Annotated in this window: 101 protein-coding genes, 1 tRNA gene, 1 other RNA gene and 1 riboswitch; of the genes, 51 read left to right on the top strand and 52 right to left on the bottom strand. The window is 68.5% G+C overall.

The annotated features are described in order from the left end of the window. Positions 1–148 precede the first annotated feature (148 nt). Positions 149–1,906: an ABC transporter permease gene (locus HWX00_RS33120; RefSeq protein WP_175027690.1), complete on the bottom strand. Its 1,758-nt coding sequence runs from the start codon at positions 1,904–1,906 to the stop codon at positions 149–151. 448 nt (positions 1,907–2,354) lie between these two features. On the opposite strand from HWX00_RS33120, the gene HWX00_RS33115 reads away from it, so the two are divergent. Continuing rightward, on the top strand, positions 2,355–2,621 hold the full coding sequence (locus HWX00_RS33115; RefSeq protein WP_027786765.1) for a double-stranded DNA-specific endonuclease: 267 nt from the start codon (positions 2,355–2,357) through the stop codon (positions 2,619–2,621). 42 nt (positions 2,622–2,663) lie between these two features. Here HWX00_RS33115 and HWX00_RS33110 read toward each other — a convergent pair whose 3' ends face one another. Beyond that, positions 2,664–3,980, bottom strand: a complete 1,317-nt coding sequence (locus tag HWX00_RS33110; RefSeq protein ID WP_049033472.1) for an ATP-binding protein — start codon at positions 3,978–3,980, stop codon at positions 2,664–2,666. Beyond that, entirely contained in the window at positions 3,964–4,689 is a 726-nt protein-coding gene (locus tag HWX00_RS33105) for a response regulator (RefSeq protein ID WP_006493394.1), read from the bottom strand. The genes HWX00_RS33110 and HWX00_RS33105 overlap by 17 nt, the downstream gene beginning before the upstream one ends. Before the next feature lie 224 nt (positions 4,690–4,913). Between HWX00_RS33105 and HWX00_RS33100 the strand changes: the two genes are divergently transcribed. After that, positions 4,914–5,465, top strand: a complete 552-nt coding sequence (locus tag HWX00_RS33100; protein ID WP_034186231.1) for a Spy/CpxP family protein refolding chaperone — start codon at positions 4,914–4,916, stop codon at positions 5,463–5,465. Positions 5,466–5,535: 70 nt separating this feature from the next. Here the strand turns inward: HWX00_RS33100 and HWX00_RS33095 are convergent, their stop codons facing one another. Continuing rightward, complete coding sequence (locus HWX00_RS33095) at positions 5,536–6,234, bottom strand: pirin family protein (protein ID WP_034186232.1); 699 nt, start codon at positions 6,232–6,234, stop codon at positions 5,536–5,538. A gap of 362 nt (positions 6,235–6,596) precedes the next feature. Between HWX00_RS33095 and HWX00_RS33090 the strand changes: the two genes are divergently transcribed. From HWX00_RS33090 to HWX00_RS33075, 4 genes are all read left to right on the top strand, one after another. Next, on the top strand, positions 6,597–7,379 hold the full coding sequence (locus HWX00_RS33090) for an ABC transporter substrate-binding protein (protein ID WP_049030099.1): 783 nt from the start codon (positions 6,597–6,599) through the stop codon (positions 7,377–7,379). A 217-nt stretch (positions 7,380–7,596) separates the two neighbouring features. Further along, on the top strand, positions 7,597–8,286 hold the full coding sequence (locus tag HWX00_RS33085; RefSeq protein ID WP_034186233.1) for an ABC transporter permease: 690 nt from the start codon (positions 7,597–7,599) through the stop codon (positions 8,284–8,286). Continuing rightward, positions 8,283–8,996 (top strand): ABC transporter permease, encoded by a 714-nt coding sequence (locus HWX00_RS33080; RefSeq protein WP_034186234.1) that lies wholly within the window; start codon positions 8,283–8,285, stop codon positions 8,994–8,996. Before HWX00_RS33085 ends, HWX00_RS33080 begins: the two co-directional genes overlap by 4 nt. Positions 8,997–9,014: 18 nt before the next feature. Continuing rightward, positions 9,015–9,794: an ABC transporter ATP-binding protein gene (locus tag HWX00_RS33075; RefSeq protein WP_034186235.1), complete on the top strand. Its 780-nt coding sequence runs from the start codon at positions 9,015–9,017 to the stop codon at positions 9,792–9,794. 54 nt (positions 9,795–9,848) lie between these two features. Here the strand turns inward: HWX00_RS33075 and HWX00_RS33070 are convergent, their stop codons facing one another. Then, a complete protein-coding gene (locus HWX00_RS33070; protein WP_059560407.1) occupies positions 9,849–10,346 on the bottom strand; it encodes a GNAT family N-acetyltransferase in 498 nt (165 codons plus the stop codon). Between the two features lie 133 nt (positions 10,347–10,479). Here HWX00_RS33070 and HWX00_RS33065 point away from each other — a divergent pair, with 133 nt between their 5' ends. Together HWX00_RS33065 and HWX00_RS33060 are read left to right on the top strand one after the other, a co-directional pair. Further along, entirely contained in the window at positions 10,480–11,406 is a 927-nt protein-coding gene (locus HWX00_RS33065) for a LysR family transcriptional regulator (RefSeq protein ID WP_049032450.1), read from the top strand. A 544-nt stretch (positions 11,407–11,950) separates the two neighbouring features. Continuing rightward, on the top strand, positions 11,951–13,030 hold the full coding sequence (locus HWX00_RS33060) for a porin (RefSeq protein ID WP_049032448.1): 1,080 nt from the start codon (positions 11,951–11,953) through the stop codon (positions 13,028–13,030). 170 nt (positions 13,031–13,200) lie between these two features. On the opposite strand, the gene HWX00_RS33055 is transcribed toward HWX00_RS33060, so the two are convergent. Further along, entirely contained in the window at positions 13,201–13,539 is a 339-nt protein-coding gene (locus HWX00_RS33055) for a P-II family nitrogen regulator (protein WP_006398637.1), read from the bottom strand. Positions 13,540–13,622: 83 nt separating this feature from the next. After that, the gene (locus HWX00_RS33050) at positions 13,623–15,353 is read right to left on the bottom strand and encodes an NAD+ synthase (protein WP_069705598.1); all 1,731 of its coding nucleotides are present in this window, start codon (positions 15,351–15,353) and stop codon (positions 13,623–13,625) included. Between the two features lie 100 nt (positions 15,354–15,453). Between HWX00_RS33050 and HWX00_RS33045 the strand changes: the two genes are divergently transcribed. Continuing rightward, the gene (locus HWX00_RS33045; RefSeq protein WP_049030133.1) at positions 15,454–16,632 is read left to right on the top strand and encodes a GNAT family N-acetyltransferase; all 1,179 of its coding nucleotides are present in this window, start codon (positions 15,454–15,456) and stop codon (positions 16,630–16,632) included. Positions 16,633–16,703: 71 nt separating this feature from the next. Here HWX00_RS33045 and HWX00_RS33040 read toward each other — a convergent pair whose 3' ends face one another. Continuing rightward, complete coding sequence (locus HWX00_RS33040) at positions 16,704–18,962, bottom strand: glycoside hydrolase family 3 C-terminal domain-containing protein (protein WP_175027689.1); 2,259 nt, start codon at positions 18,960–18,962, stop codon at positions 16,704–16,706. Positions 18,963–19,113: 151 nt separating this feature from the next. Between HWX00_RS33040 and HWX00_RS33035 the strand changes: the two genes are divergently transcribed. Further along, positions 19,114–20,148, top strand: coding sequence for a helix-turn-helix transcriptional regulator (locus HWX00_RS33035; RefSeq protein ID WP_034186240.1), 1,035 nt, complete (start codon positions 19,114–19,116; stop codon positions 20,146–20,148). A 49-nt stretch (positions 20,149–20,197) separates the two neighbouring features. Beyond that, entirely contained in the window at positions 20,198–20,989 is a 792-nt protein-coding gene (locus HWX00_RS33030) for a GIY-YIG nuclease family protein (RefSeq protein ID WP_049029528.1), read from the top strand. Between the two features lie 54 nt (positions 20,990–21,043). Here the strand turns inward: HWX00_RS33030 and ppa are convergent, their stop codons facing one another. Then, entirely contained in the window at positions 21,044–21,571 is a 528-nt protein-coding gene (ppa, locus tag HWX00_RS33025) for an inorganic diphosphatase (RefSeq protein ID WP_011352863.1), read from the bottom strand. Positions 21,572–21,796: 225 nt separating this feature from the next. Between ppa and HWX00_RS33020 the strand changes: the two genes are divergently transcribed. The 5 genes from HWX00_RS33020 to HWX00_RS33000 all read left to right on the top strand — a co-directional run bounded on the left by HWX00_RS33020 (position 21,797) and on the right by HWX00_RS33000 (position 27,352). Further along, positions 21,797–23,236 carry an aldehyde dehydrogenase family protein gene (locus HWX00_RS33020; protein ID WP_034186332.1) on the top strand — a complete coding sequence of 480 codons (1,440 nt, stop codon included), beginning with the start codon at positions 21,797–21,799 and terminating at the stop codon, positions 23,234–23,236. Positions 23,237–23,304: 68 nt separating this feature from the next. After that, the gene (locus HWX00_RS33015; RefSeq protein ID WP_034186242.1) at positions 23,305–24,063 is read left to right on the top strand and encodes an SDR family oxidoreductase; all 759 of its coding nucleotides are present in this window, start codon (positions 23,305–23,307) and stop codon (positions 24,061–24,063) included. Positions 24,064–24,161: 98 nt separating this feature from the next. Continuing rightward, positions 24,162–25,466, top strand: a complete 1,305-nt coding sequence (locus HWX00_RS33010; RefSeq protein ID WP_034186243.1) for an MFS transporter — start codon at positions 24,162–24,164, stop codon at positions 25,464–25,466. Positions 25,467–25,709: 243 nt separating this feature from the next. Continuing rightward, a complete protein-coding gene (locus HWX00_RS33005) occupies positions 25,710–26,129 on the top strand; it encodes a helix-turn-helix domain-containing protein (protein ID WP_175027688.1) in 420 nt (139 codons plus the stop codon). Next, positions 26,126–27,352 carry an alpha/beta fold hydrolase gene (locus HWX00_RS33000; protein ID WP_059560392.1) on the top strand — a complete coding sequence of 409 codons (1,227 nt, stop codon included), beginning with the start codon at positions 26,126–26,128 and terminating at the stop codon, positions 27,350–27,352. The genes HWX00_RS33005 and HWX00_RS33000 overlap by 4 nt, the downstream gene beginning before the upstream one ends. Before the next feature lie 65 nt (positions 27,353–27,417). Here HWX00_RS33000 and HWX00_RS32995 read toward each other — a convergent pair whose 3' ends face one another. Genes HWX00_RS32995 through hemC form a run of 3 tightly spaced genes read right to left on the bottom strand, consistent with a single transcriptional unit; the run spans position 27,418 to position 31,579 of the window. Then, on the bottom strand, positions 27,418–28,605 hold the full coding sequence (locus HWX00_RS32995) for a heme biosynthesis protein HemY (protein ID WP_034186245.1): 1,188 nt from the start codon (positions 28,603–28,605) through the stop codon (positions 27,418–27,420). A gap of 2 nt (positions 28,606–28,607) precedes the next feature. Beyond that, complete coding sequence (hemDX, locus tag HWX00_RS32990; protein WP_175027687.1) at positions 28,608–30,578, bottom strand: fused uroporphyrinogen-III synthase HemD/membrane protein HemX; 1,971 nt, start codon at positions 30,576–30,578, stop codon at positions 28,608–28,610. Beyond that, positions 30,578–31,579, bottom strand: a complete 1,002-nt coding sequence (gene hemC, locus HWX00_RS32985; RefSeq protein WP_175027686.1) for a hydroxymethylbilane synthase — start codon at positions 31,577–31,579, stop codon at positions 30,578–30,580. Before hemC ends, hemDX begins: the two co-directional genes overlap by 1 nt. Before the next feature lie 208 nt (positions 31,580–31,787). Between hemC and ppc the strand changes: the two genes are divergently transcribed. Further along, a complete protein-coding gene (gene ppc, locus HWX00_RS32980) occupies positions 31,788–34,802 on the top strand; it encodes a phosphoenolpyruvate carboxylase (protein ID WP_175027685.1) in 3,015 nt (1,004 codons plus the stop codon). Between the two features lie 103 nt (positions 34,803–34,905). On the opposite strand, the gene HWX00_RS32975 is transcribed toward ppc, so the two are convergent. After that, positions 34,906–35,658: a class I SAM-dependent methyltransferase gene (locus HWX00_RS32975; protein WP_034186249.1), complete on the bottom strand. Its 753-nt coding sequence runs from the start codon at positions 35,656–35,658 to the stop codon at positions 34,906–34,908. Between the two features lie 218 nt (positions 35,659–35,876). Between HWX00_RS32975 and HWX00_RS32970 the strand changes: the two genes are divergently transcribed. From HWX00_RS32970 to HWX00_RS32960, 3 genes are all read left to right on the top strand, one after another. Next, complete coding sequence (locus tag HWX00_RS32970) at positions 35,877–36,686, top strand: helix-turn-helix transcriptional regulator (protein ID WP_034186250.1); 810 nt, start codon at positions 35,877–35,879, stop codon at positions 36,684–36,686. 103 nt (positions 36,687–36,789) lie between these two features. Then, positions 36,790–38,199 (top strand): argininosuccinate lyase, encoded by a 1,410-nt coding sequence (argH, locus tag HWX00_RS32965; RefSeq protein WP_059560384.1) that lies wholly within the window; start codon positions 36,790–36,792, stop codon positions 38,197–38,199. 96 nt (positions 38,200–38,295) lie between these two features. Beyond that, positions 38,296–38,979, top strand: coding sequence for an HAD family hydrolase (locus tag HWX00_RS32960; RefSeq protein ID WP_049034415.1), 684 nt, complete (start codon positions 38,296–38,298; stop codon positions 38,977–38,979). A gap of 87 nt (positions 38,980–39,066) precedes the next feature. Here HWX00_RS32960 and HWX00_RS32955 read toward each other — a convergent pair whose 3' ends face one another. From HWX00_RS32955 to apbC, 5 genes are all read right to left on the bottom strand, one after another. After that, positions 39,067–39,897 carry a lysozyme inhibitor LprI family protein gene (locus HWX00_RS32955; protein WP_175027684.1) on the bottom strand — a complete coding sequence of 277 codons (831 nt, stop codon included), beginning with the start codon at positions 39,895–39,897 and terminating at the stop codon, positions 39,067–39,069. Beyond that, on the bottom strand, positions 39,897–42,176 hold the full coding sequence (locus HWX00_RS32950; protein ID WP_034186253.1) for an arginine/lysine/ornithine decarboxylase: 2,280 nt from the start codon (positions 42,174–42,176) through the stop codon (positions 39,897–39,899). Before HWX00_RS32950 ends, HWX00_RS32955 begins: the two co-directional genes overlap by 1 nt. Positions 42,177–42,257: 81 nt before the next feature. Further along, on the bottom strand, positions 42,258–42,827 hold the full coding sequence (gene dcd / locus HWX00_RS32945; protein WP_006398615.1) for a dCTP deaminase: 570 nt from the start codon (positions 42,825–42,827) through the stop codon (positions 42,258–42,260). 111 nt (positions 42,828–42,938) lie between these two features. Next, positions 42,939–43,475, bottom strand: coding sequence for a superoxide dismutase [Cu-Zn] (gene sodC / locus HWX00_RS32940; RefSeq protein WP_034186254.1), 537 nt, complete (start codon positions 43,473–43,475; stop codon positions 42,939–42,941). A gap of 133 nt (positions 43,476–43,608) precedes the next feature. Further along, positions 43,609–44,700 (bottom strand): iron-sulfur cluster carrier protein ApbC, encoded by a 1,092-nt coding sequence (gene apbC / locus HWX00_RS32935; RefSeq protein WP_034186255.1) that lies wholly within the window; start codon positions 44,698–44,700, stop codon positions 43,609–43,611. A gap of 351 nt (positions 44,701–45,051) precedes the next feature. On the opposite strand from apbC, the gene HWX00_RS32930 reads away from it, so the two are divergent. Together HWX00_RS32930 and metG are read left to right on the top strand one after the other, a co-directional pair. Then, positions 45,052–45,696, top strand: a complete 645-nt coding sequence (locus tag HWX00_RS32930) for a YiaD family glycine zipper/OmpA-like lipoprotein (RefSeq protein WP_175027683.1) — start codon at positions 45,052–45,054, stop codon at positions 45,694–45,696. A gap of 375 nt (positions 45,697–46,071) precedes the next feature. Beyond that, a complete protein-coding gene (gene metG / locus HWX00_RS32925; RefSeq protein WP_175027682.1) occupies positions 46,072–48,228 on the top strand; it encodes a methionine--tRNA ligase in 2,157 nt (718 codons plus the stop codon). A 60-nt stretch (positions 48,229–48,288) separates the two neighbouring features. Here metG and HWX00_RS32920 read toward each other — a convergent pair whose 3' ends face one another. Continuing rightward, on the bottom strand, positions 48,289–52,362 hold the full coding sequence (locus HWX00_RS32920) for a translocation/assembly module TamB domain-containing protein (RefSeq protein ID WP_175027681.1): 4,074 nt from the start codon (positions 52,360–52,362) through the stop codon (positions 48,289–48,291). Between the two features lie 28 nt (positions 52,363–52,390). After that, a complete protein-coding gene (locus HWX00_RS32915) occupies positions 52,391–54,205 on the bottom strand; it encodes an autotransporter assembly complex protein TamA (RefSeq protein ID WP_034186259.1) in 1,815 nt (604 codons plus the stop codon). Positions 54,206–54,453: 248 nt separating this feature from the next. On the opposite strand from HWX00_RS32915, the gene HWX00_RS32910 reads away from it, so the two are divergent. The 4 genes from HWX00_RS32910 to panD all read left to right on the top strand — a co-directional run bounded on the left by HWX00_RS32910 (position 54,454) and on the right by panD (position 57,050). Further along, the gene (locus HWX00_RS32910; protein WP_006478107.1) at positions 54,454–54,642 is read left to right on the top strand and encodes a DUF3460 family protein; all 189 of its coding nucleotides are present in this window, start codon (positions 54,454–54,456) and stop codon (positions 54,640–54,642) included. A 4-nt stretch (positions 54,643–54,646) separates the two neighbouring features. Next, positions 54,647–55,519: a segregation and condensation protein A gene (locus HWX00_RS32905; RefSeq protein WP_034186260.1), complete on the top strand. Its 873-nt coding sequence runs from the start codon at positions 54,647–54,649 to the stop codon at positions 55,517–55,519. A 260-nt stretch (positions 55,520–55,779) separates the two neighbouring features. Continuing rightward, complete coding sequence (panC, locus tag HWX00_RS32900) at positions 55,780–56,619, top strand: pantoate--beta-alanine ligase (protein WP_034186335.1); 840 nt, start codon at positions 55,780–55,782, stop codon at positions 56,617–56,619. A 44-nt stretch (positions 56,620–56,663) separates the two neighbouring features. After that, entirely contained in the window at positions 56,664–57,050 is a 387-nt protein-coding gene (gene panD / locus HWX00_RS32895) for an aspartate 1-decarboxylase (RefSeq protein ID WP_031398432.1), read from the top strand. A gap of 92 nt (positions 57,051–57,142) precedes the next feature. Here panD and HWX00_RS32890 read toward each other — a convergent pair whose 3' ends face one another. The 4 genes from HWX00_RS32890 to HWX00_RS32875 all read right to left on the bottom strand — a co-directional run bounded on the left by HWX00_RS32890 (position 57,143) and on the right by HWX00_RS32875 (position 60,233). Further along, a complete protein-coding gene (locus HWX00_RS32890) occupies positions 57,143–57,811 on the bottom strand; it encodes a ParA family protein (RefSeq protein ID WP_175027680.1) in 669 nt (222 codons plus the stop codon). 137 nt (positions 57,812–57,948) lie between these two features. Continuing rightward, positions 57,949–58,362 carry a DoxX family protein gene (locus HWX00_RS32885; RefSeq protein ID WP_049028495.1) on the bottom strand — a complete coding sequence of 138 codons (414 nt, stop codon included), beginning with the start codon at positions 58,360–58,362 and terminating at the stop codon, positions 57,949–57,951. A gap of 148 nt (positions 58,363–58,510) precedes the next feature. Then, positions 58,511–58,648 carry a hypothetical protein gene (locus HWX00_RS32880; RefSeq protein ID WP_167361873.1) on the bottom strand — a complete coding sequence of 46 codons (138 nt, stop codon included), beginning with the start codon at positions 58,646–58,648 and terminating at the stop codon, positions 58,511–58,513. Between the two features lie 82 nt (positions 58,649–58,730). Continuing rightward, positions 58,731–60,233 (bottom strand): cobyric acid synthase, encoded by a 1,503-nt coding sequence (locus HWX00_RS32875; protein ID WP_175027679.1) that lies wholly within the window; start codon positions 60,231–60,233, stop codon positions 58,731–58,733. A gap of 74 nt (positions 60,234–60,307) precedes the next feature. Here HWX00_RS32875 and cobU point away from each other — a divergent pair, with 74 nt between their 5' ends. Genes cobU through HWX00_RS32855 form a run of 4 tightly spaced genes read left to right on the top strand, consistent with a single transcriptional unit; the run spans position 60,308 to position 63,726 of the window. Beyond that, positions 60,308–60,862: a bifunctional adenosylcobinamide kinase/adenosylcobinamide-phosphate guanylyltransferase gene (gene cobU, locus HWX00_RS32870; protein ID WP_034186263.1), complete on the top strand. Its 555-nt coding sequence runs from the start codon at positions 60,308–60,310 to the stop codon at positions 60,860–60,862. Further along, complete coding sequence (cbiB, locus tag HWX00_RS32865) at positions 60,856–61,800, top strand: adenosylcobinamide-phosphate synthase CbiB (protein ID WP_175027678.1); 945 nt, start codon at positions 60,856–60,858, stop codon at positions 61,798–61,800. Before cobU ends, cbiB begins: the two co-directional genes overlap by 7 nt. Further along, positions 61,793–62,812, top strand: coding sequence for a threonine-phosphate decarboxylase CobD (cobD, locus tag HWX00_RS32860; RefSeq protein ID WP_175027677.1), 1,020 nt, complete (start codon positions 61,793–61,795; stop codon positions 62,810–62,812). The genes cbiB and cobD overlap by 8 nt, the downstream gene beginning before the upstream one ends. Continuing rightward, positions 62,809–63,726: a cobalamin-binding protein gene (locus HWX00_RS32855; RefSeq protein WP_175027676.1), complete on the top strand. Its 918-nt coding sequence runs from the start codon at positions 62,809–62,811 to the stop codon at positions 63,724–63,726. The genes cobD and HWX00_RS32855 overlap by 4 nt, the downstream gene beginning before the upstream one ends. Positions 63,727–63,753: 27 nt before the next feature. Here HWX00_RS32855 and cobC read toward each other — a convergent pair whose 3' ends face one another. The 5 genes from cobC to HWX00_RS32830 all read right to left on the bottom strand — a co-directional run bounded on the left by cobC (position 63,754) and on the right by HWX00_RS32830 (position 68,076). Next, entirely contained in the window at positions 63,754–64,338 is a 585-nt protein-coding gene (gene cobC / locus HWX00_RS32850; protein WP_069705613.1) for an alpha-ribazole phosphatase, read from the bottom strand. Further along, the gene (locus HWX00_RS32845; protein WP_034186268.1) at positions 64,323–65,099 is read right to left on the bottom strand and encodes an adenosylcobinamide-GDP ribazoletransferase; all 777 of its coding nucleotides are present in this window, start codon (positions 65,097–65,099) and stop codon (positions 64,323–64,325) included. Before HWX00_RS32845 ends, cobC begins: the two co-directional genes overlap by 16 nt. Continuing rightward, complete coding sequence (gene cobT, locus HWX00_RS32840; RefSeq protein WP_069705614.1) at positions 65,089–66,144, bottom strand: nicotinate-nucleotide--dimethylbenzimidazole phosphoribosyltransferase; 1,056 nt, start codon at positions 66,142–66,144, stop codon at positions 65,089–65,091. Before cobT ends, HWX00_RS32845 begins: the two co-directional genes overlap by 11 nt. Before the next feature lie 61 nt (positions 66,145–66,205). After that, the gene (locus tag HWX00_RS32835) at positions 66,206–67,021 is read right to left on the bottom strand and encodes an ABC transporter ATP-binding protein (protein WP_069705615.1); all 816 of its coding nucleotides are present in this window, start codon (positions 67,019–67,021) and stop codon (positions 66,206–66,208) included. Then, positions 67,018–68,076 (bottom strand): FecCD family ABC transporter permease, encoded by a 1,059-nt coding sequence (locus HWX00_RS32830; RefSeq protein ID WP_175027675.1) that lies wholly within the window; start codon positions 68,074–68,076, stop codon positions 67,018–67,020. The genes HWX00_RS32835 and HWX00_RS32830 overlap by 4 nt, the downstream gene beginning before the upstream one ends. A gap of 99 nt (positions 68,077–68,175) precedes the next feature. Then, positions 68,176–68,427, bottom strand: a riboswitch (cobalamin riboswitch). A gap of 154 nt (positions 68,428–68,581) precedes the next feature. Between HWX00_RS32830 and HWX00_RS32825 the strand changes: the two genes are divergently transcribed. The 5 genes from HWX00_RS32825 (at position 68,582) to HWX00_RS32805 (ending at position 70,960) form a co-directional block, all read left to right on the top strand. Next, positions 68,582–68,932 (top strand): ATPase, encoded by a 351-nt coding sequence (locus HWX00_RS32825; protein ID WP_034186271.1) that lies wholly within the window; start codon positions 68,582–68,584, stop codon positions 68,930–68,932. Then, the gene (locus HWX00_RS32820) at positions 68,929–69,243 is read left to right on the top strand and encodes a cell division protein ZapA (protein WP_011352906.1); all 315 of its coding nucleotides are present in this window, start codon (positions 68,929–68,931) and stop codon (positions 69,241–69,243) included. The genes HWX00_RS32825 and HWX00_RS32820 overlap by 4 nt, the downstream gene beginning before the upstream one ends. A gap of 81 nt (positions 69,244–69,324) precedes the next feature. Further along, positions 69,325–69,506: non-coding RNA, 6S RNA (ssrS, locus tag HWX00_RS32815), on the top strand. A 70-nt stretch (positions 69,507–69,576) separates the two neighbouring features. Further along, a complete protein-coding gene (locus HWX00_RS32810; RefSeq protein ID WP_034178770.1) occupies positions 69,577–70,038 on the top strand; it encodes an EVE domain-containing protein in 462 nt (153 codons plus the stop codon). A gap of 181 nt (positions 70,039–70,219) precedes the next feature. Continuing rightward, positions 70,220–70,960 (top strand): SIMPL domain-containing protein, encoded by a 741-nt coding sequence (locus HWX00_RS32805; RefSeq protein ID WP_034186272.1) that lies wholly within the window; start codon positions 70,220–70,222, stop codon positions 70,958–70,960. A 108-nt stretch (positions 70,961–71,068) separates the two neighbouring features. On the opposite strand, the gene lgt is transcribed toward HWX00_RS32805, so the two are convergent. Both lgt and HWX00_RS32795 read right to left on the bottom strand, forming a co-directional pair. Continuing rightward, entirely contained in the window at positions 71,069–71,959 is an 891-nt protein-coding gene (lgt, locus tag HWX00_RS32800) for a prolipoprotein diacylglyceryl transferase (RefSeq protein ID WP_034186273.1), read from the bottom strand. A 98-nt stretch (positions 71,960–72,057) separates the two neighbouring features. Further along, on the bottom strand, positions 72,058–72,972 hold the full coding sequence (locus HWX00_RS32795) for a LysR family transcriptional regulator (protein WP_175027674.1): 915 nt from the start codon (positions 72,970–72,972) through the stop codon (positions 72,058–72,060). A gap of 134 nt (positions 72,973–73,106) precedes the next feature. Between HWX00_RS32795 and ilvD the strand changes: the two genes are divergently transcribed. Then, complete coding sequence (ilvD, locus tag HWX00_RS32790) at positions 73,107–74,780, top strand: dihydroxy-acid dehydratase (protein ID WP_175027673.1); 1,674 nt, start codon at positions 73,107–73,109, stop codon at positions 74,778–74,780. A 126-nt stretch (positions 74,781–74,906) separates the two neighbouring features. Then, positions 74,907–75,233: a c-type cytochrome gene (locus HWX00_RS32785; RefSeq protein WP_034186276.1), complete on the top strand. Its 327-nt coding sequence runs from the start codon at positions 74,907–74,909 to the stop codon at positions 75,231–75,233. Between the two features lie 143 nt (positions 75,234–75,376). Here HWX00_RS32785 and HWX00_RS32780 read toward each other — a convergent pair whose 3' ends face one another. Genes HWX00_RS32780 through HWX00_RS32770 form a run of 3 tightly spaced genes read right to left on the bottom strand, consistent with a single transcriptional unit; the run spans position 75,377 to position 78,072 of the window. Continuing rightward, entirely contained in the window at positions 75,377–76,084 is a 708-nt protein-coding gene (locus tag HWX00_RS32780) for a DUF2486 family protein (protein WP_175027672.1), read from the bottom strand. Positions 76,085–76,109: 25 nt separating this feature from the next. After that, positions 76,110–76,526 (bottom strand): DNA polymerase III subunit chi, encoded by a 417-nt coding sequence (locus tag HWX00_RS32775; RefSeq protein WP_021160787.1) that lies wholly within the window; start codon positions 76,524–76,526, stop codon positions 76,110–76,112. A 34-nt stretch (positions 76,527–76,560) separates the two neighbouring features. Next, positions 76,561–78,072 carry a leucyl aminopeptidase gene (locus HWX00_RS32770; protein WP_034186278.1) on the bottom strand — a complete coding sequence of 504 codons (1,512 nt, stop codon included), beginning with the start codon at positions 78,070–78,072 and terminating at the stop codon, positions 76,561–76,563. A 122-nt stretch (positions 78,073–78,194) separates the two neighbouring features. Here HWX00_RS32770 and lptF point away from each other — a divergent pair, with 122 nt between their 5' ends. Genes lptF through HWX00_RS32755 form a run of 3 tightly spaced genes read left to right on the top strand, consistent with a single transcriptional unit; the run spans position 78,195 to position 80,849 of the window. Further along, a complete protein-coding gene (gene lptF, locus HWX00_RS32765; protein WP_034186279.1) occupies positions 78,195–79,286 on the top strand; it encodes an LPS export ABC transporter permease LptF in 1,092 nt (363 codons plus the stop codon). A 3-nt stretch (positions 79,287–79,289) separates the two neighbouring features. Beyond that, the gene (lptG, locus tag HWX00_RS32760; RefSeq protein WP_034186280.1) at positions 79,290–80,438 is read left to right on the top strand and encodes an LPS export ABC transporter permease LptG; all 1,149 of its coding nucleotides are present in this window, start codon (positions 79,290–79,292) and stop codon (positions 80,436–80,438) included. Between the two features lie 27 nt (positions 80,439–80,465). After that, complete coding sequence (locus HWX00_RS32755) at positions 80,466–80,849, top strand: sirohydrochlorin chelatase (protein ID WP_059560410.1); 384 nt, start codon at positions 80,466–80,468, stop codon at positions 80,847–80,849. A 122-nt stretch (positions 80,850–80,971) separates the two neighbouring features. Here the strand turns inward: HWX00_RS32755 and cobA are convergent, their stop codons facing one another. The 6 genes from cobA to HWX00_RS32725 form a co-directional block, all read right to left on the bottom strand. Next, on the bottom strand, positions 80,972–81,721 hold the full coding sequence (gene cobA / locus HWX00_RS32750; protein ID WP_175027671.1) for a uroporphyrinogen-III C-methyltransferase: 750 nt from the start codon (positions 81,719–81,721) through the stop codon (positions 80,972–80,974). Positions 81,722–81,807: 86 nt separating this feature from the next. Then, a complete protein-coding gene (locus HWX00_RS32745) occupies positions 81,808–83,124 on the bottom strand; it encodes a sulfate adenylyltransferase subunit 1 (protein ID WP_034186282.1) in 1,317 nt (438 codons plus the stop codon). Positions 83,125–83,146: 22 nt separating this feature from the next. Further along, on the bottom strand, positions 83,147–84,109 hold the full coding sequence (gene cysD, locus HWX00_RS32740) for a sulfate adenylyltransferase subunit CysD (RefSeq protein ID WP_034186283.1): 963 nt from the start codon (positions 84,107–84,109) through the stop codon (positions 83,147–83,149). 75 nt (positions 84,110–84,184) lie between these two features. Continuing rightward, on the bottom strand, positions 84,185–84,928 hold the full coding sequence (locus tag HWX00_RS32735) for a phosphoadenylyl-sulfate reductase (RefSeq protein WP_034186284.1): 744 nt from the start codon (positions 84,926–84,928) through the stop codon (positions 84,185–84,187). Beyond that, a complete protein-coding gene (locus tag HWX00_RS32730; RefSeq protein ID WP_175027670.1) occupies positions 84,925–85,476 on the bottom strand; it encodes a DUF934 domain-containing protein in 552 nt (183 codons plus the stop codon). Before HWX00_RS32730 ends, HWX00_RS32735 begins: the two co-directional genes overlap by 4 nt. Positions 85,477–85,501: 25 nt before the next feature. Then, complete coding sequence (locus HWX00_RS32725; RefSeq protein WP_034186286.1) at positions 85,502–87,181, bottom strand: nitrite/sulfite reductase; 1,680 nt, start codon at positions 87,179–87,181, stop codon at positions 85,502–85,504. A 214-nt stretch (positions 87,182–87,395) separates the two neighbouring features. Between HWX00_RS32725 and HWX00_RS32720 the strand changes: the two genes are divergently transcribed. The 4 genes from HWX00_RS32720 to HWX00_RS32705 all read left to right on the top strand — a co-directional run bounded on the left by HWX00_RS32720 (position 87,396) and on the right by HWX00_RS32705 (position 90,056). Beyond that, a complete protein-coding gene (locus HWX00_RS32720; RefSeq protein ID WP_034186287.1) occupies positions 87,396–88,337 on the top strand; it encodes a CysB family HTH-type transcriptional regulator in 942 nt (313 codons plus the stop codon). Positions 88,338–88,401: 64 nt separating this feature from the next. Continuing rightward, positions 88,402–89,559: an ABC transporter substrate-binding protein gene (locus tag HWX00_RS32715; protein WP_175027669.1), complete on the top strand. Its 1,158-nt coding sequence runs from the start codon at positions 88,402–88,404 to the stop codon at positions 89,557–89,559. Between the two features lie 93 nt (positions 89,560–89,652). Beyond that, positions 89,653–89,737: transfer RNA gene (locus HWX00_RS32710), tRNA-Leu, on the top strand. A 151-nt stretch (positions 89,738–89,888) separates the two neighbouring features. Further along, positions 89,889–90,056: a hypothetical protein gene (locus HWX00_RS32705; RefSeq protein WP_167361874.1), complete on the top strand. Its 168-nt coding sequence runs from the start codon at positions 89,889–89,891 to the stop codon at positions 90,054–90,056. A gap of 28 nt (positions 90,057–90,084) precedes the next feature. On the opposite strand, the gene HWX00_RS32700 is transcribed toward HWX00_RS32705, so the two are convergent. Further along, the gene (locus HWX00_RS32700) at positions 90,085–90,987 is read right to left on the bottom strand and encodes a LysR family transcriptional regulator (RefSeq protein WP_049036359.1); all 903 of its coding nucleotides are present in this window, start codon (positions 90,985–90,987) and stop codon (positions 90,085–90,087) included. Between the two features lie 120 nt (positions 90,988–91,107). Between HWX00_RS32700 and HWX00_RS32695 the strand changes: the two genes are divergently transcribed. After that, positions 91,108–91,845 (top strand): SDR family oxidoreductase, encoded by a 738-nt coding sequence (locus HWX00_RS32695; RefSeq protein ID WP_175027668.1) that lies wholly within the window; start codon positions 91,108–91,110, stop codon positions 91,843–91,845. Between the two features lie 101 nt (positions 91,846–91,946). On the opposite strand, the gene HWX00_RS32690 is transcribed toward HWX00_RS32695, so the two are convergent. Further along, positions 91,947–92,837, bottom strand: a complete 891-nt coding sequence (locus tag HWX00_RS32690) for an alpha/beta fold hydrolase (protein ID WP_175027667.1) — start codon at positions 92,835–92,837, stop codon at positions 91,947–91,949. 106 nt (positions 92,838–92,943) lie between these two features. On the opposite strand from HWX00_RS32690, the gene HWX00_RS32685 reads away from it, so the two are divergent. Continuing rightward, complete coding sequence (locus HWX00_RS32685; RefSeq protein ID WP_034186292.1) at positions 92,944–93,840, top strand: LysR family transcriptional regulator; 897 nt, start codon at positions 92,944–92,946, stop codon at positions 93,838–93,840. A gap of 36 nt (positions 93,841–93,876) precedes the next feature. Here HWX00_RS32685 and HWX00_RS32680 read toward each other — a convergent pair whose 3' ends face one another. The 4 genes from HWX00_RS32680 to copC form a co-directional block, all read right to left on the bottom strand. Further along, a complete protein-coding gene (locus HWX00_RS32680; RefSeq protein ID WP_175027666.1) occupies positions 93,877–94,812 on the bottom strand; it encodes a LysR family transcriptional regulator in 936 nt (311 codons plus the stop codon). A gap of 167 nt (positions 94,813–94,979) precedes the next feature. Then, positions 94,980–95,753 (bottom strand): SDR family oxidoreductase, encoded by a 774-nt coding sequence (locus tag HWX00_RS32675; protein ID WP_034186294.1) that lies wholly within the window; start codon positions 95,751–95,753, stop codon positions 94,980–94,982. 169 nt (positions 95,754–95,922) lie between these two features. Beyond that, complete coding sequence (locus HWX00_RS32670) at positions 95,923–96,423, bottom strand: DinB family protein (RefSeq protein WP_034186295.1); 501 nt, start codon at positions 96,421–96,423, stop codon at positions 95,923–95,925. A gap of 65 nt (positions 96,424–96,488) precedes the next feature. Further along, complete coding sequence (copC, locus tag HWX00_RS32665; protein WP_034186296.1) at positions 96,489–96,863, bottom strand: copper homeostasis periplasmic binding protein CopC; 375 nt, start codon at positions 96,861–96,863, stop codon at positions 96,489–96,491. A 114-nt stretch (positions 96,864–96,977) separates the two neighbouring features. Here copC and HWX00_RS32660 point away from each other — a divergent pair, with 114 nt between their 5' ends. Together HWX00_RS32660 and HWX00_RS32655 are read left to right on the top strand one after the other, a co-directional pair. Further along, positions 96,978–97,694: a pseudouridine synthase gene (locus HWX00_RS32660; RefSeq protein WP_175027665.1), complete on the top strand. Its 717-nt coding sequence runs from the start codon at positions 96,978–96,980 to the stop codon at positions 97,692–97,694. Positions 97,695–97,799: 105 nt separating this feature from the next. Then, a complete protein-coding gene (locus HWX00_RS32655) occupies positions 97,800–97,988 on the top strand; it encodes a hypothetical protein (protein ID WP_034186298.1) in 189 nt (62 codons plus the stop codon). Here the strand turns inward: HWX00_RS32655 and HWX00_RS32650 are convergent. Beyond that, positions 97,971–99,008 (bottom strand): NAD-dependent epimerase/dehydratase family protein, encoded by a 1,038-nt coding sequence (locus HWX00_RS32650; protein WP_175027664.1) that lies wholly within the window; start codon positions 99,006–99,008, stop codon positions 97,971–97,973. The genes HWX00_RS32655 and HWX00_RS32650 overlap by 18 nt on opposite strands. A 107-nt stretch (positions 99,009–99,115) precedes the next feature. On the opposite strand from HWX00_RS32650, the gene HWX00_RS32645 reads away from it, so the two are divergent. From HWX00_RS32645 to HWX00_RS32635, 3 genes are all read left to right on the top strand, one after another. Then, positions 99,116–100,147, top strand: coding sequence for a CDP-6-deoxy-delta-3,4-glucoseen reductase (locus HWX00_RS32645; protein ID WP_034186300.1), 1,032 nt, complete (start codon positions 99,116–99,118; stop codon positions 100,145–100,147). Between the two features lie 294 nt (positions 100,148–100,441). After that, entirely contained in the window at positions 100,442–101,626 is a 1,185-nt protein-coding gene (locus HWX00_RS32640; protein ID WP_034186301.1) for an acetylornithine transaminase, read from the top strand. A 13-nt stretch (positions 101,627–101,639) separates the two neighbouring features. Further along, a complete protein-coding gene (locus HWX00_RS32635) occupies positions 101,640–102,095 on the top strand; it encodes a GNAT family acetyltransferase (RefSeq protein WP_034186302.1) in 456 nt (151 codons plus the stop codon). A gap of 21 nt (positions 102,096–102,116) precedes the next feature. Here the strand turns inward: HWX00_RS32635 and HWX00_RS32630 are convergent, their stop codons facing one another. The 5 genes from HWX00_RS32630 to HWX00_RS32610 form a co-directional block, all read right to left on the bottom strand. Further along, positions 102,117–102,788: a DUF2278 family protein gene (locus tag HWX00_RS32630; protein WP_175027663.1), complete on the bottom strand. Its 672-nt coding sequence runs from the start codon at positions 102,786–102,788 to the stop codon at positions 102,117–102,119. Between the two features lie 277 nt (positions 102,789–103,065). Beyond that, positions 103,066–103,782: an ABC transporter ATP-binding protein gene (locus HWX00_RS32625; protein WP_175011082.1), complete on the bottom strand. Its 717-nt coding sequence runs from the start codon at positions 103,780–103,782 to the stop codon at positions 103,066–103,068. Beyond that, positions 103,782–104,558 (bottom strand): ABC transporter ATP-binding protein, encoded by a 777-nt coding sequence (locus HWX00_RS32620; RefSeq protein WP_034178806.1) that lies wholly within the window; start codon positions 104,556–104,558, stop codon positions 103,782–103,784. Before HWX00_RS32620 ends, HWX00_RS32625 begins: the two co-directional genes overlap by 1 nt. A gap of 24 nt (positions 104,559–104,582) precedes the next feature. Further along, positions 104,583–105,752: an ABC transporter permease subunit gene (locus tag HWX00_RS32615; RefSeq protein WP_034186305.1), complete on the bottom strand. Its 1,170-nt coding sequence runs from the start codon at positions 105,750–105,752 to the stop codon at positions 104,583–104,585. Positions 105,753–105,770: 18 nt separating this feature from the next. Then, positions 105,771–106,694, bottom strand: a 924-nt coding sequence (locus HWX00_RS32610) for a branched-chain amino acid ABC transporter permease (RefSeq protein ID WP_175029421.1), incomplete at its 5' end; no start/stop codon positions are given.

The following is a 106,694-nucleotide window of genomic DNA, read 5'->3' as shown; positions in this document are numbered from 1 at the left end:
CACGAGCAATTCGCCCTGCGTCTTGTTGAAGCCGCGGCAAACGTGATCGACGCGCAGGATTTCCTCACCGAGGCGCGGCGGCTGGGACGTCTGGACGGGGGCGTTTACAGCATTCGGATTGTGCATCGCGTTTCGCTCTCAATCGATCTCAGTCGAGCCGCAGCTTCGCTTCGGCGAAAGCATACAGCGGCCGCCACAGCAGGCGGTTGAACAAGGTGACGAACAGGGACATCACGGCGATGCCCAGGATGATCTTCGGGAAATCGCCGGCGGCCGTGGTCTGCGCGATGTACGCGCCGAGGCCGTGCGCCTCGATCTTGGTGTTGCCCCACTGCACGGCTTCCGACACGATGCTCGCGTTCCATGCGCCGCCCGACGCGGTGATCGCGCCGGTCACGTAGTACGGGAAGATGCCGGGCAGGATCGCCTGCCGCCACCACTGCCAGCCGCGGATGCGGAAATTCGTCGCCGCTTCGCGATAGTCGTTCGGGTAGGACGTGGCACCGGCGATCACGTTGAACAGGATATACCACTGCGTGCCGAGCACGATCAGCGGCGACAGCCAGATGTCCGCGTTCAGGTGGAAGCGCGCGATCACGATCACGAACACCGGGAACAGCAGGTTGGCCGGGAACGCGGCGAGGAACTGCGCGAGCGGCTGCAGCTTCTCGGCCAGCTTCGGGCGCAGCCCGATCCATACGCCGATCGGCACCCAGATCACCGACGCGATCGAGATCAGCACGACCACGCGCAGCAGCGTGATGAGCCCGAGCGTGATCACGTGGCCGACCTCGGCCATCGTCACGCCGGTCGCGACGAAGCTCACGACGCGCCACACGATGTAGGCCGTGCCGACCAGCACAAGGATCGCCCACGCGATGTCGACGGTGCGCGACGCCTTCTTCTCGACGCGCGGCAGCGAAAACCGCATCGCGCCCGACAGCGGCAGGCGCAGCGGAATCCGTGCGGCCTTCGCGAAGAACCAGCCGGCCGGCACGAGCAGCTGATGAATCAGGCGCGTGCGGCGCACGAGGTCGAGCAGCCAGGATTGCGGCGCATCGCCCGACGCGGTGTTCTCCATCCGGAACTTGTCGGCCCACGCGATGAGCGGCCGGAACAGGAACTGGTCGTACGCGAGGATCACGACCGTCATCGTGAGGATCACCCAGCCGATCGCGCCGAAGTTCTTGTCCGAGATCGCCTGCGCGAGATACGCGCCGATGCCGGGCAGCGTGATCGTCTGGTTGCCGACGGTGATCGCCTCCGACGCGACGACGAAGAACCAGCCGCCCGACATCGACATCATCATGTTCCAGATCAGGCCCGGCATCGAGAACGGCACTTCGAGCTTCCAGAAGCGCTGCCACGACGTCAGGTGGAAACCGCGCGACACTTCGTCCAGATCGCGCGGCACCGTGCGCAGCGACTGGTAGAAGCTGAACGTCATGTTCCACGCCTGGCTCGTGAAGATCGCGAAGATCGCCGCGAGCTCGGCGCCGAGCACGCGGCTCGGGAACAGCGCGAGGAAGAACGTGACGGTAAACGAGATGAAGCCGAGCACCGGCACCGACTGCAGGATGTCGAGGATCGGGATCAGCACCATGCCCGCGCGACGGCTCTTGGCCGCGAGCGTGCCGTAGACGAGCGTGAACGCGAGCGACGCGACCATCGCCGCGAGCATCCGCAGCGTGGTGCGCAACGCGTATTCGGGCAGGTTCGACGGGTCGAGCGAGATCTTCTGCGTCTGCAGCGTGCCGATCGGCGCCATCGTTTCGTGGAAACCGACGATCGCCATCGCGATCAGGCAGATGATCAGCGGAAACGCGATGAAGTCCCAACGGTTCGGCAGAACGCGCCACGCGGACGCGTTGGCGGTCCGGTTCGGATTGAAGAATCCGACATTCATCAGGCGCCCTCCCCGGTAAGGCCGAACGAAGCCGGCAGTCGATGTTGATTCATGGCAAAGCGCACGGGCGCGGTAATTCTCGATTGACTGACGATCTCGCGCACGCGCGATGCGCCGTGCGTGCACGCTGCGCCCGCGCTCCCGGGGGCGAGTCGGCCCGCGACGGCACGACACTACACCAACCTGTATTTCAGGTTCAACCGTCCGGGGTCGGTGCACCGATCGTGCCCGACGCGCGGGCGGACGGCCGGTGCGCGGTACGGAGCAGCCCGGCCTGAGTCCTTCGGCCGGCAGCAGGCCCGAATTATGCCGTGATCCGGCCCGGCCGGGAACCCGCCAGCCCCACACGGGCGCAAACCGTGTCGGACATCAGGGGCCGAATACGGTGAAGCGGGTATGATCGGGGCTAGCCCCCTTGGGGATCGACCGACGAGCGGGAGGAAAGGGAATGGCAGGAAACTTGGTGATCGTCTGCCGCGATCAGGATGCCGACGCGTTCTACGAACTGATGCAGGAGTACGGGTCGTTCCAGACGCGGCTGTCGTCGACCGCATGGTACCTGAATATGAACGTCGTGCCGGAATCGCTGCAGGAGGAAATCCTGGAGCGCCTCGGCCGGTATACGACCGTCTACATCTTCGAGGCCACCAGCGTGACCTACAACACGATCGACAGCAACGCGGCCGAGACGCTCGGCACGCTGTTCGGCGAATGACGCCGCGCGGCGCCCGCCCGGCCGGGCAGGCGCCGCAGCCGCCTACGCGGCCTGTGCGTGGGGTTCGTCCTTCGGCACGGCCTCGAACGGGAACGTCATCGCGACGCGCAGACCGCCCTCGGGGCGGTTGCCGATGTCGCACGCCCCGCCCAGCCTGAGCACCAGCCGCTCGACGATCGCAAGCCCGAGCCCGCTGTGGCCGTTCCCGCCGCGCGCGGGGTCGAGCCGCACGAACGGCCGCGTCGCGGCCGCCAGATCGCGCGGCGCAATCCCGCCACCGCTGTCGCTGACCGACAACACATAGCCGGCCGGCGTGCGCGCCGTTTCGACAAGCACCGGCGGTGCGCCATACGCATGCGCGTTGTCCAGCAGGTTCGACAGGATCCGGTCGAGCGTGGCCGTCGGCAGCCGGAAACCCGGATCGGCATCAAGCCGGGTCTGGACCGTCGGCGCATTCGGCGCGACCGCGCGATAGCTGCGCGCGATCCGCTCGCATGCCTGGTCGACCGGCACCGGTTCGCTGCGGTCGGACCCGCCGTGCGCGAACACCAGGAACTGGTCGACGATGTGCGACATCGAGTCGACATCGCGCACGACGCCGTCGCGCAACCGCGCGTCGTCCATCATTTCCGCCCGCAGGCGCATCCGCGCCAGCGGCGTGCGCAGGTCGTGCGCGACGCCCGCCAGCATCACCGCGCGATCGTTCTCGGCCTGCGACACCTGCTCCACCATCTGGTTGAAGCCGTGCGTGAGCTGGCGCAGCTCGCGCGGGCCGCGCTCGCGCAGCGGCGGCACCGGCTGCCCGCGGCCGAAACGCCCGACCGCGCGCGCGAGCGAGCGCAGCGGCTGCTGCAGCTGCCAGGCCGCGAACAGCGCGGCGATCACGCCGGCCGAGAAGATCGTGCCGAGCCACAGCAGCATCCGGTCGAGCGAGCGCGGCGGCCGCAGCGGCTGCACGGGCACCACGATCCAGTTGCGATCGGCCGGCTCCTTCACCCACAGCACGGGCGGATGGCCCGGCGTGCCGATCTCGACCTGCGTGCCGGGCGGCATGCGCTCGCTCACGTCGTCGCGGAACCGCTTGAGCGGCGGCGGCAACGCCGAATCGCCGCCCTTCGGGACGTCGGCGCTGTCCGGCGGCACCAGCCGCACGCGCGACGGCAGCGGCTGGTCGGGCGTGCGCTCGACGTGCTGGCGCACGGCGTCGACAAGGAACGCGGCTTCCTCGACCGCATAACGCGTCTGCATCTGGTTGCGCTCGAGCCGCATCGCGAAGAACCACGCGAAGTGCGACAGGAGCAGGACACCGATGACGAGCAGCGCCAGCCGCCCGAACAGTGAATCAATGGGTTTGCGCATGAGCCTCGCCGTCGGGCACGAACACGTAGCCGCGCCCGCGCACCGTCTGGATGAAGCGCGGCGTCGACGGATCCGTTTCTAGGATGCGGCGCAGGCGCCACACCTGGACGTCGATGCCGCGGTCGGTACCGTCGTACTCGGGCCCGTGCAGCAGCTCGAGCAGCCGCTCGCGCGTGAGCGTGCGCAGCGCGTGGTTCACGAAGATCTTCAGCAGCGCGAATTCGCTGCTCGACAGCGTGGCCGGCTTGCCGTCGACCGACAGCGTGCGCGCCTGGAAGTCGAGCAGGAAACGGCCGAACGCGAACGGCTCGCGCTGTTCGGGCGCCGCCGCCGACGGCGTCGCGCGGCGGCGGCGCAGCACCGCCTGCACGCGCGCGAGCAGCTCGCGCGGGTTGAACGGCTTGCCGAGGTAGTCGTCCGCGCCGAGTTCGAGCCCGACGATGCGATCGACGTCGTCCGCCCGCGCGGTGAGCATGATCACGGGGATGTCGTCGCCGGCCGCGCGCAACTGGCGCAGCGCGGTCAGGCCGTCCACGCCCGGCATCATCAGGTCCAGCACGATCAGGTCGGGCCGCTCGCGCTCGAGGCGCTTCTCGAGCGTCGCCGCGTCGTGCAGCACGGACACTTCCATCCCCTGGCGCACGAGATAGTCGCGCAGCAGGTCTCGGAGTTCTTGGTCGTCGTCGACGATGAGGATCTGGGTAGTCATGGCTCGAAGTTTACCGCGCGAGGGCGGAGTCGAAGAACGAAACAAAGGGACGAAAGGGTTACTGCGGGTTACCGCGCAAGGGAACTGTAATGCACGGTAACCGGGCCGCCGCCCCACGTAACACCGGCCGGAGCCTGCATCGCTAACCTGCGTCTTACCGGATGCGGTACCCGGCTTTTCCGGCACCGCATCGCCGGACCCTTTGGATACAAGGAGTTTCTGAAATGTATAAGAAGACTTCCCGCGTGGCCATCGCGGCCGCCGCCGTGCTCGCTCTCGCCTTCGGCACCGCGCATGCCGCGCAGCCCAACGACATGCCGCCTCCGGGCGGCCCCGGCATGCACCAGATGCACGGCGGGCACGAAGGCGGCCCGTTCGGCGCGATCATGAAACTGCACGACCAGCTGAAGCTCAACGCGTCGCAGGAACAGCAATGGCAGGCGGCCGTCAACACGATGAAGCAGAACCATGACGCGATGCGCAAGAACCACGAGCAGGTGCGCGAGCAGTTCAAGGCGCAGCAGAACCAGCCGATCCTCGACCTGAGCGCGATGCATTCGGCACGCCAGCAGGCCGAAGCGCAGAACGCGCAACTGCGCGAGCAGACGTCGGCTGCGTGGCTCACGTTCTACAACGGGCTGAACGACCAGCAGAAGACGACGGTCAGCACGGCGCTCAAGCAGCAGTACGCGAAGATGGAACAGCGCCACGAGAAGATGAAGGAGCGCTGGGAGCAGCATCGCGCCGCCAAGGGCGCATCGGCGCCGGCGCAGTAAGCCGGCGGGCCGCTTCCCGGAGCGGCGCCGAAGGGGACGCGGGCACCGGCCCGCGTCCCCTTTTTTCGTTTTAGGCGACGTCGAACAGCAGTACTTCGGCCGCCCGGCCGCGCGCGAACGCCACCGCGTCCACGCCGCCGATCCGCGCGCCGTCGCCGGCGGCCAGCGCGCGGCCGTTGACCTCGATGTCGCCGCGCGCCACGTGCACGTAGGTGCTGCGCCCCGCGCGGACCTCGAAGGTCACCCCCTCGTCGCCGTCGATCAGCCCCGCGAAGATGCGGGCATCCGCCCCCATCGACAGCGCGCCGTCGCCGCCGCCGGGCGCCGCGACGAGCCGCAGCCGGCCGCGTTTCTCGGCGGCGGCGAAATGCCGCTCCTCGTAACCGGGCCGCCCGCCCCGCTCGGCCGGCTGCAGCCAGATCTGCAGCAGATGCAGCGGACGGTCGCGCGACGCGTTGGTTTCGCTGTGCACGAGCCCCGTCCCGGCACTCACCCGCTGGACGCCGCCGGCGCGGACGATCGCGCCGCAGCCGAGGCTGTCGCGGTGCGCGAGCGTGCCGTCCAGCACGTAGGTCACGATCTCCACGTCGCGACGCGGCTGCATCCCGAACCCGCGCGTCGGCGCGATCAGGTCCTCGCTCAGCACGTGCAGCGCGCCGACCGGCGGATGCGCGTTCGCGGCGCGGCCGGCCGACGAAAAGCTGTGACTCGATTCGAGCCAGCCTTGGCGCGTGTGGCAACGGTCTTCGGCGCGGCGGATCTGGAACATGGCGCGGGCACTCCGGGGGCAGATACTTGTTCGGGTTTACCGCCACTGTAGGGGGACACCGAACGCGCCACAATCCGCCGCCAATGCACAGCATTGTTGCGTTCGCGCAACCAATCGCCAAAATATTCGCTGTCAATGCCACGATTGCCGCAACAGCCGATTCGAAGAATCGATCGGTCGCGCCGGATTGCCGTTTTCGGGGAATCGCGTTCGGGTAAAATACCGCCCTTTTGGCGTTCGCCGTTCCGGCGGCGCCATCGCCAGAGCGCCGTCCGGCGAATTTTGGCCGTCTAGAATACGCCGCGGCGCCCGGTCCCGCCGGCCGCGAGCGCCCCCGGAAAGTCAGCAACAGAAGGATGGAAATGAAGAAGGCCGCCCTGTGCGCCGCCCTCGCCCTCGTGGCGGGCAGCGCCTTCGCGAAGGAGTGGAAGACCGTGCGGATCGGCGTCGATGCCAGCTACCCGCCGTTCGAGTCGACCGCGCCGAGCGGCGAGATCGTCGGTTTCGACGTCGATCTCACCAAGGAAATCTGCAAACGGATCAACGTGAAATGCGTGTGGGTGGCGCAGGATCTCGACGGGATCATCCCGGCGCTGAAGGCGAAGAAGTACGACGTCATCGTGTCGTCGCTGACCGTCACGGACAAGCGCCGCGAGCAGATCGACTTCTCCGACAAGGTGTATGACGCGCCGGCCCGGATGATCGCGAAGACCGGCTCGCCCCTGCTGCCGACGGTCGCGTCGCTGAAGGGCAAGCGTGTCGGCGTCGAGCAGGGTTCGACGCAGGAAACCTACGCGAAGACGTACTGGGAACCGCAGGGCGTGACGATCGTTCCTTACCAGAACCAGGACCAGGTCTACACCGATCTCGGCTCGGGCCGCCTCGATGCGACGCTGCAGGACGAGCTGCAGGCCGACTACGGCTTCCTGCGCACGCCGCGCGGCAAGGGCTTCGCGTTCGCCGGGCCGGAAGTGAAGGATCCGAAGACGATCGGCGACGGCACCGCGATCGGCCTGCGCAAGGACGATACGGACCTGAAGCTCAAGATCAACCAGGCGCTGGCCGACATGCACAAGGACGGCACGTACGACCGGCTGTCGCACAAGTACTTCTCGTTCAGCGTCTATTCGGCGCCGGCCCGCTAAGCGCCGACAAGAAGAAGCAACGGATGCGGGGGCGGCCCCGTGTCCACGCAGTAAAGGCAGTCAACCACGCGCCGCCCGCCCCCTTGCCCGCCGCTCGCGCGACGGGCTCGCCCGGCACCGTTGCCGGGGCGGACGGTCATGATACGCACGGGGCGTTCCGCGCAGCTTGGCGGGCGCGTCTTTCGCGGCGCACCGCGTGCGCCGTCAAGGACCACATATGTTTCTACAAGGTTACGGCCCGCTGATCCTCGCTGGCACCTGGCAAACCGTCAAACTGGCGGTGCTTTCGCTCGCGCTGTCGTTCCTGCTGGGGCTGCTCGGCGCAGGCGCGAAGCTGTCGCGCAACCGCGTGACGAACGGCATCGGCACCGTCTACACGACGCTGATCCGCGGCGTACCCGACCTCGTGCTGATGCTGCTGCTGTTCTACAGCCTGCAGATCTGGCTGAACATGGCGACCGACGCGCTCGGCTGGGACCAGATCGACATCGACCCGTTCCTCGCCGGCGTGCTCGTGCTCGGCTTCATCTACGGCGCGTACTTCACCGAGACCTTCCGCGGTGCGTTCCTGTCGGTGCCGCGCGGCCAGCTCGAGGCCGGCAGCGCATACGGGATGACGAACTGGCAGGTGTTCACGCGGATCATGTTCCCGCAGATGATGCGCTTCGCGCTGCCGGGCATCGGCAACAACTGGCAGGTGCTCGTGAAGTCGACCGCGCTGGTGTCGATCATCGGCCTCGCCGACGTCGTGAAGGCCTCGCAGGACGCCGGCAAGGGCACGCTGCGGTTCTTCTTCTTCACGCTGATCGCGGGCGCGGTCTACCTCGCCATCACGACGATCTCGAACTTCGTGCTGATGTGGCTCGAAAAGCGCTACTCGACCGGTGTCCGCAAGGCTGACCTATGATCGAACTCATCCAAGAATACTGGCGCAACTATCTCTACACCGACGGCTATCGCATCACCGGTGTCGCGATCACGCTGTGGCTGCTCGTCGTGTCGATCGGCCTCGGCTTCTGCCTGTCGATACCGCTCGCCGTGGCGCGCGTGTCGAAGAAGAAGTGGCTGTCGAGCGCCGTGTGGCTGTACACGTACGTGTTCCGCGGCACGCCGCTCTACGTGCAGCTGCTGCTCTGCTACACGGGCCTCTACAGCCTGCAGGCCGTGCGCGGCACGCCGGTGCTCGATGCATTCTTCCGCGACGGGATGCACTGCACGCTGCTCGCGTTCACGCTGAACACCTGCGCATACACCACCGAGATCTTCGCCGGCGCGATCAAGGCGACGTCGTATGGCGAGATCGAAGCCGCGCGCGCGTACGGGATGTCCCCGTTCACGATGTATCGCCGCGTGATCCTGCCGTCGGCGCTGCGCCGCGCGCTGCCGCTGTACAGCAACGAAGTGATCCTGATGCTGCATGCGACCACCGTCGCGTTCACCGCGACCGTGCCGGACATCCTCAAGATCGCGCGCGACGTCAACTCGGCGACCTACATGTCGTTCCATGCGTTCGGCATTGCCGCCCTGCTCTACCTCGCGATCTCGTTCACGCTCGTGTGGCTGTTCCGCCAGGCCGAGCGTCGCTGGCTCGCGTATCTGCGCCCGCAAGGCAAGTAAGTTTTCGCAGGACTATTGATGAACTCCCAGACTCAGAAGCTTTTCGTCGACGATCTGCACAAGCGCTACGGCGACAACGAAGTGCTCAAGGGCGTGTCGCTGAGGGCGAACTCGGGCGACGTGATCAGCGTGATCGGCTCGTCCGGCTCCGGCAAGAGCACGATGCTGCGCTGTATCAACTTCCTCGAGCAGCCGAATGCGGGCCGCATCTTCGTCGACGGCGAGGAAGTGCGCACCGCGCTCGACAAGACGGGCGCGCTGCGCGCGGCCGATACGAAACAGCTGCAGCGCGTGCGCACCAAGCTGTCGATGGTGTTCCAGCACTTCAATCTCTGGTCGCACATGAACGTGATCGAGAACGTGATGGAAGCGCCCGTGAACGTGCTCGGCATCCCGAAGAAGGAAGCCGAGGACCGCGCGCGCGAGTATCTCGAGAAAGTCGGCCTCGCGCCGCGCGTCGAGAAGCAGTACCCGTCGCATTTGTCCGGCGGCCAGCAGCAGCGCGTCGCGATCGCACGTGCGCTCGCGATGCATCCGGACGTGATGCTGTTCGACGAGCCGACGTCGGCGCTCGACCCGGAGCTGGTGGGCGAAGTGCTGAAGGTGATGCAGAAGCTGGCCGAGGAAGGCCGCACGATGATCGTCGTCACGCACGAGATGGGCTTCGCGCGCAACGTGTCGAATCACGTGATGTTCCTGCACCAGGGCCGCGTCGAGGAAGAAGGCGTGCCGGCCGAGGTGTTTGCCAATCCGAAGAGCGAACGCCTGCGCGGGTTCCTGTCGGGCAGCCTCAAGTAACACGCACGAAACGCACGACGGTCCAACGGGCGCCCCGCGGCGCCCGTTTTGCGTTTACGCGGCGCTCACCGGCGCGCCGTCGGCGAACGCGCGCAGCGCGTCGCCCGCCAGCCGGTATCGCACCCATTCGCTCTGCGGCGCCGCGCCGACGCTCTCGTAGAAGCGGATCGCCGGCTCGTTCCAGTCGAGCACGCTCCATTCGAACCGCCCGCAGCCCGACTCGACCGCGATCCGTGCAAGCGTCTTCAGCAGCCGCAGCCCGGCGCCCGCCCCGCGAAAGCGCGGCGACACGTACAGATCCTCCAGATACAGGCCCTGCCGCGCGAGCCACGTCGAATACGAGAAGAAATACACGGCGAAGCCGGCCGGCTCGCCGTCGACCTCGCAGATCAGCGCGCGCGCGGGCGACCCATCGCCGAACAGGCTGCGTTCGAGGGACGCGGGCGTCGCGATCACTTCGTGCTCCGCCTTCTCGTAGACGGCCAGCTCGGTGATGAAGCGCAGGATCAGCGGCACGTCGGCGACGGTGGCGCAACGGATATCGATTTGCACGGGTTGAGCCCTCCTCCGGCCCGGTTCTGAAACAGAAAGCAGCGCCGCGCACGCGCGCTGGCGCCGATCGAACCGTCATGCTACGTTCGCGCAACGACTGCAGGAAGTGCAGTTTCTTCATCCAGACCTGAACATGATGCATCCCGACCTGCGCCGTCTCGACCTGAACCTGCTGCTCGTGTTCGACGCGCTGTACCGCCACCGGTCGGTCGCGGCGGCCGCGCATGAGCTCGCGTTGAGCCCGTCCGCGTTGAGCCACGCGCTCGCGCGGCTGCGCGACGCGATCGGCGATGCGCTGTTCGTGCGCCTCGGCAACGAGATGCAGCCGACCGTGCGCGCCGACGACATCGCCACGTGGGCCGGCGACGCGCTCGACACGATGTCGAAGGGTCTCGCCCGCGCACGCCGCTTCGATCCCGCGCAAAGCGACCGCACGTTCGTGTTCGCCGCGACCGACTACACGGCCTTCGCGGTGCTGCCGGCGTTCCTCGCGCGGATCCAGCACGTCGCGCCGCACCTGCGGATCCGCGTCGTGCATTCCGACCGGAAGATCTCCGTCGACGAGCTTGCGGCCGGCCGCATCGACTTCGCGCTCGGCTATCACGAGGAATCGGCGGCCGATGCGCCGGGCATCGAGGATTTCGACTGGTTCTCCGACGACTACGTCGTGATCGCCAGCGCCGCACATCCGGCGATCCGCCGGCGGCTGACGCTCGACCGGTACCTGGCCGCCCGCCACGTGGTCGTCACGCCGTGGAACGAATCGCGCGGCGTCGTCGACTACGTGCTCGACCGGCTCGGCCTCGCGCGGCACGTCGCCGTGCAGTTGCCGACCGTGCTGGCCGCGCCGTTCGTGATCGCGGAATCCGAATTGCTGATGACCGTGCCGAACCGCGCCGCGCAGGCGCTGCGGCACGCGGCGCCGATCCGCATCTTTCCCGCGCCGTTCGAAATCCCGCGCTACACGGTGAAGGTCTACTCGCACGCGAAGCATGCGCGCACCGATGCGCACCGCTGGATTCGCGCGCAGTTGCTCGACGCGCGGCCGGGCCCGCGCTAGGTTCCGCGCGCCTTGTGCGACGGGCGTTTCAGGCGCCGGCCTGCGTTCGCCGAAACCGCCCGAATCATTACGAAATACTTACCAATTTCGCGACTTTCGCGCTTACGCCCGCGCATTCGCAACGTCAATAGTGGCAATCCTTGACCCCTATCCAAAAAATTCGTGTCTCCCTTGCGGGACAAGGGTTTTCCGTTAATTGCCAACCCTCGGTGCACCTGTTGCCCACCGTGTTGCATGGCAATTTGGCGACAGCGGTTAGTCAAACAACGATTTCCATCGCCACAAAATTGTATTTTTGCTAAATTAGTAACCAAAGTAGCAAAACGAAGTTCGTGAAATGTAGTTTAGCTTCACGACACTACAAGGAGACCCCGCAGGCCGACCCGGCTGCGCGGGACCGCTCAACGGTTTTCCGTCCGCTTGCCCGCGTGCCGCGCTTACCGGCCCTGCACGAGGTCTCCCTGGTTATCCCGCTTTTGCCCGGCGCTCGCGCTCCGGGCATCTCGTGCAGTCTGGGTTGACTTTTTGACAGGGTATGGAGGAGATGATGAAGAAAGCTTTGGTCGCGGCCGCGCTGATGGCTGCTGGGGTGGTGACGGCGCACGCGCAGAGCAGCGTCACGCTGTATGGCCGCCTGGATGCGGGCATCGAGTACCTGAACGGCCTGCAAAACGGCCACCAAGTGCGCGCGGAAAGCGGCGACTGGGGCACGAGCCTGTGGGGCTTGAAGGGTAGCGAGGACATCGGTGGCGGCAACAAGGTCCTGTTCCACCTCGAAGGCGCGTTCAACACGATGACGGGCGGCTTCAGCGGCTCGATCTGGGATCGTTTCGCGACCGTCGGTATCTCGAACGACCGCTACGGTACGCTGCTGCTGGGTCGCGAGCTCGCGATCGCCAACGGCGTGTGGGACTTCGACCCGTTCGGCCAGTCGGCCTGGTCGACGGCCTCGCTGGTGCGCGGCCGCAACTGGAACAAGACCAGCAACAACGTGTCGTACCAGTCGCCGTCGCTCTACGGCCTCGACTTCTACGGCCAGTTCTCGTTCTCGAACTCGACCAGCTTCAACGGCAACACGACGGCCGGCCAACCGGGCCGTGCAATGGGCGGTCAGGTCACCTACACGAACTCGCTGTTCCAGTTGCGCGGCATCTACGACGAAACGCGCGACAGCAACGGCCGCTTCTCCGACGTGTTCAACTACTCGCGTGAATACTTCGCGGGCGTGAACGTGTTCCTCGGCCAGTTCAAGGTGCAGGCGGCCTACCAGGCATCGCGCGCGGACGGCAGCGGCGGCCCGGCAGTGAACGCCGGCGTGACGGGTACCCAGCAGGTCTGGGGCGGCGTGACGTGGCAGGCAACGCCGGCAGCGGCGCTGATCGCAGCCGTGTATCACGTGAACGCGAACCACGGCGGCGGCAACGCGAACATCTACACGGTCGGCGGCTCGTACAACATCTCGAAGCGCACGCTGTTCGACCTGCAGGTCGCAACCGTGCGCAACAGCAAGAACGCGAACTTCGGCCTGAACGCGAACGGTGCAGGCACGGCCGTGTCGACGGGCAACCCGAATCCGGGCGGCAGCCAGACCGGCGTCTACGCCGGTATCCAACACCTGTTCTGATCAGGCGCCGTCAAAGAACGATTCGACAACACTTTCCACGCTGCTGCGAGAGGCGCGTATCGGTGCGGTACCCAACCGGGTATCCGCACCGTTTTTTCTTGGGCGGGCCGGCTTGGCGCCTGCTCCCGCAAACCACGGGCTTGCGCAGGCCCGGCGACGCGCGACGGCGTTCAGACGGCCGCTTCGTTCTCTTCGCCGGTGCGGATGCGGATCACGCGCTCGACGTCGGACACGAAGATCTTGCCGTCGCCGATCTTGCCGGTACGCGCCGCGCCGATCACCGCGTCGATCACCTGGTCGACCTGCGCTTCCGCGACGACCACCTCGATCTTCATCTTCGGCAGGAAGTCGACGACGTATTCGGCGCCGCGATACAGCTCGGTATGGCCCTTCTGGCGGCCGAAACCCTTCACTTCCGTCACGGTCAGGCCCGTGAGACCCACTTCGGCGAGCGCTTCGCGGACTTCGTCCAGCTTGAACGGCTTGATGATGGCGGTGATGCGTTTCATGGTGGTTGTCCCCCAATGCTCGTTTGGATGAAAAATCGCGTTCCCGATTGTAAGCCTGCGGGCCGCCTCCGGCCCAGCACGGCTCACTCGAGACGTTCGGTAAACCGCGACGTGATCGGGTAGCGCCAGTCGCGCCCGAACGCGCGATGCGTGACGCGGATGCCGATCGGCGCCTGGCGGCGCTTGTATTCGTTGATCTTGATGAGCCGCGTCACGCGTTCGACGTCGGCCTGCGCATAACCGGCCGCGACGATCTCCGCGAGCGGCCGGTCTTCTTCCATGTACATCCGCATGATCGCGTCGAGCACGTCGTACGGGGGCAGGCTGTCCTGGTCGGTCTGGTTATCGCGCAGTTCGGCCGACGGCGCGCGCGTGAGGATCCGCTCGGGGATCACGTCGCGCAGCCCGTAGTCGGCCGTGGCGTTGCGATAGCGGCAGAGCCGGTAGACCAGCGTCTTCGCGATGTCCTTGATCACCGCGAAACCGCCGGCCATGTCGCCGTACAGCGTGCAGTAGCCGACCGCCATCTCGCTCTTGTTGCCGGTCGTCAGCACGATCGAGCCGAACTTGTTCGACAGCGCCATCAGCAGCGTGCCGCGGATGCGCGCCTGGATGTTCTCCTCCGTCGCGTCTTCCGCGCGGCCCGCGAACTCGCCGGCAAGCGCCGCGCGGAATGCGTCGAACATCGGCTCGATCGCGATCTCGTCGTAGCGCACGCCGACGCGCCGCGCCATCTCCGCCGCGTCGGTGGTCGAGATGTCGGCCGTGAAGCGCGACGGCATCATCACCGCGCGCACGCGCCCGGGCCCGAGCGCATCGCACGCGACGGCCAGCACCAGCGCCGAATCGACGCCGCCCGACAGCCCGATCAGCACGCCGGGAAAACCGTTCTTGCCGATGTAGTCGCGCACGCCGGTCACGAGCGCGCGGTACACCTGCGCATCCGTCGACAGCTCGGGCGCGATCGTGCCGGGCAACGGCCGCGCGCCGTCGAATTCGACGATCGCATGGCCTTCGTCGAACTGCGGCATCTTCGCGACGAGCGCGCCCTGCGCGTCGAGCACGAACGAGCCGCCGTCGAACACGAGCTCGTCCTGGCCGCCGACGAGGTTCACGTACACCATCGGCAGCCCGGTCTCGCGGATCCGCGCGCGCAGGATGTCGATGCGCACCGCTTCCTTGTTCATGTGGTACGGCGAGCCGTTCGGAATCAGCAGCACCTGTGCGCCGGCCGCCTTCGCGATCTGCGCGGCCGACGCATGCCACGCGTCCTCGCAGATGATCACGCCGTATTTCACGCCGTTCAGCTCGAACACGAGCGGCTCGGCGTCCGTCGCGAAGTAGCGCTTCTCGTCGAACACCTCGGCGTTCGGCAGATCCTGCTTGCGGTAGGTGCCGACGATTGCCCCGCCGACGATCAGCGATACCGCGTTGAAGGTATCGGTGGGCGGCACGCCGCGCTCGATCGGGCGGTTTGCATTACCATCGACGGCTGGCGCGTGCGGATCGGCGCCCGCACCGCTGCCCGGACCCCTGCCCGGACCGCGCAACGGATGGCCGACCAGCACCGCGAGCCCGTCGAACGCCTTCAGCGCGTCGGCCAGGGCAGCGAGCGCAGATGCCGCCGCCGCGTAGAACGCGGGCCGCAGCAGCAGGTCTTCCGGCGGATAGCCGGACAGCGCGAGTTCGGGCGCGACCATCAGCTGCGCACCATCGTTGTGCGCGGCGCGTGCGGCCGCGACGATCCGCGCGACGTTGCCGGCGAAATCGCCGACGGTGACGTTGATCTGGGCAAGAGCGAGTCGGGTCTTCATGGCGGGATCGGGCGGCGCGCCCGGAACGGCTGACGAAATCGAACCGGACGCGGGCCGCGGCGGCACGCATCCGGCAACATCCAACGGTACGGATTCACGCTTGAAACACGCACGCATCGATTATCGCACGGGCATCCTGTCGTCCCCCGCCGAGGTGCCGGCCGACGAATGGAACGCGCTGCTCGCCCGCGACGCGCAGCCGACGCCGTTCCTGCGCCACGAATTTCTCGACGCACTGCACGTCGCGCGCTGCGCGGTCGACGAGACCGGCTGGTCGCCGCACTTCGTCACGCTGACCGACGAGCGCACCGGCCGCCTCGCGGCCGCCGCGCCCGTCTACGCGAAGCAGCATTCTTACGGCGAATACGTGTTCGACTGGGCGTGGGCCGACGCCTATCAGCGCAACGACCTGCCCTACTACCCGAAGCTGCTGTGCGCGGTGCCGTTCACGCCCGTGCAGGGCACGCGCCTGCTCGCGGCCGACGACGACGCACGCCGCCGGCTCGCGGCCACGCTGCTCGCGTTCGCCGAGCAGAGCGACGTGTCGTCGCTGCACGTGCTGTTCCCGACCGGCGACGAGGCGCGGCTGCTCGAATCGATGGGAATGATGCTGCGCGAAGGCGTGCAGTTCCACTGGCTCAACGACGGCTACCGTCACTTCGACGACTTCCTCGGCACGCTCGAGCAGAAGAAGCGCAAGAACATCCGCGCGGAGCGACGCAAGGTGCACGACGCGGGCGTGACGTTCCGGCGGCTGACCGGCGACCGGATCACCGACGCCGACTGGCGCTTCTTCTCGCGCTGCTACCGGCAGACCTACCGCGAACACTTTTCGAGCCCGTACCTGAACCTCGATTTCTTCCGCACGATCGGCGCGACGATGCCCGAGAACCTGCTGCTCGTGATCGCGGAAGCCGACGGCCGGCCGATCGCGAGCGCGCTCGCCGTGTACCGGCGCGGCGAGCACGGCGGCGGCACGCTGTACGGCCGCTACTGGGGGGCGATCGAACACGTCCCCTGCCTGCATTTCGAAACGGCCTACTACCAGTTGCTCGAATTCTGCATCGAGGCCGGGCTCGACACGTTCGAAGGCGGCGCGCAAGGCGAGCACAAGCTCGCGCGCGGCTTCCTGCCGACCGTCACGCACTCCGCGCACTGGCTCGCGCACCCGGCGTTTTCCGATGCGGTCGCGCGCTTCCTCGAACGCGAGACCGAACATATCCACGCGTACGTCGACGAGTTGCGCGAACACGATCCGTTCCGGCGCGGCACCGAATAGCACCGGCAGGCACGTCGTCATGCGGCGAGGCCACGACCGGCCTCGCCGCATGACGCACGGCCGCCTCCGGCTCAGTGCGCGGCGAGCGTCACCGTCTGCGACAGCGCCTGCGGGTCGCGCGACGACGCGGCGGCCGACAGCACGTAGCTCCCCGCGCCGACCCGCCACGCATGCGCATTCGCATCCCATACCGCGAAGCGCTGCGCCGGGACCGCGACGCTGACCGTGCGCGCCTCGCCCGGCTGCAGCGCGACCTTGGTCCAGCCGACGAGCCGCTTCGGCGGCTCGCCGAGCGAAGCGGGCAGCGCCGCGTAGATCTGCACCGTCTGCGCACCGGCACGCGCGCCCGTGTTCGTCACCGTCACGCCGACCTTCACGTTGCCCGCCGCGTCGGCCTGCGCCGACATCCCCGACATCGCGTACGTCGTGTACGACAGCCCGTAGCCGAACGGGAACAGCGGCTCGATCGCCTTCGCGTCGAACCAGCGATAGCCGTACGCGAGGCCTTCCGCATAGACGGTCTGCGTGCGCGACGGATCGATCGCCGGCTGCGGCAGGTCGGCTTCCTGCTTCGGGAACGTCAGCGGCAACCGGCCCGACGGATTCGCGTCGCCGAACAGCAGGTCGGCGATCGCCTGGCCGCCCTGCGCGCCCGGATACCAGGCATCGAGCACGCCGTGCACGTTCGCGAGCCACGGCATCAGCACCGGGCTGCCGTTCTCGAGCACGACGACCACGCGCTTCGCCTTCGCGGCGACGGCCGCGATCAGCGCGTTCTGGTCGTATTGCTGGTTGTACGGATCGGCCTTCGCATCCGGCAGCGACAGGCTCGCGAGGTCGAGCCCTTCCGTTTGCCACTGCGTCGCGAACACGATGGCGACATCGGCCTGCGCGGCCGCGGCCGCCGCGGCATTCGCATCGGTCCCGTCGAGATAGCTGACCGAGGCGTTCGGCGCCTTCGCGCGGATCGCCGCGAGCGGCGCGGACTTGTACCAGGTCGCGCAGCCGCCGAACAGCGTGCCGGCCGGTTGCTCGCAGGTCGTCACCGCGTTGCCGTCGATCGCCGGTACCGCGCCCGAGCCGCCGCCCGACAGCACGCCGGCATCCGCATGCCCGCCGATCACGACGACCGACTTGAGCGCGCCGGCCGCGAGCGGCAGCACGGGCTGCGCATCGCCGGGCGCGGCCGCGTTCTTCAGCAGCACCGCCGCTTGCCGCGCGATCGCCAGCGCGTCGGCGTTGCCGGCGGCCTCGTCGATCGCACCGCCCGGCTTCGGCGGCGCATCCATCACGCCGATGCGGATCAGCGTGCGCAGCTTGCGCTGCACCATGTCGTTCAGGCGCGCGGCCGACACGCTGCCGGCCTGCAGCGCCGCGCGCAGCTTCGAGTTGAAGTAGGAGCCGAGCGGCGCGTTGCCGTCGTCGGCCGCGCCCGGCTGCTCCTCGTCGAGCCCGGCCTGCACGGCCGCGACGGTCGAGTGCGTCGCGCCCCAGTCGGACTGCACGACGCCCTTGAAGCCCCATTCGTTCTTCAGCACCGTCGTCAGCAGATACGGGTTCTCGCAGGCATACACGCCGTTCAGCTTGTTGTACGAGCACATCACGTTGCCCGGCTGACCGTCCTTCACGCCGATCTCGAACGCGAGCAGCTCGGCCTCGCGCATGGTCCGCTCGTCGACGACCGAATCGATCGTCATCCGGTTGGTTTCCTGGTCGTTGAACGCGAAATGCTTGATCGTCGCGATCACCTTCTGCGCCTGCGTCGCCTGCGTGCGCGCGGCGCTCAGCGTGCCCGCGAGCACCGGATCCTCGCCCATGTATTCGAACGTGCGGCCGTTGCGCGGCTCGCGCGCGAGGTTCACGCCGCCGCCGAGCCCTTCCGCGAAACCGAGCGCGCGCAGTTCCAGCGCGATGCGCGTGCCGTAAGTGCCCGCCAGCGCGGGATCCCAGGTCGCCGCGAGCGCGACCGGCGCCGGCAGCGCGGTCACGCGCGCGTTCTTCACGTTCACGCCGCCCGCCGAATCGGCGCTGCTGAGCGCCGGAATGCCGAGCCGCGGCACGCCGGGGATGTAGCTGGCGCCGTTCAGCGCGTCGGCCGGAAACGGGCCGCCCAGGTCGAGCGCGGGCATGCCCGTGCCGTGCACGAGCTGCAGCTTCTCGTCGGTCGTCAGTTGCGCGACGAGCGCGGCCGCGCGCTGGTCGGCCGCCACATCGGGGTCGGCCGGCGCGCTCGGGCCCGCCTGGATGTCGTCGCCGCCGCACGACGCGAGCAGCACCGTGAGCGCACACGCGGACGCAATCGTCGAACACCGGAACAGCGAAGTTTTCATTGATCCTCCAGAATCGTTCTGTTGTACTTGTCGCCACACTCCAGCGTCCGAGTCTAAAAAGTGACCGGTCACCACGCTTGACCGGCAGGAGCATGCGTTGACCTCTCGCAGCGGGGACAAACCCGAACGGCATGACGACAGGGAGACAGACATGGAGTTGCAACAGAAATCGGTATCCGTACGGATCTACCGCTGGCTGTGCGAGGACGCGCGCGCGAACGGCATCGATCCCGCGCCGCTTTACGACACGCTCGGCATCGGGCCGGCCGAGCTCGCCGACGACGCGCGCCGCATCGCGGGCGACCGGCATGTGGCTGCGATGCAGCTGACGAGCGGCTGGCCGCTGTCGTGGCGTCGCCCGCCGCCGCAAGTCGTGCCGTGGCTCGTGCAGTTTCCCGAACTCGCGGGCATCACGTGCAACGCGGCGACGCTGCGCGACGCGCTGCACGGCTACCTGCACTATCGCGAGCTGATCGGCAACGTCGACTGGGTGTTCGCGCACGAGCATCGCGATGCGATCGCGCTCGAGTACGTGAACGAAGGCGACGGCCGGCACGCGGGCAGCGCATTCACCAACCTCGCGATCCTCGCGGCACTCGCGCGCCTGTACGATCCGCACGCACGCATCGCCGACGCCGAATTCGCCGGCCGCGCGTTCGCGCCCGCCGCCGCGCTGCGCGACATGCTCGGCGCGCCGATGTCGTTCGACGCCGCGCACAATCGCATCGTGCTGCGCTCCGCGCACCTCGACACGCCGTTCGAGCGCTACAACGCGCCGCTCGCCGGCATCCAGCGTCATGCGGCCGACGCCGCGCGCGAGCGCGTGCGGGCACGCTCGACGTTCGGCTCGTCGGTCGAGCAGTGCGTGCGCGACTGGCTGCGCACGTCCGACGAAGTCGACGTGCCGACCGACACGCTGATGCAGCACGTATGCACGCGCTTCGCGATGTCGCGCTGGACGCTGCGCCGGCGGCTGCATCGCGAAGCCGTCGGGTTCCATGCGCTTGTCGCGCAGGCGCGACTCGGCGAAGCACGCGACCTGCTGCTGAACACGCAGTTGCCGATCGGCGAGATCGGCGTGCGCGTCGGCTTCCGTTCGACGAGCGCGTTCACGCGCTTCTTCACGCGCGAACTCGGCGCGGCGCCGAGCCGCTTTCGCGACGGACACGGCGACCGGTGGCGTTGACGCGCGTTTTTTCTGAGACACTGGCGGCTTCGCACTCCGCCGCCCTGCCATGTCCTGGTTTCTGTATCTGATCGAATGCGCCGACGACAGCGTCTATACGGGCATCACGACCGACGTTGCCGCGCGCTTCGACGAACACGCGTCCGGCAAGGGCGCGCGCTACACGCGCTCGCGCAAGCCGCGTGCGGTGCTCGCGTCGTTTCCGCTGCCCGACCGGTCGAGCGCGTCGCGGGCGGAATACTGGGTGAAGCGGCTTACGCCCGTGCAGAAGCGGGAGCTGGCGGCCGGGTTGCGGACGCTCGAATCGGTGTTGCCCGTCGTGGCGACGCTCGATGAAAGCGCGGACGCGGCCGGCTCACCGGTGCGCACGCGCGGGCGCAAGCAGGCGAAGGCGGAGAACGCCGACAACCTGGCGGACACGGCCGCGGCGCAACCGGCTGCAGCGGAAAACGTGAAGGCCGGGAAAGTCGGCAAACCGGCAAAGGCGGCAACGCGCAAACCAGCGGCGACGAAAGCCAAAAAGGCCGCGCCGGAAGCGAAACGTGCACAAGCCGACGGCGCCACAGCCGTAAAAAAGACCGCGTCGCGCGGCATGTCGGTAAAGAAGACCAGGCCGCCCGCATCCGCTTCATCGAAACCGAAGGCCCCGGCCGCCGTCGGCCAGCCCGCGGCGAACACGCGCAAGAACGCCGCTTCCGAGCCGGCCCGTCGCCGGCCATCGGCCGCGACAACCATCGAAGCGGCCCCGCCCCGCGCAACACGTGCGAAGACCGCGCCGGCCGCGGCGCCGTCCGCACGCCGGAAACCCGCGCGCCCAAAACAAAACCGCGCGGCCTCCTGAGGAGACACGCGCGGTCTGCGTTCCGTACGAACCGGCCGTCGGCCGGCACGCCGCTTACTTCTTGTAGTTCGCGGCGCCGTCGGTGATTTCCTTGTGCGCGGCTTCGATGCCGGCCCAGCCTTCGACCTTCACCCACTTGCCCTTCTCGAGCGCCTTGTATTGCTCGAAGAAGTGCTTGATCTGGTCCTTCAGGTACTCGGGCACGTCGTCGATCGACTTCAGGTTCGCCGTCATCGGGCAGACCTTGTCGTGCGGCACGGCGACCAGCTTCGCGTCGACGCCCGACTCGTCGGTCATCTGCAGCATGCCGAGCACGCGCGAGCGCACGATCGAGCCTGCCAGCAGCGGGAACGGCGTGATCACCAGCACGTCGACCGGATCGCCGTCGCCCGACAGCGTCTGCGGGATGTAGCCGTAGTTCACCGGATAGCGCATGCCCGTGCCGATGAAGCGGTCGACGACGAGAAGGCCCAGTTCCTTGTCCGCCTCGTACTTCACCGGGTCGCTTTGCGCGGGAATCTCGATGATCACGTTGAAATCTTGCGGCAGGTCCTTGCCGGCCGGAACATGATTGAAGCTCATGAGCACTCTCTGTAGGTCGATGGGAATTCGGGACAGGGCGCAGCGGCCGATGCACCGGCGCGGGCGCCCCCCAAGGGAATGCGCCATTATAGCCAATCGACCGGTGGCGTCCGGATGACGATCGGCGCGATAATCGTTCCGGATGGTCGGCCGTCGCACTGCCGGCCGCGTGGCACGGCATCGGCGTCGGCGCTGAAGCGCCAACCCGGGTACACGGGAGCAGGCATGGAAGAGGCGAAGCACTTCATCGCGGGCGAATGGACGTTGCCCGCGCAACTGGAAACCATCGCGGTCGTCGATCCCTCCGATGGCCAGCCGTTCGCGGTCATCGCGCGCGGCACGGCGCCCGATGTCGAGCGCGCGGTCGCCGCGGCCCGCGACGCGTTCGCGGGCCCGTGGGGCGCCGCGAGCGCCGCCGAACGCGGCCGCGTGCTGATGCGGCTGTCGGCGCGCGTGACCGATTCGATCGAGGAACTCGCCGCGATCGAGGCGCGCGATACCGGCAAACCGCTGAAGCAGGCACGCGCCGACGCGGCCGCGCTCGCGCGCTACTTCGAGTTCTACGCGGGCGCCGCCGACAAGCTGCACGGCGAAACCCTCCCCTACCAGGCCGGCTACACGGTGCTGACGGTGCGCGAGCCGCACGGCGTCACGGGCCACATCGTGCCGTGGAACTACCCGATGCAGATTGTCGGGCGCAGCGTCGGCGCGGCGCTCGCGGCCGGCAACGCGTGCGTCGTCAAGCCGGCCGAGGATGCGTGCCTGTCCGTGCTGCGCGTCGCCGAGCTCGCCGCCGAAGCCGGCCTGCCGGCCGGTGCGCTCAACATCGTCACCGGCTACGGCCACGAAGCCGGTGCCGCGCTCGCGCGCCATCCGGGCATCGACCACATCTCGTTTACGGGTTCGCCGGCCACCGGCAAGCTGGTCACGCAGATGGCGGCCGAGAACCACGTGCCCGTCACGCTCGAACTCGGCGGCAAGTCGCCGCAGATCGTGTTCGCCGATGCCGATCTCGAGGCGGCGCTGCCCGTGCTCGTGTCCGCGATCGTGCAGAACGGCGGGCAGACCTGCTCGGCCGGCAGCCGCGTGCTGATCGAGCGCGCGGTGTACGAGCCGCTCGTCGAGCGCCTCGCCACCGCGTTCAACGGGCTGCGCGTCGGCCCGAGCCGCGCCGATCTCGACTGCGGCCCGCTGATCAACGCGAAGCAGCAGCAGCGCGTGTGGGATTTCCTGTCCGACGCGCAGCACGACGGCATTCCGATGGCCGCGCACGGGCAGGTCGTCGCCGATGCGCCCGAAAGCGGCTTCTACCAGGCCCCGGCGCTGTTGCGCGACGTACCGCCGTCGCACCGCCTCGCGCAGGAGGAAGTGTTCGGCCCCGTGCTCGCCGCGATGCGTTTCGTCGACGAGGACGAAGCCGTCGCGCTCGCGAACGGCACGCCATACGGCCTCGTCGCGGGCATCTGGACGCGCGACGGCGCGCGCCAGATGCGGCTTGCGCGCCGCCTGCGCGCGGGCCAGGTGTTCATCAACAACTACGGCGCGGGCGGCGGCGTCGAGCTGCCGTTCGGCGGCGTCGGCCACTCGGGCCACGGCCGTGAAAAAGGCTTCGAGGCGCTGTACGGCTTCACCGCGCTGAAGACGATCGCGATCCGCCACGGCTGAACGCGCCGGCGGCGGCCGGTCGCGACATGACGCACGACGATTCTGATAACCGGCACAGGAGATACACCATGCGGTTGAGCGGCAAGACGGCCATCGTCACGGGCGGCGGCTCGGGCTTTGGCGAAGGCATCGCGAAGACGTATGCGCGCGAAGGCGCGAACGTCGTCGTCAACGACCTGAACGGCGCGGCGGCCGAGCGCGTCGCGAGCGAGATCGCGCTCGCGGGCGGCAAGGCGATCGCGGTCGCCGGCGACGTGTCGAGGCAGGACGACTGGCATGCGCTGCTGCAGGCCGCGCTCGACGATTTCCACGCGGTGCAGATCGTCGTGAACAACGCGGGCACCACGCACCGCAACAAGCCCGTGCTCGACGTGACGGAAGCCGAGTTCGATCGCGTGTACGCGGTCAACATGAAGAGCCTGTTCTGGTGCGTGCAGACCTTCGTGCCGTACTTCCGCGCCCAGGGCGGCGGCGTGTTCGTCAACGTCGCGTCGACGGCCGGCGTGCGGCCGCGCCCGGGCCTCGTCTGGTACAACAGCACGAAGGGCGCGATGATCACCGCGAGCAAGTCGCTCGCGGCCGAGCTCGGCGCCGACCGCATCCGCGTGAACTGCATCAATCCCGTGCTCGGCGAGACGGCGCTGATGACCGAGTTCATGGGCTGCGAGGACACGCCGGAAAACCGCCGCCGCTTTCTCGCGACGATCCCGCTCGGCCGCTTCTCGACGCCGCAGGACATCGCGAACGCGGCGCTCTACCTTGCATCCGACGAGGCCGAGTTCATCACCGGCGTGTGCCTCGAAGTCGACGGCGGGCGCTGCATCTAGTCGTAACGGGCGGCACGACAATCACGCCATTGCTTCGCACGAAACCGGATCGGGCGCCGCTGCGCCCGCTCCGGCCAACTACAAGGACTGGAGACAACATGGCAACATCGACGCAGTCGCTGCCGGGCTCGTCCGGCGCATTCGAGGAAGCAACCTACCGCAAGGTCTCGTGGCGGCTCGTGCCGCTCCTGCTGCTGTGCTACGTGGTCGCGTATCTCGACCGCGTGAACGTCGGCTTCGCGAAACTGCAGATGGCGAGCGACCTGAACCTGAGCGACACCGTGTACGGGCTCGGCGCCGGGATCTTCTTCTTCGGCTATTTCCTGTTCGAAGTGCCGAGCAACATCATCCTGCACAAGGTCGGCGCGCGGGTGTGGATCGCGCGCATCATGGCGACCTGGGGCGTGATCTCGATCCTGACGATGTTCGTCACGACGCCCGCGATGTTCTACGTGATGCGCTTCCTGCTCGGCGTCGCCGAAGCGGGCTTCTTCCCCGGCGTGATCCTCTACCTCACGTATTGGTATCCCGCGCACCGGCGCGGCCGGATGACGACGTTCTTCATGACGGCCGTCGCCCTGTCCGGCGTGATCGGCGGGCCGATCTCGGGCTTCATCCTGAAGGCGTTCGACGGCGTGAGCGGCTGGCACGGCTGGCAATGGCTGTTCCTGCTCGAAGGCATCCCGTCGGTGCTCGCCGGCGTGCTCGTGTTCTTCACGCTCGACGAGCGGATCGCGAAGGCGACGTGGCTGACCGACGAGGAAAAGGCGCTGCTCGCCCGCAACGTCGACGCGGAGGAAGCGACCAAGGAGGACCTGTCGCTCGGCGCGGTGATGTCGAGCCCGCGCGTATGGCTGATGGCGCTGATCTATTTCTCGTTCGTGATGGGGCTCTACGGCGTCGGATTCTGGCTGCCGACGATCATCAAGGCGACAGGCGTGACCGACACGATCATGATCGGCCTGCTGTCGGCGATTCCGTATGCGGCCGCGGTGGTCGCGATGATCCTGATCGCGCGGAGCGCGGACAAGCGCCGCGAACGCCGCTGGCACCTCGCGATTCCGGCGGCGATCGGCGCGCTCGGGCTCGTGCTGTCGGTGATCTGGGCGCACCAGACCGCGCTCGCGATGTTCGGCCTCACGCTCGCGACGATCGGCATCCTGACGACGCTGCCGCTGTTCTGGAGCCTGCCGACCGCCTTCCTCGGCGGCACGGCCGCCGCGGCCGGCATCGCGATGATCAATTCGATCGGCAACCTCGCCGGCTTCCTGAGCCCCTACCTGATGGGATGGCTCAAGCAGGCGACGAGCGCCAACGATGCGGGCATGTACATGCTCGCCGGGTTCCTCGTGCTCGGCGGGCTGCTCGCGCTGTCGGTGCCGAAGCGGCTGGTCGACAAGTGATGCGCGGCGCGTAACCGCACACCGGGCACACGGAGCGCGCCGGCCGACCGACTGCCTCCACCGAAACGCCCCGGCGACCGGCATCCGTCCGGTCGCCGGGGCGTTTTTGCTTTCGGACCGGCGCCACGCGGATCGACCGGACGCCACGCCAGACGGACGATGGCACCTTATCCATCAAATTATTCCCTTATGCTCCTATATATATGGAACAATAAAGAACATTCAGGGAATCATTTGCCGATCATGTTCCACACCGTCGAAGACACTGCCGCACGCCTGCGCGTCCATCCGAAGACCGTCCTGCGGTTCATTCGCGACGGCAAGCTGCGCGCGACGCGGGTCGGCCGTGCGTACCGCATCCTCGACACCGACCTCGCCGCGTTCGCGCCGGCGGCGCCGGCGGCGCCGGCCGCCGCTCCGCGCGCGGTGCGCGTCACCAGCATCGTCGACATCCCCGACGCGTCGCAATCGCTGCACCAGTACCTGTCGCGGTCGCTGCACGCGATGGCGTCGGGCCGCACGTCGTACGTCGATCCCGTGCGGATCGACGTCACGTTCGACCCCGCCTCGAGCCTGGTCAAGGTCGTCGTCGCCGCGACGCCGGCCGACACGGCGGCGCTGATGTCGTCGCTCGACATGCTGCTGCAGAAAAGCGGGACATGAGCGCGATCTTCCGGTCGCCCCGCCACGCACGCGCGATTCGCGCCGCCTACGCGGCCGCGCTGTCGCACTGGCCGGCCGGCCATCGGCGCATCACGGTGCAAACGCGCCACGGCGCGACGCACGTGATCGCCTGCGGCCCCGAACACGCGCCGCCGGTCGTGCTGATCCATGGCGCGCAGACGACGGCGGCCAGCTGGCAGCACTACGCGGCCGCATGGTCGACGCACTTCCGGCTCTACGCGATCGACGTGATCGGCGAAGCGGGGCCGAGCGCGCCGTCGCGCCCGCCGCTGGCAAGCGACGCGTACGCGCAATGGCTCGACGACGTGCTGGACGGCCTGCAGGTGTCGCGCGCCGCGTTCGTCGGCATCTCGCTCGGCGCGCGCACGGCGCTCGACTTCGCGTTGCGCCGGCCCGCGCGCGTGACGCGGCTCGTGCTGCTCTGCCCGTCCGGCATCGGCCGGCAAAAGCCGTTTCTGTGGTGGGCACTCCCGCTGCTGCTGCTCGGCGAGGTCGGGCGCGCCTGCGTGCGACGGCGCGTGCTCGGCCGCCTGCCGCCCGCGTCGACGCCGGCCGAACGTGACGCGCTCGCACTGATGCGCGCCGTCGATCGCGGGTTTCGCCCGCGCCTCGAACCGATCCCGGTATTCGACGACGCGACGCTGCGCACGCTGTCCGCGCCCGTCCTGGCGATCGTCGGCGGTCGCGACGCGCTGCTCGATTCACGCGACACGCACGATCGCCTGACGCGTCTCGTGCCGCACGCGCAGGTCCTGATGCTTCCCGAGCAGCGTCACTTCATCCGCGGGCAGCGCGACAACGTGCTCGCGTTTCTCATCTCGACGAAACCGATCGACATGCACCACCGAATCGTTCAGGCAGCCGGCAGCCGCGTGCTGGTCCGCGATCCTTGTGCCGGCCTCGTGCGGCGGGAAAGCGATGCGCTCGACCTCGTCGCGCTTGCGCACGAGCACGAAGCCGACTGGATCGCGATCGCCGCGGACGCGCTGCACGACGACTTCTACCGGCTCGACAGCGGGCTGGCCGGCACCGTGCTGCAGAAGCTCGTCAACTACGGCGTCCGGCTCGGCGTGGTCGGCGACATCGACCGCCGGCTCGCGCGCAGCGAAGCGCTGCGCGCGCTCGTTCGCGAGTCCAATCGCGGGGAGTCGGTCTGGTTCGTCGCGAGCGAGGCGGACCTGCTGCGCAGGCTCGGCGCATGACGGACAAAAAAAAGCCCCGAAGGCCGCCTGGCGTTCGGGGCGTCTTGCGCGGCGCAGCCGCCGCGTCAGACCACGGTGATCGCGAGCGCGCTTTCGCGATAGTGCTTCGCCGCCTTGTCGGTTTCGCCGAGCTGCTCGAACAGGCGCGCGAGCGCGCGATGCGCCCGCACCTTCAGCGCGTCGTTGTCGGCCAGCTTCAACGCCGATTCGAGGAACGACTGCGCCTTGCCCCACAGCTGCTGCTGCTGGCAGAGGCGGCCGAGCGCGAACAGCAGGTCGGCATCGTCCGGGTGATCCTTCTTCCACCCTTCCGCCTTCTGGATCAGCGGCAGCGCATCGGCGCCGGCCGTATCCGGGTAACGGCGCAACAGGCGTGCATCCCAGTTGTGCGCGAGCGCGTCCTCGACGATGCGGCGCGCTTCGTTGCGACGCTCGAGCGGCACAAGCAGGTCGGCCGCGAGATCGGCCAGACGCGGCGACTGGCGCTCGACCGGCGACAGCGACTGCCACACTTCGAGCAGCGCGTCCGGGTCGTGCCGGCGTTCGCGCAGCAGGTTTTCCGCCGCCTGCTGGCGCAGCCGCACGGCCGCGGCCGGATGCAGCGCCTCGCGCTTCTCGAGCGCCTTGGCGAGCTTCAGCACCTCGGCCCAGTTCTTCAACTGCTGCTGCGCACGCAGCGCGACCTGCTGCGCATGGATGCGCTTGCCGCCGGCCTGCATGTCGGCGAGCGCGGCGAGCGCGCCGTCGGCATCGCGCGCATCCGCGCGCATGTCGGCCGCGGCGAGCAGCCGTGCGTCCTGCCATTCCGGCGCATCGACTTTCGACAGCCAGTCGTCGCGGCGCGTGTACTCGTGCATCCGGTGCGCGGCCGTGGCGCCGACGAGACTCGCGGCGCCCAGGTTCGCGTCGACCGACAGCGCTTCACGCGCGGCCTTCTCCGCGCGCGAGAAGCGGCCCGCGTACAGGTTCGAAATCGCATCGCGCAGCGACGCCTGCGCCTTCTCGTTGCGCGAACGCGCACGATACGCGGCAACCCGCTGCGGCATGCGCCAGATGTTCCGCACGATGCGCAGCAGCGCGTACACGACGATGAACAGCACGACGATGGCGATCACGAACAGGTTCAGCGACACGTCGACCCGGTACGGCGGATAGACGAGCAGCACCTGCCCCGCGTCGAAACGGCCGACGGTGGCGAGCGCCGCGGCGATCGCGAACAGGACCGCGAGCCAGACGATTCCTCGAAGCGTCATCGTTACCCCCGGCTCTTGAACTGCTGAACGGCGTTCAGGCTGGTGTTCAGGTTCGGCACCGCGACCGTCAGCGATGCGCCGTCAACCTGCTTGAGCAGATCCTCGACGGTCTGCGTGTCCTTCGATGCCTGATCGAAATACTTCCCGAGCGACGCCTGCGCGGCGTGCAGGTCGGCCTTCATCGCGCTGTCGTTGCGCGCGAGCAGCGACAGCCGCGCGGTGAGCAGGCGCAGCTTCACGTTCTCGCGCACGAAGTAGCCCTGGTCGGGCGACGCGAGCATCGCGTCCGCGTTGTCGATCCGGCGCACCTGCACGAGGCCCTTGAGCTGCTGGCCCAGGCCGGCCGAGAAGTCGTGCCACCACACCTTCCAGCGCGGCTCGCCGGCTACCGCCGACGAAGCGGCTTCAACCGGCGCGGCCTTCGGCGCCGCATGCGGCACGATCGCCTCGCCGGACAGCGGCAGCGCGTCGATCTTCGCGATCGCGTCGTCGAGCTTGATCGCGAGGCCCGTGAGATCGGCCGCCGGCGCGGCCTTCAGTTTTTCGATGTCCAGCGCGAGCGCCTTGCGCACCGTGACGGCCTGCGCGCTCTGCGACGTCGCGAGACGCGCGTCGGCGTTCTGCAGCGCGATCAGCGCGAGCTGCGTGTTGCCGGTCAGCTGCAGCTGCTGGCTCGCGCTCGACAGCATCTGGTCGACTTCCTCGAGCATCCACGCATCGCGGTTGCGCGACAGGTCCTGGTATTGCTGCTGCAGCGCCTGCTGCGCGCTCTGCGCGTCGGCGAGCTTGCCGTCGAGCTGCGCGAGCTGCGTGTCGACCTGGTGCGTACTGGCGAGCGCCTGCTCGGTCTTCATGCGCGTTTCCGCCGTCTGCGCGTCGAGCGCCTTCTGGCGCGCGACGAACGTGCCGTCGAGCCGGTCGATCTTGCGGTTCAGCGCATAGCCGCCGACACCGGCCGCGCAGCCGAGCACGACGACGACGAACCACAGCACCGCGCTGCCGCCGCGGCGCGCGTGCGGCTCGGGCGCGAGATAAGGGGGGCTGGACGGCGGCGCGGATGCAGCGGCCGACTGGGAAGCGACGCTTTTGGAATCGTTGGTATCTGTCATGCGTTTAGTCACCGGTACGGCTGTCGCCGGTTGGACGGCCTCGTCGGCCATCGTTCGAAACGCGCGGACGATGCGCTCATCGCCCGCGCCGGTCAGCGTAATCCTATCAAAACCCAATGCGCGCGCGGTCTGCTCGATCCGCGGGTGCGGCGTGACGAGCGGCGCATGCTTCAGCGCGTCGATCTCCACATCGTTCAGGTGCGCGCGGGCCAGCTCGTGCAGGTTGCGCACGCCTTCCGAACTCGTGACGAGCCACGCGTGCGGCTGGCCGTCGAGCAGCGCGTGCACGCGCTCCCACGCGCCGACGCGCGGCTCCGGCACGACGCGCCGGTACGCCGCGACGAGCGTGACGTCCGCGCCGGCCTCGCGCAGCCGGTCGGCAAGCCATTCGCGCCCGCCGTCGCCGCGCACGATCAGCACGCGCTGGCCCGCCAGCGCCTGCGCGCCGCCGAACGCGGCCTCGATGCACGCGAACAGGCTTTCCGAATCGTAATGGGGAACGCCGCCGTCGGCCGGTGCCTGCGGCGCGATCACGCGGTGCGCGGGCGCCGCGATGCCGTGACGCTCGAGCGCCGCGACGCTGCCCGGCCCGACCACGCCGACCGGCAGCGCGTTCGGCCAGATCGCGCCGTACTGCGCGAGCGCGCGGTCGATCGCGTTCGGCGACACGAAAATCACCAGCGCGTAATCGGCGAGCGCCGCGAACGCGGCATCGAGCGGCGCCGGGTCGTCGACCGGCGCGATGTCGATCAGCGGAAATTCGAGCACGTCGCAGCCGGCCTCGGCGAGTTGCGACGCAAGCGCGTCGGACTGGCCGTCCGGACGTGTCAGGACAGCGGTGAACGCGCGCGCGCCGCCCGCCATCAGGCGTCGCCCTTGCCGGCCTGCGAGGCCGCGAGCAGCGCCTGGACGATGTCGAGCGCGCCTTGCGCCTCGAGTTCGTCGGACACCGCACGGCCGAGCGCGAGCGCATCGGCGACCGTCATCACGGCGCCGCGCTCCTCGGCCGTCAGCACGCGCTTGCCGTCGGTCGTCGACACGCGGCCCGTCAGGTACAGCTCGCCCGCGCGCCACACCGCATGCGCGGCGAGCGGCACCTCGCAGCTGCCGCCGAGCGCGCGCGACACCATCCGTTCGGCCTCGACCGCGAGCGCCGTGCGCGGGTCGTGCAGCGGCGCGAGCCACGCGGCGACGTCGTCGCGGCGCGCGGCGATCTCGATGCCGAGCGCGCCCTGGCCGGCCGCGGGCGGGCTGGCTTCGACGTCGATCAGCGTGCGGATGCGCGCGTCGAGGCCGAGGCGTTTCAGGCCGGCGGCCGCGAGGATGATCGCCGCGTAGTCGCCGCGGTCGAGCTTCGCGAGGCGCGTGTCAAGGTTGCCGCGCAGCGGCAGGACTTCCAGGTGCGGATAGCGCGACCGCAGCATCGCTTCGCGGCGCAGACTCGACGTGCCGACGACCGCGCCGGCGGGCAGCGCGTCGAGCGACGCGTAGTCGTTCGACACGAAGGCATCGCGCGGGTCTTCGCGCGCCATGATCGCGGCAAGCGAGAAGCCGTCGGGCAATGCCATCGGCACGTCCTTCAGCGAATGCACGGCGAGATCGGCGCGGCCGTCGGCCAGCGCGCTCTCCAGTTCCTTCACGAACAGGCCCTTGCCGCCGACCTTCGACAGCGTGCGATCGAGAATCTGATCGCCACGGGTCGTCATCCCGAGGATTTTCACGTCACAAGCTGGATATAATTTGCGCAGCGCATCACGCACATGTTCGGCTTGCCACATCGCCAGGCGGCTCTCGCGCGAAGCAATCGTCAACGTCGCGGGCGGCTGTGCCTGTCGCGGCCCGGCCGCGGGAGTCTCGGAATTCATTGCTGGAACATCGAAGGACGGGATTGAAGATCGAACAATGGTAGCACGCACGCCCCGGCCCGCCCGGGCCCGGAGCCCGCGCCCGGCCTGCCCCCGTGCGGGTCGCGGCGCCGATGTGCGGATGTGCCGCACGTAGCTGGTTGCTTGACCGCAGTTCCCGCAGTTTCCGCAGTTCCTTTTGACTCGAGCTTTCCCAAGGAAACCCATCGTGAAGTCTTCCGGATCGGCGCGTACGGCGCGCCGCAATGCTGCCCTGTCCTCCTCCGACGCCTCGACGGACACCGTCGCCACCGCCGCGAACGGCCGTGCGAAAACGGCAACGAAACCGAAAGACCCGATACGTCAGACAAAACGCGTGACGAAAGCCGCCGGCGCCGCCGCCCGCACGGCCGCCGCGCCGAAGGCCGGCACGCGCACGCGCGAGGACAAGGACCGTCCGCTGTTCGAAGACATCCGCTTCCTCGGCCGCCTGCTGGGCGACGTCGTGCGCGAGCAGGAAGGCGATACGGTATTCGACGTCGTCGAGACGATCCGCCAGACCGCGGTCAAGTTCCGCCGCGAGGACGACAACGAAGCCGCGCAGACGCTCGAGAAGAAACTGCGCAAGCTGACGCCGGAACAGACGGTGAGCGTCGTGCGCGCGTTCAGCTATTTCTCGCATCTCGCGAACATCGCGGAAGACCGCCACCACAACCGCCGCCGCCGCATCCATGCGCTGGCGGGCTCGGCGTCGCAACCGGGCACGGTCGCGTACGCGCTCGAACAGCTGAAGACGACCGGCAACGCGTCGAAGCGCCTGCTGCAGCGCTTCTTCGACGATGCGCTGATCGTGCCGGTGCTGACCGCGCACCCGACCGAAGTGCAGCGCAAGAGCATCCTCGACGCGCAGCACGACATCGCGCGCCTGCTCGCCGAGCGCGACCAGGAACTGACCGCGCGCGAGCGCCAGTACAACGAAGCGATGCTGCGCGCGCGCGTCACCGCGCTGTGGCAGACCCGCATGCTGCGCGACGCGCGCCTGACGGTCGGCGACGAGATCGAGAACGCGCTGTCCTACTACCGCGCGACGTTCCTCGACGAGCTGCCCGCGCTGTACGGCGACATCGAGGCCGCGCTCGCCGAGCACGGCCTGTCCGCGCGCGTGCCCGCGTTCTTCCAGATGGGCAGCTGGATCGGCGGCGACCGCGACGGCAATCCGAACGTGACCGCCGCGACGCTCGACGAGGCGATCAACCGCCAGGCCGCGGTGATCCTCGAGCACTACCTGGAACAGGTGCACAAGCTCGGCGCCGAGCTGTCGGTGTCGAACCTGCTGGTCGGCGCGAACGACGCGGTGAAGGCGCTCGCGGCCGCCTCGCCCGACCAGTCGCCGCACCGCGTCGACGAACCGTATCGCCGCGCGCTGATCGGCATCTACACGCGGCTTGCCGCGAGCGCGCGCGTGCGCGTCGGCGAAGGCACGGTGCCCGTGCGCAGCGCGGGCCGCGGCGCGCCGCCGGTGCGCGCGATCCCGTATGCGGATTCCGAGGCGTTCGTCGCCGACCTGAAGGTGCTGACCGCCTCGCTCGACGAACACCACGGCACGTCGCTCGCCGCGCCGCGCCTCGCGCCGCTCGTGCGCGCGGCCGAGGTATTCGGCTTCCATCTCGCGAGCATCGACCTGCGCCAGAGCTCCGACATCCACGAAGCGGTGGTCGCCGAACTGTTCGCGCGCGCGGGCGTCGAGGCGAACTACGCGGCGCTCGCCGAGGAAGACAAGCTGCGCGTGCTGCTCGCCGCGCTCGCCGACCCGCGCCCGCTGCGCTCGCCGTACTTCGAATACTCGGCGCTCGCGCAGAGCGAGCTCGGCGTGTTCGAGAAGGCGCGCGAAGTCCGCGCGCAATTCGGCGCGCGCGCGGTGCGCAACTACATCATCTCGCATACGGAAACCGTCAGCGACCTCGTCGAGGTCCTGCTGCTGCAGAAGGAGACGGGGCTGCTCGAGGGCGCGCTCGGCGTGCCGGGCGGCGACGCGAGGAACAGCCTGATGGTGATCCCGCTGTTCGAGACGATCCCCGACCTGCGCGACGCCGCGCGCATCATGCGCGAATACTTCGCACTGCCGGGCATCGACGCGCTGATCGCCCACCAGGGCGCCGAGCAGGAAGTGATGCTCGGCTACTCGGACAGCAACAAGGACGGCGGCTTCCTCACGTCGAACTGGGAGCTGTACCGCGCGGAACTCGCGCTCGTCGACCTGTTCCGCGCCCGCAAGATCACGCTGCGGCTGTTCCACGGCCGCGGCGGCACGGTCGGCCGCGGCGGCGGCCCGACCTACCAGGCGATCCTGTCGCAGCCGCCGGGCACCGTGAACGGCCAGATCCGCCTGACCGAACAGGGCGAGGTGATCGCGAGCAAGTTCGCGAACCCCGAGATCGGCCGGCGCAACCTGGAGACCGTCGTCGCCGCGACGCTCGAGGCGTCGCTGCTGCCGCAGTCGAACGCGCCCGCGCAGTTGCCCGCGTTCGAAGCCGCGATGCAGACGCTGTCCGATTCGGCGATGGCCGCGTACCGCGCGCTCGTCTATGAGACCCCGGGCTTCACCGACTACTTCTTCTCGTCGACGCCGATCACCGAGATCGCCGAGCTGAACATCGGCAGCCGCCCGGCATCGCGCAAGCTGCAGGATCCGAAGCAGCGCAGGATCGAGGATCTGCGCGCGATTCCGTGGGGCTTCTCGTGGGGCCAGTGCCGGCTGCTGCTGACGGGCTGGTACGGCTTCGGCAGCGCGGTGAGCGCGTATCTCGACAGCGCCGGGGACGACGCCGAACGCACGAAGCGCGTCACGCTGCTGAAGAAGATGAACAAGACCTGGCCGTTCTTCTCGAACCTGATGTCGAACATGGACATGGTGCTCGCGAAGACCGATCTCGCGGTCGCATCGCGCTATGCGCAGCTCGTGTCCGACCGCAAGCTGCGCAAGCACGTGTTCGAGCGGATCGTCGCGGAATGGGAGCGCACGTCGCAGGCGCTCGCGGAGATCACCGGGCAGGAAGGCCGCCTCGCGACCAACCCGCTGCTCGCGCGCTCGATCAAGAACCGCTTCCCGTATCTCGATCCGCTGAACCACCTGCAGGTCGAGTTGATCAAGCGTCACCGCGCGGGCGACACGAACGCGCGGCTGCGCCGCGGGATCCACCTGACGATCAACGGGATCGCGGCCGGCCTGCGCAACACCGGCTGATCCGCCCGCGGCGCGGGCGCGTTCCGCGCCGGCCTGGACGCGAAGGCCGCGATACGCACGAGCGCGTATCGCGGCTTTTTTCATGGCGCGGCGCGCCGCGCGTTCAATGCGCGTCGATCAGCAGCGCGTCGTGCTCGAACGAACCGTCGGGCTGCACCGCGTAGTAGCCGCGCACCTCGTCGGGCGCGTGCGCCCACAGCGCGCGAATGCCGGTCACGCTGTCGGCCGGCGTGCGGATGCGCGCGACCCACGTGTCGAAATCGATCGGCAGCCGCCAGCGGCTGTGTACCTGCGCGTCGAAGCCGGCTTCGCGGAACATCGCGAGCCATTCGTCCGCCCGGTAGTCGCGCACGTGCGATGCGTCGCGCAGCACTTCCGCGGCCTGCAGGTACGTGTCGAGGAGCGGATGGTCGTTGCCGGCGATGTCGATCATCAGCACGCGGCCGCCCGGCTTCAGCACGCGGCGCACCTCGGCGAGCGCCGCGCGCAGGTCGTGCCAGTGGTGCGCGCTCATCCGGCTCACGACCCAGTCGAACGTCGCGGTATCGAACGGCAGCCGCTCGGCCGGCCCCTGCTGCGTGCGGATGTTCGCGAGCCCGCGCTCGCGCGCGGCCGCATCGACGGTCGCGAGCATCGGCGCGGCGAGATCGTAGGCGACCACGTCGCGCACGTGCGGCGCGACCGCGAAGCTCGCGTGGCCGGCGCCGCAGCCGAGATCGAGCACCGCGGCCTCGGGCGTCGCACTCACCGCGTCGGCGAGCGTCCGCAGGTCGGCACCCGTCGCATGAACCGTGCTCGTCAGATAGGCGGCGGCCGTCGTGCCGAATGCGTCGGCGACCTGGTCGTGGTGTTTCATCGTTCGCTCCTTTCTCTTGCGCAAGCGGCCGGCATGGATGCGCCAGCGCGCATTCCGGCCCCCTGCAACACGTTTGGTGGGACGCCCGCTGCCCTGCCAGCGTGCGACCCGCTACAATAGGCCCGCGTCTGTACCAGTACAAGTTAAGCAGTTATTCTGGTATTCAATCCACCTGCCTGAACGTTGCCGCGCCCCCGCTTCCCTTTCGCCGTTTCCGCATGAACCAGCCGTCCTCCGCCTCCGTCCCGCCGCTCGACGCCACGCCCGCCCGTGCGCTCGGCGAATTCATCCGTGCCCATCGCGAGCGGCTGTCGCCGCAGGCCGTCGGGCTGCCGCCCGGCCCGCGCCGCCGTACGCCGGGGTTGCGGCGCGAGGAAGTCGCGCAGCTGTGCGGCGTCAGCCCGACCTGGTACACGTGGATCGAGCAGGGCCGCCCGGTGTCCGCATCGGCCGACGCGCTCGCGCGGATCGCCGTCGCGCTGCAGCTGTCGAAGGCCGAGCGCGCCTACCTGTTCGAGCTGGCCGCGCAGCGCGATCCGGCCGAGCCCGACGTCGCGGGCGGCGACCTGCCGCCGACGCTCGCCGCGACCGTCGCGGCGATCGCGACGCCCGCGTACGTGCTCGACCGGCAATGGAACGCGCTCGCGTGGAACGCACCGGCCGCCGCGCTCTTTTCCGGCTGGCTCGACGGCGAGCACGACCGCAACCTGCTGCGCTTCACGTTCATGTCGCCGGCCGCGCGCACGCTGATCGTCGACTGGGAAACCCGCGCCCGGCGGCTCGCGGCCGAATTCCGCGCCGATTCGATCCGCCACCTGGCCGACGCGCCGACGCGCGCGCTGATCGACGCGCTGACCGCCGGCAGCGACGCGTTCGCGCAGTACTGGGCGTCGCAGGACGTGTTCGAACGCGAAGGCGGGCGGCGCGAATTCGACCATCCGGCCGACGGCCGCCTCGTGTACCAGCAGATCACGCTGAAGCCCGCGCACCGCGAGGACCTGAAGCTGGTCGTGCTCGTGCGCGACTGAGCGGGCCGGCCCGCGCGGGCCACGGCCGGCAGGCCCGCGAATGTTAGAATTGCGGGATTCCCTCGGCGGCGCACGCTGCCCAACTCCCCTTCGAAGAATCGCCATGACGTCCCAACTGCACAAAAAGGGCGAGGCCTGGTCGGCCCGCTTCTCGGAACCGATGTCGGAACTGGTCAAGCGCTACACGTCGTCGGTGTTTTTCGACAAGCGCCTCGCGCTCGTCGACATCGCCGGCTCGCTCGCGCACGCGAACATGCTCGCCGCGCAGAAGATCATCAGCGCCGACGACCTGGCCGCGATCGAACGCGGAATGGCACAGATCAAGGGCGAGATCGAGCGCGGCGAATTCGAATGGCAGCTCGACCTCGAAGACGTCCACCTGAACATCGAGGCGCGCCTGACCGCGCTGATCGGCGATGCCGGCAAGCGCCTGCACACGGGCCGCTCGCGCAACGACCAGGTCGCGACCGACATCCGCCTGTGGCTGCGCGGCGAGATCGACCGCATCGGCGGCCTGCTGAACGACCTGCGCGGCGCGCTGATCGACCTCGCGGAACAGAACGCCGACACGATCATGCCCGGCTTCACGCACCTGCAGGTCGCGCAACCCGTCACGTTCGGCCACCACTTGCTCGCGTACGTCGAGATGTTCACGCGCGACGCGGAACGCATGCGCGACTGCCGCACGCGCGTGAACCGCCTGCCGCTCGGCGCGGCCGCGCTCGCGGGCACGAGCTATCCGATCGATCGTCATGCGGTCGCGAAGACGCTCGGCTTCGACGGCATCTGCGCGAACTCGCTCGACGCGGTGTCCGATCGCGACTTCGCGATCGAATTCACGGCCGCCTCGGCGCTGGTGATGACGCACGTGTCGCGCTTCTCCGAAGAGCTCGTGCTGTGGATGAGCCCGCGCGTCGGCTTCATCGACATCGCCGACCGCTTCTGCACCGGCAGCTCGATCATGCCCCAGAAGAAGAACCCGGACGTGCCCGAGCTCGCGCGCGGCAAGACGGGCCGCGTGAACGGCCACCTGATGGCGCTGCTGACGCTGATGAAGGGCCAGCCGCTCGCGTACAACAAGGACAACCAGGAAGACAAGGAACCGCTGTTCGACACGGTCGACACCGTTGCCGACACGCTGCGGATCTTCGCCGAGATGGTCGCGGGCATCACCGTGAAGCCGGACGCGATGCGCGCGGCCGCGCTGCAGGGCTTCTCGACCGCCACCGACCTCGCCGACTACCTCGTGAAGCGCGGCCTGCCGTTCCGCGACGCGCACGAAGCCGTCGCGCACGCGGTGAAGATCTGCGACGACCGCGGCATCGACCTCGCCGACCTGACGCTCGACGAGATGAAGCAGGAACTGCCGAACGTCGCGCACCTGATCGGCGACGACGTGTTCGGCTACCTGACGCTGGAAGGGTCGGTCGCGAGCCGCAACCACCCGGGCGGCACCGCGCCCGACCAGGTGCGTGCGGCCGTCAAGGCAGCCCGCGCCGCACTGGGCCGGTAACCGCCTGCCGTCATGGACGGACGCCTTCGGCGTCCGTTTTTCATTCGGGCGGCCGTCGCGCCGCCCATCGCCCGCCCTGCTTCCCGGATGCCGCCGATGACTTTTTCCGCCGCGCTCTTCGACATGGACGGCCTGCTCGTCGACTCCGAGCGGACCATCATGAACACGTGGATCGACGTGTCGAACGCGCACGGTGTCGTGCTGACCGTCGCCGACTACCTGCAGATCGTCGGCCGCTCGTTCGCCGAAGGCCAGGTCATCCTGGCGCGGCTGATCGGCCAGCCCGAGACGTTCGATGCCGTGCGCACCCGCGTGCGCGAACAACTCGCGGCGCCCGAGCCGCATCCGAAGTTTCCGCTGAAGCCCGGCGCGCTCGCGCTGCTCGATGCGCTCGCGCAAGCCGGCATTCCATGCGCGGTCGCGTCGTCGTCCGCGGGCGACGTGATCCGCGCGCGGCTCGATGCGGTCGGCGTGCTGCCGTTCTTCCGCGCGATCGCGGGCGGCGACGAAGTCGCGCGCGGCAAGCCTGACCCGGCCGTCTACCGGCTCGCGGCCGAACGCCTCGGCGTGCCGGCGCACCGCTGCGTGGCATTCGAGGACAGCGACTTCGGCGCGCAGTCGGCCGCCGGCGCCGGCGCATCGGTCGTGACCGTGCCGGACCTGAAGGCGCCGACGCCCGAGATCGTCGCGCTGAGCCTGCACGTGCTCGCCTCGCTCGACGATGCGGTCGCGCTCGTGCCGTCGTGGTTCGGGCTGCAGGGCACGTCGCAACCTGCCTAGGCGCCACCGCGCGCCGCGCCATGCAAAACGGGCACCCGAGGGTGCCCGTTTCGTCGTGCCGCCGAACGACCGGCGTCGCGATGGTCCTTACTTGTTGCCGGCCGTCTCGGACAGCCGCTTCATCGTCGCGATGCGCGCACCGATCAGGTCGACGCGCCCTTCCTCGCCGACGAGCGGCGCCGTCGCGTCGCGGAACCCGACCCACGCGCGCTGCGCACGCACGAGCGTCGCGGCCGAGTGGGCCGGCATCTTGCGACGCAGCTTCTGGTAATAGCGGTTCAGGTCGAACAGCGCGTGCTCGCACGCGGCATCCTGTTCGCACGGCCGCACGCGGCGCACGGCCGGACCGCGCGGCGCGTTTGCCGCCGGCTTCGCGTTCGGCGTGGCCGCGGCAGCCTGCGCCGCGTTCGTGCCGCCCTGCGCGCCGCTCGCGCCCGCGACCGGTACCGCGGCAGGCGGCGCATAACGATCGGCCGCGCCGCGCAGCGCCAGCGCGCGATCGCGCACCGGCTGCAACTGCAGGTCGGCGCTCGACATCGCATACGACGTGCCGCGCGTCGTGTCGTATACGGCCTTCAGCAAATGCACTTCGTCCTTGCGCCAGGTGAGCCAATGGCGCTGGCTGTCCTGCCAGCCGCGCTTCGCATCGGCCGGCGCGTCCTTCAACAGGCGCTGGTACGCGCCGTCCATCACGGCCTGCCACTGCTGCTGCGCTTCGCCCATGCACTGGATCTGGCCGGCCGGCGACGACCGGTCGCGCCGCGCGAGGCATTGCCGCATCGCGACGTCGATCGGATCGGCCGCCGCGACCTCCGCGTGCGCGACGCCCGACCCTGCCAGTCCCGCCGCGCCTGCCGCCCAGACGACGAGCGCGGCCAGCGCCGCGCGCGTCGCCCGGATTCGTCCGTGCGTCGCCATCAGTCGCGCACGCAGTCGACGAAGTACTCGACGCGGCCGTTCACTTCTTCCGCGACGAGGCCGTGGATGTCGGTGTGGAAGCCCGGGAAACGCTCGTTGAAGTCGCGCGCGAACCGCAGGTAGTTCACGATCGTCTTGTTGAAGCGCTCGCCCGGGATCAGCAGCGGAATGCCCGGCGGGTACGGCGTCAGCAGGATGCTCGTCACGCGGCCTTCGAGCTCGTCGAGCGGCACGCGGTCGATCTTGCGGTGCGCGAGCTTCGCGAACGCGTCCGACGGCTTCATTGCGGGCTCCATGTCCGACAGGTACATCTCCGTCGTCAGGCGGGCGATGTCGTTCGCGCGGTACACGTCGTGGATCTGCGTGCACAGGTCGCGCAGGCCGACGCGCTCGTAGCGCGGATGCTGCGCGACGAATTCCGGCAGCACGCGCCACAGCGGCTGGTTGTTGTCGTAGTCGTCCTTGAACTGCTGCAGCTCGGTCACCATCGAGTTCCAGCGGCCCTTCGTGATGCCGATCGTGAACATGATGAAGAACGAGTACAGGCCGGTCTTCTCGACGATGATCCCGTGCTCGGCCAGGTACTTCGTGACGATCGCGGCCGGAATGCCCGTCTCGCCGAACTCGCCGTCGACGTCCAGCCCCGGCGTGATGATCGTCGCCTTGATCGGGTCGAGCATGTTGAAGCCTTCCGCGAGCGGGCCGAAGCCGTGCCAGTGGTCGTTCGGCTTCAGCATCCAGTCGTCGCGCGAACCGATGCCCTCCTCGGACAGGTTGTCCGGGCCCCACACGCTGAAGAACCAGTCGTCGCCGTATTCGGCGTCGACCTTGCGCATCGCGCGGCGGAAGTCGATCGCCTCGGCGATCGATTCCTCGACGAGCGCGGTGCCGCCCGGCGGCTCCATCATCGCGGCCGCGACGTCGCACGACGCGATGATCGCGTACTGCGGGCTCGTCGACGTGTGCATCAGGTACGCCTCGTTGAAGCGGTGCTTGTCGAAGGTGCGGTTCTCGGAGTCCTGCACGACGATCTGCGACGCCTGCGAGATGCCCGCGAGCAGCTTGTGCGTCGAGTGCGTCGCGAACACGAGCGCGCCCGTGCGCGGACGGCCGTCGCCGATCGCGTGCATGTCGCGGTAGAAATCGTGGAACGTCGCGTGCGGCAGCCACGCTTCGTCGAAGTGCAGCGTGTCGAGCAGGTCGCCGAGCAGATCCTTGATCATCTCGACGTTGTAGACGACGCCGTCGTACGTGCTCTGCGTGATCGTCAGGATCCGCGGCTTCATGTCCGGGTTCTCGCGCAGCGCCTCGCGCGCGAACGGGTTCGCCTCGATCTTCTTGCGGATGTTCTCCGGCTTGAATTCGTCGCGCGGGATCGGCCCGATGATGCCGAAGTGGTTGCGCGTCGGCGTGAGGAACACGGGGATCGCGCCCGTCATCGTGATCGCGTGCAGGATCGACTTGTGGCAGTTGCGGTCGACCAGCACGATGTCGCCCGGCGCGACCGTCGCGTGCCAGACGATCTTGTTCGACGTCGACGTGCCGTTGGTCACGAAGAACAGGTGGTCGGCGCTGAAGATGCGCGCCGCATTGCGCTCGGACGCCGCGACCGGGCCCGTATGGTCGAGCAGCTGGCCGAGTTCGTCCACCGCGTTGCAGACGTCCGCGCGCAGCATGTTCTCGCCGAAGAACTGGTGGAACATCTGGCCGAGCGGGTTCTTCAGGAACGCGACGCCGCCCGAGTGGCCCGGGCAGTGCCACGAGTACGAGCCTTCGTCCGCGTACTTGACGAGTTCCTTGAAGAACGGCGGCGCGAGCGAGTCGAGATAGACCTTCGCCTCGCGGATGATGTGGCGCGCGACGAACTCCGGCGTGTCCTCGAACATGTGGATGAAGCCGTGCAGCTCGCGCAGGATGTCGTTCGGCAGATGGCGCGACGTGCGCGTCTCGCCGTACAGGAAGATCGGGATGTCCGCGTTGCGGCGGCGCACTTCGGTCACGAACGCGCGCAGCTCGATGATCGCGGTCGCGAGTTCGGGCAGCTCGCCGTCCTGGCCGGTCTCGCCGAGCATGAGTTCGTCGTCGTCGATCGACAGGATGAAGCACGACGCGCGGCTCGACTGCTGCGCGAACGACGTCAGATCGCCATAGCTCGTGAGGCCGAGGACTTCGACGCCCTCCTTCTCGATCGCTTCGGCCAACGCCCGGATGCCGGAGCCCGAGATGTTCTCGGAGCGGAAATCTTCGTCGATGATGACGACGGGAAAACGAAACTTCATGGGCGATTCTCCAAAAAGAACGACCGCGGCGCGTCACGCGCAGCGGTCACCCGAAAACTGGTGAGACGTTATGCAACCAGATCAGGTTTTCGGCAGCGTGACACCGCGCTGCCCCTGATACTTGCCGCCGCGATCGGCGTACGACACGTCGCACACTTCGTCGCTCTCGAAGAAGAGCACCTGCGCAACGCCTTCGTTCGCGTAGATCTTCGCGGGCAGCGGCGTGGTGTTCGAGAATTCCAGCGTGACATAGCCTTCCCACTCGGGTTCGAACGGCGTCACGTTGACGATGATCCCGCAGCGCGCATAGGTCGACTTGCCGAGGCAGACCGTCAGCACGGTGCGCGGGATGCGGAAATATTCGACGGTGCGGGCCAGCGCGAACGAGTTCGGCGGGATGATGCACACGTCGCCCTTGAAATCGACGAACGAGCCTTCGTCGAAGTTCTTCGGATCGACGATCGTCGAGTTGATGTTCGTGAAGATCTTGAATTCGTCTGCGCAGCGGATGTCGTAGCCGTAGCTCGACGTGCCGTAGCTGACGATCCGGCGGCCGTCCTCGGACGCGCGAACCTGATCGGGCACGAACGGCTCGATCATCTTGTGCTCTTCGGCCATGCGCCGAATCCACTTGTCGGACTTGATGCTCATAGGGGGCGCCAGGAAACGCTGCGTGACAGTCAGGAAGGGCCGCGCGCGCAAGGCGGCGGCCGGGAAAGGCGCATATTTTACGCGATCATCGGCGCCCGCACGCGGCGGCCGTCAACGGATCACGCCGCAGGCCAGCGCGGGCCCCGCGCCATGCTGCGGAAACGCGGGATCGCTCGGGTCGCGGTGCACCAGCGCCGCGCGGTTCATCGCCGAGCGCACGCCGTCGAGGGCCAGATCGGGCGCGACGATGAAGCCGGCCGCGACGCCGTTCGCGTCCGCATGGATGTTGCCGAGATCACCGGCGACGCGGGCGCCCGCGCGCAGGCGATCGGCGGCCGGCGCGAACACCTGGCCGGCGCTCGAGCCGTCGCCCGCGTTGCAGTCGCCGCGTTCGTGCACCTGCAGCGCATGATCGCTGTTCGGCGGCAGGCCGGCCAGGTTGTAGGTGACCTGGACGCCGTCCGGGCGCTCGACGAACGTCACCGCGCCGCGCGCCTGCGCGCCGACCGTCGGCTGCAGTTGTGCGTCGGCCCGTTTTTCGTACGACGAGGAAAAGGAGGTACAGCCGGCCAGCAGGCCCAGCGCGGCGGCGGCCAGCAGCGCGCGCTGCGCGCGGCCGGCGCGCACGCCGTGATGTCGTTGTTTCATTCGATCCTCATGCCGGCTGGCGGCCGTTTGATACGACGGCCGCGCCGGGCGGGTAAAGGGACCCGGGAAAAGTCGCCATGATACCGCGCCTCGCGGCGCCGTAAACAGCGTAAGGCCCCGCCCCGCAAGGGTTTTACGTATTTTGAACAACGATCGACGGGAACTTCGACGTCATGTCGCGCGATCGCTCGGCAATCGCCAGCGCGACGCCGCGCGCGATATCGCGGTAGCGGCGCGCCAGCGCGCCGTCCGGATCGGCCGCCACCGTCGGCGTGCCGCTGTCGGCGCGCTCCCGGATCGCGATGTCGAGCGGCAGGCTGCCGAGCACGTTCACGTCGTAGTCCTTCGCCATCCGCTCGGCGCCGCCGGCGCCGAAGATGTGCTCTTCGTGGCCGCAGTTCGAGCAGATGTGGATGCTCATGTTCTCGACGATGCCGAGGATCGGAATCCCGACCTTCTCGAACATCTTCAGCCCCTTCTTCGCGTCGAGCAGCGCGATGTCCTGCGGCGTCGTGACGATCACCGCGCCGGTGACGGGCACGCGCTGCGCGAGCGTGAGCTGGATGTCGCCGGTGCCGGGCGGCATGTCGACGATCAGGTAGTCGAGTTCGCGCCAGTTGGTCTGGCGCAGCAGCTGTTCGAGCGCGGAGGTCGCCATCGGGCCGCGCCACACCATCGGGTTGTCTTCCTCGATCAGGAAGCCGATCGAGTTCGCCTGAAGCCCGTGGCCGACGAGCGGGTTCATCGACTGGTTGTCCGGCGACTCGGGGCGCTGGCCGTGGATGCCGAGCATCGTCGGCAGCGACGGACCGTAGATGTCGGCATCGAGGATCCCGACCGACGCGCCTTCCGCCGCGAGCGCGAGCGCGAGGTTCACGGCCGTCGTGCTCTTGCCGACGCCGCCCTTGCCCGACGCGACCGCGACGATGTTCTTCACGTTCGGCAACAGCTTCACGCCGCGCTGCACCGTGTGCGCGACGATCTCCTGCGACACGGCGACGCGCGCGTCGCGCACGCCCGGCACGGCCTGCAGCGCCGCGGCGACGCGTGCGCGCACGTCGTCGTGCTGGCTGCGCGCGGGGTAACCGAGCACCACGTCGAGCGTCACGACATCGCCGTCGATCGCGACGTTGCGCACGCCCTTGTTCGCCGCATACGGGCGGCCGGTATTGGGGTCGACGACTGCCGCCAGTGCGGCGTCGACTTGTGCCCGGTCAATGCTCATCGAAACTCCATGAAAACGTTTTTCTCGCGCGCAAACGTCAAAAAATATCAAATTACGCTGCGAAAATCGGGAAAAGTGAAAGAATCTGTTGCATGCCATTGCGCGAACGCGCAACCCGGCGCACTCTTCGCGTGCGGCACGCTATAGGGCCAAATCGGCCACTCACCGCCTATATTGTAGAGGCTGACGCGTCGCGCTGTCCGAACAGCCACGCTGGCGGACAGGGCATGCGGCCGCCTCGGCGGCTGCCGCGAGCGCAGGCCTGCCCTCCTTTTTCGGGCGGCCCGCGCAGGGAGCCGTAACTGTTGTTGTCGTCGTTGTCGACTCGTTCAACCAAGAGAGGAATCCAAGATGAACATGAAAATCGCGACCCGCTTGTCCGTCTTCGCATTGGCCGGCGCACTGCTGGCAGGCTGCGCCACGCAGCAAGGCAACAACACGGCCGTCGGTACCGGCACGGGTGCGGCGCTGGGCGCGGGCATCGGCGCGCTGGCGGGCGGCGGCAAGGGCGCGGCGATCGGCGCAGGCGTCGGCGCGCTGGTCGGCGGCGTGACGGGCTACAACTGGCAGGCGATCAAGAACAAGCTCGCACCGTCGGCAGCGAAGACGGGCACGCAGGTCACCGAGCAGCCGGACGGCTCGCTGAAGCTGAACGCGCCGAGCGCGGTCACGTTCGCGACGAACCAGTACGCGATCACGCCGGCCTTCACGCCGCTGCTGAACGACCTGGCCACGACGCTGAACCAGAACCCGCAAGTGACGGCCTCGATCGTCGGCTACACCGACAGCACGGGTTCGGCCCAGCTGAACCAGACGCTGTCGCAGAACCGCGCGCAAAGCGTCGTGAACGCGCTCGCGCAGCGCGGCGTGAACGCCGGCCGCCTGTCGGCGCAAGGCATGGGCGCATCGAACCCGATCGCGGACAACGCGACCGAAGCCGGCCGCGCACAGAACCGCCGCGTCGAAATCTACCTGCGCGCAGCGCAGGCGCAGTAAGCACGCGACAAGGAGAAGGCGCGGGCAGACCGCCCGCGCAGCCCCGCCGGACAAGCCTTCCGGCGGACCCGGTAACAAATCGAAAAAATTTTCGAACTTCTGTCGCAGGCCGTGGTCAGTATTTACGGTACGCGGCTGGTGTTGCCGGCGCGTCACCATTCTCCTCTTGTCGTTGTTGCTCCGGGGCCGTATCCGCCCCGGTTTTTTTGCCCGCAGAATTCATGCTGCATTGCAGCACAACACCACCGGGCACGCCGCTTGCGCTGCTCCGCCGCCTCCGGCGCGCGGTCCGCGGCGCCCGCCCGCCGCGCCGATGCGCGCCCCTGCTAGAATCGCACTTTCCCGTCGTTTTTCCGCTGTTCCTCTACAGACCCTATGTCCGCATCCGACCTCACTTCCGTGCAGGCTGCGGCGCCGCAAGGCAGCCGCCAGATCCTCGTCACGTCCGCACTGCCCTATGCCAACGGGCAGATCCACATCGGCCACCTGGTCGAGTACATCCAGACCGACATCTGGGTGCGGACGCTGCGAATGCATGGCCATGAGGTCTACTACATCGGCGCCGACGACACGCACGGCACGCCCATCATGCTGCGCGCGGAGAAGGAAGGCCTGACCCCGAAGCAGCTGATCGAGCGCGTGTGGACCGAACACAAGCGCGACTTCGACAGCTTCGGCGTGTCGTTCGACAACTTCTACTCGACCGATTCGGACGAGAACCGCGTGCTGAGCGAGAAGATCTATCTGGCGCTGCAGGAAGCCGGCCTGATCGCCGAGCGCGAGATCGAGCAGGCGTACGACCCGGTCAAGGAAATGTTCCTGCCGGACCGCTTCATCAAGGGCGAATGCCCGAAGTGCCATGCGAAGGATCAGTACGGCGACAGCTGCGAAGTGTGCGGTTCGACCTACCTGCCCACCGAACTGCTGAACCCGTATTCGGTCGTATCGGGCGCGACGCCGGTGCGCAAGACGTCGAAGCACTACTTCTTCCGCCTGTCCGACCCGCGCTGCGAGTCGTTCCTGCGCGAATGGGTGAGCGGCCTCGCGCAACCCGAAGCGACCAACAAGATGCGCGAATGGCTCGGCGACGCCGGCGAGTCCAAGCTCGCCGACTGGGACATCTCGCGCGACGCGCCGTATTTCGGCTTCGAGATCCCGGGCGCGCCCGGCAAGTATTTCTACGTGTGGCTCGACGCGCCGGTCGGTTACTACGCGAGCTTCAAGAACCTGTGCGATCGCAACGGCGTCGACTTCGACGCATGGATTCGTCCGGGCTCGAAGGCCGAGCAGTACCACTTCATCGGCAAGGACATCCTGTACTTCCATACGCTGTTCTGGCCGGCCATGCTCGAGTTCTCGGGCCACCGCACGCCGACCAACGTGTTCGCGCACGGCTTCCTGACGGTCGACGGCGCGAAGATGTCGAAGTCGCGCGGCACGTTCATCATCGCGCAGAGCTACATCGACACGGGCCTGAACCCCGAATGGCTGCGCTACTACTTCGCCGCGAAGCTGAACGCGACGATGGAAGACATCGACCTGAACCTCGACGACTTCCAGGCGCGCGTGAACAGCGACCTCGTCGGCAAGTACGTAAACATCGCGAGCCGCGCGGCCGGCTTCCTGATCAAGCGTTTCGACGGCCGCGTGCAGGACAGCGCGATGAACCACCCGCTCGTCGCGAAGCTGCGCGACGCGATTCCGCAGATCGCCGCGCACTACGAAGCACGCGAATACGGCCGCGCGCTGCGCCACACGATGGAGCTCGCGGACGAAGTGAACGCGTACGTCGACGGCGCGAAGCCGTGGGATCTCGCGAAGGATCCGGCCAACGCGGTCGCGCTGCATGAAACCTGCAGCGTGAGCCTCGAGTCGTTCCGCCTGCTGTCGCTCGCGCTGAAGCCGGTGATGCCGCGCGTCGCCGAAGCCGTCGAGGCATTCTTCGGCATCGCGCCGCTCGCGTGGGCCGATGCCGCGAAGCCGCTGTCGTCGGCGCAGCCGATCAAGGCGTACCAGCACCTGATGACGCGCGTCGACGCGAAGCAGATCGAGGCGCTGCTCGCCGCGAACCGCGATTCGCTGCAGGCCGAGGCCACCGGCGCGGCCGCCGCAGGCGCCAACGCCGCGAAGGACGCGAAGAACAATGCCAAGGCGAACGCGAAGCAGGCGGCCGTGAACGGCGCCGACGACGCACCGATCTCGATCGACGATTTCGCGAAGATCGACCTGCGCATCGCGAAGATCGTCGCGTGCCAGGCGGTCGAAGGCTCGGACAAGCTGCTGCAGCTCACGCTCGACGTCGGCGAGGAAAAGACCCGCAACGTGTTCTCGGGCATCAAGTCCGCCTACCAGCCCGAGCAGCTCGTCGGCAAGCTGACGGTGATGGTCGCGAACCTCGCGCCGCGCAAGATGAAGTTCGGCCTGTCCGAAGGGATGGTGCTCGCCGCGTCGGCCACCGACGAGAAGGCGGAGCCGGGCCTCTACATCCTCGAGCCGCACAGCGGCGCGAAGCCCGGCATGCGCGTGAAGTAAGCCGCACGCGCCGCCGCTGGCGCAAGAGAAAAACCCCGCACGCATCGTGCGGGGTTTTTTTCATGGCTGCTCGGAACGCCGCGTGCGCGCGGCGTCGCTGCCGAACCACCGGTCGAAACGACGCGTGTAGTTCAGGTCGACGCCCTGGAACGTGCCGCCGTACGCGGACACCGACCAGAAGCGCGTCAGGTTGATCGTCGCCTTGAACGCGTTGCTCGCCGACTGCAGCCCCTGCTCGAAGCCGAGCACGAACCGCTCGTTGATCGCCTTCGACACCAGCACGACCTGCGGATCGGTCAGGCCAACTTCGCTGCGGCCGACCGAGACCTCGTCGAGGCCGAAGGTCTGCGCGACGCGCTTGCCGGTCACGCTGCCGAGCAGCCCGAGCGCCGCCGTCATCGCACCCTGCTGGCCGACGTTGTTGCCCTGGTCGGTGCCGTGCCCGAACAGCAGCCACGACAGCTTTTCGTTGTCCGTGACGTTCGGCTCCGACACGAGCTTGACCGTCAGCGACTGGATCGTGCCCGTCACCTGCACGCCGGCCTCGACCTCCTGGTTGCGCCGCATCGCGAGGATGTTGACGCCCGGGTTCGACACCGGGCCGTTGAACGTGAAGAAGCCGTTCTCGATCGCGAGCTTGCGGCCGAACGACGTGTACGTCGAGCCTTCGGTCACGCGCACGTTGCCGACCGCGCGCAACGGCACGCCCGGCGCGCTCATCACGGTGATCGTGCCGCGCAGCCCGAGATCGGCGCCGTGGCCCTTGAAGCGGAAGTTGTTGCCGAGGCCGATGTCGATGTTCGCGCGCGGCGCCAGCGACGGCGCCGGCTTGTCCCCGGCCGGCTTCGGCTTCGCGGCCGCGGTGCCGGTGGGCGTCTCGCCGCGCACCGTGCCGTCCGGCTGCACGATCACGACGTCGTCGGACAGGTGTGGCGCCGATTCCTCGGGCAGGTCGAACAGCGCGCGGTCGACCACGAACTTGCCGTCGATCGACAGCGCGCCGCGCGGCCCGTCGTTCGCGACGGTCGCCTTGCCCGACAGCGACAGCTTGCGGTCCGGCGCCGCGAACAGTTCGAGCTTGTCCGCGACGATGCTCGCGGTCAGGTCGGGCGCCTCGCCGTCGAGGCGCACGCGGCCGAGCGCGCGCAGCGTGCCGTCGCCGCCGTGGAACTCGACCTGCTGGAATTCGACGAGGTTGTCCGACAGCTTCACGCGCACGATGCCGTCCTTCAGCTGCACGCCCTGGTCGATCAGCGTCGCGGACAAATCGTCGCCCGTCAGCATCCCCGACAGGTTCGGCTTCGCGGGCGTGCCGGCGACCGTCAGCTTCAGCGCCGCGCGCCCGCCCAGCAGATAGCTCGGCCCGAACAGGTTGCCGGTCGTCTTCAGCGCCGGAATGTCGGCGTCGATGCGGCCCGACAGCGGCCCGTCGTTGACGACCCCGAACACGCCGTCGCGCAGCGCGAACGGCACCGTGACGTTCGCATCGAGCGTGCCGATCCGGCTCGCCTTCGCGAGCGCCGTCACGTTGAGCCGGTTGCCGGGCGTGAAGCTCGCGCGCGCGGACAGGTCGGTGAGCCCGAGCGACGCGATGCCGCGCCCGCTCTCGATCGTCACGTCGCCGCCGCGGCGCTTCACCTGCACGTGGCCCGTCGCGTTCGCGCCGAGCGAGAAATCCCAGTCGGCGTCGAGCACGACGTCGGTCCGCACCGGCGGCCGCTGGCCGGTCAGTTCCTGGCGAACCTCGAGGAACCGCGCGACCGACACGCCGCTCACCGAACCGGCCGAGCGCATCTGGCCGTGATCGAACACGAACGACTTCAGGTCGATCGCCGCGCCTTCGAGCGTGAGCCGCGTCGCGCCGAGCGTCACGCGGCCGGCGCCGGCCGACACCGTCAGCGGCGCCTGCAGCGCGACGGCCGGCGTACCGCGATTGGCCAGACGCGTGACGGTGCCGTCCCAGCGCATCCCGTCGCGATTCTCGACCACGCCGCCATTCGCCGCGAGCGTCAGGTCGATCATGCGGCCGTCGGCCATCCCGAGCGCCGACGCGTCGAGCGTATGTTTCGCGCGCGTGCCGTCGAGGTTCGCGCGCAGCGATTTCAGCTTGAACGACCCGAGCGCGATGTCGGTCGCGTCGGCCGTGAACACGAGTGCGCCGTGCGCGCCGTCGCGGATGTCCGCGCGGCCTTGCGCGGCGCCGATCCGGTTCGAACCGACGACGACGCGCTCGGCCTTGTAGGTGGCCGTCACGTTCGGATGCGCGAAGCTGCCCGTCAGGTCGCCCTGCGCCTGCACGAGCCCTTCGATGCCGAAACCGAGCCGGTCGAGCTGCGGCGCGTCGACGACGAAGCGCAGCCGGTCGCCGGGCGCGCCGAAGCTGCCGCGCAGGTCGACGTGGTTGCCCGCGATCGACAGGTTCGCGTTGCTCGGCAGGATCCGCGAACCGGCGAGCTGCACGACGCCGGCGCCGGTCAGCGGCACGCCGTCGTACAGGCTGTCGCCGAGCTTGAAGGTCGCCTTCGTCGAGACCTGCGGCGCGAACGCGCCCGACGCCGTCAGCGTGCCCGACACGCGCGTCTCGCCGTGCTTGGTCGGCGCCTTGGCCGCCTTGGCGGGCGCCTTGCCGCCGCCGGCCTGCGGGGCGCTCATCGCGGCGAGCAGCAGCGGATCGAACGCCGTCAGCGTCGCCTTCGCGTCGTAGCTCGAATGCGCGTCGTGGCGGAACACGCCCGTCAGGTCGATACGCCCCTTGCCGGCCGTCACGCGCGCATCGGTCAGCACGGTCTGCTGCGGCGTCAGCGCGACTTTCGCGCGCGCGCCGAGCGCGAGCCTCGGGTCGTTCAGGTTGAAGTCGACGGTCGTCGCGTCGCCCGCGAGCGTCACGCCGAGCGGGCCGCCGAGACGCATCGGCCGCAGCTCGGCGACGAACGCGTTCAGGTCGAGGTTCGCGACCTTCAGGTCGAAGCGGCCCTTGCCGCCCTTCAGCGTGCCGTTGCCCGTCACGCTGCCGTCGCGGATCAGTTTCAGCGCGAGATCGTCGATCCGCTGCGCGTGCGCGTCGAGATGCACGTTCGCATGCGCATCGATCACCGGCAGCAGATGGTCGCCGAGCGTGCCCGGTTTCGCGTTGACGATCGACACGGGGCCCGTCACCGCGAACCCCTTCACGGGCGCCGCGCCGGCCGGCGCGGTCACCGGTGCGAGTGCCGCGCGTACCGCGAGATCGGCTGCCGGCGCGCCGGGCGAAAGCGCCTGCGGGTTCACGTGATCGAATGCGAGCGATGCGCGCGTGAGCGGCACGTCGCCGAACGGCGCCGCTTCGACGTGCGCACGCCCGTTCAGCTTCATCCCGCTCGCGTCGACGTCGGCGACGAGTGCTTCGAGCGAGCCCGACACGCGGGCCCGCGCGTCGACCGGCTCGTCCGACAGCTTGCCGGCGTAGGTCGCCTCGCCGCTCAGCGCGAACGGCTTCACGCCGTCGAGCTTCGCGCGCGCGGTCAGCGCGCCGTACGGCGTATCGACGCCGTCGAGCACGAGTTCGTGGTGGCGCCCGTCGCTGCGGCCGCTCAGCGCGAGGTGATCGAGCTGCGTCGTCGAGCCGCCGTCGTGGATCGCGAGGTGATCGACGCGCAGGTCATCGATCCGCAACTGCAGCGGCAGGCTCAGGTCCTGCGGCGTCGTGCCCGGCGTCGACGGCCCCGGCGCGATCCGCACGTCGATCGTGCCGGCGCGCAGATAGGCGATCGACAGCCGCCACGGCGCACGCGTGAGCGCCCAGCGGCCGTCGAGCCGGTCGATCCGAACCTCGGTGCCCGACCCGTCGGGGCTCGTCCACGCGAAGCCGCGCAGCCGCACGCCGGTCGCGAGCGAGCCGCCTTCCAGCGTCCCCGCAAGCCGGGCGCCGAGCACGTACCCGGCCACCTGCCACGCGAGCCGCGTGCCGCGCTCGGTCGTCACCGCGCCCAGCACGAGCCCCAGCGCCAGCACGACGAGCAGCACGACCGTCGCGAACGTCCATGCGGCGATGCGCACCACCCGGCCGCGGCGCGGCGCGCGCGGCGGCGTGTCGGGCGCGCCGTCGGGCGAGTCCGGATCGTGAGGCGGCGGCGTGTCGTTCGGGTCCTTCGTCATGCGGTTCGTCGTCGATGAAGCGGTACGGTCAGAAAGCGATGCCGAGCGTCAGGTACGGGCGCACGCTATGGTTGCGCAGCCCGTACGCGACGTCGACGTTGATCGGGCCGACGGGGCTGCGCCAGCGCGCGCCGACGCCAACACCCGGGTAGAACACGCGCTCGCCCCACGCATCGGTCGCGGTGCCGATGTCGAAGAAGGTCGCGGCGCCCCAGTCGCGGTTGAACCAGTGCTGGTATTCGGCGGTGCCCGTCATCAGGTACTTGGTGGGCAGCACGGAGCCGCCCACGCTGTTGCCGATGCTCTGGTAACCGTAGCCGCGCACCGAGTTCGAGCCGCCCGCGCGGAACAGCAGCGACGCCGGCACGCCGGTCGAGCTGCCGCTCGTGAAGACGCCGCCGAGCTCCGCGCGGAACACGAACAGGTCACGCTTGCCGACCGGCAGGTACTGCTGCCCACGCGCGTAGCCGCGGATGAAGCTCTGGTCGGTCAGCACGCCCTTCACCGCGAAGCCGGCCTCCGCGTGGATCAGGTTCCCCGAACGCGGGAACAGCGGATCGTCGACGTTGCGGCGCGTCCATGCCCATTGCGGCACCAGCGCGCGGCTCGTGGTCGGCCCCGCGCTGTTCTGGTCGAGCCGGTCCTGGTAGAACATCAGCGAATACGAATAGTCGATGAACTGGCCGGTGCGCGTGCGCTGCGCGCCGACCCGCGCACTGTAGATGCGCGTGTCCGACACGTTGGTATTCGTATAGGACGCGAGCAGGCTGTTGGTCCAACCCTTCTCGCCCGGCGGCATCGACAGCTGGACCTGCCCGTACTGCTGGATCTGGTCGAGCCGGCCCGACACCGTCAGCGGCCACGCGGCGCCGAACGTGTCGAGATACGTGTAGGAGCCCTGTACGTGCGGCCCGGTATCGGTGGCGAAGCCGACGCCGCCGCGGATGTTGTTGTACGGGAACTCGCTGACCTTCACGTGCACGGGCGTGCGCTCGGGCTTCGACGTATCGTCGCCGACGTCGATCGCGACGCTCGCGTAGTACGGCGTGTTCTGCAACTGCCGCTGCAGTTCGGTGATCCGCCGCACGTCGTAGATCTCGCCTTCCGACAGCGGATTGACGTTCGTGACGATCTTCTCCGGATAGCGGCGCACGCCGTCCACGTCGACCTTGCCGATCGTGAACGTCGGGCCGCTGTCGAACGTGACCGCGAGCGTCGCGCGCTGCGTGCGCGGATCGATGCGTGCCTCGGACGACGCGATCTTCGCGCCGAGATAACGGCGCGACTGCAGCTGCCTGAGCGCCGCGTCCTTCGCGCCGTCCCAGTCGGACTGCGTGAACGGGTCGCCCGGCTTCAGCGAGAACGCGAAACGGGTCGCGGCCTCCTGCTTCGGATCCTCGGTGTCGACGGGCCCCTTGAACGTCAGGTCGACCGTCGACACGACGGTCTGCTTCCCCGGATCGACCGCGATGCGCACGTCGCGCTTGCCGTCGCGCGTGCGCACGTCGGTCCGCACGACCGGCGAGAAATAGCCGGCCGTCGCGGTCAGGTCGCGCACCTGCTGCGGCGTGGCGGTCACGAGGAAGTCGAACTGGTCGTCGCTGATGTCGTCGCGCTTCGCGAAGCGCGCGATATCGAGATGCGACTTGAGGAGCTTGCGGATCGAGCGCGGCGCGTCGATGTCGACGTCGTACTTCGCGTGGGCCGGCAGCGCGAAGCACGCGGCGAGGCACCCGGCGAGGGCCGCCCGCGCGATGCCGGCCGCGGCGCCGGCGCGACCGCGCGCCACGCGCGGACCCGCGTGATGCACCGTAGGTGCTTGCTGGTTCGACTGCCCCGCCAAATATGACCTCGCCGTCCTGGATTGTTACGGTTTCGTGGAAAACCCTGTATTTGACCACAGGGCGCGGGCGCCAAAGCCAAACGATTGTGAAAGAGTGCAGGGTCCGGCACGACCGCCGAACCCCGCACGCCGGCGGCCGACCCGCGGATTCGACGCGCGATTGGCGCCGGCTGTTCCCCGCGATGCGGTAAAATCCCGCCATCGCGAATCCGGCGCATCGTGCGCCGCCCGAAACGGAAGATCCAGCCATGCCGTACCAGTCCGACGTCACGCAATTCCTGAACCAGCTCAAGCAGCAGAAGCCGACGCTCGAAGAAGAGCAGCGCAAGGGCCGTTCCCTGCTGTGGGACAAGCAGCCGATCGATCTCGAAGAGCGCGCCGAGCAGCAGGAATCGCGCGTGAAGCAAACGTCGTACGTCTACTACCAGAACTTCTGACGACGTGAGCGCCGCCGACGAGGCCAGCGCCGCCCGGCAGGACGACGCGATCGCCGCGCCCGCGGGCGCCGATTCGACGCCCGACACGGTCGACGGTGTCGCGGCGTTCGCTCGCCTGTACGGCGAGCCGCTCTTCAAGCTGCCGCAGGATCTGTACATCCCGCCCGATGCGCTCGAGATCTTCCTCGAGACATTCGAGGGCCCGCTCGACCTGCTGCTGTACCTGATCCGCAAGCAGAACTTCAACGTGCTCGACATCCCGATGGCGCAGGTCACCGCGCAGTATCTGGGTTATGTCGACCAGATCCGCACGTCGAACCTCGAGCTGGCGGCCGAGTACCTGCTGATGGCCGCGATGCTGATCGAGATCAAGTCGCGGATGCTGCTGCCGGTCAAGAAGGCCGACACCGGCGAGGAAGCGGAAGATCCGCGCGCCGAACTCGTGCGCCGCCTGCTCGAATACGAGCAGATGAAGCTTGCCGCGCAGCGGCTCGACCAGTTGCCGCAGCTCGGCCGGGACTTCCTGCGCGCCGAGGTCTACATCGAGCAGAGCATCACGCCGCGCTTCCCCGACGTGAACTCGGACGACCTGCGCGCCGCATGGGCCGACGTGCTCAAGCGCGCGAAGCTCGTCCAGCACCACAAGATCTCCCGCGAGGAGTTGTCGGTACGCGAGCACATGAGCCTGATCCTGCGCCGGCTGCAGAACGCGCGCTTCATGGAGTTCGCCGACCTGTTCGACACGTCGCGCGGCGTGCCGGTCGTCGTCGTGAACTTCATCGCGATGCTCGAACTCGCACGCGAATCGCTCGTCGAGATCACGCAGCCCGAACCGTTCGCGCCGATCTACGTGCGCCTCGCGTACCTGCCCGCGTAACACCCGCCCCCGCCGCTTCCCGTTCCCCGGCGCCTCGCCACGCTCGCCGCCGCGCCGCGGCGGCTGGCCGTCGGGCGGGTTTCCGCCACGCCCGGATAAAAAGTGAACGATCGTTCTTTTATCGGTGCGTCCGGCGGCCAAATCCTCTACAATCCGCCGACGCCGATGCGCCGCCCGCGCGCCGGCGTGCTCCGCTTCGACCCCGACGCCGCTGCCGCGGCGCCAACGCGCGCATGCGCGAGGAAACCCGCTACCCGATCATGAAAGTCATCAGCTCGATCCAGGAACTGCGCGACCAGCTGCGCGGACAGAACCGCACGGCGTTCGTGCCGACGATGGGCAACCTGCACGAAGGGCACCTGTCGCTGATGCGTCTCGCGCGCCAGCACGGCGACCCGGTCGTGGCGAGCATCTTCGTCAACCGGCTGCAGTTCGGCCCGAACGAGGATTTCGACAAGTACCCGCGCACGCTGCAGGACGATATCGAGAAGCTCCAGAAGGAAAACGTCTACGTGCTGTTCGCGCCGACCGAGCGCGACATGTACCCGGAACCGCAGGAATACCGCGTGATGCCGCCAGACGATCTCGGCGGCATCCTCGAAGGCGAGTTCCGGCCCGGCTTCTTCACCGGTGTATGCACGGTCGTGTCGAAGCTGATGGCCTGCGTGCAGCCGCGCGTCGCCGTGTTCGGCAAGAAGGACTACCAGCAGCTGATGATCGTGCGCCGCATGTGCCAGCAGCTCGCGCTGCCGGTCGACATCATCGCCGCCGAAACCGTGCGCGACGAGGACGGCCTCGCGCTGTCGTCGCGCAACCGCTACCTGTCGACCGACGAGCGCAAGGAAGCGCCGGAGCTCGCGAAGACGCTGCAGCGCATGCGCGAAAGCGTGCTCGGCGGCGAGCGCGATCTCGGCAAGCTCGAGCAACAGGCGCGCACGCACCTGGCCGAGCGCGGCTGGGCGCCCGACTACCTGTCGATCCGCCGCCGCGCGAACCTGATCGCGCCGAGCGCCGCCGAACTCGAAGCCGGCGAGCCGCTCGTCGTGCTCGCGGCCGCGAAGCTCGGCGCGACGCGCCTCATCGACAACCTGGAAATCTGACGGGCGGCCCGCCCGCGCCTCTCATATCGCATCACGGAGACACCATGCAGCGCCACATGCTCAAATCGAAGATCCACCGTGCGGCGGTCACGCACTGCGAACTGCACTACGAAGGTTCGTGCGCGATCGACGAAGACCTGCTCGAAGCCTCGAACATCGTCGAAAACGAACGAATCGACATCTGGAACATCAACAACGGCGAGCGCTTCTCGACGTACGCGATCAAGGGCGAGCGCGGCAGCGGGATGATCTCGCTGAACGGCTCGGCCGCGCGCCGCGCGCAGCTCGGCGACCTCGTGATCATTGCAGCGTTCGCGATGGTCGACGAAGCCGAACTGCAGGCCGGCTGGAAGCCGAAGCTCGTGTTCATCGACGACGGCAACAAGATCAAGGGCCACCGCGATCACGTGCCGACGCAGAACTGGACGTAACCCGGCTGCCGCCCACGGACAAAGGGCCGGATCCCGTACTGCACGGGATCCGGCCCTTTTCGTTTCGTCGTGCGCGCGCGGCGGCTGCGCGCTCAGGAGGCCTTGGCGACCTTCTCGGCCTTTTCCGCCTTCGGCGGCCGGCGCTCGGCCCATTCGACGATCGGCCGCCACTGTTCGAGATCCTTCTCGACGCGGCTCTTCGCGACGTCCCACAGCGTCAGGCCGTGCGCGGCGATCTGCACGTAGTTCTGCGTGTCGCGCACGTAGCCGAGCACCGGCAGGCCGAGCCCTTCGACGAAGCGGTGCAGCTGGTCGGACGAGCGCGTGCGCGCGTCGACCCGCATCCCGACGATCCCGACCTCGACGCTGCCCTTGCGCACGGCCTTCTCGCCGGCCAGGCGCTCCAGAAACTGCTGGGTCGCGAGAATATCGAACATCGACGGCTGCAGCGGCACGATCACCTTGTCGGCCAGTTGCAGCGCGAGGTTGAGGCGGGTGCCGTGCAGGCCCGCCGGCGTGTCGATCACCGCATATTCGAGGCCGCGCGGCGGCTTCGACGGCGCGTCCGGGTCGAGATCCCACGCCTCGATCGGCGGCAGGCCGGCCGGCCGCAGGTCGAGCCACGCATGCGCGGACTGCTGCCGGTCCAGGTCGGCGAGCGCGACCCATGCGCCCTGCGCCGCGAAATAACCGGCAAGATTGGTGGACAGCGTGCTCTTGCCCACGCCGCCCTTCGGATTCGCCACCACGATCACCGTCATGAATTCCCCCGAAGAAGCCACGCGGCGCCGGCCGCATGGCTGGCGCCGCTCGATTGCGGATACAGGGAGCGATGATATCGGCAAACGGGGTGTCACCGGAACGGGTTGCGCCGATCCGCGCACCACTTTCGTCCGACTTACGCGCGCCGGACCGCGGCCTCCGGCGCGCCGATCGCGAACGCGCCGCCGCCCAGCAGCGCCTGCACGGCCAGCGTGACGGCCCAGAACGCCGGATATTCCCAGCCGCCGTGCGGCGACGCGAAGCTCCAGCCGTTCGGCAGATGGGCGGCGGTCGCGCCGAGCATGAACGGCAGCAGCACGAGCGCGGCGACGCGCACGCGCACGCCCGCGAGCAGCGCGAGGCCGCCCGCCAGCTCGACGAACGTCGTCAGGTAGGCGAGCCAGCCCGGCAGGCCGATCGACGCGAAAAACTGCGCGGTGCCGGGCAGCGTGAAGACGAACACCTTCTGCGCGACGTGCGCGAGGTACAGCACACCGAGCGTGACTCGCAACAGTGTCGCGGCGAAATCGTTCAGGCGATTGGCGTTCATGGCGGATTCCTTCATGAGTGGATGAGAATGGATCGCACTCTATTCGAATCATTTCGACCGATAAACACGCCAATTCGCTTTAACTATCTCCAAACAGGAACGAATCGGATTAAAAAAGGGCATGACCGATCATGCCCGTTGCGATACGTCAGTAGCCGCGCTTGCCTTGAGTCGCGTCGCCCGAGCCGGACGGGCCGCCGGGCGCCGGCGAATCGCATGCGTGCGCCACCGCCGACACGCCCAGCAGCGCCGCGAGCAGCACGCTCCACCACCATCGAGCCTTCATCGTCGCACACCTCCGGGCGGACCTCCGCCCTCCTCTGTTGTACGCGATCGGGCGGAAAAAGCGAGAGCCGGCCGCCCGCGCGTCAACGAAATTCGGCGTACAGCGCGTCGAGATCGAGATGGTCGGCGAACGTGTCGGCCAGCCGCTCGAGCGATGCCTCGCGCAGCGCCGGATAGTCGATGCGCGCCGCGCCGCCGAGCCCGGCCCAGGCGAGCAGCGCCGCGCAGGCGTCGGGCATGTCGAACAGCCCGTGCACGTAGGTCGCGAGGATCTGGCCGTCGGCGGACACCGCCCCGTCCGGACGCGCGCCGTCCTGCGTGCCGCCGGCTGCCAGCGTCAGCGCGGGCGCCGCGAGCGCGGGCCCGCGCGTGTCGCCCATGTGGATCTCGTAGCCGCGCACGGCGGCGCCGCCCGGCAGCGCGAGGTGCCCCGTCACGTTCTTCAGCGTCTTGTCGGGCCGCAGCGTCGTGTCGAAATCGAGCAGCGCGAGCCCCGGCACGCTGCCGGGCGCGCCTTCGAGGCCGAGCGGATCGTCGAGCGTGCGCCCGAGCATCTGCATCCCGCCGCAGATGCCGATCACCTTGCCGCCGTAGCGCAGGTGGCGACGGATCACCGCCTCCCAGCCCGCGTCGCGCAACCATGCGAGATCGCGCTGCACGCTCTTCGAACCGGGCAGGATCAGCAGGTCGGCGTCCGGCACGGGGCCGCTCTTCCAGTACGTGAATTCCACCTGCGGGTGCGCCCGCAACGGATCGAAATCGGTGTGGTTGCTGATGCGCGGCAGCGCGGGCACCACGACGCGCAGCACGCCGGCGTCGCCGCGCGCGGCGGCGCTGCGCGCCTGCGCGGGCAGCATGTCCTCGGCGTCGAGCAACAGCCCGTGCAGGTACGGCAGCACGCCGAACACGGGCTTGCCCGTCTGCGCGCGCAGCCAGTCGAGCCCCGGCTCGAGCAGCCGGATGTCGCCGCGGAAGCGATTGATCACGAAACCGCGCACGCGTGCGCGTTCGCTGTCCGACAGGCACGCGAGCGTGCCGACCAGATGCGCGAACACGCCGCCGCGGTCGATGTCGGCGACCAGCACGACCGGACAGTCGACGCGTTCGGCGAAGCCCATGTTCGCGATGTCGCCTTCGCGCAGGTTGATCTCGGCCGGGCTGCCGGCGCCTTCGACGATCACCGTGTCGTAACCGGCGCGCAGGCGTGCATAGGACTCGAGCACCGCATCGAACGCGACCGGCTTGTAGTCGTGATACGCGCGCGCGTCGAGGTTCTTGCGCGCCTTGCCGTGAATGATCACCTGCGCACCGCGGTCGCTCGTCGGCTTCAGCAGCACGGGGTTGAAATCCGTATGCGGCGCGACGCCCGCGGCCAGCGCCTGCAGCGCCTGCGCGCGACCGATCTCGCCGCCGTCGGCCGTCACCGCGCTGTTGAGCGCCATGTTCTGCGGCTTGAACGGCGCCACGCGTGCGCCGGCGCGGCGCGCGAGGCGGCACAGACCCGCGACGAGCGTACTCTTGCCCGCATCGGACGTCGTGCCCTGGATCATCAGCGTGCCGCGCGGCCGCGGCTCGGGTGCATTCATCGTGTCAAGGTCGTCGCTAAGCAAAGGCCGCATTATCGCCCGCGACGGGTCGCGCGCGCCGTTACAATCACGCGATGATTCCGCACGACCTCACCTTCGTCCTCGGCGGCGCGCGCTCGGGCAAGAGCGCCCATGCCGAGCGGCTCGCCGCCGACAGCGGCCGCCCCGTCACCTACATCGCGACCGCGATCGCCGCCGATGCCGAATTCGCGCAGCGCATCGCGCATCACCGCGCGCGCCGGCCGGCCGACTGGGGCTTCGCCGATGCCCCCGTCGATCTCGCGGGCACCCTCGCGCGGCTCGACGATCCGCACGCGTGCCTGCTCGTCGACTGCCTGACGCTGTGGCTCACGAACCTGCTGTGCCCGGCCGACGGCGCACCGCTCGACGATGCGCAGTACGCGGCCCAGGCCGACCGTCTCGAGCACGCATTGCGCGGCGCACGCGCGAAGGTGATCGTCGTCAGCAACGAGATCGGGCTCGGCGTCGTGCCGCTCGGGTCGGTCACGCGCCGCTACGTCGACGAACTCGGGCGCCTGAACCAGCGCGTTGCCGCGCTCGCGACGCGCGTGACGCTGCTCGTCGCCGGGTTGCCGCTCGACCTGAAGGCCGGAGCATCGTCATGCTGATGCTGTCGCTGCCCGTCGTCGCGATGCTCGCGGTCGCGGCCGCGATCGTCGACCGCGCACTCGGCGAGCCGGCCGGCTGGCATCCGCTCGTCGCGTTCGGCCGCCTCGCCGCACGCCTCGAAGGCGCGCTGAACACGGGCCGGCGCGGCCGCATGGTCGGCGTCGCCGCGTGGATCGCGGCCGTCGTGCCGCCGGTGGCCGTCGCGGCATGGCTCGTCACCGTGCTGCCGTGGCCGTTCGCGGCCGCGCTGCACGTCGCGCTGTTGTGGTTCGCGCTCGGCGCGAAGAGCCTCGCCGACCATGTCGCGCCGATCGCCGCCGCGCTGCTGCGGCACGACCTCGCCGCCGCCCGCACGCTGACCGCCCGCATCGTGTCGCGCGACACGAGCGACGCGGACGAAGGCGCGCTGTCGCGCGCGGCCGTCGAATCGGCGCTCGAGAACGGCAACGACGCGATCTTCGGCGCGCTCTTCTGGTTCGTCGTCGCGGGCGGTCCCGGCGCGCTGCTGTTCCGGCTCGCGAACACGCTCGACGCGATGTGGGGCTACCGCACGCCGCGCTTCCTGACCTTCGGCTGGGCCGCCGCGCGTCTCGACGACGCGCTGAACTGGCTGCCCGCCCGCCTCACGGCCGCGAGCTACGCACTGCTCGGCGACACGGCCGCCGCATGGCACTGCTGGCGCACGCAGGCGCGTCACTGGGACAGCCCGAACGCGGGCCCCGTGATGGCAGCGGGCGCCGGCAGCCTGAACGTGCAGCTCGGCGGTCCGGCCGTCTATCACGGCGAGATCGAGGATCGCCCGGCGCTCGGCACGGGCGCCTCGGCCACCGCCCTTCACATCGTCGCCGCGCAGTCGCTCGTCACGCGCACGCTTGCCCTGTGGCTCGCGCTGCTGGTCGCGAGCGGCGCACTCGCCATGGCCACCCATCATGTCTGATACCCCCATCGCGCACGGCGGCAACCTGCATGAAGCCGCCCGCCGTCACGGCATTCCGTACGACGCCTGGCTCGACCTGTCGACCGGCATCAATCCGGTCGGCTATCCGGTGCCGCCGGTTCCGGCCGACGCATGGCGGCGGCTGCCCGACGACGGCGACGGCCTCGCGGCTTGCGCCGCGCGGTACTACCGCGCGCCCGATCCCGCACACGTGCTGCCGGTCGCCGGCAGCCAGGCCGCGATCCGCGCGTTGCCCGCGTTGCTGCCGGCCGGCGACGCCGGTGTCGCGGCGCTCGCGTACGGCGAATACGCGCCTGCCTTCGCGCGGCACGGCCATCGCGTCGTGCCGCTCGACATCGGCACCGATACGCTGCCGGCAACGCTGCGCCACGTCATGATCGGGAATCCGAACAATCCGACCGCCGAATTCGTGCCGGCGGAGCGCCTGCTCGGCTGGCATGCGCAACTGGCGGCACGCGGCGGCACGCTGATCGTCGACGAGGCGTTCGCCGATACGGGTGCGTCGCAATCGCTCGCGCCGCAGGTCGATCGCCCGGGGCTCGTCGTGCTGCGCTCGGTCGGCAAGTTCTACGGGCTCGCCGGCATCCGCGCGGGCTTCGTGCTCGCGAGCCCGGAACGGATCGCCGCGCTGCGCGACATGCTCGGCGCGTGGACGGTCGGCGGTCCTGCACGTCATGCCGTGACCGCGGCGTTCGACGATCGCGCGTGGCAGGCTGCCGCCCGCGAACGGCTCGCGGCCGACGGCGAACGACTGGCCGCGCTGCTGCGCGCACACGGCTTCGCGGTTCGTGCAACGCCGCTCTTCAGCTGGACCGACGACCCGCGCGCCGCGGCACTGCACGCGGCGCTCGCGGCGCATGGCATCTGGACGCGGCACTTCCCGGCACCGTCGAGCCTACGCGTCGGCCTGCCGGGCAGCGAAGCCGAATGGCGGCGCCTCGGCGACGCGCTCGCGCACTGCGTGCCGCTGCTGCAACAGGCCTCCGCATGAGTCCGCGCAAATGTCGCCGATGGGCGCCGGTCGCGATGCTGGCCGCGCTTGCGCACGCGCCGCTCGTCCGCGCCGATGTCTCCACACGCGACGATGCCGGCAACACCGTGACGCTGCCGGCCGCCGCGCAACGCGTGATCAGCCTCGCGCCGCACGCGACCGAACTCGTCTACGCAGCCGGCGGCGGGGCGAAGCTCGTCGGCACCGTCACGTACAGCGACTATCCGCCCGCCGCGCAGGCGGTGCCGCGCGTCGGCGACAACAAGGCGCTCGACCTCGAACGGATCGCCGCGCTCAAACCCGACCTGATCGTCGTCTGGCGGCACGGCAACGCCGAGCGGCAGACCGACGCGCTGCGTGCGCTGCATATCCCGCTGTTCTTCAGTGAACCGAAACATCTCGACGACGTGTCGTCGTCGCTGCGCAGGCTCGGCACGCTGCTCGGCACGCAGCCGGCGGCCGATGTCGCCGCGGCCGCCTATACGCGCGACATCGCGGCACTGCGCACACGCTACGCGGCGCGCGCGCCCGTCACGATGTTCTTCCAGGTCTGGGACCGGCCGCTGACGACGCTCAACGGCACACACCTGATCAACGAGGTGATCGAGCTATGCGGCGGCCGCAACGTGTTCGCGTCGCTCAAGCCGCTCGCACCGACCGTCACCGACGAGGCCGTGCTCGCGGCCAATCCGGAAGCGATCGTGACGACGAGCGCCGGCGCGACCCGTTCGAACGAACCGCTGCCGAGCCTGGCGCGCTGGCGCGCGTGGCCCGCGCTGACGGCCGTGACGCGCAACAACCTGTTCGCGATCGACGGCGATCTGCTGACGCGGCCGTCGCCGCGGATCGCACAGGGCGCGGCCGCGCTGTGCGAGGATCTCGATGCCGCGCGGGCGCGGCGGCCGGCGCGCTGAGTCACGCGCCGCCGGCGCATTGCGCGCCTATGCGCTCCAGTGCATGACTTCCCATGCTCGCGCGCCGTGGTCCGCCCGCAGCCAGACACCTCCGCCCGTCGGCACCGGCCGCGACAGCAGCGTCTCGAGGGGGACCCGCAATACGTGAGACGCGAACGCGCGGATCACGCCCGCATGCGTGACGACCCATTGCGGTTCGTCGAACCGCGCAAGCGCATCGGCCCGCCGTGCCACCCGTTCGACGAGCCGCGCGACACTTTCGCCGCCGTGCGCACACGCATGCATCAGGTCGGCCGCCCATGCATCGAGCGCCGCGCGATCGATATCGTCCCAGCGCTGCATTTCCCACGCGCCGAAATCCATCTCCTGCCAGTCGGCATCGCACCGCAGCGGCACGTCGAACACCTGCGCGAGCCGCTCGGCAACCGATACGCAGCGCGTCAACGGGCTCGTCCAGACCTGTCGGGGCAACGGCGCGCCGAGCGCCGACAGATGCGCACGCACGGCCCGCGCGCCGGCGTCGGCAGGCGCGGCGAGCGGCACGTCGCTGCGCCCGTAGCAGATGCCCGGCTCGATATCGACGGCCGGATGACGGATCAGGACGACGTCCATCCGAGCACCACGAGATAGATCGCCAGTTCGCACAGTTGCTGCGCGAAGCCGAGACAGTCGCCCGTATAACCGCCGATCCGCTTCACGAAATAGCGGGCTGCCCATGCGCGCACGAGCACGAGCGCCGCGCACACGGCAACGCCCATGCGCCAGTCGGGCCAGAACAGCCAGGGCAATCCGAATACCGCCGCGACGCACGCCGCGCGACCGCCCATCCGCTGCGCGACCGGCTTCGCCTTGCCTTCGGGCCGCACGTAGTCGAGCGTCATCAGCAGGCTCACGGCCGCCGCGCGGCTCGCCGCATGCGCGGCGATCATCGTCCATGCGGCGCGCAGCGGCAGCATCGACGCAAGCGCCTGCCATTTCAGGCCGAGCGTGATCACGAGCGCGACCGCGCCGAACGTGCCGATCCGCGAGTCGTGCATGATGCGCAGCACGTCGTCGCGCGTATAGCCGCCGCCGAACGCATCGCAACTGTCGGCGAGGCCGTCCTCGTGGAACGCGCCGGTCGCAAGCAGGGTTGCCGCCATCGACAGCCCGACCGCGATCGACGGGGGCAGCACCCGCAGCGCGGCGAGATAGACGAGCGCGCCCCACGCGCCGACGCACGCGCCGACGAGCGGGAAATAACGCGCGGCCTGGTCGAGATCGCCGGCCGCGTAGCCGATCGAACGCGGCACCGGCACGCGCGTGAAATAACCGAGCGCGACGAAGAAGTAGCGCAGTTCGGCCCGCACGCCGCGCACGCGATCAGGCGTCACGATTGTCGACGCCGGCCGACTCGAAGCTCGCCATCTCGCTGAGGAAGGCCGCCGCCGCGCGCACGAGCGGCAGCGCGAGCGCCGCCCCCGTGCCTTCGCCGAGCCGCAGGTCGAGCGCGAGCAGCGGCTTCGCGCCGAAATGCTCGAGCATGCGCCGGTGGCCGGCCTCGTGCGACGTATGCGAGAACACGCAGTAGTCGCGCACGCCGGGCACGATGCGTTCGGCGACGAGCAGCGCGGCCGTCGCGATGAAGCCGTCGACGAGAATCGTCATCCGCTCGCTCGCGGCCGCGAGATACGCGCCCGTCATCATCGCGATCTCGAAACCGCCGAACGTCGCGAGCACGTCGAGCGGCGCGATCGCATGCGAATGCTTGACGAGCGCGCGGCCGAGCACCGCGCGCTTGTGCGCGAGCCCCTGGTCGTCGAGGCCCGTGCCGCGTCCGACGCATGCGTCGACCGGCACGTCGAGGAGGCGGCTCATCAGGCACGCGGCCGACGACGTGTTCGCGATCCCCATCTCGCCGAAGCCGATCACGTTCGTGCCGAGCGATGCATGCAGGCGCACGCGCGCCGCGCCGGCGGAGAGCGCCGTCATCGCCTCGTCGCGCGACATCGCCGGCTCCGCCGCGAAGTTGCGCGTGCCGCGCGCGACCGGCAGCGACACCAGCCGGTCCGACAGCGGCAACGGCGACGCGACGCCCGCATCGACGATCTCGAGCGCGCTCTGCGCGACGCCCGAGAACGCGTTGATCGCCGCGCCGCCGGCCAGGAAATTCGCGACCATCTGCGCGGTCACCGCCTGCGGATAAGGGCTGACACCCTCGGCGGCGATCCCGTGATCGCCGGCGAACACGATCGTCACGGGGCGCTGCACGACCGGTCGCTCGGTATGCTGGATCAGGCCGATCTGCAGCGCGAGCGCCTCGAGCTGGCCAAGGCTGCCCGGCGGCTTGGTCTTGTGGTCGATCACATGCTGCAGGCGCGTGCGCAGCGCGTCGTCGAGCGGCGCGATCGCGGGCGGGAAGGGGGTCGAAGTCGTCATCGGGAAGCCGTGTCGTTGGCGCGGCACGCGCCGCGCATCGAAGGAATCGGAAAAGGAAAGGTCATGGTCGCGCAGGCCATGCCGGCAGCAACGCATCGCGGCCGTTCTCGCGGATCAGCACGAGCGGATAGCCGAACGCGTCGCTCGCGCGTTCGGGCGTCAGCACGTCGTGCACGGGGCCGGCCGACGCGCGGCCGCGGCCGTCGAGCAGCAACGCGTGCGTCGCGAAACGCCGCGCGAGATTCAGGTCGTGGCACGAAAACAGCACCGTGCGCGGGCCCCGGTCGAGCCATGCGCCCAGCGCGGTCAGGCAGTCGATCTGGTGATGCAGGTCGAGATGCGCGAGCGGTTCGTCGAGCAGCATCAGCGGCGCATCCTGGCACAGCGTCGCGGCCAGCGCGACCCGCTGCCGCTCGCCGCCCGACAGCGACAATACATCGCGCGACGCGAGTGCGGTCAGATCGAACGTCGCGAGTGCGTCGTACGCGGCCGCGCGATCGCCGTCGCGCTCCCAGCCCCAGCCGCCGAGATACGGATAGCGGTGAAGCAGCACCGTGTCGAGCACCGTCGCGCTGAACGCGTCGTGCAGCTGCTGCGGCATCAGCGCGCGACGCTGCGCGAGGGGCCCGGGCGGCCACGCGACCAGCGGCCGGCCGTCGATCTCGACCTGTCCGCCGGCCGGCGGCTGCAACCCCGCGAGCGTCGCGAGCAGCGTCGTCTTGCCGGCGCCGTTCGGCCCCGCGACGCACCAGATCTCGCCAGGCCGAAACGCCTGCGTGAACCCGTCGAGCAACGTGCGCGCGCCGGCCTTCAGCGTCAGGTCGACGGCCATGCAGCGCAGCTCGCCGCCGCCCGCGTGCAGTGCGGCATCCGTCATCGCATCGGCCTCCTCAACAACATCCACAGGAACACCGGCACGCCGATCAACGCGGTCATCACGCCGACCGGCAACTGCGCGGGCGCGATCGCGGTGCGCGCGAGCAGGTCGGCCGCCATCACGCCGCCGCCGCCCGCGAGCATCGCGGCCGGCAGCAGCATCCGCTGGTCGTTGCCGAACGCGAGCCGCAGCGCATGCGGCACGACGAGGCCGACGAAGCCGATCGTGCCGGCCGTCGTCACCGCGGCAGCGGCCGCCAGCGACGCGACGAGATAGATCCGCACGCGCAGGCGCGCGACGGGCACGCCGAGCGCCTGCGCGGTCGCGTCGCCGCGCAGCAGCACGTTCAGTTGCGGCGCGGCCGGCAGCGCGACGCATGCGGCCAGCAACAGCGCCCCCCATGCGAACCAGGGCGCCGTCACGCCGTTCAGGTCGCCCGTGAGCCAGAAGATGATGCCGCGCAGCCGCGCATCGGGAGCGAGCGACAGCAACAGCGTGACGAGCGCGCCCCACCCGGCCGCGATCACGACGCCGGTGAGCAGCAGGCGCGGCGACGCGTCGCGCGAATCGCCGCGCCACAACGCGCGGCGCGCGAGACCGAGCACGAGCGCGACCGAGACGAGCGAACCGGCGAATGCCGACGCGTCGACGAGCCACCATGCGCCGCCGGCAATCATCGCGACGAGCGCGAAGCCGGCCGCGCCGCCGGACACGCCGAGCACGTACGGTTCCGCAAGCGGGTTGCGCAGCAGCACCTGCAACAGTGCGCCGGCCAGCGCGAGCAGCGCGCCGCACGCGAAGCCGGCGAGCGCGCGCGGCAGACGCAGCGTGCGGACGATCTCGGCGAACAGCGCGTCGCCGCCATGCGGGACGAGCGACGCGAGCGCCTGCCACGGCGACATCGGCACGCTGCCGATCGACAGCGACGCGACGAACAGCAGCGCGACCGCGGCGGCCAGCGCGGCCCAGATCGCGGCGGCGCGCGCGGCGCTCATGCCGTGCACGGCCGCGCGCATGATGCGCGGCGCATCCGCTCGAGATGGCCCGCCGGACATGACGGGGACGCCGCGCGGACGATTGGGGTCAGCATCGAAGAACATTCCGTGAAGCGTTGCGCGCCCCGCCTCCCCGCAGGCCGCGCGTCATGAAACCCGTGCGGGCTTCCCGTCTCGGCCGGTATCCGGGCTGGCGGCGGTCCGGCTCGCCTTCCCGCGCGTTTCACGCGCAGTGGCCCGCGCCCGCGTGCGACACCTGCACGCAAAACGCGCCCGAGCCGGCCTGCGTCGACGGACGCGGCCGCTTACCGTTGCGGGGGCAGCGCAGGTTGGCACGCTCCCGGAGCGCACGCCCTGCTTCCCGTTTAACCGCGCGTGCCACGCGCGAGCACCGAGGCGGCGCCAGTTTAGGAGCCGGTCGCGCGAGCGTCAAGGAAGCATCCGGACACGCACGGGAAGCACCGATTCGCGGCAAGAAGCCGGGGTGTTACGACTGGAAACGTTACAGATGTCGGATTGCGCGTTATTCCGCGCTAAAATGCTGGGTCTTTAGAGGACGCAGCAAATGCTCAACGAACTCGAAACCTTATCTCAAAATATTGGCCGTCTGATTTCGCTGAACAAGCGCTATCACGCGGAACGGCTCGCGCTCGAGGAGCAGGTCGCGCAATTGCGCGCGGAAGCGGACACGGTCCGCGCGGAACTCGCGGCACTGCGCGACGAACGCAATGCGCTCGCGGCCGAGCGCGACACGCTGTCGGCAAAGATCGACGACGCCCAGGTGAAACTGAACGCGATTCTCGAAAAGCTGCCGCGCTCGAAAAGCGCGGAGCAAGCCGACAACCAGCTCGACCTGCTGGATGCGCAGGCACGCCCGGATGGCGATGACGCGGCCAGCCACGGAGAACATGCATGAGCACCAAGCAGATCGAAGTCTCGATTCTCGGTCAGGCCTATCGGCTCGCCTGTTCGGCCGAGACCGAAGCGGCACTGCTCGAGGCCGTCGCGCGCGTCGACGCCGAAATGTCGAAAATCCGCTCGAACAGTTCGGTACGCGGCACCGATCGCATTGCGGTGATGGCGGCGCTGTCGCTCGCATCGGAATTGCTGCGGCTGCAAACGAGCGTGCGGCACGGTGAAGCATTTCCGGCGGAGGAAATCCGTCGTACAATGCACCAGATGAACGAACAGCTCGGCGCGGTGCTCGCACAGCACGAGACGCAGTAACGTTTCAAACGATGCGTCGATTCCCCTTGATCTCGGCGGTCAACGGTGGTCAAATTGGCGCATCGAATCACAGTTCAGTCAGCTTCCCTGCCTGGTTCGCCAAGGTCATATATTCCTTGAACCAATGCCATGTGCACGGTTGCGGAAATTTGTAGCACGGGCGCGCGCGTCACTCTGTCTGATGTACCCGAAGTGCTGCTAACTGCGACCAATTCTGAACCCCAGGTTCAGGATGCCGGCCTAGCGGCCAAGGCGGGGGCCTATCCAACGGCATCGGGCGAGTCCCGGTGCCGTTTTCTTTTGTAGCAGCCCTTTCTGCGTCGATCACGATCCATGCAATACTGGCTGATGAAGTCCGAACCGGACGAAGCAAGCATCGACGATCTCGCCAACGCTCCGCAGCGCTCGCTGCCGTGGACCGGCGTGCGCAATTATCAGGCGCGCAATTTCATGCGCGACACGATGAAGATCGGCGACGGCGTGCTGTTCTATCACTCGAGCTGCCCCGAGCCGGGCATCGCGGGCCTCGCCGAAGTGTCGTCGACACCCTACCCCGATCCCACGCAGTTCGATCCGAAAAGCCCCTACTACGACCCGAAATCGACGCAGGAAGCGCCGCGCTGGCTGCTCGTCGACGTGCGCTACGTGAAGAAGTCGCCGCTCGTGCCGCTTGCCGCACTGCGCGAACACGACGAACTCGCCGACATGCGCGTGCTGGCCCGGGGCAACCGGTTGTCGATCACACCCGTGACGCGCGCCGAATGGCGCTTCATCACCGAAAAGCTGATGAAGTAGGCGCGCGCCAAAGGTCAAATCTGGTCAGCACGCGCGGCCGGCACGGAACTCGCGGCACTTTTGCGCAGCCTAAGCAACCGCTGTCGGCCGATCGGGCCGGCCGTCGTTCATTTCGTCGCGCGGTACGCCCGCGTCGTGCACGCGTGATCCGCGTGCGCGCCCTCGCACAAGGAGTCCAACAATGACCAAGAAATCCGCTCTCGCGCTGTCGCTCGCCCTCGCCGCCGCCGTTCCCGTCGCGCTGACGCTCGCGTCGCCGGCCGCGCACGCGCAAACCGCCAACCCGCATTTCCCCGAGCCGGCAGGCGTGCTGTCGCTGTCGTCGCAAGCCAGCGCCGACGTGCCGCAGGACATCATCCACATCACGCTGTTCTACGAGCAGCAGGCCAAGGATCCGGGCAGCCTGACGGCGCAGCTGAACCAGCGCGCCGACGCGGCGCTGTCGCAGGCAAAGGGCGTGTCGGGCGTCACCGCACACACGGGTGCATTCTCCGTGTATCCGAGCACCGATCGCGACGGCAAGATTTCCGCGTGGCGCGGCCGTACCGAGGTGGCGCTCGAATCGCGCGATTTCGCCGCGGCGTCGAAGCTCGCGGGCCAGTTGTCGAACCTGATGCAGGTCGCGAACGTCGAGTTCTCGCTGTCGCCTGAAGCGCAGCGCACGGCCGAGCAGAAGCTCACGACCGAGGCGATCAAGTCGTTCCGCGCACGCGCGGACGAAGCCGCGAAGGCATTCGGCTACAGCAGCTACACGATTCGCGACGTGAACGTCGGCAGCGGCCGCAACGTGCAGCCGTACCCGCGCATGATGGCGATGGCCGCGGCGCCGATGGACAGCGCGAAGATGAGCGCGCCGATCGCGGTCGAAGGCGGCAAGGCGACCGTGTCGGTCACCGTCAACGGCTCGGTGCAGATGAAGTAACGCGCCACGCGTTGTCGGAAACGAAAAACGCCGGCCCGAAGGCCGGCGTTTTTTATGCGCCTGCAGATTGCCGATGCGCGCGACGGTTGCGCGCGCATCGATTTCACATTACGCGGCGGCGTTCGCCGCACGGCGGCGATACGCCCAGGCCATCAGCGCGACGCCCGCGAGGATCATCGGCAGCGACAGCCACTGCCCCATCGACAGACCCAGTGCAAGCAGGCCGAGGAAGTCGTCGGGCTCGCGCGCGAACTCGACCGTGAAACGGGCGAGGCCGTAGCCGATCAGGAACAGCGCGGACACGGCGCCCATCGGCCGCGGCTTGCGCGCGAAGAAGAACAACGCGAAGAACAGCGCGATGCCTTCGAGCGCGATTTCATAGAGCTGCGAAGGATGGCGCGGCAGCATCTGGTATTGCATGAACACGTCGGCGAGATGCCACTGCTCGACGAGCGCCGGATGCTTCGGCAGCCAGGCCGCGTCGTCGCGCATCGCGCCCGGGAACAGCATCGCCCACGGTGCGGCGGGGTCGGTCACGCGGCCCCACAGCTCGCCGTTGATGAAGTTGCCGAGGCGCCCGGCCGCGAGCCCCGTCGGCACCATCGGCGCGACGAAGTCGGTGACCTGCAGCCACGGGCGCTTGCGCTGCCACGCGAACAGCATCATCGCGAGCGTGACGCCGAGGAAGCCGCCGTGAAACGACATGCCGCCCTCCCACACCTTGAACACGTCGAGCGGATGCGAGAAATAGAAATCGGCCTTGTAGAACAACACATAACCGAGCCGGCCGCCGAGCACGGTGCCGAGCACGCCGTAGAACATCATGTCGTCGATGTCCTTCGCGGTCCAGCCCTGCGCGGCGACATGCGGCAGCTTCAGGCGGATCCGGCCGACGACGATCGCCGCGATGAAGCCGACGAGATACATGAGGCCATACCAGCGCACGGCCAGCGGCCCGAGATGGATCGCAACGGGGTCGAAATTCGGGTGAATGATCATGGGTTAGCGAAGAAGTTTTCGAATGCGGTACGGCAGTCGCGCTGCGCAGCACTACGCGGCACCGCGCATTGGACGGCACCGGCGCGCCATCGTTCACGTCACGCGGCGGGGCCGTGCGCGCGCACGACGTCGATGAAGCCGGCCAGCACGGGACTCACGTCGCCCGTGCGCCACACGAGGCCGGTCTCGACGACCGGCGCGTGCCCGGCAAGCGGCCGGTAGACCACACCGGTGCGCCGCAGGTTACGCAGCGATTGCGGCACCAGTGCGACGCCCATGCCGGCCGACACGAGGCTGACGATCGTCTGCATCTGGATCGCCTCCTGGCCGATGCGCGGGGTTTCCCCCGCCGCGCCGTAGCAGCCCGTAATGATGTCATAAAAGCCGGGCGCCAAACGGCGCGGAAAGATCACGAGCGGCAGCGTGGCCACTTCGGCGAGGTGCACGGGCACGTCTTCGGCCGCATCGGATGCCGCGGCGGGCATCGCGACCACCAGCGGCTCGCGCACCACGGGCAGGTACGACAAGCCGGCTGCGTGGCGCGGCGGCACCGGTGGAATGACGAGCCCCGCGTCGATGCGCCCGGCGACGAGTTCATCGATCTGCACGTCGCTCGTCGCCTCCGCGAGCTGCAGGCGCACCTGCGGATAGCGTGCGCCGAACGCGCGCAGCAGCGACGGCAGCAGCCCGTAATCCGCGGTCGACACGAACGCGAGCGACAGCGAGCCGGCCTCGCCGCGCGCGAGCCGCCGCGCGAGCGGCGGCAGCGCATCGGCCGATGCCAGCAGCCGGCGCACGTCGGGCAACAGCGCCGCGCCGACCGCCGTCAGCGCCACCGAACGCTTGGTGCGCACGAACAACGCGACGCCCAGCGCGTCCTCGAGCGCGCGGATCGCCTGCGACAGCGGCGGCTGCGTCATCGACAGGCGCTCGGCCGCGCGGCCGAAATGGCGTTCGTCGGCCACGGTCGCGAAATAACGCCACTGGCGCAAGTCGGGTGTCGGATCGGCCATGCTTGACTCATTCGAAAAAAGACTTAATAGGCGACAAATAATATATTGGACATCACAATCCGGAAACTCCATTCTTGATTGACCCAAACCGGCGCGCCCTCACGAGCGACGCCCACACAACGATGGAGCCCCCCATGTCGTACAACCGTCGCTCGAAGCACATCACGCAAGGCGTGGCCCGTTCGCCGAACCGCTCGATGTATTACGCCCTCGGCTACCAGAAGGACGATTTCGACAAGCCGATGATCGGCATCGCGAACGGCCATTCGACGATCACGCCATGCAATTCCGGCCTGCAGCGCCTGTCGGACGCGGCCGTCGAGGCCGTGAAGGCGTCCGGCGCGAATCCGCAGATCTTCGGCACGCCGACGATTTCGGACGGCATGTCGATGGGCACCGAGGGGATGAAGTACTCGCTCGTGTCGCGCGAGGTGATCGCCGACTGCATCGAGACCTGCGTGCAGGGCCAATGGATGGACGGCGTGGTGGTGGTCGGCGGCTGCGACAAGAACATGCCGGGCGGCATGATCGCGCTCGCGCGCCTGAACGTGCCGGGCATCTACGTGTACGGCGGCACGATCCGCCCGGGCAACTGGAAGGGCCGCGACCTGACGATCGTGTCGTCGTTCGAGGCCGTCGGCGAATTCACCGCGGGCCGGATGTCGCAGGAGGACTTCGAAGGGGTCGAGAAGAACGCGTGCCCGACGTCGGGCTCGTGCGGCGGCATGTACACCGCGAACACGATGAGCTCGTCGTTCGAGGCGCTCGGCATGTCGCTGCTGTATTCGTCGACGATGGCGAACCCCGACCAGGAGAAGGTCGATTCGTCCGCCGACTCGGCGCGGGTGCTCGTCGAGGCCGTGAAGCGCGACCTGAAGCCGCGCGACATCATCACGAAGGAAGCGATCGAGAACGCCGTGTCGGTGATCATGGCCACGGGCGGCTCGACCAATGCGGTGCTGCACTATCTCGCGATCGCGCACGCGGCCGAGGTCGACTGGACGATCGACGATTTCGAGCGCATCCGCAAGCGCGTGCCCGTGATCTGCGACCTGAAGCCGTCAGGGAAGTATGTGGCGACCGACCTGCACCGCGCCGGCGGGATTCCGCAGGTGCTGAAGATCCTGCTCGACGCGGGGCTGCTGCACGGCGACTGCATGACGATCACCGGCCGCACGATCGCCGACGAACTGAAGGACGTGCCGAGCGTGCCGCGCGCCGACCAGGACGTGATCTTCCCGATCGACCGCGCGCTGTACCAGGAAGGCCATCTGGCGATCCTGAAGGGCAATCTCGCGGAAGACGGCGCGGTCGCGAAGATCACCGGCCTGAAGAACCCGGTGATCACCGGCCCGGCCCGCGTGTTCGACGACGAACAGAGCGCGATGGATGCGATCCTCGGCGACCGGATCCGCGCGGGCGACATCCTCGTGCTGCGCTATCTCGGCCCGCAGGGCGGCCCCGGCATGCCGGAAATGCTCGCGCCGACCTCCGCGATCATCGGCAAGGGGCTCGGCGAATCGGTCGGCTTCATCACGGACGGCCGCTTCTCGGGCGGCACCTGGGGCATGGTGGTCGGCCACGTCGCGCCGGAGGCGTTCGTCGGCGGCACGATCGCGCTCGTGCAGGAAGGCGACTCGATCACGATCGACGCGCACCGGCTGCTGCTGCAGCTGAATGTGGACGACGCGGAGCTCGCACGCCGCCGCGCCGCGTGGCGCCAGCCGGCGCCCCGCTATACGCGCGGCGTGCTCGCGAAATTCGCGGCGCTCGCCCGGCCGGCGAACCAGGGGGCCGTTACGGGGTGACGTGAGCGCGTCGCGGCATGCGGCCCCAACAGGCACGGCCGCCGGGGAACGCGCAAAACGCGCCTTCCCTTTGCTTCTATAATGCGCGGACCATGAAGCCGGCTGTCCCCGCCGGCGGAGAACCGCATGAAACAGACGATATTGCGCGCGCTGCTCGTGACGCTGCTGGCCGGCGGCGCGGCCGCCGCGCGTGCCGACCAGGCCGACGGGCTCGCGCTGGCGCAGCGCAAGAACTGCATGGCCTGCCACGCGGTGAGCAAGCCGCTGATGGGCCCGTCGTTCCACGATATCGCCGGCAAGTACGCGGCACGCGGCGACGCCGTCGACTACCTGGCCCAATCGATCGTGAAAGGCAGCGTCGGCGTATGGGGCAGCGTGCCGATGCCCGCCAATACGCAACTGACGAATACCGAAGCCCATACGCTCGCGCAATGGGTGCTGTCGGTGCGCTGATCCGGATGCCCCGGACACCGGTCGCCGTTGTGCCGCGCGTTGCCGTCAGGCGGCCCTGCACCGGCCGGCCGGTGCCTTGACGGCCACCTTACCGGCACTTGCCGGGACCGCGCCCTCTTTCCCGCCGCGGAGCGACCGCGCGTTCAGCCGGAATGGCCGGCGCGGCGGCGTGCGATCTCTTCATCGACCGCGTCGCGGACCCAGTCCATGACCTCGGTCTCCAGCGCGAGCGCCACCTCGCGCGTGACCTGCCCGACGAGCCAGGCCGAATGCTCATGCAGCGCGTCGCGACAGCGTTCCTCGATCGCGTCGCGGCCCGCTCCGGTCAGATAGTTCGTCAGCCGATTGCGCAGGCGCTCGGCGATGTGCTGCGCATCCTCCGGCGTCAGCCCTGCTGCCGCGGCGGCATCCGACATCGCCGTTTCAGGCGCCGGCCCGGCCGCTTCATGCGCCATCGCGGCGAGCGCGTGCCGCGGCACGGTGTCGTCGGCCAGCGACGACCGCAGCGGTGCATTCATCGCCGCCGTGTCTTCGGCGACCACATGCTCCGTGGCGCCGGTTTCGGCCGGCGCATCGGTTTCGCCCATCGCGGCCGCCTCGGCCGTTGCCACGTCGCCCGGCAACGCGATCGCCGGCACGTGCGGCGTCGGCACCGGCTCGACCACGACGGCTTCGGGGTCGGCCCCGGTTTTCATGGCATCGCCCGGTGCGATCACGTCGGTGAGCACCGGAATCGCCGTGCGCTCGTGCGGCTGCGGCGCGCCGGGCGCGGACGCGCGCGCCCGCACCGGCTTGCCCGGCACCAGCACGTCGGTCAGCATCGGGATCGAGGTTGAATCGGCTTGTGTCACGGCAACACTCCGTCGACGGTTTCGGCTAGCTGCCCTGCTTGTAGTTGTTCAGCGCGTATCCGCGGTCGCGGTAGAACCGGTAGCGGTCGCGGCCCGCGGCCAGCTCGTCCGGCGCATTGCCGACCACTTCGAGCAGACGCTCGAAGCGGGCGAACTGCGCGGGCACGGCCGCGCCGAGGTTCAGCAGCACGTGGTGATGCGGCGCGCGGTCGAGATCGGCCGCCAGCACGATCGGCGTGCCGGCTGCGTGCTCGCTGTCGACGCCGCAATGCGGGATGAAATCGAGCGGCGAGAACGTCCAGAGCCGCTCGTCGAGCGCGCGCAGGCGCGCGGGCTCGGCGAGCACGACGACCGGCTGCCCGGCCTGGTAGGCCTTGCGCAGCAGCCGGCACGCGTACGCGAGCGAATCGCCGACGTTCGAGTGGAAATCGATCCGCGTCATTGCCCGCGTACCCGCATCGTCGTCTGCACCGCCATCACTGGCCGGCGCGGTCGATCAGGAACTGCGCGAGCAACGGCACCGGACGGCCCGTCGCCCCCTTTGCCGCGCCGCCCTTCCACGCGGTGCCCGCGATGTCGAGGTGGGCCCACGGGTAGCTGTCGGTGAAGCGCGACAGGAAACACGCGGCCGTCACCGCGCCGGCCGGACGGCCGCCGATGTTCGCGAGATCCGCGAAGTTCGACTTCAGCTGGTCCTGGTACTCGTCGTCGAGCGGCATGCGCCACGCCGGATCGTTCGCCTCGCGCGACGCGTCGAGCAGTTCGCCCGCGAGCGCGTCGTCGGTCGAGAACAGGCCGCTGTTGTGGCCGCCCAGCGCGATCACGCACGCGCCCGTCAGCGTCGCGACGTCGATCACCGCCGCCGGCTTGAAGCGCTCGGCATACGTGAGCGCATCGCACAGGATCAGGCGGCCTTCGGCGTCGGTGTTCAGCACTTCGATCGTCAGGCCCTTCATGCTGGTGACGATGTCGCCCGGCTTCGTCGCGTTGCCGCCCGGCATGTTCTCGCAGGTCGGCACGATCGCGACGACGTTGATCTTCAGCCCCATCTCGGCGACCGCGCGCATCGTGCCGAGCACGGAACCGGCGCCGCACATGTCGTACTTCATCTCGTCCATGCCCTCGCCCGGCTTCAGCGAGATGCCGCCCGTGTCGAACGTGATGCCCTTGCCGACCAGCACGACCGGCGCGGCCTTCGCGGCGGCGCCCTGGTAGTGCAGCACGATGAACTGGGGCGGCTCGACCGACGCACGCGCGACCGACAGGAACGAGCCCATCTTCAGCGCCTGGATCTGCTTGAGCCCGAGGACTTCGGCCTTCAGGCCCCAATCCTTCGCGATCTTCTTCGCGGTGTTGCCGAGGTAGGTCGGCGTGCAGACGTTGCCGGGCAGGTTGCCGAGGTCGCGGGTCAGATCCATCCCGTTCGCGAGCGCGACGGCCTGCTTGACCGCGACCTTCGCGGCCTTCTCGTCGGCCGGGTCGACGCTGAACACGACGCGCTTGAGCGTGTGCGACGCCGGTTCCGGCTTGCTCTTCATCTGCGTGAAGCGGTAGGTCTCGTTGCGCAGCGCGAGAATCGCCGCACGCACGCCCCAGTCGGAGCTGCGCTCGTCGACCGGCAGTTGCGCGAGCGAGAACGTGACCTGGACAACCTTGGTCGCCAGCAGCGCGCGCCACGCGGCCGTCACCGCGTCGTTATAGGCTTTCTGATTGAAAGCATCCTGTTTGCCGAGGCCGACGAGCAGCACGCGCGACGCGCCGATGCCCGACACTTCGTGCAGGAACAGCGTCTTGCCGCGCTTGCCGTCCATGTCGCCGGCCTTCACCATGCGCGAAATCAGCCCCTTGGTGGCCGTGTCGATGTCGAGCGCCGCGCCCGAAAGCGTCTGCGCCTCGAAGATGCCGAGCACGATGCAGTCGGACTTCCCGGTCAGGAACCCCTTGGCCTCGCCTTTGCTCCAATCACAGCCTTTTATGCTAAAGTCCATCGCGCTTGTCCTCGGATAAAATCTGGGCTAAGGATGAAAGCCGCAATTATCCGCTATTTTTCCCGTGGCGGCGCGAGCGCTCCACCACGCGTGCGCCGCCTCCCGCCCTCTTCTCATCAAGAATGATCTTCGAACGCTCCCTCCAGCGCGAGCTTGCGTATACGGCTGGCGCCGTGTTCATGGTGCTGCTCACGATCATGCTCACGACGATGATGATCCGCATCGTCGGCTACGCCGCGTCCGGTGAAATCGATCCGCGGGACGTGCTCGTGCTGATCGGCCTGACCGTGATCGGCTATCTCGCCGTGATGCTCGTCGTCACGCTGTTCGTGTCGATCCTGTTCGTGCTGACCCGGTGGTACCGGGACTCCGAAATGGTGGTGTGGCTCGCGTCGGGCGTGAGCCTCACGCGCCTCATCAAGCCGATCGGCGTGTTCGCCACGCCGATCGTCCTGCTGATCGCCTTCTTCGCGTTCGTCGGCTGGCCGTGGTCGAACCAGCAGAGCAAGATGATCAAGGCACGCTTCCAGCAGCGCGACGAGATCTCGCTGCTCGCGCCGGGCCAGTTCCGCGAGTCGGCCGCGAACCACCGCGTGTTCTTCATCGAGAAGATGACGCCCGACCAGAGCAAGGTGCAGAACGTGTTCGTCACGTCGACCGAGAACGGCAAGGTCAACGTGGTCGTGTCGCAGACGGGTCATACGGAGACGCGCGACGGCAGCCGTTTCGTCGTCCTGGAAGACGGCCGCCGCTACGACGGCACGCCCGGCCAGCCGAACTTCAAGATCATGGAGTTCGAGCGCTACGGCGTGAAGATCACCAGCACCCCGGTCACCAACGTGCCGACCACCAACAGCACGCCGACGCCCGACCTGCTGCGCAACCCGACGCGCGACAACCTCGCGGAATTCGCGTGGCGCGCGGGGCTGCCGCTGATCGCGATCAACCTGATGGTGCTCGGCATTCCGCTGTCGTACCAGAACCCGCGCCGCAGCCGCACGATCAACCTCGTGATGGCCGTGCTGATCTACCTCACGTACTCGAACCTGCTGAACGTCGTGCAGGCGCAGATCGAGCAGGGCAAGATGTCGTTCGGCGTGGGCCTCGTCGGCCTGCACCTGGTCGTCGCGGCGATCGTCGCGTTCATCTTCTGGTTGCGCGTGCGCAATCGTCCGTTATTGACACGCGCGCTGTTCGGCCGCTCGGGAGCATGATCGATGCGGCTCTATGAAAAGTACTTCGCGCGACAGATCTACGTCACGTTCATCTTCATCCTGTTCGCGTTCTCGGGCCTGTTCTTCTTCTTCGACCTGATCAGCGAACTGAACTCGGTCGGGCACGGGAACTACAAGTTCGGCTACGCGGTGCTGCGCGTCGCGCTGCAGACGCCGTCGCGCTTCTACGAGATCATCCCGGTCGCCGCGCTGATCAGCGCGATCTACGTGTTCGCGCAGATGGCCGCGAACTCGGAATTCACGATCTTCCGCGTGTCGGGCCTCGCGACCAACCAGGCGCTGCGCTCGCTGCTGAAAATCGGCGTGCCGCTCGTGATCGTCACCTACCTGATCGGCGAATTCGTCGGCCCGTACGCCGACCAGCTGTCCGAACGCGTGCGGCTGCAGGCGCTCGGCGCATCGGTGTCGTCGAACTTCCAGTCGGGCGTGTGGGTGAAGGACACGCTCGCGGCCCGCGAAAACGGCGAGCAGGTCACGCGCTTCGTCAACGTCGGCAGCCTGTCGCCCGACTCGACGATCAGCAACGTGCGCATCTACGAATTCGACTCGAAGTTCCAGCTGCAGAACGTCCGGATCGCGCAGACGGGCCGCTACGAGCCGCCCGGCCACTGGCTGCTGAAGGGCGTCACCGAGACGGAGCTCACGCCGATCAAGCCGGTCAGCGGCCAGCCGGCCGACGCGCTGAACCCCGTGTACCGGTCGCAGCAGGTGTCGCTGCCCGAATACCGGCTGCGCTCGGACCTGACGCCGCAGATCCTGTCGGTGCTTCTCGTGTCGCCGGAGCGCATGTCGCTCATCAACCTGTTCCGCTACATCCAGCACTTGCGCGAGAATCAGCAGGACACCCAGCGCTACGACATCGCGCTGTGGCGCAAGCTGCTGTATCCGTTCGCGGTGTTCGTGATGCTCGTGCTGTCGCTGCCGTTCGCGTACCTGCACACGCGCGCGGGTGTGGTCGGCGTGAAGGTGTTCGGCGGCATCATGCTCGGCATGAGCTTCCAGCTGCTCAACACGCTGTTCTCGCACATCGGCACGCTGAACACGTGGCCCGCGCCGCTCACCGCGGCGACCCCGGGTCTGATCTATCTCGCGCTCGGCCTGTTCGCGCTCAAGTGGGTCGACCGGCACTGAGTGCCGCATGACGACGGAGGCATCGACATGAGTTCGCACGGCATCGTCCTGTTCGGCCACGGCGCCCGCGATCCGCGCTGGGCCGAGCCGTTCGAGCGGCTCGCCGCGCGGCTGCGCGGCGCAGGCTCCGCTGCCCCGCGCGTGTCGCTCGCGTTCCTCGAGCTGATGACGCCGTCGCTCGCCGACGCCGTTGCCGCGCAAGTCGCCGCCGGCTGCACGCGCATCACCGTGGTGCCCGTGTTCTTCGGCCAGGGCGGCCATGTCCGCCGCGACCTGCCGCAGCTCGTCGATGCCTGCCGCACCGCGCATCCGGCGGTCGAGATCCGCTGCGCGACGGCCGTCGGCGAAGACGACGGCGTGCTCGACGCGATCGCACGCTACTGTCTCGGCCAGCTCGGCGACGACGCCTGAGCGAATCCGCCGCCCCAAACAAAAAAGCGCCGGCTTCGAAAGCCGGCGCTTTTTTTACGCCCGCGAACCGGCGGCAATCCGGCAGCAATCGCTACCTCGCTTGGCCGCGCCGCGCGCTCGACTCAAGCGGCACTGCGCAACGCGTCGCCGTCTTTTGCGAGCCGCACGCGCTCGGCGAATGCATCGCCGATCATCAGCAGGCTCGGTTCGGCGGGATCGAGCCACGCCTGCGCGTCGCCCGCCGCCATCTGCGCGAGCGTCAGCGTTAGCGAGCGCTCGCGCACGGTGCTGCACGCCTCAACGATCGCGACGGGTGTCGCCGGCGCCCGGCCGGCGTCGATCAGCTCCTGCGCGATGCCGGGCGCGCTGTCGCGGCCCATGTAGTAGACGATCGAATCGGCGCGCGCGGCTTCGCGAATCTCGTCGCTGCCCGGCGCGCGACTGTGCGTCGCGAACGCGACGCTGCGCGACACACCGCGCAACGTCAGCGATCGCTTCAGCGTCGCGGCGCCGGCCAGCGCCGCGGTGATGCCCGGCACGACCTCGTAGTCGATGCCGGCCGCCTCGAGCGCACGCATTTCCTCTTCGGCGCGGCCGAACAGCATCGGATCGCCGCCCTTCAGCCGCACGACGCACGCGTGTTCGCGCGCCGCATCGACGATCTGCTTGTTGATGAAATGCTGCGCGGTCGAGCGCTGCCCGCAGCGCTTGCCGACCGCGATCTTTCGCGCGTTCGGCGCGTAGCCGAGCATCGCCGGCTCGACGAGCGCGTCGTGCAGCACGACGTCGGCTTGCTCGAGCAGCCGCATGCCGCGCACCGTGATGAGGTCGGCCGCGCCCGGCCCTGCTCCGATCAGATACACCTTGCCCATGTTAGTCGCTTCGCTTCGTCCTTGCGGACGTTTGCGGGCGGCCCGCGCCGCCGTGCGGCGGCGCGGTTCGCCGCGCAGATTGACGATTACGCCGAGAACGCCCGGATCATGCCGGCGGCGACCGTGTGGTGCGTCGCCTCGTCGATCAGCACGAACGCGCCGGTGCCCGGGTGCGCATCGTACGTGTCGCAGACGATCGGCTTCTGCAGCGTCAGCGCGACGCGGCCGATGTCGTTCATCTTCAGGTCCTGACGGTCGGTCGCGTGCGACAGCGTATGCACGTCGAGCACCTGCTTGACCGCGCCGATCTTCGCGAACACCGTGCTCGTGGTCTGCTTCAGCAGGTACTTGCGCTGCGGCGACAGCGGCGCTTCGTCGAACCAGCACAGGTCGGCCTCGAGCTTCTTCGCCGGCTCGACCGGCTCGGCGGTCGTGACGAACATGTCGCCGCGCGACACGTCGACATCTTCCTCGAGGCGGATCGTCACCGTCTGGCCCGCGAACGCGTGCGCGACCGACGCGGTGCCGCCCGGCACCGGCGCGACGATCTCGGCGATCGTTGCCGTGCGGTTCGACGGCAGCACGACGATCTCGTCGCCCACCTTCACTTCGCCCGACTCGATCCGGCCCATGTAGCCGCGGAAGTCGTCGGCCGAGCTGCCGTCCTGGCGCGCGACCCACTGCACCGGGAAGCGCAGCGCGTCATGCGCCTGCGTCTCGACCGGCAGCGACTCGAGCACGTCGAGGAGCGGCTCGCCCGCGTACCACGGCATGCGCTCGCTCGCGCCGACGATGTTGTCGCCCTTCAGCGCCGACACCGGCACGAAGCGCACGTCGGTCAGGCCGAGCTGCTTCGCGAGCGCGACGTACGCATCGCGGATCTCGTTGAAGCGCGCCTCGCTGTGGTCGACGAGGTCCATCTTGTTGATCGCGACGATCACGTGCTGCAGCCCCAGCAGCTTGACGATCGCGCTGTGGCGCTTGGTCTGCGGCAGCAGTTCCGCGACGCCGTTCTCGATCGTCACGCGCGTCGCGTCGATCAGGATGATCGCCGCGTGCGCGGTCGACGCGCCGGTCACCATGTTGCGCGTGTACTGCTCGTGGCCCGGCGTGTCGGCGATGATGAACTTGCGCTTCGCGGTCGCGAAATAGCGGTACGCGACGTCGATCGTGATGCCCTGCTCGCGCTCGGCTTCCAGCCCGTCGGTCAGCAGCGCGAGGTCGAGCTCGTCGCCGACGGTGCGCTTGTTCTTCGCACGCGACAGCGCGGACAGCTGGTCGGACAGCACGGCCTTGCTGTCGTACAGCAGGCGGCCGATCAGCGTGCTCTTGCCGTCGTCGACGCTGCCTGCGGTGATGAAGCGCAGCACGCCGAGGTCTTCGGTGTTCTCGATGATGCTCATGATGTGAATGTCCTCGTGTGCTTCAGAAATAACCTTGCTTCTTGCGCTGTTCCATCGCGGCTTCGGAGGCCTGGTCGTCCATCCGGGTCGCGCCGCGCTCGGTGATCTCGGTCACTGCCGTCTCGGCGATGATCTTCTCGACGTCGTCCGCATCGCTCTCGACCGGGCACGTGCAGCTGATGTCGCCGACCGTGCGGAAGCGCACCTGCGCGAACTCGCTCGACTCGCCTTCACGCATCGGCGTGAGCGGCGTTACGGGCACGAGCAGCCCGTTGCGGCGCACGATCTCGCGCTGATGCGCGTAGTAGATCGACGGCAGTTCGAGGTTCTCGCGCGCGATGTACTGCCACACGTCGAGCTCGGTCCAGTTCGAGATCGGGAACACGCGCAGGTGCTCGCCCTTGTGCAGGCGGGCGTTGTACAGGCTCCACAGTTCCGGGCGCTGCGCCTTCGGATCCCACTGGCCGAATTCGTCGCGGAACGAGAAGATGCGTTCCTTCGCACGCGCCTTCTCTTCGTCGCGGCGCGCGCCGCCGATCAGCGCGGTGTAGCCGTGCGCCTCGATCGTCTCGAGCAGCGTGACGGCCTGCGCGGCGTTGCGCGAATCGGTCTCGCGGCGCAGCACGACCGTACCGCGCTTGATCGAATCCTCGACGTGCCCGACGACGAGCTCGGCGCCCAGTTCCTGCGCGCGGCGGTCGCGGAAGTCGATCACTTCCTCGTAGTTGTGGCCCGTGTCGATGTGCACGAGCGGGAACGGCAGCGTCGTCTTGCGGTTCGCGCCGAGGCCGAACGCTTTCAGGGCCAGATGCAGCACGACGACCGAATCCTTGCCGCCCGAGAACAGCAGCGCCGGCTTGCTGCACTCGGCAACCAGCTCGCGCAGGATGTGGATCGACTCGGCTTCGAGCCAGTCGAGGTGGCCCATGCGGCTGTCCGCGCCGGAGGCCGGGGCAAAGGCGGATTGCTCGAGCGTCGTGCTCATGATTTCAGTCCTTCTCTTCTGGGTTCGTGCCGCCCGCTGTCGCGGGCGGCGCAATAGTCAGTTTCTTGTAGGCGTTCAGTGCGCGGCGCCAGCATCGGCCGCCGCGGGAATCGGCGTGATCGAGATGTGCAGGCCGCATTCCTTCGTATCGCGCGATTCCCACCACCAGCGGCCCGCCCGGCTGTCCTCGCCGGGACGGATCGCCCGCGTGCACGGCTCGCAGCCGATGCTCGGGTAGCCGCGAGCATGCAGCGGGTTGACCGGCACGTCAAACGCGTCGAGGTACGCCCATACGTCGGCTTCCGTCCAGTCGGCCAGCGGGTTGTACTTCGCGATCCCGCGCGCTTCGTCCTGTTCTTCCTCGTGCAGCTCGGCCCGCGTGACCGACTGCTCGCGGCGCTGGCCGGTGACCCACGCGCCGACGTCGGCCAGCGCGCGGTTCAGCGGCTCGACCTTGCGGATGTGGCAGCACGACTTGCGCAGCTCGACGCTCTCGTAGAACGCGTTCAGGCCGTGCTCCGCGACATACTGGTCGACCGCGTCCTGGCGCGGGTGGAACTGCTCGATCTCGTAGCCGTAGCGCTCGCGCACGCGGTCGATCATGCCGAGCGTTTCCGCGTGCAGGCGGCCCGTATTCAGCGAGAAGATGCCGATCGACACGCCCTTCGACAGGATCGCGTGCGTGAGCAGCATGTCTTCCGCCGCAAGGCTGCTCGCGAACTTCACCTTGTCGTGACGGGCGCCGATCCGCGCGAGCAGCGCGTCGAGGCGCTCGACCTTCGCGGCGAGTTCCGGCGTCAGCGCGGTGGCGGTGCTCATGCGCTCACCTTCGCGTCGGGCGTCGCTACGTCGGCCGCGCGGCGGCGGAACAGCGGCGCCGGCTCGTCGAACGCGCCCTGGTAACGCTGCGTGAATTCCGCGAACGCGTTCAGCGCGTCGTGGATGTCCTTGTCGGCGCGCACCGCGAATGCGTCGAAACCGCAACGCGACAGGTACAGCAGCTGGTCGCGCAGCACGTCGCCAATCGCGCGCAGCTCGCCCGTCCAGCCGTGACGCTCGCGCAACAGGCGCGCGATGCTGTAACCGCGGCCGTCCGCGAAGCGCGGGAAATCGACGGCGATCAGCGAAATCGCGCCGAAATCCGCCGCGAGATCGGCCGGCTCGCTGTCCGGCGCGAGCCACACGCCGAGTTCGTCCTTCGTCTTCGCGGCGACGAGCGCCGCGCGCTCGGCCTGCCACAACGCGAACGGCACCAGCACCTTGCCGGCCGGCAATGCGTCGACCGCGGGCAGCGCACCGTCTTCCGCCGCGCGCACGACCTGCCATGCGTCGTCGATCACTGCGCGGTTCTTGATAATCGAAGCCATCTGCAAATTCCTTGTAGCCGGTGGGTTACGCGTTCACTGCCTGGCGCGCCGCATACACGCGCTCCTTGAACGGCGCGAGGCCGATGCGGTCGTACGTGTCGACGAAGCGCTCGCCGTCGATGCGCGCCTCGACGAACGTGTCGATCAGCTTCGCGATGACGCCCGGCACTTCTTCCGCCGAGAACGACGGCCCGATCACGCGGCCGAGGCGCGCGCCGTTCCGGCCCGTGCCCTGCTCGCCGCCGAGCGACACCTGGTACCACTCGGCGCCGTCCTTGTCGACGCCGAGGATGCCGATGTTGCCGACGTGGTGGTGGCCGCACGAGTTCATGCAACCGGAAATGTTCAGCGACAGGTCGCCGAGGTCGTGCACATAGTCGAGATCGTCGAAACGCTGCTGGATCGCCAGCGCGATCGGGATCGACTTCGCGTTCGCGAGCGAGCAGAAATCGCCGCCCGGGCACGCGATGACGTCGGTCAGGAGGCCGATGTTCGGCGTCGCGAAACCGGCCGCCTTCGCCTTTTCCCACAACGCGAACAGGTCGCGCTTCTTCACGTTCGCGAGAATCAGGTTCTGCTCGTGCGACACGCGCAGCTCGCCGAACGAGTAAGCGTCGGCCCAGTCGGCCACCAGTTCCATCTGCGCGTCGGTCGCGTCTCCCGGCGCCACGCGGTGATCCTTCAGCGACAGCGTGACGGCCGCATAACCGGCCACCTTGTGCGGCGCGACGTTACGCTCGACCCAGCGCGCGAACGCCTTGTTCTCGAGCAGGTGCTGCTCGAACGATGCGTCGGTGTCGGCCAGCTTCTCGTAGACGGGCGGCGCGAAATACTGCGACACGCGGTCGAGCTCGGCCTGCGTGAGCGTCGACGGGCCGTCCTTCAGGTGCTGCCACTCTTCCTCGACCTGTTGCGCGAACTTCGCGGGCGACAGCGCCTTCACGAGGATCTTGATGCGCGCCTTGTACAGGTTGTCGCGCCGGCCGTAACGGTTGTATACGCGCAGCACGGCTTCGCAGTAGGTCAGCAGGTGCTGCCACGGCAGATCTTCCTTGATCACCGCGCCGATGATCGGCGTACGGCCGAGGCCGCCGCCCGCGAGGATGCTCGCGACCACCTCGCCCTGCGCGTTCTTCTTCAGGTACACGCCGAGGTCGTGGATCTGCACGGCCGCGCGGTCGTCCTTCGAGCCCGACACCGCGATCTTGAACTTGCGCGGCAGCCACGCGAATTCGGGATGGAACGTCGACCACTGGCGCAGGATCTCGGCCCACGGGCGCGGATCGATCTCCTCGTCCTGCGCGACGCCGGCGAACTGGTCGGCCGTGATGTTGCGGATGCAGTTGCCCGACGTCTGGATGCCGTGCATCTGCACCGACGCGAGCTTCGCGAGGATCTCGGGCGTGTCTTCCAGCTCGATCCAGTTGAACTGGATGTTCGAGCGGGTCGAGAAGTGACCGTAGCCGCGGTCGTGTTCGCGGGCGATGCGCGCCAGCATCCGGAGCTGGTCGCTGCGCAGGTTGCCGTACGGAATCGCGATGCGGTGCATGTACGCGTGACGCTGCATGTACAGGCCGTTCTGCAGGCGCAGCGGACGGAATTCTTCCTCGCTCAACTCGCCCGACAGCCGGCGGCGCACCTGATCGCGGTACTGCGCGACACGCTCGTCGACGATCGTCTGGTCGTATTGGTCGTACTGATACATTCGGGGACCCCAGGGTTTTCGTGGTGACCGCGCGACGTCCTAGCCACGTCGCGCCCGAATCTCCGTTCCGCCGTCATCGCCCCCATCCGCTACCGGGTGGATTGCTAATGACGAAAACAGATATCCATATTTGAAAAACTCGGGTGAATCGTAATAAACTCGCCTTATATTTCAAACGACTAAAAAATTCTGTTGATATGCGGAAGGGTTATAAATGAACCTGCACCAATTTCGCTTCGTGCGCGAGGCCGTCCGGCAGAATTTCAACCTCACCGAGGCCGCGAAGGCGCTCTACACGTCCCAACCGGGGGTATCCAAGGCGATCATCGAGCTCGAGGACGAGCTCGGCGTGGAGATCTTCACGCGGCATGGCAAGCGCGTGCGCTCGCTCACCGAGCCGGGCAGGATCATCCTCGCGTCGGTCGAGCGGATCCTCCAGGAGGTTGAAAGCCTTAAAAGGGTCGGGAAGGATTATGCCGCACAGGACCAGGGCAACCTGACCATCGCCGCGACCCACACGCAGGCCCGCTACTCGCTGCCGGCCGCGATCGCCGAATTCAAGAAACGCTTCCCGAAGGTGCACCTGTCGATCCTGCAAGGCAGCCCGACGCAGGTGGCCGAGATGGTGATCCACGACCAGGCCGATCTCGCGATCGCGACCGAGGCGATCTCCGACTACAAGGAGCTCGTGTCGCTGCCCTGCTTCCAGTGGCACCATGCGGCCGTCGTGCCGGCCGACCATCCGCTGCTCGAACGCAAGCCGCCGACGCTCGACGATCTCGCGCAGTACCCGCTGATCACCTATGACGACGCGTTCGCGGGCCGCAAGAAGATCAATCACGCGTTCGCGTTGCGCGGGCTGTCGCCGGACATCGTGCTGGAGGCGATCGACGCCGACGTGATCAAGACCTACGTCGAACTCGGCCTCGGCGTCGGCATCATGGCCGACATCGCGTTCAACCCGGAGCGCGACCGCAACCTGCGGCTGATTCCGGTCGGCCACCTGTTCGGCAGCAACGTGACGCGTGTCGCGCTCAAGCAGGGCGCCTACCTGCGCAGCTATGTGTATACGCTCGTCGAACTGCTGTCGCCGACCCTGAACCGCAAGCTGATCGAGCAGGCACTCAAGGGCGAATCCGAATCGTACGAGCTTTGACCGGTGTGTATAAACAGCGGGGCGCATATCGCGCCCCTTTTTGCTGCCCGACGGAGATTCCCGCATGACGCTTCCCGCCCTGTTGCGCCGCGCCGCCGGCGCCGCCCTCGTCCTGGCATGCGCGGCCGCGCATGCCGACCTGAAGGTCGGCGTCGACCTGTCGTCGACCGGCCCGGCCGCCGCGATCGGCATCACCAGCAAGAACGCGATCCTGATGTGGCCGAAGACGATCGCCGGCCAGCCGGTGCAGGTGACGGTGCTCGACGACGCATCCGATCCGGGCGCCGCGGTGCGCAACATCCGCAAGCTGGTCGACGAGGATCACGTCGACGTCGTGGTCGGGCCGAACATCACGCCGGCCGCGCTCGCGGCGCTCGACGCGGTCGCGACCGCGCAGACGCCGATGATCACGCTGGTCGGCTCCGGCGCGATCGTCGAGCCGCAGGAAGGCGCGCGCACCTGGGCGTTCAAGATGGCCCAAGGCGACCGGGCGATGGCCGACGTGATGACGCGCTACATGGCGAACCACGGCGTGAAGACGGTCGGCTTCATCGGCTTCGCGGACAGCTATGGCGACAGCTGGCTGAACGAGTTCACGCGCTTCGCCGATCTCCGCAAGATCCGCGTCGTCGCGACCGAGCGCTTCAACCGCACCGACGCGAGCGTCACCGGCCAGGCGCTGAAGCTGATCGCGGCGAAACCCGACGCGATCCTGATCGCGGGCTCGGGCACGCCGGCCGTGCTGCCGCAGCGCACGCTGATCGAGCGCGGCTACAAGGGCCCGATTTACCAGACGCACGGGATCGCGACGCCGGAATTCATCAAGCTCGGCGGCAAGGACGTCGACGGCACGCTGTTCCCGACCCAGCCGGTGGTCGTCGCGCGCACGCTGCCGGCCGACCATCCGGCCCGCAAGGCCGCGCTCGCGTTCGTCGACGCGTACGAGGCGAAGTACGGCGCCGGCACGGTCACGCAGTTCGCGGGCGACGCGGCGGGCGTCTACCCGCGCCTCGCCGACGCGGTCGGCCGCGCGCTGAAGGCGGCGCAACCCGGCACGCCCGCGTTCCGCGCCGCGCTGCGGCACGAGCTCGAACGCGCGCACGAACTCGTCGTGCCGAACGGCGTCGTCAACACGAGCGACAAGGATCACGTGGGGCTCGATCAGCGCGCGAGCGTGATGGGGATCGTGAAGCAAGGCCGGTTCGTCTACCTGAGCCAGTGACTGGCGCCCGGATGCCGGGGTGGCTTGCCCGGCATCCGGATTTCCGCCATAATCCGCGTTTCGCCGCGCACTCGCCTGCGCGGCCACGAACAAGCCCAGGTGGTGAAATTGGTAGACGCAGGGGACTCAAAATCCCCCGCCGCAAGGCGTGCCGGTTCGATTCCGGCCCTGGGCACCAGTCTTTCGCAGCGTCATGCGCTGCGCACTCGAAACCCGCGCAAGCTCGCCGCTTCGCGGGTTTTTTGTTTTTGTCCGCATGCGATGCGCGCCGCAACGCGCCCCCGCCCCCGGCAGTCCAAGCATCAGGGAACGCGGCACGGAGGCAAGCCATGTCCAAGCGTGTGATTTCACGCCCGACCCGCGTCGGCGTGCTCGTCGCCCTGCTGTCGATCATGCTGGGCGGATGCAACCTGCTTCGCGAACCGCCGGTGCCCGACTGGCCGGGGCCGCATGCGCCCTACCCGTTCCCGGACGACATTCCGCATCGCACCGAATGAACCGATGGCGTCCTGCCGCCCGACGTGCTCAGGCCATCAATTCGCGGACGAAATCGAGAAACACCCGCACTTTCGCGGCGACCAGGTTCGACGCATGGTGATACGCATAAAGCGGGAACGTCTCGTCCGCCCATTCCGGCAGCAACTGGACCAATCGCCCTTCGGCAAGGACGTCGCGCGCATAGAGTTCGAGCAGTTGCGCGATGCCGACGCCGCCCAGGCACGCGCCGAGCAGCCCGCCGGTATCGTTCACCGTCAGCCGGCCGGCGGCGTCGACCGGCACGACTTCCTTGCCTCGATGAAATTCCCATTCGTACGGTCGCCCCGTCACCGGATCGCGGATCAGCACGCACTGGTGACCGTCCGCGAGATCGCGAGGGTGCCGCGGTTCGCCATGCCGCGCGACGTATGCGGCCGACGCGCAGGTCAACACGCGCGTCTCGAGCAGCAGTCGCGCACGATATGACGACGGCTCCGGGATGCCGAAGCGCACTGCCACATCGAAGCCGTCGGCGACGAGGTCGCCCATTCGGTCCCGCGCGCTGATCTCGACCTCGAGGTCGGGAAAGCGGTCGAGGAATGCCGCCATCCGCGGCGCGAGCACGTAGTGGCCGAACGTGCCGTCCACGTTCACGCGCAGCCGCCCCTTCACGCGCGCCTTCGACTGGCCGGCGTCGAGCGCCGCCTCCTCGATGCCGGCCAGCAGCGGCGCGACCGCCTCGTAAAAGCGTCGCCCTTCGTCGGTCAACGTGATCGCGCGTGCCGTCCGGTTGAAGATCCGGATGCCGACCCGTTCTTCCAGCCGGGCGACCGCACGACTCACCGCCGGTTGCGTCAGCCCCATCGCCTCGCCCGCCCGCGCGAAGGTGCCGGCCTCGATCACCGCGGAGAGCACGCCGATACCGCTGAGCAGCCTGCTGTCGAATCTCATCAGACATACTTTTAGTCATTTATTGACTGATCATTATTCATTATTTTTATTGATCGAGGAAGCCTACAGTCAATCCTGTCGCCGGATCGAACGGCATTCCACCCTCATCAGGAGCAGGACATGAGCACATCGGAACAGGTCGCCCTCGTCACGGGTTCGTCGCGTGGCATCGGTGCTGAAATCGCCCGCGCACTCGCGCGAGACGGCTTCCGGGTCGTCGTCAACTATGCCGGCAGCGCCGGGCCGGCCCGCGAAGTGGTCGACGCGATCGTCGCCGACGGTGGCCAGGCCATCGCGGTGCAGGCGAACGTCGCCGACCCGGCGGCCGTGGCCGCACTGTTCGACGCCGCCCGCGAGGTATTCGGCGGCCTCGACGTGGTGGTCAATTCCGCGGGCGTGATGAAGCTGGCGGCGATCGCCGACTGCGACGACGCGCTCTTCGACGAAACGATGGCCATCAACGTGAAAGGCACGTTCAACGTATGCCGCGAAGCGGCAAGACGCGTGCGCGACGGTGGCTCCATCATCAACCTGTCGACCAGCGTGATCGGCATGCGCATGCCGACTTACGGCGTGTACGTCGCCAGCAAGGCGGCGGTCGAAAGCCTCACGCAGGTGCTCGCGCAGGAAATGCGCGGGCGCGGCATCCGTGTGAATGCCGTCGCGCCGGGGCCGGTGGCGACCGAACTGTTCCTGCAGGGCAAGAGCCCCGAACTGGTCGATCGGCTCGCGAAGCTGAACCCGCTCGAGCGGCTCGGCCAGCCTGACGACATCGCGCGCGTCGTCGCGTTCCTCGCCGGCCCGGAGGGCGCGTGGATCAACGGCCAGATCCTGCGCGCCAACGGCGGCATGTGCTGACGAACCGCTCGGAGCCGCCTCATCTTTCCGCCAGGAGATCGACCATGAAGCAAGTTGTCCTCGTCACCGGTGCGTCCAGCGGCTTCGGCCTGCTCAGCGCGTCAATCGCGCTCGCAGAACCGCAGGATCGCGTCCGCGACGGCCGCCGGCGCCTCGCGCTGCGGAAAGTGTCCGACCGAGTCCAGGATCTGCCGCTCGTAGCGGCCGGCGAAGAACCGTTCGCGCCCGGCTGAGCTGTCCGGATGGTTGCAGGTGTCCGCGCCGCCGTGCAACACGAGGGCCGGCAGCGACAGCACGGGCGCCGGGTTCAGCCTCGCATCGTCGTCGGCATAAGCCGGCGTGCCCGGCGCGAAGCCCCAGCAATGCCGGTACGAATGCAGCACGACGTCGATCCAGTCGGGACCGTCGAACGCGGCCGCCGCCGCCTCGAAATCGCCGTCGCGATACCAGCCGGCCGGCGACCACGTGTCCCACATCAGGCGGGCAAACGCGCGGCGATCGTCGCGCAGCGCCTGCTCGCCGCGCGGCGTCGCCATGAACCAGTGATACCAGTAGTTGCGCGCCTGCTGCAGCGACAGCGGCTGGCGTGGATCGTTGGTGCCGTACCCGACCGACAGCATCACCAGATGCGACGCGGCGCCGTCGCGCAGCCCGCACGCGTTCGCGACCGCGCGTGCGCCCCAGTCGTGCCCGACCAGCACGGGCCGCGCGACGCCGAGGGCATCGACGAATTCGAGCAGGTCGCGCCCGAGCGCCGCGAGCTGGCCGCTGCGCGGCACGGATGCGTCGCGAAAGCGCGTCGGCGCGAAGCCGCGCAGCGCGGGTGCCAGCACGCGGTAGCCGCGCGCGGCAAGCGTCTCGGCCACCGCGGCCCAGCCGACGGGGCTGTCCGGCCAGCCGTGCAGCAGCACGGCCACGCGCTCGCCGCGCGGATTCCATTCGAGATAGGCAATATCGAGCGACGCGGTCGTCGCATGCATATAGGTCGTCATCGTGTACTCCGTTGGGCCAGCCTGAGCGCACGATGGTAGGCCGGCATTTCATCACGATTCACGGAGTATCATGATTCATTCCTTGAATTTCACGTTGAATCGATCGATGGAACCGCTGACCGATCCCGCATCGACCGCGCTCGACATCACGCTGCTGCGCACCTTCCTCGAAGTCGTCGACAGCCGCGGGTTCGCACCGGCCGCCGACCGCCTCGCGCTCACTCCGTCGGCCGTCAGCGGCCACATCAAGCGGCTCGAACAGGCGGCCGGCACCGTGCTGCTGGCGCGCACGACGCGGCGCGTCGCGCTCACGCCGGCCGGCGACACGCTGTACGCCTACGCGCGCAACATCGTCGACATGGAGCGCGAAGTGCGCGCCCGGCTGCGCGGCGCGCCGGCGCACGGGCCGCTGCGCATCGGCGCGTCGGAGGACTTTGCCGGGGCGTGGCTGCCGCAGGTGCTGCGCGCGTTCCGCGACCGCTACCCGCGCACGTCGATCGAGCTGAAGGTCGGGATCACCGCGTCGCTGCTGCGCGAACAGACGCTCGGCCGGCTCGACGTCGTATTCGGCAAGCAGTGCCGGCAGGTCGATACACCGGGCGAACTGCTGTGGGAAGAACCGCTCGTGTGGGCCTACGCGTCGGATCGCGCGCTCGACGCGGACGGCGAAGTGCCGCTCGCGCTGTTTCCGCAGCCGTGCGTCTATCGCGAAGCGGCCGTCGCGGCGCTCGCCGCCGCGCTGCGGCCGTTCCGCGTACGGTTCGAGAGCAGCAGCATGGCCGGCTGCGTGTCGGCCGCGCTCGCCGGCTTCGCGGTCACCGCGCTTGCACGCAGCCAGCTGCGCGACGGCCTGCGCGAATGCGGGCCGCGGGACGGGCTGCCCGCGCTGCCGGCCGCGCGCTTCTATGCGTTTGCCGCGAAGCCCGACGGCCCAGGCGCGGCATTGATCGACGCGGTGCGGGATGCCGGGCGCGACAGGCGATTCGCGGCACCGGACGGCTGAAACATGCGCGACGGCGGCCGCGCCACCCGGCTGCCGTCAGTCGCCTTCCGTGCCCGGCCCCACCGCCGTCCCCGTCAGCGCATCCGTCATCAACTCGCCGAACCACTCGACGAACGCATTGAGCCGGCGCGACCGATGCCGGCGATGCGGATACACGGCCGACACGTCCATCGGCGCGGCGCGGTGGCCGGGCATCACGTCGACGAGCGCGCCGCTTTCCAGCAGATGCTCGACGTCGAACCGCGGAATCTGGATCAGCCCCATGCCGGCAATGCAGCCGGCGATGTAGGTTTCCGCATTGTTGACGATCACGCGGCTCGGCAGCGTCAGCATGTGCGTCTGCCCGTCGACGCAGTACTCCCATCCGAGCTCGCGCCCCGTCGTCGGCGACGCATAACCGATCGCCCAGTGCCCGTGCGCGAGCGCATTCGGATGCTCGGGCACGCCGCATTCGCGCAGGTAGTCGGGACTCGCGCAGTTGATCAGCGTGAACTGCCCGAGCGGCCGCACGACGAGGCTGCTGTCCGCGAGCCGCCCGACGCGGATCGCGCAGTCGACGCCCTCCTGCACGAGGTCGATCGAGCGGTCGGTCGAGCCGAGCGACAGTTGCAGCTTCGGGTAGCGGCGGAACAGCGACGGCAGCGCGGGCGCCACGACGCGGCGCGCGATCCGGCTCGGCACGTCGACGTTCAGCCGTCCGACGACGTCGCGATCGCGGCGGCGGAACAGGCGGTCGAGTTCGTCGGCCTCCGCGAGCAGGCGCCGGCCGCGCTCGAGCAGCAGCGCGCCGTCGGCGGTGAGCTGCACCTGGCGCGTCGTGCGATGCAGGAGGCGCGTGCCGAGCCCCGTCTCGAGCTGCTGGACGGCCGCCGACACGGTTGCGCGCGGCACGTCGAGCGCGTGCGCGGCCTTGATGAAGCTGCCCATTTCGGCAACCTGCAGGAAGATTCTGACCTGATCCAGCTTGTCCATCGGCGGGGGAACGTAGGTTCGGACGGCGGTCGCCGCCAGCCGCCGCCCATCGCGGCACGGTCCGGCGGCACAACGAAAACGGGCGCGCGGCCTCGCGGCTGCACGCCCGTTCATTGTCCACGCAAACGCGCCATTGCGGTGCGCCGCGCGGCGCGTGAACGGCCCGGTTACTTCGTGGTGTACCCGCCGTTGATCAGGATCGTCTGGCCCGTGATCCACCAGCCGTCGGTGACGAGATGGCGGATGAACGGCACGACGTCCTCGATGTCGGTCAGGCCGGTCTTGCTGAACGGCGACAGCGCGGCCGCCGTCTTGTGATACGCGACCGCGTCGGCGCCCTCGGCCGGATAGAAGAACGGCGTATCCATCGGGCCCGGCCCGACGGCCGTCACCGAGATCCCGCGGGCGCCGTATTCCTTCGACGCCGCGCGCGTGAAGTGCTCGACCGGCGCCTTCGACCCTTCGTACGCCGCATAGAACGGCGTGAACGCGCCGAGCAGCGACGTCACGAGCGTGACGAGCTTGCCGTGATCCTCGAGATGCCGCCCGGCTTCCTTGATGAAGAAGAACGCGGACTTGCTGTTGACCGCGAACATCTCGTCGTACTCGGCCTCGCTGATCTCGGTGAACGGCTTCTTCAGCACCTTGCCGACCGTGTTGATCGCGATGTCGATCTTGCCGAAGCGCTGCTTCGCGTCGTCGAACAGCTTCTCGACCGCGGCGGCCGTCGTCAGGTCGCCCTGGAACGTCGCGGCTTCCGCGCCGGCCGCGCGCACGGCGGCGGCCGTTTCCTCGGCCTGGGCCTGCGACGCCGCGCTGTTGTAGTGAATCGCCACCGCCTTCGCGCCGTGGCCGGCCAGATCCCGGGCGATCAGGCCGCCGAGATTCTTCGCGCCGCCTGCGATCAGGACGACCTTGTCTGCGAGCGTATGAGTTGCCACGGTTGACTCCTTTTTCGTTGAGCGAAGCTAGGAGTGTAGGCACGCGCCACGCGCGGGTCAGCCGGTCGCGGCTGGATGGATTATCCAGAAAACCGATCCAATCCGGACGCAAATCCGTGGTCTGCCGTACCGACGGCGGCACCGGATCATGCTTGCGAAGGCCGGCGCTTCAGCGCGCGTAAAGCGCCGCGTCGATCTTGCCGAGCAGCCACTGCATGCCGGCCAGATGCTGCTGGTCGTGGCTGCACAGGTAGTGGACGAGCCCGCGCACGGTCAACGGACCGTAGCCTTCGAACTCGCCGGTGCGCTCGAACTGCTCGGGCGTGAGGCGCGACAGCAGCTCCAGCGTTTCGCGTCGCGCGTCGCGGATCGCCGCGAGCACGTCCGACGCGTACGCATCGGTGTAGCGGCGCTCGATCGCGAGCGCGTCGCCGTCGAGCGACACGAGCAGCGGCCGGTCTTCGTCGAGCATCCGCCGCAACCGCACCTGATAGCCGTCGATCTCGATGTCGCGCACGTGGCAGAGCTGCCCGAGCGGCGAGAAATGCTCGCTCGGAATCCCGGCCCAGTCGTCGGGTGTCCAGCGCGCATAGCCGTCGGGCACGGCCGCGAAATGCGCTTCGAGTTGACGGGGGAAATCGGCGAGTGCATCGAGCGTCGTCGGATTCATGCGGAAAACTCCCTGTCGGATAAGGGCGACGACAACCCTGGCACGGGCCTGCCGCCGCCGTTGCGTCACTTCACGCTGAAGCCGTACGCGCCCTGCGTGCGGTGCCCGTCGGTCGCGACGGCCACCCATTTCACCGTATAGGCACCGGCGCCGACTGCCGCGAGCGGCACCGTCATCCGCTTGCGGTTCGACGCGTCGATGCGCGCACGGCCGTCCGACACCGTCTTGCCGCCGCCGTCGACGACGACGATCGAGCTGAATGCCGGCTCCAGCGGCTCGGTGAAGTCGATCGTGACGGCAGCCGGCGCGGTGGCCACCGCCGCGCCCGCCGCCGGATCGCTCTTCGCGAGATGCGCGTGCGCGAAAGCAGCCGACGAGACGGTGGCGGCAACGATGACGGCGGCCGCCTGGCGACCGAACGGGAATGAATCGAAACGCATGGACTTTCCGTGAAGCATGAACGGGTGCCGCACCCCGCGCGGCGTTCCGGCAGCTTACCAGCGCAGGCGCGCTCATGCCGGTCATCCGCCGCCGCTTGATAGAATGCGCGCGCTATGGATCTCGAAAGCATTCTCTACACCCAGGGCTTCGGCTCGCGCCGCCAGTGCCGCGGCCTGATCGAAGCGGGCCGCGTCGCCGTCGCGGGCATGGCCGCGACCGATCCGGACGCCACCTTCGATACCGACGGCCTCGTATTCGAGGTCGACGATACGGCGTGGCCGTTCCACGAACGCGCGTATCTCGCGCTCAACAAGCCGGCCGGCTACGAATGCTCGCGCGATCCGCAGCACCACGCGAGCGTGTTCAGCCTGCTGCCCGCGCCGCTCGTCGCGCGCGGCGTGCAGTGCGTCGGCCGCCTCGACCAGGACACGACCGGCCTGCTGCTGCTGTCCGACGACGGCCAGTTCGTGCATGCGTACACGTCGCCGAAGCGCAAGGTGCCGAAGACCTACGTCGCGACCGTGCGCCACCCGCTCGACGACGCGCAGTTGAACGCGCTGCGCGGCGGCGTGCAGCTGCACGGCGAGCCGAAGCCGATCGCGGCCGTCGCCGCCGACGCGCGCGACACGCACGCGCTCGCGCTGACCGTCCTCGAAGGCAAATACCACCAGGTCAAGCGCATGGTGGCGGCGGCGAGCAATCGCGTCGAATTGCTGCACCGCGAAAGCATCGGCGGCTTCACGCTGCCGGACGATCTCGCGCCGGGCGCGTGGCGGTGGCTCGACGACGCCGACCTTTCAGCGCTGCGCAATCCCGTCAAAACCCTGTAAGGGAAAATCCGCACGACCGTTCGGTGCCCGGCCGCGTCTGGGCCGCAGGTTCCCCCGCTATACTGAAATCACAAGCTGCACGAGCAGCGATGCAGGGGAGACATCATGAACCTCAACCATTCTTTCGAACTGTCGTCGGTGATGATCGCGTTCGCGGTCATCGGTGTCATCGTGATCGGCGGCCTGCTGGCCATGATGCACATGAAGCACAAATATCATCCGAACCTGATTGGCGCGCTGATCGGGGCGCTGCTGTGCTTCCTGCTGATCGAGGCGTTACCGGCGCTGACCTGAGGCGCTGCCCGGCGCGAGCGTTTGAAGGAAATCGTCTACGGTCGGATAGCGCAACGTCACGCACAATTCGGCCTTGAGCCGTGCGTTGGACAGGCGTCGCGACTCCCGCATGAACGACAGCAGCGTCGGTTCGAGCTGGCGTTCGGCGTCCGCGCGGCTGACGCGCGGCGGCCTCGGCAGGCCGAGCACCCGCGCGACCCGGTCGAAATACTCCCCCATCCGCAGTTCGCTGTCGTCCGACGCGTGCACGGCGCGCGCCGGCCTGCCGCGCTCGGCCGCGCGGCGCAGGATCGCCGCGAGATCATCCGCGTGGATGTGGTTCGTGTAGACGTCGTCGGCCGGCTCGAGCGCCGGCGTGCCGCGCTCGAGCCGCGCGACCGGCAGGCGGTTCGCCGCGTAGATGCCGGGAATGCGCACGATGCGCGCGGACAGCACGCCGCGCACCGTCGCCGCACGCAGTTGTCGCTCGGCCGACACGCGTCGGAACGCGCGCGGATTCGCGGGGCGCAACGGCCGCGTTTCGTCGATGCGCGCGCCGCCGCAGTCGCCGTATACGCCCGTCGTGCTCGCGTAGACGAGCCTCGGCGCGCGAAGGCCGTCGGGTACAATACGCGCTCCCCGAACGGGTGCGCCGGCCTGCCGTGCAGCGGTGCGCAGCGTTCGGAGCCGGCCGACCGCCGGTGCCGGCGGGGTCGCTGGCCGACGCGCGGGCATGGACGTTGCGGCGATCAGCGCACGCGTGCGCCGGTCGTCACGGCCGTCGGCCTGCGGCGGTGCGAGATGCAGGATCGTGCGAGCGAGACCCGCGAGGCGGCCGAGCGTCGCCCGGCGATCGAGGTCGCCGACGATCGGCGTCGCGCCCGCGGCCCGCAGTTCGTCGCGGCGGGCCGGGTGGCTCGTCAGCGCGAAGATCCGCAGGTTGCGGCGCGTATCGCGCCATTGCGCGACGCAGCGCATGCCGACGTCGCCGCAGCCGACGATCAGTGCGCGCGGCCGGCGCAGGATTCGTGTCGCGATCATGTTGGTTGCGAAATCAGTAGCGGCCGTTGCGCGACGCGCAACGGTCTTGCATTGTAGCTGCCGTGCGCGACATGCACGGTCCCCCCATTTTGTTCTAGTTTGGTTCTATGGCATTCAACGTCACTCTCAAGCAAAGCGGCCGGCAATTCCAGGTCGAGTCGGACGAAACCGTGCTGGCTGCCGCGCTGCGCCAGAACGTCCATCTGCCGTACGGCTGCAAGAACGGCGCATGCGGCTCCTGCAAGGGCCAGATCGTGTCGGGCCAGATCGAACAGGGCCCGCACGCCGCATCGGCGCTGTCGAACGACGAACGCACGCGCGGCCTCGCGCTGCTGTGCTGCTCGAAGGCCCAGTGCGATCTCGAAATCGACGTGCGTGAAATCGCCGGCGTCGACGGCGTGCAGGTCAAGAAGCTGCCGTGCCGGATCGCCGCGCTCGAACGCAAGGCCGACGACGTGATGGTCGTGAAGCTGCAGCTGCCCGCCAACGAGCGCCTCCAGTACCTCGCGGGCCAGTACGTCGAGTTCATCCTGAAGGACGGCTCGCGCCGCAGCTACTCGATGGCGAACGCGCCGCACGAGGAAGGCCCGATCGAGCTGCACATCCGCCACATGCCGGGCGGCAAGTTCACCGACCACGTGTTCGGCGCGATGAAGGAGCGCGACATCCTGCGCTTCGAAGGCCCGCTCGGCACGTTCTTCCTGCGCGAGGACTCCGACAAGCCGATCGTGCTGCTCGCGTCGGGCACGGGCTTCGCGCCGATCAAGGCGATCATCGAGCATGTGAAGCACTCGGGCATCACGCGCCCGATGACGCTCTACTGGGGTGCCCGCCGCAAGAAGGACATCTACCTCGACGAACTCGCCGAGCAGTGGGCACGCGAGATCCCGAACTTCAAGTACGTGCCGGTGCTCTCCGAGCCGGACGCCGGCGATCAATGGACCGGCCGCACGGGCTTCGTCCATCGCGCGGTGATCGAGGACCTGCCCGATCTGTCGGGCTACCAGGTGTATGCGTGCGGAGCGCCGGTCATGGTCGAATCCGCGCAGCGCGACTTCACGCAGCACCACGCGCTGCCGGCCGACGAGTTCTACGCGGACTCGTTCACGAGCGCCGCCGACCTCGCGCATCCGGTCTGAGCGGCGGGCCCGCCCGCGTCCCGCGCCGCACGCCGCGATGTCACATTCGCGGCATCGCGGCGGTTTACAGTGAGGCGCGGGATGCCTTATGCTTGCGCACATGAACTGTTTCCTGTCCACCCTTCGACGTCGCCGCTCGCCGCTCCGCCCGGATGCCGCCGGCTCGTCACGGACTCGCGCGTAACCCACACCGCTTCACCGGTTACGCACAAGCTGTTCGAACCCACCAGCCACGGCCTTCCGTGGCTTTTTTATTGCCCGTTTCCCTTTCAACGTCCGCTGGAGTCTGCTGCCATGCCCCTGAACGATTTTCCGATCGACTCGCTGATGTACATCACGAACCGCCCCGACATCGTGTTTACCCACGGCAAGGGTTCGTGGCTCTACGATCACACGGGCAAGCGCTATCTGGACTTCATCCAGGGCTGGGCCGTCAACAGCCTCGGCCACTGCAACGACGGTGTCGTCGAAGCGCTGAAGACGCAGGCCGAAAAACTGCTGAACCCGTCGCCGGCGTTCTACAACGAACCGATGGCGAAGCTCGCGGGCCTGCTCACGCAGCACAGCGTGTTCGACAAGGTGTTCTTCACGAACAGCGGCGCGGAAGCGAACGAAGGCGCGATCAAGCTCGCGCGCAAGTGGGGCCGCAAGTTCCGCAACGGCGCGTACGAGATCATCACGTTCGACCACAGCTTCCACGGCCGCACGCTCGCGACGATGTCGGCCAGCGGCAAGCCCGGCTGGGACACGATCTACGCGCCGCAGGTGCCGGGTTTCCCGAAGGCCGAGCTGAACAACATCAACTCGGTCGAGAAGCTGATCACCGACAAGACCGTCGCCGTGATGCTCGAACCGATCCAGGGCGAAGGCGGCGTGATTCCGGCGACGCGCGAATTCATGCAGGCGCTGCGTGCGCTGACGAAGCAGCACAACCTGCTGCTGATCGTCGACGAAGTGCAAAGCGGCTGCGGCCGTGCGGGCACGCTGTTCGCGTACGAACTCGCCGGCATCGAACCGGACATCATGACGCTCGGCAAGGGCATCGGCAGCGGCGTGCCGCTCGCGGCGCTGCTGTCGAAGGCCGATGTCGCGGTGTTCGAGGCCGGCGACCAGGGCGGCACCTACAACGGCAACCCGCTGATGACGGCGGCCGGCTACTCGGTGATCTCGCAGCTCGTCGCGCCCGGCTTCCTCGAAGGCGTGCGCGCCCGCGGCGAATACCTGAAGCGCAAGCTGCTCGAGCTGTCGGAGGAGCGCGGCTTCGAAGGCGAACGCGGCGAAGGCCTGCTGCGCGCGCTGCTGCTCGGCAAGGACATCGGCCCGCAGATCGTCGAGAAGGCGCGCGACATGCAGCCCGACGGCCTGCTGCTGAACGCCGCGCGGCCGAACCTGCTGCGCTTCATGCCCGCCCTGAACGTGACGACCGACGAAATCGACCAGATGATGGCGATGCTGCGGTCGATCCTCGATACGCTCTAAGGAGACCGCCGCGATGGATGCCGCCGCCGATGCTGTCGCAATCCGCCCGTTCGACCGCGCCGATACCGATGCCGTGCTCGCGGTATGGCGCGACGCGTTCCCGCAATACGACGAAGCCGATGCGCCGCCGCACCGCGATCCGCTGCGATCGATCGCGCTGAAGCTCGCGACGCAGCCGGAGCTGTTCTTCGTCGCGACCAGCGGCGCGCGCGTCGTCGGCACGCTGATGGCGGGTTTCGACGGACATCGCGGCTGGCTCTACTCGTTCGGCGTCGCGAACGACGTGCGCCGGCTCGGCGTCGGCCGCGCGCTGATCGCGCATGCGGAACGCGCGCTCGCCGCGCGCGGCTGCCTGAAGATCAACCTGCAGGTACTGCCCGGCAACGACGACGCGTGCCGCTTCTATGCGGCGCTCGGTTATCGCGTCGAGGAGCGCATCTCGTTCGGCAAGACGCTGCCGGCGGCGTGATGCCGGCGGCAGCGGCCCCTCTCAACGCGTGATCGGCCCCGCGCCCGGCAGCGGATTGCCGAGCGCGTCGGTCGGCACGGCCTGCTGCTCGAACGCCGCGAAATACGCGGCCCACTGCGACGCGCTCACGCGCACGATCAGTGCGCCGTCCTGCCACACGTCGTTGTGGTCGTTATGGTCGTCGCCCGCGCGATGCAGATAGTTCGAGCCCGTCGAGCCCTGGTTCATGTGCGTGTCATGAATGCCGTTGCCTTCCTTATAGGTACGGCCGAACACGACGACGTCGAGGCCCTGTGACTGCGCGGCGTTCACGAGCCGCAGCAGCGACGGAATCGGCTCCGGATTCTCGGTGCCGTCCATCACCGCACTCGCGCGCCACGCACCCGTCTCGTTCAGGATGTCGCTGCGCAGGTAGTCCAGTGCCGGCAGCGCGGCCTGCCCCGTGAGGTCGGTGTAGCCTTCGGCCGCGGCCGCGAGCGTCTCGGTGACGGGATGGTGGAAATCGTAGACGAGCTTGTAGTTCAACAGGTCGTCCGCATCGCTGGTGCCGACGTTGATCGCGACATCCCAGTCGCCCGACGGCAGCGCCAGCGTCATGTGGATGTGATACTGGATCTCGCTGCCGTGCGGCGAGCCCTTCAGCTTCGCCACCGATGTCACCTTCGCCTTCACGAAACCGTAGTCCAGACTCATGCGTGCTCTCCGTGTTCGGATGGACCGTCGATGCTACGCGGCCCGTGTGTCGGTTTGCGGGCGACCGGCTGCGGGCGACCGGCTGCGCTCCATCATGCCCGCGCCGCATGCGCACCGCACCCGTCGAATGGAGTCGCGTCCGCGCACACAGTTCGGCACGAATCGCACAACACGAAAAAAAGGCTGTCACGGCATCCCGTGACAGCCTTTCGACAGCCCTGGCACAACGCACGCGGCATCTGCCGCCGCGCGTCACCGGGCCTGCGCCTTCTCTCGCTTACTCGCCCAGATACGCAGCGCGCACCTTCGGATCGTCGAGCATCTGCTTCGCGTCGCCTTCCATCGTGACCGTGCCCGAATCCATCACGTAGCCGCGGTCGGCCGCCTGCAGCGCGAGGCGCGCGTTCTGCTCGACGAGCAGCACCGTGATGCCCTCCTTCGAGATCTCGCGCACCACTTCGAAGATCTTCTCGACCATGATCGGCGACAGACCCATCGACGGTTCGTCGAGCAGCAGCAGCTTCGGCTTGCTCAGGATCGCGCGCGACATCGCCAGCATCTGCTGCTCGCCGCCCGACAGCGTGCCCGCGAGCTGCGTCGCACGCTCCTTCAGACGCGGGAAGAAGCCGAACATCCGGTCGACGTCCTTCTTGATCTGCTCGGTGTCGTTGCGCAGGTACGCGCCCATCTGCATGTTCTCGATGATCGACATCCGCGCGAAGATCCCGCGGCCTTCCGGCACCATCGCGAGGCCGCGCTTGAGCAGCTCGTGCGGCGGAATGCCCTTGATCGACTTGCCGTCGTACTCGATGTCGCCCGCCGAGTACGGCTTCAGGCCCGTGATCGCCTTCATCGTCGTGGTCTTGCCCGCGCCGTTCGCGCCGATCAGCGTCACGAGCTCGCCCTGACGGACTTCCATGTCAACGCCCTTGACGGCCTGGATGCCGCCGTAGTTGACCTGCAAGCCCTTGATTTTCAACATTGCCGCTGCCATCAGTGCACCCCTGCGCCGAGATATGCCTCAATCACCTTCGGATTCTTCTGCACGTCCTGCGGCAGACCCTCGGCGATCACCTTGCCGTAATCGAGCACCGTCATCCGGTTGCACAGCCCCATCACGAGCTTCACGTCGTGCTCGATCAGCAGGATCGTGCGGCCGTCCGAGCGGATCTTGTCGAGCAGGCGCGTGAGTTCGACCTTCTCGGTCGCGTTCATCCCGGCCGCCGGCTCGTCGAGCGCGAGCAGCTTCGGATCGGTGGCCAGCGCGCGCGCGATCTCGAGACGGCGCTGGTGGCCGTACGACAGGTTGCGCGACGTGTAGTCCGCGTACTGCAGCACGCCGACGTACTCGAGCAGCTCGATCGCGCGTTCCTTGATCTCGCGCTCTTCCTGGCGCTCGGCCGGCGTCTGGAACACCGCGCCGAGCAGCCCGTGCTTGGTGCGCACGTGGCGGCCCACCATCACGTTCTCGAGCGCCGTCATCCCGCCGAACAGGCGGATGTTCTGGAACGTGCGCGCGATGCCGGCCTTGGCCACCTGGTGCACGGCCGTCGGCGTGTAGTTCTGGCCGTCCAGCTTGAAGTCGCCGGAATCTGGCGTGTAGAGGCCCGTGATCACGTTGAAGAACGTCGTCTTGCCGGCGCCGTTCGGGCCGATCAGGCCGTAGATCTCGCCTTCCTTGATCTGCAGGCCGACGTCTGACAGTGCCTGCAGGCCGCCGAAGCGTTTGTTCACGCCCTGCACGGACAGTCGGATTTGCTTGTCGCTCATGTGTATATCCCCTGTGTCCGTCGATTAAGCGCGCACCGGCTTCTTGCTGTTGCGCTTCGCCAGTTTCGCGATCTTGTCCTCATGCTTCGGCGCGGGCCACAGGCCTTCCGAGCGGTACAGCATGATGACGACCATCGCGAGGCCGTACAGCGCCTGACGGATCACTTCCGTATCGACGATGTCGTGGCCGAACAACGCATGCTGCAGCGGGCTCATCGTCGAGCGCAGGAATTCCGGGAAGATCGCGAGCAGCACCGCACCCAGGATCACGCCCGGGATGTGGCCCATGCCGCCGAGCACCACGCAGGCGAGCACCACGATCGATTCCCAGAACGTGAACGATTCCGGCGACACGAAGCCCTGGAACGAGCCGAACATCGCGCCCGACAGGCCGCCGAACGACGCGCCCATCGCGAACGCGAGCAGCTTCACGTTACGGGTGTTGATGCCCATCGCCTTCGCCGCGATCTCGTCTTCGCGGATCGCTGCCCACGCACGGCCGATACGCGAGTGCTGCAGGCGCGTACAGACCCAGATCACCAGCAGCGAGCACAGCACGAACAGGTAGTAGTACATGTAGACCGACGGCAGCTGCAGGCCGAACAGCGAGTGCGTCTGCGACAGGTTGAAGCCGCCGACATGCACCGGATCGATGCCCGTGATCCCCTTCGGGCCGTTGGTGATGTTCACCGGACGGTCGAGGTTGTTCATGAAGATCCGGACGATTTCACCGAAGCCGAGCGTCACGATCGCCAGGTAGTCGCCGCGCAGGCGCAGCGTCGGCGCGCCGAGCAGGATCCCGAAGGTCGCCGCCAGCGCCATCGCGATCGGCACGATGATCAGGAACGGCACGTGCAGGCCGTTCGGCGCGAGCGCCGCGATCCACTCGAACTGCGAGGTCAGGTGCGGCGAGCTCAGCAATGCCGCCGTGTATGCGCCCACCGCGTAGAACGCGATGTAGCCGAGGTCGAGCAGGCCGGCGAAGCCGACCACCACGTTCAGGCCCAGCGCGAGCATCACGTACAGCATCGCGAAGTCGAGCACGCGGACCCAGTAGTTGCCGCCGGCCGAGCCGATCACGATCGGCGCCGCGATCACGAGGACGGCGGTCAGCAGGCCGATGACGATGGTCTTGGCGGTGTTGCGCTCTTCGACGAGCGACGTCGAGGATTCGATCGGTTGAATGGATGTCATGTTGTTTGCTCCCTTCCGTTACGCGCGATCCGCGACCCGTTCGCCCAGCAGGCCCGACGGACGGAACACCAGCACGATGATCAGCACGACGAAGGCGAACACGTCCTGGTAGTTGCTGCCGAATACGCCGCCCGTGAGGTTGCCGATGTAGCCGGCCCCGAGCTGCTCGATCAGGCCGAGCAGCACGCCGCCGACCATCGCGCCGCCGAGGTTGCCGATCCCGCCGAGCACCGCGGCGGTGAACGCCTTCATGCCGGGAATGAAACCCATGTAGAAGTGCACGTTGCCGTATTCGGAGGCGATCATCACGCCGGCCAGCGCGGCGAGCGCGGAGCCGATCATGAACGTCGCGGAGATCACGAAGTTCGGGTTCACGCCCATCAGGCTGGCCGTATTCGGGCTTTCGGCGATCGCGCGCATCGCGCGGCCGAGCTTGGTCTTGTGCACGAGCAGCAGCAGGCCGCCCATCACGATGAACGCGACCGCGATGATCACGATTTCAGTCACGGATATCACGGCGCCCGGCGTCGTGTCGGTGGCCTTGATCACGTTGATCGGATCGGTCGGCAGCAATTGCGGGAACGGCAACGGGTTGCGCGACCAGATGATCATCGCCGCCGTCTGCAGCAGGATCGACACGCCGATCGCGGTGATCAGCGGCGCGAGGCGCGGCGCGCGGCGCAGCGGCCGGTACGCGACGCGCTCGATCGTGAAGCCGACGAACGCGCAGACGACCGCGGCGATGCCCAGGCCGATCGTCAGCGTCGCGACGTTGCCGAGTCCGGGAAAATGGTTCTGCAGCACGGTGATGGCCGACAGCGCGACCATCGCGCCGATCATCAGCACGTCGCCGTGCGCGAAGTTGATGATGCCGAGAATGCCGTACACCATCGTGTAGCCCAACGCGATGATGGCGTAGACACTGCCGAGCACCAGCCCGTT

The sequence above is a fragment of the Burkholderia seminalis DSM 23518 genome (genome assembly GCF_902832885.1).
Taxonomy (GTDB): Bacteria; Pseudomonadota; Gammaproteobacteria; order Burkholderiales; family Burkholderiaceae; genus Burkholderia; species Burkholderia seminalis.
The sequence above is the reverse complement of the archived record's forward strand: the minus strand, read 5'-3'. Positions and strand labels throughout refer to the sequence as shown.

Coding starts and splice junctions, on each gene's coding strand:
- HWX00_RS33120 (WP_175027690.1), bottom strand. CDS start 1,906: ATGAATGTCGGATTCTTCAATCCGAACCGGACCGCCAACGCGTCCGCG.
- HWX00_RS33115 (WP_027786765.1), top strand. CDS start 2,355: ATGGCAGGAAACTTGGTGATCGTCTGCCGCGATCAGGATGCCGACGCG.
- HWX00_RS33110 (WP_049033472.1), bottom strand. CDS start 3,980: ATGCGCAAACCCATTGATTCACTGTTCGGGCGGCTGGCGCTGCTCGTC.
- HWX00_RS33105 (WP_006493394.1), bottom strand. CDS start 4,689: ATGACTACCCAGATCCTCATCGTCGACGACGACCAAGAACTCCGAGAC.
- HWX00_RS33100 (WP_034186231.1), top strand. CDS start 4,914: ATGTATAAGAAGACTTCCCGCGTGGCCATCGCGGCCGCCGCCGTGCTC.
- HWX00_RS33095 (WP_034186232.1), bottom strand. CDS start 6,234: ATGTTCCAGATCCGCCGCGCCGAAGACCGTTGCCACACGCGCCAAGGC.
- HWX00_RS33090 (WP_049030099.1), top strand. CDS start 6,597: ATGAAGAAGGCCGCCCTGTGCGCCGCCCTCGCCCTCGTGGCGGGCAGC.
- HWX00_RS33085 (WP_034186233.1), top strand. CDS start 7,597: ATGTTTCTACAAGGTTACGGCCCGCTGATCCTCGCTGGCACCTGGCAA.
- HWX00_RS33080 (WP_034186234.1), top strand. CDS start 8,283: ATGATCGAACTCATCCAAGAATACTGGCGCAACTATCTCTACACCGAC.
- HWX00_RS33075 (WP_034186235.1), top strand. CDS start 9,015: ATGAACTCCCAGACTCAGAAGCTTTTCGTCGACGATCTGCACAAGCGC.
- HWX00_RS33065 (WP_049032450.1), top strand. CDS start 10,480: ATGATGCATCCCGACCTGCGCCGTCTCGACCTGAACCTGCTGCTCGTG.
- HWX00_RS33060 (WP_049032448.1), top strand. CDS start 11,951: ATGATGAAGAAAGCTTTGGTCGCGGCCGCGCTGATGGCTGCTGGGGTG.
- HWX00_RS33055 (WP_006398637.1), bottom strand. CDS start 13,539: ATGAAACGCATCACCGCCATCATCAAGCCGTTCAAGCTGGACGAAGTC.
- HWX00_RS33050 (WP_069705598.1), bottom strand. CDS start 15,353: ATGAAGACCCGACTCGCTCTTGCCCAGATCAACGTCACCGTCGGCGAT.
- HWX00_RS33040 (WP_175027689.1), bottom strand. CDS start 18,962: ATGAAAACTTCGCTGTTCCGGTGTTCGACGATTGCGTCCGCGTGTGCG.
- HWX00_RS33035 (WP_034186240.1), top strand. CDS start 19,114: ATGGAGTTGCAACAGAAATCGGTATCCGTACGGATCTACCGCTGGCTG.
- HWX00_RS33030 (WP_049029528.1), top strand. CDS start 20,198: ATGTCCTGGTTTCTGTATCTGATCGAATGCGCCGACGACAGCGTCTAT.
- ppa (WP_011352863.1), bottom strand. CDS start 21,571: ATGAGCTTCAATCATGTTCCGGCCGGCAAGGACCTGCCGCAAGATTTC.
- HWX00_RS33020 (WP_034186332.1), top strand. CDS start 21,797: ATGGAAGAGGCGAAGCACTTCATCGCGGGCGAATGGACGTTGCCCGCG.
- HWX00_RS33015 (WP_034186242.1), top strand. CDS start 23,305: ATGCGGTTGAGCGGCAAGACGGCCATCGTCACGGGCGGCGGCTCGGGC.
- HWX00_RS33010 (WP_034186243.1), top strand. CDS start 24,162: ATGGCAACATCGACGCAGTCGCTGCCGGGCTCGTCCGGCGCATTCGAG.
- HWX00_RS33005 (WP_175027688.1), top strand. CDS start 25,710: ATGTTCCACACCGTCGAAGACACTGCCGCACGCCTGCGCGTCCATCCG.
- HWX00_RS33000 (WP_059560392.1), top strand. CDS start 26,126: ATGAGCGCGATCTTCCGGTCGCCCCGCCACGCACGCGCGATTCGCGCC.
- HWX00_RS32995 (WP_034186245.1), bottom strand. CDS start 28,605: ATGACGCTTCGAGGAATCGTCTGGCTCGCGGTCCTGTTCGCGATCGCC.
- hemDX (WP_175027687.1), bottom strand. CDS start 30,578: ATGGCGGGCGGCGCGCGCGCGTTCACCGCTGTCCTGACACGTCCGGAC.
- hemC (WP_175027686.1), bottom strand. CDS start 31,579: ATGAATTCCGAGACTCCCGCGGCCGGGCCGCGACAGGCACAGCCGCCC.
- HWX00_RS32975 (WP_034186249.1), bottom strand. CDS start 35,658: ATGAAACACCACGACCAGGTCGCCGACGCATTCGGCACGACGGCCGCC.
- HWX00_RS32970 (WP_034186250.1), top strand. CDS start 35,877: ATGAACCAGCCGTCCTCCGCCTCCGTCCCGCCGCTCGACGCCACGCCC.
- argH (WP_059560384.1), top strand. CDS start 36,790: ATGACGTCCCAACTGCACAAAAAGGGCGAGGCCTGGTCGGCCCGCTTC.
- HWX00_RS32960 (WP_049034415.1), top strand. CDS start 38,296: ATGACTTTTTCCGCCGCGCTCTTCGACATGGACGGCCTGCTCGTCGAC.
- HWX00_RS32955 (WP_175027684.1), bottom strand. CDS start 39,897: ATGGCGACGCACGGACGAATCCGGGCGACGCGCGCGGCGCTGGCCGCG.
- HWX00_RS32950 (WP_034186253.1), bottom strand. CDS start 42,176: ATGAAGTTTCGTTTTCCCGTCGTCATCATCGACGAAGATTTCCGCTCC.
- dcd (WP_006398615.1), bottom strand. CDS start 42,827: ATGAGCATCAAGTCCGACAAGTGGATTCGGCGCATGGCCGAAGAGCAC.
- sodC (WP_034186254.1), bottom strand. CDS start 43,475: ATGAAACAACGACATCACGGCGTGCGCGCCGGCCGCGCGCAGCGCGCG.
- apbC (WP_034186255.1), bottom strand. CDS start 44,700: ATGAGCATTGACCGGGCACAAGTCGACGCCGCACTGGCGGCAGTCGTC.
- HWX00_RS32930 (WP_175027683.1), top strand. CDS start 45,052: ATGAACATGAAAATCGCGACCCGCTTGTCCGTCTTCGCATTGGCCGGC.
- metG (WP_175027682.1), top strand. CDS start 46,072: ATGTCCGCATCCGACCTCACTTCCGTGCAGGCTGCGGCGCCGCAAGGC.
- HWX00_RS32920 (WP_175027681.1), bottom strand. CDS start 52,362: ATGACGAAGGACCCGAACGACACGCCGCCGCCTCACGATCCGGACTCG.
- HWX00_RS32910 (WP_006478107.1), top strand. CDS start 54,454: ATGCCGTACCAGTCCGACGTCACGCAATTCCTGAACCAGCTCAAGCAG.
- panC (WP_034186335.1), top strand. CDS start 55,780: ATGAAAGTCATCAGCTCGATCCAGGAACTGCGCGACCAGCTGCGCGGA.
- panD (WP_031398432.1), top strand. CDS start 56,664: ATGCAGCGCCACATGCTCAAATCGAAGATCCACCGTGCGGCGGTCACG.
- HWX00_RS32890 (WP_175027680.1), bottom strand. CDS start 57,811: ATGACGGTGATCGTGGTGGCGAATCCGAAGGGCGGCGTGGGCAAGAGC.
- HWX00_RS32885 (WP_049028495.1), bottom strand. CDS start 58,362: ATGAACGCCAATCGCCTGAACGATTTCGCCGCGACACTGTTGCGAGTC.
- HWX00_RS32880 (WP_167361873.1), bottom strand. CDS start 58,648: ATGAAGGCTCGATGGTGGTGGAGCGTGCTGCTCGCGGCGCTGCTGGGC.
- HWX00_RS32875 (WP_175027679.1), bottom strand. CDS start 60,233: ATGAATGCACCCGAGCCGCGGCCGCGCGGCACGCTGATGATCCAGGGC.
- cobU (WP_034186263.1), top strand. CDS start 60,308: ATGATTCCGCACGACCTCACCTTCGTCCTCGGCGGCGCGCGCTCGGGC.
- cbiB (WP_175027678.1), top strand. CDS start 60,856: ATGCTGATGCTGTCGCTGCCCGTCGTCGCGATGCTCGCGGTCGCGGCC.
- cobD (WP_175027677.1), top strand. CDS start 61,793: ATGTCTGATACCCCCATCGCGCACGGCGGCAACCTGCATGAAGCCGCC.
- HWX00_RS32855 (WP_175027676.1), top strand. CDS start 62,809: ATGAGTCCGCGCAAATGTCGCCGATGGGCGCCGGTCGCGATGCTGGCC.
- cobC (WP_069705613.1), bottom strand. CDS start 64,338: ATGGACGTCGTCCTGATCCGTCATCCGGCCGTCGATATCGAGCCGGGC.
- cobT (WP_069705614.1), bottom strand. CDS start 66,144: ATGACGACTTCGACCCCCTTCCCGCCCGCGATCGCGCCGCTCGACGAC.
- HWX00_RS32835 (WP_069705615.1), bottom strand. CDS start 67,021: ATGACGGATGCCGCACTGCACGCGGGCGGCGGCGAGCTGCGCTGCATG.
- HWX00_RS32830 (WP_175027675.1), bottom strand. CDS start 68,076: ATGTCCGGCGGGCCATCTCGAGCGGATGCGCCGCGCATCATGCGCGCG.
- HWX00_RS32825 (WP_034186271.1), top strand. CDS start 68,582: ATGCTCAACGAACTCGAAACCTTATCTCAAAATATTGGCCGTCTGATT.
- HWX00_RS32820 (WP_011352906.1), top strand. CDS start 68,929: ATGAGCACCAAGCAGATCGAAGTCTCGATTCTCGGTCAGGCCTATCGG.
- HWX00_RS32810 (WP_034178770.1), top strand. CDS start 69,577: ATGCAATACTGGCTGATGAAGTCCGAACCGGACGAAGCAAGCATCGAC.
- HWX00_RS32805 (WP_034186272.1), top strand. CDS start 70,220: ATGACCAAGAAATCCGCTCTCGCGCTGTCGCTCGCCCTCGCCGCCGCC.
- lgt (WP_034186273.1), bottom strand. CDS start 71,959: ATGATCATTCACCCGAATTTCGACCCCGTTGCGATCCATCTCGGGCCG.
- HWX00_RS32795 (WP_175027674.1), bottom strand. CDS start 72,972: ATGGCCGATCCGACACCCGACTTGCGCCAGTGGCGTTATTTCGCGACC.
- ilvD (WP_175027673.1), top strand. CDS start 73,107: ATGTCGTACAACCGTCGCTCGAAGCACATCACGCAAGGCGTGGCCCGT.
- HWX00_RS32785 (WP_034186276.1), top strand. CDS start 74,907: ATGAAACAGACGATATTGCGCGCGCTGCTCGTGACGCTGCTGGCCGGC.
- HWX00_RS32775 (WP_021160787.1), bottom strand. CDS start 76,526: ATGACGCGGATCGATTTCCACTCGAACGTCGGCGATTCGCTCGCGTAC.
- HWX00_RS32770 (WP_034186278.1), bottom strand. CDS start 78,072: ATGGACTTTAGCATAAAAGGCTGTGATTGGAGCAAAGGCGAGGCCAAG.
- lptF (WP_034186279.1), top strand. CDS start 78,195: ATGATCTTCGAACGCTCCCTCCAGCGCGAGCTTGCGTATACGGCTGGC.
- lptG (WP_034186280.1), top strand. CDS start 79,290: ATGCGGCTCTATGAAAAGTACTTCGCGCGACAGATCTACGTCACGTTC.
- HWX00_RS32755 (WP_059560410.1), top strand. CDS start 80,466: ATGAGTTCGCACGGCATCGTCCTGTTCGGCCACGGCGCCCGCGATCCG.
- cobA (WP_175027671.1), bottom strand. CDS start 81,721: ATGGGCAAGGTGTATCTGATCGGAGCAGGGCCGGGCGCGGCCGACCTC.
- HWX00_RS32745 (WP_034186282.1), bottom strand. CDS start 83,124: ATGAGCATCATCGAGAACACCGAAGACCTCGGCGTGCTGCGCTTCATC.
- cysD (WP_034186283.1), bottom strand. CDS start 84,109: ATGAGCACGACGCTCGAGCAATCCGCCTTTGCCCCGGCCTCCGGCGCG.
- HWX00_RS32735 (WP_034186284.1), bottom strand. CDS start 84,928: ATGAGCACCGCCACCGCGCTGACGCCGGAACTCGCCGCGAAGGTCGAG.
- HWX00_RS32730 (WP_175027670.1), bottom strand. CDS start 85,476: ATGGCTTCGATTATCAAGAACCGCGCAGTGATCGACGACGCATGGCAG.
- HWX00_RS32725 (WP_034186286.1), bottom strand. CDS start 87,181: ATGTATCAGTACGACCAATACGACCAGACGATCGTCGACGAGCGTGTC.
- HWX00_RS32720 (WP_034186287.1), top strand. CDS start 87,396: ATGAACCTGCACCAATTTCGCTTCGTGCGCGAGGCCGTCCGGCAGAAT.
- HWX00_RS32715 (WP_175027669.1), top strand. CDS start 88,402: ATGACGCTTCCCGCCCTGTTGCGCCGCGCCGCCGGCGCCGCCCTCGTC.
- HWX00_RS32705 (WP_167361874.1), top strand. CDS start 89,889: ATGTCCAAGCGTGTGATTTCACGCCCGACCCGCGTCGGCGTGCTCGTC.
- HWX00_RS32700 (WP_049036359.1), bottom strand. CDS start 90,987: ATGAGATTCGACAGCAGGCTGCTCAGCGGTATCGGCGTGCTCTCCGCG.
- HWX00_RS32695 (WP_175027668.1), top strand. CDS start 91,108: ATGAGCACATCGGAACAGGTCGCCCTCGTCACGGGTTCGTCGCGTGGC.
- HWX00_RS32690 (WP_175027667.1), bottom strand. CDS start 92,837: ATGACGACCTATATGCATGCGACGACCGCGTCGCTCGATATTGCCTAT.
- HWX00_RS32685 (WP_034186292.1), top strand. CDS start 92,944: ATGGAACCGCTGACCGATCCCGCATCGACCGCGCTCGACATCACGCTG.
- HWX00_RS32680 (WP_175027666.1), bottom strand. CDS start 94,812: ATGGACAAGCTGGATCAGGTCAGAATCTTCCTGCAGGTTGCCGAAATG.
- HWX00_RS32670 (WP_034186295.1), bottom strand. CDS start 96,423: ATGAATCCGACGACGCTCGATGCACTCGCCGATTTCCCCCGTCAACTC.
- copC (WP_034186296.1), bottom strand. CDS start 96,863: ATGCGTTTCGATTCATTCCCGTTCGGTCGCCAGGCGGCCGCCGTCATC.
- HWX00_RS32660 (WP_175027665.1), top strand. CDS start 96,978: ATGGATCTCGAAAGCATTCTCTACACCCAGGGCTTCGGCTCGCGCCGC.
- HWX00_RS32655 (WP_034186298.1), top strand. CDS start 97,800: ATGAACCTCAACCATTCTTTCGAACTGTCGTCGGTGATGATCGCGTTC.
- HWX00_RS32650 (WP_175027664.1), bottom strand. CDS start 99,008: ATGATCGCGACACGAATCCTGCGCCGGCCGCGCGCACTGATCGTCGGC.
- HWX00_RS32645 (WP_034186300.1), top strand. CDS start 99,116: ATGGCATTCAACGTCACTCTCAAGCAAAGCGGCCGGCAATTCCAGGTC.
- HWX00_RS32640 (WP_034186301.1), top strand. CDS start 100,442: ATGCCCCTGAACGATTTTCCGATCGACTCGCTGATGTACATCACGAAC.
- HWX00_RS32635 (WP_034186302.1), top strand. CDS start 101,640: ATGGATGCCGCCGCCGATGCTGTCGCAATCCGCCCGTTCGACCGCGCC.
- HWX00_RS32630 (WP_175027663.1), bottom strand. CDS start 102,788: ATGAGTCTGGACTACGGTTTCGTGAAGGCGAAGGTGACATCGGTGGCG.
- HWX00_RS32625 (WP_175011082.1), bottom strand. CDS start 103,782: ATGGCAGCGGCAATGTTGAAAATCAAGGGCTTGCAGGTCAACTACGGC.
- HWX00_RS32620 (WP_034178806.1), bottom strand. CDS start 104,558: ATGAGCGACAAGCAAATCCGACTGTCCGTGCAGGGCGTGAACAAACGC.
- HWX00_RS32615 (WP_034186305.1), bottom strand. CDS start 105,752: ATGACATCCATTCAACCGATCGAATCCTCGACGTCGCTCGTCGAAGAG.